110 protein-coding genes, 3 tRNA genes, 1 other RNA gene, 1 riboswitch and 1 other annotated feature (1 of these 116 running past the window's edge) are annotated in these 115343 nt (G+C 36.4%); of the genes, 24 read left to right on the plus strand and 90 right to left on the minus strand.

Annotation, left to right across the window (positions count from 1 at the left end; translation table 11 throughout):
- Positions 1 to 340: 340 nt before the first annotated feature.
- Entirely contained in the window at positions 341 to 2629 is a 2289-nt protein-coding gene (gene gshAB / locus HZY91_RS09270; RefSeq protein WP_197115987.1) for a bifunctional glutamate--cysteine ligase GshA/glutathione synthetase GshB, read from the plus strand.
- A 122-nt stretch (positions 2630 to 2751) separates the two neighbouring features.
- Here the strand turns inward: gshAB and HZY91_RS09275 are convergent, their stop codons facing one another.
- The 20 genes from HZY91_RS09275 to HZY91_RS09370 form a co-directional block, all read right to left on the minus strand.
- Positions 2752 to 3834: a M42 family metallopeptidase gene (locus HZY91_RS09275; protein WP_197115988.1), complete on the minus strand. Its 1083-nt coding sequence runs from the start codon at positions 3832 to 3834 to the stop codon at positions 2752 to 2754.
- Between the two features lie 145 nt (positions 3835 to 3979).
- Positions 3980 to 5257, minus strand: a complete 1278-nt coding sequence (locus HZY91_RS09280; protein WP_197115989.1) for an ABC transporter permease — start codon at positions 5255 to 5257, stop codon at positions 3980 to 3982.
- Complete coding sequence (locus HZY91_RS09285) at positions 5241 to 6008, minus strand: ABC transporter ATP-binding protein (protein ID WP_197115990.1); 768 nt, start codon at positions 6006 to 6008, stop codon at positions 5241 to 5243. Before HZY91_RS09285 ends, HZY91_RS09280 begins: the two co-directional genes overlap by 17 nt.
- Before the next feature lie 17 nt (positions 6009 to 6025).
- Positions 6026 to 7249, minus strand: coding sequence for a bifunctional phosphopantothenoylcysteine decarboxylase/phosphopantothenate--cysteine ligase CoaBC (coaBC, locus tag HZY91_RS09290; protein WP_197115991.1), 1224 nt, complete (start codon positions 7247 to 7249; stop codon positions 6026 to 6028).
- A 690-nt stretch (positions 7250 to 7939) separates the two neighbouring features.
- Entirely contained in the window at positions 7940 to 8479 is a 540-nt protein-coding gene (locus tag HZY91_RS09295) for a TIGR01440 family protein (RefSeq protein WP_197115992.1), read from the minus strand.
- A 117-nt stretch (positions 8480 to 8596) separates the two neighbouring features.
- Positions 8597 to 9709: a substrate-binding domain-containing protein gene (locus HZY91_RS09300; protein WP_197115993.1), complete on the minus strand. Its 1113-nt coding sequence runs from the start codon at positions 9707 to 9709 to the stop codon at positions 8597 to 8599.
- A 153-nt stretch (positions 9710 to 9862) separates the two neighbouring features.
- A complete protein-coding gene (gene phoU, locus HZY91_RS09305; RefSeq protein ID WP_197115994.1) occupies positions 9863 to 10522 on the minus strand; it encodes a phosphate signaling complex protein PhoU in 660 nt (219 codons plus the stop codon).
- Between the two features lie 30 nt (positions 10523 to 10552).
- A complete protein-coding gene (pstB, locus tag HZY91_RS09310; RefSeq protein WP_197115995.1) occupies positions 10553 to 11314 on the minus strand; it encodes a phosphate ABC transporter ATP-binding protein PstB in 762 nt (253 codons plus the stop codon).
- A 1-nt stretch (position 11315) separates the two neighbouring features.
- Entirely contained in the window at positions 11316 to 12131 is an 816-nt protein-coding gene (gene pstA, locus HZY91_RS09315) for a phosphate ABC transporter permease PstA (protein ID WP_197115996.1), read from the minus strand.
- Between the two features lie 4 nt (positions 12132 to 12135).
- A complete protein-coding gene (gene pstC, locus HZY91_RS09320; protein WP_197115997.1) occupies positions 12136 to 13059 on the minus strand; it encodes a phosphate ABC transporter permease subunit PstC in 924 nt (307 codons plus the stop codon).
- A gap of 157 nt (positions 13060 to 13216) precedes the next feature.
- Positions 13217 to 14998 carry a two-component system histidine kinase PnpS gene (gene pnpS, locus HZY91_RS09325; RefSeq protein ID WP_197115998.1) on the minus strand — a complete coding sequence of 594 codons (1782 nt, stop codon included), beginning with the start codon at positions 14996 to 14998 and terminating at the stop codon, positions 13217 to 13219.
- Positions 14995 to 15768: a response regulator transcription factor gene (locus HZY91_RS09330; RefSeq protein WP_197115999.1), complete on the minus strand. Its 774-nt coding sequence runs from the start codon at positions 15766 to 15768 to the stop codon at positions 14995 to 14997. The genes pnpS and HZY91_RS09330 overlap by 4 nt, the downstream gene beginning before the upstream one ends.
- A gap of 610 nt (positions 15769 to 16378) precedes the next feature.
- Positions 16379 to 17269 (minus strand): permease-like cell division protein FtsX, encoded by an 891-nt coding sequence (gene ftsX, locus HZY91_RS09335; RefSeq protein WP_197116000.1) that lies wholly within the window; start codon positions 17267 to 17269, stop codon positions 16379 to 16381.
- Positions 17270 to 17944, minus strand: coding sequence for a cell division ATP-binding protein FtsE (gene ftsE, locus HZY91_RS09340; RefSeq protein ID WP_197116001.1), 675 nt, complete (start codon positions 17942 to 17944; stop codon positions 17270 to 17272). It abuts the gene before it with no gap.
- 88 nt (positions 17945 to 18032) lie between these two features.
- Positions 18033 to 19152, minus strand: a protein-coding gene (prfB, locus tag HZY91_RS09345) for a peptide chain release factor 2 (RefSeq protein ID WP_197116002.1) whose coding sequence is annotated in 2 segments (ribosomal slippage) — positions 18033 to 19079 and positions 19081 to 19152 — 1119 coding nt in all. Because the reading frame shifts where the segments join, the coding sequence is not laid out codon by codon here.
- Between the two features lie 116 nt (positions 19153 to 19268).
- Positions 19269 to 21728, minus strand: a complete 2460-nt coding sequence (secA, locus tag HZY91_RS09350) for a preprotein translocase subunit SecA (protein WP_197116003.1) — start codon at positions 21726 to 21728, stop codon at positions 19269 to 19271.
- A gap of 224 nt (positions 21729 to 21952) precedes the next feature.
- The gene (gene hpf / locus HZY91_RS09355; protein ID WP_197116004.1) at positions 21953 to 22525 is read right to left on the minus strand and encodes a ribosome hibernation-promoting factor, HPF/YfiA family; all 573 of its coding nucleotides are present in this window, start codon (positions 22523 to 22525) and stop codon (positions 21953 to 21955) included.
- 112 nt (positions 22526 to 22637) lie between these two features.
- On the minus strand, positions 22638 to 23429 hold the full coding sequence (locus tag HZY91_RS09360) for a ComF family protein (RefSeq protein WP_197116005.1): 792 nt from the start codon (positions 23427 to 23429) through the stop codon (positions 22638 to 22640).
- Complete coding sequence (locus HZY91_RS09365) at positions 23422 to 24852, minus strand: ATP-dependent helicase ComFA (RefSeq protein ID WP_499797666.1); 1431 nt, start codon at positions 24850 to 24852, stop codon at positions 23422 to 23424. Before HZY91_RS09365 ends, HZY91_RS09360 begins: the two co-directional genes overlap by 8 nt.
- A 53-nt stretch (positions 24853 to 24905) precedes the next feature.
- On the minus strand, positions 24906 to 25778 hold the full coding sequence (locus tag HZY91_RS09370) for a DegV family protein (RefSeq protein WP_197116007.1): 873 nt from the start codon (positions 25776 to 25778) through the stop codon (positions 24906 to 24908).
- 129 nt (positions 25779 to 25907) lie between these two features.
- Between HZY91_RS09370 and HZY91_RS09375 the strand changes: the two genes are divergently transcribed.
- Positions 25908 to 26549, plus strand: a complete 642-nt coding sequence (locus HZY91_RS09375; RefSeq protein WP_197116008.1) for a YigZ family protein — start codon at positions 25908 to 25910, stop codon at positions 26547 to 26549.
- Positions 26550 to 26584: 35 nt separating this feature from the next.
- Here the strand turns inward: HZY91_RS09375 and HZY91_RS09380 are convergent, their stop codons facing one another.
- The 15 genes from HZY91_RS09380 to HZY91_RS09450 form a co-directional block, all read right to left on the minus strand.
- A complete protein-coding gene (locus tag HZY91_RS09380; protein ID WP_197116009.1) occupies positions 26585 to 27610 on the minus strand; it encodes an MraY family glycosyltransferase in 1026 nt (341 codons plus the stop codon).
- A 26-nt stretch (positions 27611 to 27636) separates the two neighbouring features.
- On the minus strand, positions 27637 to 28464 hold the full coding sequence (nadE, locus tag HZY91_RS09385; RefSeq protein ID WP_197116170.1) for an NAD(+) synthase: 828 nt from the start codon (positions 28462 to 28464) through the stop codon (positions 27637 to 27639).
- Positions 28465 to 28477: 13 nt separating this feature from the next.
- Complete coding sequence (locus HZY91_RS09390; RefSeq protein ID WP_197116010.1) at positions 28478 to 29971, minus strand: nicotinate phosphoribosyltransferase; 1494 nt, start codon at positions 29969 to 29971, stop codon at positions 28478 to 28480.
- 131 nt (positions 29972 to 30102) lie between these two features.
- Positions 30103 to 31077, minus strand: coding sequence for a DUF6612 family protein (locus tag HZY91_RS09395; RefSeq protein ID WP_197116011.1), 975 nt, complete (start codon positions 31075 to 31077; stop codon positions 30103 to 30105).
- Between the two features lie 52 nt (positions 31078 to 31129).
- Complete coding sequence (locus tag HZY91_RS09400; RefSeq protein ID WP_197116012.1) at positions 31130 to 32539, minus strand: sugar transferase; 1410 nt, start codon at positions 32537 to 32539, stop codon at positions 31130 to 31132.
- Between the two features lie 139 nt (positions 32540 to 32678).
- Positions 32679 to 33662, minus strand: a complete 984-nt coding sequence (locus tag HZY91_RS09405; RefSeq protein ID WP_197116013.1) for a ribose-phosphate diphosphokinase — start codon at positions 33660 to 33662, stop codon at positions 32679 to 32681.
- A 19-nt stretch (positions 33663 to 33681) separates the two neighbouring features.
- Positions 33682 to 35052 (minus strand): bifunctional UDP-N-acetylglucosamine diphosphorylase/glucosamine-1-phosphate N-acetyltransferase GlmU, encoded by a 1371-nt coding sequence (glmU, locus tag HZY91_RS09410; protein WP_197116014.1) that lies wholly within the window; start codon positions 35050 to 35052, stop codon positions 33682 to 33684.
- A gap of 67 nt (positions 35053 to 35119) precedes the next feature.
- Positions 35120 to 35965: a pur operon repressor gene (gene purR / locus HZY91_RS09415; RefSeq protein ID WP_197116015.1), complete on the minus strand. Its 846-nt coding sequence runs from the start codon at positions 35963 to 35965 to the stop codon at positions 35120 to 35122.
- A gap of 97 nt (positions 35966 to 36062) precedes the next feature.
- Entirely contained in the window at positions 36063 to 36878 is an 816-nt protein-coding gene (locus HZY91_RS09420; protein ID WP_197116016.1) for a metal ABC transporter permease, read from the minus strand.
- Positions 36836 to 37531 (minus strand): metal ABC transporter ATP-binding protein, encoded by a 696-nt coding sequence (locus HZY91_RS09425; protein WP_197116017.1) that lies wholly within the window; start codon positions 37529 to 37531, stop codon positions 36836 to 36838. Before HZY91_RS09425 ends, HZY91_RS09420 begins: the two co-directional genes overlap by 43 nt.
- Positions 37532 to 37564: 33 nt before the next feature.
- The gene (locus tag HZY91_RS09430; RefSeq protein WP_197116018.1) at positions 37565 to 38488 is read right to left on the minus strand and encodes a metal ABC transporter substrate-binding protein; all 924 of its coding nucleotides are present in this window, start codon (positions 38486 to 38488) and stop codon (positions 37565 to 37567) included.
- A 116-nt stretch (positions 38489 to 38604) separates the two neighbouring features.
- Complete coding sequence (locus HZY91_RS09435) at positions 38605 to 39813, minus strand: YcjF family protein (protein ID WP_197116019.1); 1209 nt, start codon at positions 39811 to 39813, stop codon at positions 38605 to 38607.
- Between the two features lie 15 nt (positions 39814 to 39828).
- Complete coding sequence (locus HZY91_RS09440) at positions 39829 to 40524, minus strand: zinc metallopeptidase (protein WP_197116020.1); 696 nt, start codon at positions 40522 to 40524, stop codon at positions 39829 to 39831.
- A gap of 153 nt (positions 40525 to 40677) precedes the next feature.
- Positions 40678 to 41958: a uracil-xanthine permease family protein gene (locus tag HZY91_RS09445; protein ID WP_438940314.1), complete on the minus strand. Its 1281-nt coding sequence runs from the start codon at positions 41956 to 41958 to the stop codon at positions 40678 to 40680.
- A 236-nt stretch (positions 41959 to 42194) separates the two neighbouring features.
- On the minus strand, positions 42195 to 42905 hold the full coding sequence (locus HZY91_RS09450; protein ID WP_197116022.1) for a SanA/YdcF family protein: 711 nt from the start codon (positions 42903 to 42905) through the stop codon (positions 42195 to 42197).
- A 187-nt stretch (positions 42906 to 43092) separates the two neighbouring features.
- On the opposite strand from HZY91_RS09450, the gene HZY91_RS09455 reads away from it, so the two are divergent.
- A complete protein-coding gene (locus HZY91_RS09455; protein WP_197116023.1) occupies positions 43093 to 43752 on the plus strand; it encodes a hypothetical protein in 660 nt (219 codons plus the stop codon).
- Between the two features lie 39 nt (positions 43753 to 43791).
- Here HZY91_RS09455 and HZY91_RS09460 read toward each other — a convergent pair whose 3' ends face one another.
- The 8 genes from HZY91_RS09460 to HZY91_RS09495 all read right to left on the minus strand — a co-directional run bounded on the left by HZY91_RS09460 (position 43792) and on the right by HZY91_RS09495 (position 53235).
- Positions 43792 to 45063, minus strand: coding sequence for an RNA polymerase factor sigma-54 (locus HZY91_RS09460; protein WP_197116024.1), 1272 nt, complete (start codon positions 45061 to 45063; stop codon positions 43792 to 43794).
- A 148-nt stretch (positions 45064 to 45211) separates the two neighbouring features.
- On the minus strand, positions 45212 to 46162 hold the full coding sequence (gene ypfJ / locus HZY91_RS09465) for a KPN_02809 family neutral zinc metallopeptidase (RefSeq protein WP_197116025.1): 951 nt from the start codon (positions 46160 to 46162) through the stop codon (positions 45212 to 45214).
- Positions 46163 to 46180: 18 nt separating this feature from the next.
- A complete protein-coding gene (gene cls / locus HZY91_RS09470) occupies positions 46181 to 47737 on the minus strand; it encodes a cardiolipin synthase (RefSeq protein WP_197116026.1) in 1557 nt (518 codons plus the stop codon).
- 30 nt (positions 47738 to 47767) lie between these two features.
- Positions 47768 to 49771, minus strand: coding sequence for a transketolase (tkt, locus tag HZY91_RS09475; protein WP_197116027.1), 2004 nt, complete (start codon positions 49769 to 49771; stop codon positions 47768 to 47770).
- Positions 49772 to 49850: 79 nt separating this feature from the next.
- A complete protein-coding gene (locus tag HZY91_RS09480; RefSeq protein WP_218957790.1) occupies positions 49851 to 50660 on the minus strand; it encodes a hydrolase in 810 nt (269 codons plus the stop codon).
- Positions 50661 to 50741: 81 nt separating this feature from the next.
- A complete protein-coding gene (locus tag HZY91_RS09485; protein WP_197116028.1) occupies positions 50742 to 51734 on the minus strand; it encodes an aromatic acid exporter family protein in 993 nt (330 codons plus the stop codon).
- A gap of 122 nt (positions 51735 to 51856) precedes the next feature.
- Positions 51857 to 52588 carry a peptidoglycan editing factor PgeF gene (gene pgeF / locus HZY91_RS09490; RefSeq protein ID WP_197116029.1) on the minus strand — a complete coding sequence of 244 codons (732 nt, stop codon included), beginning with the start codon at positions 52586 to 52588 and terminating at the stop codon, positions 51857 to 51859.
- 20 nt (positions 52589 to 52608) lie between these two features.
- Complete coding sequence (locus tag HZY91_RS09495) at positions 52609 to 53235, minus strand: NUDIX hydrolase (RefSeq protein ID WP_197116030.1); 627 nt, start codon at positions 53233 to 53235, stop codon at positions 52609 to 52611.
- Positions 53236 to 53418: 183 nt separating this feature from the next.
- On the opposite strand from HZY91_RS09495, the gene HZY91_RS09500 reads away from it, so the two are divergent.
- Positions 53419 to 53688: a type B 50S ribosomal protein L31 gene (locus HZY91_RS09500; protein WP_197116031.1), complete on the plus strand. Its 270-nt coding sequence runs from the start codon at positions 53419 to 53421 to the stop codon at positions 53686 to 53688.
- A 136-nt stretch (positions 53689 to 53824) separates the two neighbouring features.
- On the opposite strand, the gene HZY91_RS09505 is transcribed toward HZY91_RS09500, so the two are convergent.
- Entirely contained in the window at positions 53825 to 54841 is a 1017-nt protein-coding gene (locus HZY91_RS09505) for a hypothetical protein (RefSeq protein WP_197116032.1), read from the minus strand.
- A 240-nt stretch (positions 54842 to 55081) separates the two neighbouring features.
- On the opposite strand from HZY91_RS09505, the gene HZY91_RS09510 reads away from it, so the two are divergent.
- From HZY91_RS09510 to HZY91_RS09520, 3 genes are all read left to right on the plus strand, one after another.
- Positions 55082 to 55597, plus strand: coding sequence for a GNAT family N-acetyltransferase (locus HZY91_RS09510; protein ID WP_197116033.1), 516 nt, complete (start codon positions 55082 to 55084; stop codon positions 55595 to 55597).
- Between the two features lie 293 nt (positions 55598 to 55890).
- A complete protein-coding gene (locus tag HZY91_RS09515) occupies positions 55891 to 57513 on the plus strand; it encodes an ABC transporter substrate-binding protein/permease (RefSeq protein WP_197116034.1) in 1623 nt (540 codons plus the stop codon).
- Entirely contained in the window at positions 57514 to 58269 is a 756-nt protein-coding gene (locus tag HZY91_RS09520) for an amino acid ABC transporter ATP-binding protein (protein ID WP_197116035.1), read from the plus strand.
- 72 nt (positions 58270 to 58341) lie between these two features.
- Here HZY91_RS09520 and HZY91_RS09525 read toward each other — a convergent pair whose 3' ends face one another.
- The 8 genes from HZY91_RS09525 to HZY91_RS09560 all read right to left on the minus strand — a co-directional run bounded on the left by HZY91_RS09525 (position 58342) and on the right by HZY91_RS09560 (position 64882).
- A complete protein-coding gene (locus HZY91_RS09525; protein ID WP_197116036.1) occupies positions 58342 to 59463 on the minus strand; it encodes a zinc ribbon domain-containing protein in 1122 nt (373 codons plus the stop codon).
- A gap of 11 nt (positions 59464 to 59474) precedes the next feature.
- Positions 59475 to 59957 carry an aminoacyl-tRNA deacylase gene (locus HZY91_RS09530; RefSeq protein ID WP_197116037.1) on the minus strand — a complete coding sequence of 161 codons (483 nt, stop codon included), beginning with the start codon at positions 59955 to 59957 and terminating at the stop codon, positions 59475 to 59477.
- Positions 59958 to 60072: 115 nt separating this feature from the next.
- Positions 60073 to 61347 carry a transcription termination factor Rho gene (rho, locus tag HZY91_RS09535; protein WP_197116172.1) on the minus strand — a complete coding sequence of 425 codons (1275 nt, stop codon included), beginning with the start codon at positions 61345 to 61347 and terminating at the stop codon, positions 60073 to 60075.
- 22 nt (positions 61348 to 61369) lie between these two features.
- The gene (gene murA / locus HZY91_RS09540; protein WP_197116038.1) at positions 61370 to 62638 is read right to left on the minus strand and encodes a UDP-N-acetylglucosamine 1-carboxyvinyltransferase; all 1269 of its coding nucleotides are present in this window, start codon (positions 62636 to 62638) and stop codon (positions 61370 to 61372) included.
- A gap of 30 nt (positions 62639 to 62668) precedes the next feature.
- Entirely contained in the window at positions 62669 to 63511 is an 843-nt protein-coding gene (locus tag HZY91_RS09545; protein ID WP_197116039.1) for a hypothetical protein, read from the minus strand.
- Between the two features lie 158 nt (positions 63512 to 63669).
- Positions 63670 to 64323: a DNA-directed RNA polymerase subunit delta gene (gene rpoE / locus HZY91_RS09550; protein ID WP_197116040.1), complete on the minus strand. Its 654-nt coding sequence runs from the start codon at positions 64321 to 64323 to the stop codon at positions 63670 to 63672.
- A gap of 36 nt (positions 64324 to 64359) precedes the next feature.
- Entirely contained in the window at positions 64360 to 64779 is a 420-nt protein-coding gene (locus HZY91_RS09555; protein WP_197116041.1) for a DUF1934 family protein, read from the minus strand.
- Between the two features lie 30 nt (positions 64780 to 64809).
- Positions 64810 to 64882, minus strand: a tRNA-Arg gene (locus HZY91_RS09560).
- A gap of 112 nt (positions 64883 to 64994) precedes the next feature.
- On the opposite strand from HZY91_RS09560, the gene HZY91_RS09565 reads away from it, so the two are divergent.
- From HZY91_RS09565 to HZY91_RS09575, 3 genes are read left to right on the plus strand one after another with little or no spacing between them, the layout of a single operon-like run.
- A complete protein-coding gene (locus HZY91_RS09565) occupies positions 64995 to 65852 on the plus strand; it encodes a lipoate--protein ligase family protein (RefSeq protein WP_197116042.1) in 858 nt (285 codons plus the stop codon).
- Positions 65853 to 65869: 17 nt separating this feature from the next.
- Entirely contained in the window at positions 65870 to 67273 is a 1404-nt protein-coding gene (locus tag HZY91_RS09570; RefSeq protein WP_197116173.1) for an HD domain-containing protein, read from the plus strand.
- A 10-nt stretch (positions 67274 to 67283) separates the two neighbouring features.
- Entirely contained in the window at positions 67284 to 67694 is a 411-nt protein-coding gene (locus HZY91_RS09575) for a bis(5'-nucleosyl)-tetraphosphatase (protein ID WP_197116043.1), read from the plus strand.
- 40 nt (positions 67695 to 67734) lie between these two features.
- On the opposite strand, the gene HZY91_RS09580 is transcribed toward HZY91_RS09575, so the two are convergent.
- The 5 genes from HZY91_RS09580 to HZY91_RS09600 all read right to left on the minus strand — a co-directional run bounded on the left by HZY91_RS09580 (position 67735) and on the right by HZY91_RS09600 (position 71916).
- Positions 67735 to 68358, minus strand: coding sequence for a sugar O-acetyltransferase (locus tag HZY91_RS09580; RefSeq protein WP_197116044.1), 624 nt, complete (start codon positions 68356 to 68358; stop codon positions 67735 to 67737).
- A 59-nt stretch (positions 68359 to 68417) separates the two neighbouring features.
- Positions 68418 to 69062, minus strand: coding sequence for a DUF3021 family protein (locus tag HZY91_RS09585; RefSeq protein ID WP_197116045.1), 645 nt, complete (start codon positions 69060 to 69062; stop codon positions 68418 to 68420).
- A 129-nt stretch (positions 69063 to 69191) separates the two neighbouring features.
- The gene (locus HZY91_RS09590) at positions 69192 to 70058 is read right to left on the minus strand and encodes a MetQ/NlpA family ABC transporter substrate-binding protein (protein ID WP_197116046.1); all 867 of its coding nucleotides are present in this window, start codon (positions 70056 to 70058) and stop codon (positions 69192 to 69194) included.
- Positions 70059 to 70127: 69 nt separating this feature from the next.
- Positions 70128 to 70868 (minus strand): methionine ABC transporter permease, encoded by a 741-nt coding sequence (locus HZY91_RS09595; RefSeq protein WP_197116047.1) that lies wholly within the window; start codon positions 70866 to 70868, stop codon positions 70128 to 70130.
- Positions 70861 to 71916 carry a methionine ABC transporter ATP-binding protein gene (locus HZY91_RS09600; RefSeq protein ID WP_197116048.1) on the minus strand — a complete coding sequence of 352 codons (1056 nt, stop codon included), beginning with the start codon at positions 71914 to 71916 and terminating at the stop codon, positions 70861 to 70863. Before HZY91_RS09600 ends, HZY91_RS09595 begins: the two co-directional genes overlap by 8 nt.
- Before the next feature lie 42 nt (positions 71917 to 71958).
- Positions 71959 to 72226 (minus strand) — a binding site (T-box leader).
- Between the two features lie 125 nt (positions 72227 to 72351).
- On the opposite strand from HZY91_RS09600, the gene HZY91_RS09605 reads away from it, so the two are divergent.
- Positions 72352 to 73515 carry an aminotransferase class I/II-fold pyridoxal phosphate-dependent enzyme gene (locus HZY91_RS09605; RefSeq protein WP_197116049.1) on the plus strand — a complete coding sequence of 388 codons (1164 nt, stop codon included), beginning with the start codon at positions 72352 to 72354 and terminating at the stop codon, positions 73513 to 73515.
- 29 nt (positions 73516 to 73544) lie between these two features.
- On the opposite strand, the gene HZY91_RS09610 is transcribed toward HZY91_RS09605, so the two are convergent.
- Positions 73545 to 74318 (minus strand): NADPH-dependent oxidoreductase, encoded by a 774-nt coding sequence (locus HZY91_RS09610; protein ID WP_197116050.1) that lies wholly within the window; start codon positions 74316 to 74318, stop codon positions 73545 to 73547.
- A gap of 86 nt (positions 74319 to 74404) precedes the next feature.
- On the opposite strand from HZY91_RS09610, the gene HZY91_RS09615 reads away from it, so the two are divergent.
- Together HZY91_RS09615 and mscL are read left to right on the plus strand one after the other, a co-directional pair.
- Positions 74405 to 75538 carry an NAD(P)/FAD-dependent oxidoreductase gene (locus HZY91_RS09615; RefSeq protein ID WP_197116051.1) on the plus strand — a complete coding sequence of 378 codons (1134 nt, stop codon included), beginning with the start codon at positions 74405 to 74407 and terminating at the stop codon, positions 75536 to 75538.
- A gap of 87 nt (positions 75539 to 75625) precedes the next feature.
- Positions 75626 to 76009: a large conductance mechanosensitive channel protein MscL gene (mscL, locus tag HZY91_RS09620; protein ID WP_197116052.1), complete on the plus strand. Its 384-nt coding sequence runs from the start codon at positions 75626 to 75628 to the stop codon at positions 76007 to 76009.
- A 37-nt stretch (positions 76010 to 76046) separates the two neighbouring features.
- Here the strand turns inward: mscL and HZY91_RS09625 are convergent, their stop codons facing one another.
- The 12 genes from HZY91_RS09625 to dnaX are packed head-to-tail and all read right to left on the minus strand — an operon-like array spanning position 76047 to position 85118.
- Positions 76047 to 76601 carry a DNA-3-methyladenine glycosylase I gene (locus tag HZY91_RS09625; RefSeq protein WP_197116053.1) on the minus strand — a complete coding sequence of 185 codons (555 nt, stop codon included), beginning with the start codon at positions 76599 to 76601 and terminating at the stop codon, positions 76047 to 76049.
- A 9-nt stretch (positions 76602 to 76610) separates the two neighbouring features.
- Positions 76611 to 77618, minus strand: coding sequence for a YdcF family protein (locus HZY91_RS09630; protein ID WP_197116054.1), 1008 nt, complete (start codon positions 77616 to 77618; stop codon positions 76611 to 76613).
- Positions 77619 to 77632: 14 nt separating this feature from the next.
- Positions 77633 to 78526 carry a 16S rRNA (cytidine(1402)-2'-O)-methyltransferase gene (gene rsmI, locus HZY91_RS09635; RefSeq protein ID WP_197116055.1) on the minus strand — a complete coding sequence of 298 codons (894 nt, stop codon included), beginning with the start codon at positions 78524 to 78526 and terminating at the stop codon, positions 77633 to 77635.
- Between the two features lies 1 nt (position 78527).
- Positions 78528 to 78899 (minus strand): GIY-YIG nuclease family protein, encoded by a 372-nt coding sequence (locus HZY91_RS09640; protein ID WP_197116174.1) that lies wholly within the window; start codon positions 78897 to 78899, stop codon positions 78528 to 78530.
- A complete protein-coding gene (locus tag HZY91_RS09645) occupies positions 78880 to 79668 on the minus strand; it encodes a tRNA1(Val) (adenine(37)-N6)-methyltransferase (protein ID WP_197116056.1) in 789 nt (262 codons plus the stop codon). Before HZY91_RS09645 ends, HZY91_RS09640 begins: the two co-directional genes overlap by 20 nt.
- Entirely contained in the window at positions 79668 to 80048 is a 381-nt protein-coding gene (locus HZY91_RS09650) for an initiation control protein YabA (RefSeq protein WP_197116057.1), read from the minus strand. The genes HZY91_RS09645 and HZY91_RS09650 overlap by 1 nt, the downstream gene beginning before the upstream one ends.
- Positions 80049 to 80072: 24 nt before the next feature.
- On the minus strand, positions 80073 to 81041 hold the full coding sequence (locus tag HZY91_RS09655) for a DNA polymerase III subunit delta' (RefSeq protein WP_197116058.1): 969 nt from the start codon (positions 81039 to 81041) through the stop codon (positions 80073 to 80075).
- Between the two features lie 22 nt (positions 81042 to 81063).
- Complete coding sequence (darA, locus tag HZY91_RS09660; protein WP_197116059.1) at positions 81064 to 81393, minus strand: cyclic di-AMP receptor DarA; 330 nt, start codon at positions 81391 to 81393, stop codon at positions 81064 to 81066.
- A gap of 16 nt (positions 81394 to 81409) precedes the next feature.
- Positions 81410 to 82051 (minus strand): dTMP kinase, encoded by a 642-nt coding sequence (gene tmk, locus HZY91_RS09665; RefSeq protein WP_197116060.1) that lies wholly within the window; start codon positions 82049 to 82051, stop codon positions 81410 to 81412.
- A gap of 17 nt (positions 82052 to 82068) precedes the next feature.
- The gene (gene recR / locus HZY91_RS09670; RefSeq protein ID WP_197116061.1) at positions 82069 to 82665 is read right to left on the minus strand and encodes a recombination mediator RecR; all 597 of its coding nucleotides are present in this window, start codon (positions 82663 to 82665) and stop codon (positions 82069 to 82071) included.
- A 21-nt stretch (positions 82666 to 82686) separates the two neighbouring features.
- On the minus strand, positions 82687 to 83001 hold the full coding sequence (locus HZY91_RS09675) for a YbaB/EbfC family nucleoid-associated protein (RefSeq protein WP_438940311.1): 315 nt from the start codon (positions 82999 to 83001) through the stop codon (positions 82687 to 82689).
- An 11-nt stretch (positions 83002 to 83012) separates the two neighbouring features.
- Positions 83013 to 85118, minus strand: a complete 2106-nt coding sequence (dnaX, locus tag HZY91_RS09680; protein WP_197116063.1) for a DNA polymerase III subunit gamma/tau — start codon at positions 85116 to 85118, stop codon at positions 83013 to 83015.
- 213 nt (positions 85119 to 85331) lie between these two features.
- On the opposite strand from dnaX, the gene sufC reads away from it, so the two are divergent.
- The 6 genes from sufC (at position 85332) to HZY91_RS09710 (ending at position 91071) form a co-directional block, all read left to right on the plus strand.
- Positions 85332 to 86099 carry a Fe-S cluster assembly ATPase SufC gene (sufC, locus tag HZY91_RS09685; protein ID WP_197116064.1) on the plus strand — a complete coding sequence of 256 codons (768 nt, stop codon included), beginning with the start codon at positions 85332 to 85334 and terminating at the stop codon, positions 86097 to 86099.
- Positions 86100 to 86108: 9 nt separating this feature from the next.
- Complete coding sequence (locus HZY91_RS09690; protein ID WP_235991565.1) at positions 86109 to 87275, plus strand: SufB/SufD family protein; 1167 nt, start codon at positions 86109 to 86111, stop codon at positions 87273 to 87275.
- Positions 87268 to 88506 (plus strand): aminotransferase class V-fold PLP-dependent enzyme, encoded by a 1239-nt coding sequence (locus tag HZY91_RS09695; RefSeq protein WP_197116065.1) that lies wholly within the window; start codon positions 87268 to 87270, stop codon positions 88504 to 88506. Before HZY91_RS09690 ends, HZY91_RS09695 begins: the two co-directional genes overlap by 8 nt.
- Complete coding sequence (gene sufU, locus HZY91_RS09700; protein WP_197116066.1) at positions 88496 to 88999, plus strand: Fe-S cluster assembly sulfur transfer protein SufU; 504 nt, start codon at positions 88496 to 88498, stop codon at positions 88997 to 88999. Before HZY91_RS09695 ends, sufU begins: the two co-directional genes overlap by 11 nt.
- 3 nt (positions 89000 to 89002) lie before the next feature.
- Positions 89003 to 90397, plus strand: coding sequence for a Fe-S cluster assembly protein SufB (gene sufB, locus HZY91_RS09705; protein WP_197116067.1), 1395 nt, complete (start codon positions 89003 to 89005; stop codon positions 90395 to 90397).
- A gap of 83 nt (positions 90398 to 90480) precedes the next feature.
- Complete coding sequence (locus HZY91_RS09710) at positions 90481 to 91071, plus strand: hypothetical protein (protein WP_218957787.1); 591 nt, start codon at positions 90481 to 90483, stop codon at positions 91069 to 91071.
- A 37-nt stretch (positions 91072 to 91108) separates the two neighbouring features.
- Here the strand turns inward: HZY91_RS09710 and HZY91_RS09715 are convergent, their stop codons facing one another.
- The 6 genes from HZY91_RS09715 to HZY91_RS09740 form a co-directional block, all read right to left on the minus strand.
- Positions 91109 to 91846, minus strand: a complete 738-nt coding sequence (locus tag HZY91_RS09715; RefSeq protein ID WP_197116068.1) for a glycerophosphodiester phosphodiesterase — start codon at positions 91844 to 91846, stop codon at positions 91109 to 91111.
- A 49-nt stretch (positions 91847 to 91895) separates the two neighbouring features.
- Positions 91896 to 91993, minus strand: an RNA gene (gene ffs, locus HZY91_RS09720) — signal recognition particle sRNA small type.
- Between the two features lie 106 nt (positions 91994 to 92099).
- A complete protein-coding gene (gene tadA / locus HZY91_RS09725; protein WP_438940310.1) occupies positions 92100 to 92624 on the minus strand; it encodes a tRNA adenosine(34) deaminase TadA in 525 nt (174 codons plus the stop codon).
- 68 nt (positions 92625 to 92692) lie between these two features.
- Entirely contained in the window at positions 92693 to 93052 is a 360-nt protein-coding gene (locus HZY91_RS09730) for a hypothetical protein (RefSeq protein WP_192951350.1), read from the minus strand.
- Between the two features lie 134 nt (positions 93053 to 93186).
- Complete coding sequence (locus HZY91_RS09735; RefSeq protein WP_197116070.1) at positions 93187 to 95661, minus strand: ATP-dependent Clp protease ATP-binding subunit; 2475 nt, start codon at positions 95659 to 95661, stop codon at positions 93187 to 93189.
- A gap of 24 nt (positions 95662 to 95685) precedes the next feature.
- Entirely contained in the window at positions 95686 to 96162 is a 477-nt protein-coding gene (locus HZY91_RS09740; protein ID WP_328752627.1) for a CtsR family transcriptional regulator, read from the minus strand.
- Between the two features lie 313 nt (positions 96163 to 96475).
- On the opposite strand from HZY91_RS09740, the gene HZY91_RS09745 reads away from it, so the two are divergent.
- From HZY91_RS09745 to HZY91_RS09765, 5 genes are all read left to right on the plus strand, one after another.
- Entirely contained in the window at positions 96476 to 99088 is a 2613-nt protein-coding gene (locus HZY91_RS09745) for a vitamin B12-dependent ribonucleotide reductase (protein WP_328752630.1), read from the plus strand.
- A gap of 253 nt (positions 99089 to 99341) precedes the next feature.
- Entirely contained in the window at positions 99342 to 100079 is a 738-nt protein-coding gene (locus tag HZY91_RS09750) for an amino acid ABC transporter ATP-binding protein (RefSeq protein WP_197116071.1), read from the plus strand.
- A gap of 13 nt (positions 100080 to 100092) precedes the next feature.
- Complete coding sequence (locus HZY91_RS09755) at positions 100093 to 100908, plus strand: transporter substrate-binding domain-containing protein (protein ID WP_197116072.1); 816 nt, start codon at positions 100093 to 100095, stop codon at positions 100906 to 100908.
- A 5-nt stretch (positions 100909 to 100913) separates the two neighbouring features.
- Positions 100914 to 101561 (plus strand): amino acid ABC transporter permease, encoded by a 648-nt coding sequence (locus tag HZY91_RS09760; RefSeq protein ID WP_197116179.1) that lies wholly within the window; start codon positions 100914 to 100916, stop codon positions 101559 to 101561.
- 15 nt (positions 101562 to 101576) lie between these two features.
- A complete protein-coding gene (locus tag HZY91_RS09765) occupies positions 101577 to 102248 on the plus strand; it encodes an amino acid ABC transporter permease (protein WP_197116073.1) in 672 nt (223 codons plus the stop codon).
- Positions 102249 to 102296: 48 nt separating this feature from the next.
- Here HZY91_RS09765 and HZY91_RS09770 read toward each other — a convergent pair whose 3' ends face one another.
- The 14 genes from HZY91_RS09770 to HZY91_RS09835 form a co-directional block, all read right to left on the minus strand.
- On the minus strand, positions 102297 to 102842 hold the full coding sequence (locus tag HZY91_RS09770) for a cadmium resistance transporter (protein WP_197116074.1): 546 nt from the start codon (positions 102840 to 102842) through the stop codon (positions 102297 to 102299).
- Between the two features lie 174 nt (positions 102843 to 103016).
- Complete coding sequence (locus HZY91_RS09775) at positions 103017 to 103526, minus strand: hypothetical protein (RefSeq protein ID WP_197116075.1); 510 nt, start codon at positions 103524 to 103526, stop codon at positions 103017 to 103019.
- 141 nt (positions 103527 to 103667) lie between these two features.
- Positions 103668 to 104090, minus strand: coding sequence for a cupin domain-containing protein (locus HZY91_RS09780; RefSeq protein WP_197116076.1), 423 nt, complete (start codon positions 104088 to 104090; stop codon positions 103668 to 103670).
- A gap of 77 nt (positions 104091 to 104167) precedes the next feature.
- Positions 104168 to 105298, minus strand: coding sequence for a glycerate kinase (locus tag HZY91_RS09785; RefSeq protein WP_197116077.1), 1131 nt, complete (start codon positions 105296 to 105298; stop codon positions 104168 to 104170).
- A 12-nt stretch (positions 105299 to 105310) separates the two neighbouring features.
- A complete protein-coding gene (locus tag HZY91_RS09790) occupies positions 105311 to 106573 on the minus strand; it encodes a GntP family permease (RefSeq protein ID WP_197116078.1) in 1263 nt (420 codons plus the stop codon).
- Between the two features lie 258 nt (positions 106574 to 106831).
- Positions 106832 to 106905: transfer RNA gene (locus HZY91_RS09795), tRNA-Arg, on the minus strand.
- Positions 106906 to 106939: 34 nt separating this feature from the next.
- Positions 106940 to 107025: transfer RNA gene (locus tag HZY91_RS09800), tRNA-Leu, on the minus strand.
- 393 nt (positions 107026 to 107418) lie between these two features.
- Positions 107419 to 108591: a cation:proton antiporter gene (locus tag HZY91_RS09805; protein WP_197116079.1), complete on the minus strand. Its 1173-nt coding sequence runs from the start codon at positions 108589 to 108591 to the stop codon at positions 107419 to 107421.
- A gap of 42 nt (positions 108592 to 108633) precedes the next feature.
- Positions 108634 to 108716: riboswitch (Fluoride riboswitch) on the minus strand.
- A 212-nt stretch (positions 108717 to 108928) separates the two neighbouring features.
- Positions 108929 to 110092 (minus strand): aminotransferase class I/II-fold pyridoxal phosphate-dependent enzyme, encoded by a 1164-nt coding sequence (locus tag HZY91_RS09810; RefSeq protein WP_197116080.1) that lies wholly within the window; start codon positions 110090 to 110092, stop codon positions 108929 to 108931.
- A gap of 26 nt (positions 110093 to 110118) precedes the next feature.
- The gene (locus HZY91_RS09815; protein WP_197116081.1) at positions 110119 to 111504 is read right to left on the minus strand and encodes a YjiH family protein; all 1386 of its coding nucleotides are present in this window, start codon (positions 111502 to 111504) and stop codon (positions 110119 to 110121) included.
- Between the two features lie 190 nt (positions 111505 to 111694).
- Positions 111695 to 112708: an ABC transporter ATP-binding protein gene (locus tag HZY91_RS09820; protein ID WP_197116082.1), complete on the minus strand. Its 1014-nt coding sequence runs from the start codon at positions 112706 to 112708 to the stop codon at positions 111695 to 111697.
- Positions 112698 to 113684, minus strand: coding sequence for an ABC transporter ATP-binding protein (locus HZY91_RS09825; RefSeq protein ID WP_197116083.1), 987 nt, complete (start codon positions 113682 to 113684; stop codon positions 112698 to 112700). The genes HZY91_RS09820 and HZY91_RS09825 overlap by 11 nt, the downstream gene beginning before the upstream one ends.
- Before the next feature lie 10 nt (positions 113685 to 113694).
- Entirely contained in the window at positions 113695 to 114672 is a 978-nt protein-coding gene (locus tag HZY91_RS09830) for an ABC transporter permease (RefSeq protein ID WP_197116084.1), read from the minus strand.
- Positions 114673 to 114682: 10 nt separating this feature from the next.
- A protein-coding gene (locus HZY91_RS09835) for an ABC transporter permease (protein WP_197116085.1) crosses the window boundary here: on the minus strand, positions 114683 to 115343 show its 3' portion. It continues 269 nt past the right edge of the window; the window shows 661 of its 930 coding nt (coding positions 270–930); its start codon lies beyond the right edge, outside the window; it ends in the stop codon at positions 114683 to 114685.

A 115343-nucleotide genomic window follows, 5' to 3' on the forward strand; every position in this document is an offset into this window, starting at 1 on the left:
CTTACACATTTTGGTGTTTGTCTTTGTTCAGTTTTCAATGAGCTTCGTTGCCTGAAACGCTTTCCGCTGTCTCAGCGACAACTTCTATATACTACCATGTACCTGCTTAAGTTGTCAAGAACTTTTTTGAATGTTTTTTCATGTTCTTGTTTTTCGTCCATCATGGTACTTGGCGTTCGCTCGTGGCGACAAGAAATAATATATCATGGTTCAATTATAAAAGTCAACAGCTATTTGAGAAAATTATTTTTATTTACCAGATTTATTTTTGGGCACTTCCGATGTTCGTTTGCTATAATAAGTCTAACTTCATTTTGAGGTCATTAAAGGAGATATATATATGAAAGAAAATCCATATCAATTTCAAGTTTCAGATATTATTCCGCTATGGGACTCTACAATTGGTCTTGAACGCGAAGCCTTACGAATAGATAAACAGGCTAACATTTCTATAAAAGATCACCCAAGCGAATGGGGAAGCAGAAGTCACCATCCGTATATTCAAACTGACTTTGCAGAAGGTCAAATTGAATTAATCACCCCTCCTTCTAAACAAATCAATGATATTATTTCTTGGTTTGACGCTTTACATCAAATCGTTGAAACGACCATTAGTTCTGACTCCTACCAAGAACTACTTTGGCCATTTAGCATGCCTCCTAAGCTTGGTAATCTCGACCAAGTCAGAAGCGCTCAGCTAGATGATCCAAAAGAATATCAATATCGCAAATATTTAATCGAAGTATACGGTAAGCCGGTACAGCTAGTTTCAGGAATCCACTACAACTTTCAAATCAATCCGCAACTAATGGAAAAATACTTACCTAAAGATGAAAACTTAGCAATTAAAGCAAATAATGAAATTTATATGTCCTTCGCTCGAAAATATTTATATTACCGTTGGGCGTTAACTTATTTGCTAGGAGCCAGTCCTTGCTCACCCTCTGAATACTTTACTAAATTATATGGAAAACCAACTCCTCTTCCAATGCGTTCTATCCGTCAGAGTCGCTACGGCTATCAAAACGACCCCTCCATTGAAGTGTCGTATGCATCGCTAGAAAATTTTGTAAATGATGTCGAAAACCATGTACAAAGCGGTAAATTAAGTGTCGAAAAAGAGCTTTATCGTGATGTTCGTATGCGGGGAGGCAAGCCTAATCGGGAGATGATCAGCAAAGGCATCTCATACATTGAATTCCGAAATTTCGATTTGAATCCTTATTCTAAACACGGTATAACAAAAGAGGATATTACTTTTATTAAAATTTGGCTAATTGGTTTATTAATCCATGATCAAGATGATATTGATGAGGACACTATTAACTTAGCTGACATCCGCAACCGTAAAACAGCAGAAGCCAATCCTTCTGAGCCTCTGCCTCATCCTGACTTGTTAGAAAACTTTTGGGGTACGCTAGAACAAGTTGCAAATCATCTTACTGACAAAGTGGATCTCGATATCAACCTCAAAGAAATAATGCAAAATAAAAAATCACAATTGTTTAATCCAACTTTAACACCTAGCGCCCTCATTATGGCTCAATGTGACTGCCATAATGATTTCGTTGAATTAGGTTTAAATCTTGCTCACAAGCATCAAAAAAACATTTTGATCCGGCCTTATAATTTACACGGCTTTGAAAAACTTGAATTATCCACTCAAGATTTATTAAAGCACGCTATTACTAAGGGCGTTAAAGTTGATCTGATTGACTCAAGCGAAAATATTCTTCGTTTAACTCATAATACGCAAGAATATTATATCAAAAATGCTAATATGACAGCTCTGGACAACCAAATATCATATTTTTTGATGGAGAATAAAGTAGCCACCAAAAAAATATTATCGGAAAAAGGGCTCGCTGTTCCACAAGGTTTCGATTTTACATCTTTGAAACAAGCACAACAATCTTATCCTTTATTCAAAGGACGTCCCTTTGTGGTAAAACCTAAAAATACCAATTATGGCCTGGGAATCAATATCTTTCCTAATTCTTGCCCCGAAAAAGAATATCACGAAGCGATAGAAGAGGCTTTTAAACATGACTCTACAATTATAGTAGAAGATTTTATTCAAGGAACCGAGTTACGCTTTTACATTCAAGAAGGTAAGACCCTTGCTATATGCGAAAGACAACCCGCTCAAGTTATCGGCGATGGGAAACATTCGATTGCCGAACTAATTCAAATTGAAAATAAAAATCCTCTTAGAGGACAGAAACATTATGCCCCTTTAAGCTTTTTAAACTTAGGGAACATTGAAATCTCATTTCTAAAAAGCCAAGGCCTTACCTCCGAATCTATACCTCAGCAAGGAGAAAAAGTTTTACTCAGAAAGAATAGCAATGTCTCAAGTGGGGGGATTGCCATTGATCGGACTGACGTCGTGCACTCAGATTATCTGAAAATAGCTGAGCTTGCAGCCACTAGTCTAAATACTGTTTTTTGTGGTATCGACATGATTATCAAAGATTATAAAAAAACTATACTAAGTCAAAATGATTATGCCATCTTGGAAGCTAACTTCAATCCAATGATGTCTCTACATATATTTCCTGCCATTGGAAAAAGTCGTCCTTTAAGTCAAGAGTTACTTAAAAGGCTCTTTCCAACAATGGATGAATAATACAACTAACTAAAAAAGCCATCAATCCGTACATTAATTTAACGAACGGTCTGATGGCTTTTCTTGATTAAATGCTTTTAATACAGAAGTAAATTTAAAAACATTTATCAAAAATGCTACCTCTAAACATTTTCATGAATTTGTTTAATTGTATCTGAATTCAATTCTTTAACGACAGCTGTTACCAAACGGACCATATTAATATAGTCATCTTCATGAATAACTGAAGTATGGCTATGTAAATAACGAACTGGTACTGTAATTGCAATTGAAGGGATACCATTCAGACTTAAATGCTGAGAGCCTGCATCTGTTCCCCCACCTGGAATAAATTCAAATTGATATGGAATATTTTCTCTTTCCGCAATATCTGTGACAAATTCTCGTAAACCTCTATGGGCTATCATTGAAGCATCATACACAATAATTTGTGGGCCTTTACCTAATTTACTCATTGATTCACTAGAAGTCATCCCAGGAGTATCTCCAGCAGTTCCTGTATCTAACGCAATCGAAATTTCTGGGTCTATCATATGAGTGGCTGTTTTTGCTCCACGTAAGCCAACCTCTTCTTGAACATTCGCACCCGAAAACAGAACCGTTTCGTGGCCTTCTTCCACTAAACTCTTAAGTACCTCGATCGCAACAGCGACACCGATTCGATTATCCCAAGCTTTTCCTAGTAAGAAAGGTGTTTCATTTAAACGTCTAGTTTCAATATACGGTGTAATCATATCTCCTGGCTTTATCCCCCAGCCAAGAATTTCCTCTTTTGAAGAAGCTCCTAAATCAATAAAGATATCTTTAATTTCCATAGGCTTTTTACGCGCTTCAGGAGTAAGTACATGGGGTGGCTTTGAGCCTGTCACACCATGATAAGTTTTCCCCTCACGAGTTGTAACAGTCACTTGTTGCGCAAGAACAACCTGACTCCACCACCCGCCAATTGGGACAAATTTAATAAAACCTTCATCTGTGATCTCTTTAACCATAAAGCCTACTTCATCTAGATGCGCTGCAATCATGACCCGAGGACCATTTGGATTACCAGTATGTTGAGCAAATATACCACCCAAGCCATCCTGTAGATATTCTTCAGCCTGATCTTTGGTCTCTTCTTTGAATAATTGACGAACTTGGCGCTCATTACCACCAATTCCATTTACCTCTGTCAATTTAATTAATAACTCTTCATTTACTGACATTATTCCGCCTACTTTCTTTAATGATATATAATAATCTTATCAATTTAGCAAAAAGTAAGCAAAAAAGAATCATCTCACCATAAAGTAAGCTAGACTTAATCTAAACTCAAACTTTATCAGGATATTCTCCTTTTTTGGAAGCGTTTTAAAGGAGGCGACTCTTTTCACTTTTATGTTTTTTAAACCATATTGGAAGATACAAAAAGATCATTCCTGAAGCTACAAGTATCCACACTCCCACAAGTAAGAAAAATTGTAAACCAAAGCCTTGCTTAATGACCAAAACTAACATGTAAAAAAATGTTTGTAACAACAAAACTTGTCCCAGCGCTACTTGTAAGGCTGATACTTGAAGCTTTTCATTACGAACAGGATAAATTCTCTGAATCGGATGCATTTCATAATGTTTAGCAATTGGTAATAACTGTACTAAACTCAACCAGTAGCCTAGACCCCCTAAGCTTCCTACTAACCAAAGTGGTTTTTCCAATAATAAGATCCAAATACTGATAAAAATCGTCACTCGAATCCAAATACCACTATATGCATCATTTCTCATTATCGTGCGCAAATAGATGTATTGATAGTGATTATAGGGTTTTCTTGACATAAAATAGATCATAGAGTCCAAAAAAGCCCGACGAGAGATAGTTGGTTTAATTCGAGGAACATCTGCAAACATCGAAACAATTTTATAAAAGTTTGCTTGCTGTTTCTGAGCTTGATCTAGAGCATAAGAAAAGAAGATGCTTCCATTCCTCACTGTTAAATAACGATACAGAACTAGTCCTATTATGAACACACCTCCTAGAACCATGACTCTCAACGGAAAAGGAGTGGGTAAATAAAGACTCAAGCTTAAACAGGTGATATAAAAAATAGTAAAAAACCATTTAGACCACTTTTTTAAAAATGCTTTATCCACTTGTAAAACATTTAAATACTGCGCAAACAAGCTATTAATCTTATACAAAAGACTTATCCACATTAATAACCATAAATCCTCTAAAGTCCAAGCAGATATGCGGTGTATTAAAGGCATTAATAAAATAATAAATAAGGCCAAAATAGTGAGCGGCAAGATAGCCCCTACTATTAATCCCTTCTTCCAATAACCTAACCATTCCTTTCCTCTAGGTAAAAGATATGATTTATCTGGTTCAAAGTTTAACCATTTCACATCCCCTAAATGAAATGCAAAAGCTAAACCCAATAAAATAAACGTACTTAAAATTAATTTCTGATGACTCAACAAACCAGAATCAAGTTGGATCAATATTTCTCGATAAAATAAAGCCAAAAAACCTAATAAAACAAAAAGAATTATTGAAAAATGATCATTAAAAATGAGCCTGCCATATTTTCCGATTTCTTTAAGGTGTTGATCCAGCCTTTGTCGAAATAAATCATTTAATTCTTTCATTCACACCATCCCGACCCACTAGGTTTAATCCTTCAGTCATTTGTATATAGATATCATCCAAGTTTGCTGTTGGATCATTAAACTGTGTTCTTAAATCTTCTAAATTTCCTTGCCCTACAATCTGTCCTTTATCTAACAAAAGATATTGATCACAAAGCTTTTCTGCAATGGACAATACATGGGTAGTAAAAAGGATCGCTGAGCCCTTTTCAGCTCTTTCTCTTAACAAATCTGTAAATTGACGAATTGCCAACGGATCTAACCCCAAAAATGGCTCATCAATAATAAACAACTTTGCATCTGTTATCAAGGCACAGACAATCATCACTTTTTGCTTCATTCCTTTAGAGAAATGAGTAGGGAACCACGATAAATGATCATCCAAACGAAAGATTTTCAATAAAGGCTTCGCCCGTTCCATCGCTATTTCAATTGGAATTTGATAACCTAAAGCCGTCATTTCAATGTGCTCGGCTAGAGTCAACTCATCATACAATATAGGTGTTTCTGGTACATAAGCCAATTTACTAGCATAAGCTTGCATGTCTTCACTCAGTTTCTCACTACAAACAGTAATATCTCCATTATATGGTAAAAGTAATCCCAAAATGGTTTTTAACAGCGTAGATTTTCCTGCTCCATTTAACCCGATCAAGCCGACAATCTCACCTTCCTTAATCTGAAAGCTAATATCTTTAATCACAGGCAGTCGACGATAGCCACTACTAATATTTTCAACGATTAACGTCATGTAAGCATCCTCTTTCTTTACTCTGAATCAATCTCTTGATTGGTCACAACAGACCAAATCCTCCCCGCTAAAACTAACTTATCCATCACAGGTAATCTTTCAATCCTACCATCTCGCCCAATAATTGTCACTTTATTTTGATCCGAATTAAAGCCAATTCCAGCTTCAGAGACATCATTTGCTACCATCCAATCAGCATTTTTACGCTCTAGCTTATCATGCGCATATTTCATGACATCTTGGGTCTCTGCAGCAAAACCAATCAAAACTTGCTTGTCTTTTTTCTGTCCCAGACTTGCAAGAATATCGGGATTTTCTACTAACTCCCAAACAACTTTTTGGGAATTTTGATTTTTTTTCTTTAGCTTCTGATCAGCCGGATTTGCAACCCGGTAGTCACTAACTGCAGCCGACATCACTACATAATCAGCATCCTCATAGAATAACAAAACTTTCTCATACATTTCACTTGCTGATTCTATCAAATGAGCGTTTACCTTCGGAATAGTAGGGAAATTTGCTTTACTGGTAATCAACTCGACCTCAGCTCCCAACCATGCAGCAAATCTTGCCATTGCAAACCCCATTTTCCCAGAAGAGTCATTGGAAATATATCTTACAGGATCTACCCTTTCAATCGTGCCTCCCGCAGTTATAATTACCTTCTGATCCTGTAATACTTGTGGATACACAATGGAAGCTGCCATTGACTCTATTTGAATCACAATTGCTTCTATCTCTGGTAATCGGCCCTTCCCTTCATAACCTTCCGCTAGGAAGCCAGTGTCTGGTTCCATCATATGATTCCCATCTTGAATAAGTACTTCAATATTACGCTGAACCGCAGGATGATCATACATATGACTATTCATTGCTGGAACAATCAATTTAGGACATGTTACGGCTAATAAAGTTGTCGATACAATCTCATCTGCTATACCATTTGCTAACTTTCCAATTATATTAGCTGTTGCTGGAGCCAAAACGACCAAATCACACCAATCGGCATAATGAATATGTTGCACGTGCTCAGCCTCATTCTCATCAAAAGTATCAACAATAACATTTGAACGGCTTAAAACTTGCATCGTCAAAGGAGAGATAAACTGAGTGGCTGATTCTGTCATCATGACTCGAACCTGTGCCCCTTTTTTGATTAATTGTCTCACTAATTCTGTTATTTTATAGGCGGCAATGCCCCCAGTCATCATAACGCCGATTCTTAAACCTGTTAAAACCATTTTCCCCCTCCTAACTATCAATAATTCTATTGTATCCATCTCAACCTATGAGAGCAAATATAATTCGTGCCTCTTACATATTTAAAATCAATAGCTAAATACATTCAATTATAAAGTAGAGAATTGTTTTAAAGAAGTTCAATCTATATTACTCAAACTTCGATTGCAAAAATTTTCCACGAAAATTAATGTATCCCTTCCTACTCTAAAAGAACTTAAAAGTTATTTAGCGAATACAAATTTCCCTTATCAAAAAAGTCAGAATTACGCTTATCAACCATATCTATTTAAGAATAAGGCTTTTATAATTTAAATTAAAAACTAAAGACCCCTCAATCTTTCTGATTTGTTAGCCTAAACCGGAAGACGAGGTCGAGCTATATTTGAACGAGCTTTGCCATACTGAATCAAAAATTAGGAATCTTTATGTTATCGACTAAAATCCAAAATTTATCTGATTTCCAAAATCATCCATCGAACCTCTATCCGTCCTAAAATAATCCAAATAAAAAACTCCCCTGATTGTTCCATCACAAGGGAGATCTATTTGTCATTAATAATAGTTAAAATTAATAATTAAAATCGTTGTTCTCAAGGATTATTTATCCATGGTTATTTTCTCTTACCATAGACGATTCAATATACAAATTGTCTAAAACATTCGTCACCTAAAGACAATTGAATCCCTCTTTAAAGATATTGCGCTCGAGATCCTCCAACTAATTTAGGGCGTGAAGTTAATCCATTCACTCTAGCATGTCCCAACTTATTTTTTTCAAAACGTACTGGAATCTGAACCGCTTTAACATGCATTGCAATGTGTGTATCACCTATGTCTAAGCCTGAACTTGCGGATACTGACTCCACCATAACCGGATCACGAAATTGATTATAAGCTGCAACAGCCGATCCTCCTCCTGCGTGGATTGCTGGTATCACCGAAACAATTCCATATCCCTTTTCCTTAGCAACCTGTTTCTCTATCACAAGAGAACGATTAATATGTTCGCACCCTTGAACCGCTAAATGAACTTTTAACTCTGAGAGACGCTCCAAAACCACCTTAATTAATATCTCCCCATATTCAGGATGGGAATCTTTTCCAATTCGCCCTCCCGCTATTTCTGAAGTGGACGATCCAAGGACAAACACATCCCCTTCTTCAACTTTACCTTGGTAAAGTTGAACAACTTCGTCCATTAATGCATGAACCTCTTGTTCTAAGTTCATATCTAGCCCTCCTTTTGTAATCCCTTTCAAACTGTAGTTCTATTATAACACAAGACTTTTTAATAGAGACAAAAAAACACACCCCATTAAGAGGTGTGCAGTAAGATTCGATCATAATTAGTTAGCTAAAGCATCTTCCCATGTAGTAATTTCACCTAAGTAAATACCTTTGATTGCTTCTAGTGTTAATTCTTCTGCTGGATTTTCAGCATTAACAATTACCGCAATACCATCAGTTGCAATTGCATCGTGCTCTAAAGCAGATGTTTCTTCTTCTTTTAATTCACGAGAAGCCATACCTAAGTCAGCTGTTCCGTTCATAGCTGCTTCCATACCTGCTGATGAACCATTTGAAGTAATGTTAATTTCAACATTTGGTTGTACTTCCTTATATGCTTCCGCTAATTTTTCCATAAGTGGACTTACAGAAGTTGAACCAACAACTTCAACTGTACCTTCTAATTCAGATGAAGCTTCATATGCTGGTAAAGATTCTACGATTGAGCCTGATTCTTCGCCTTCAGCAGCTTCTTCAGATGTTTCTTCGCCTTCAGCAGCTTCTTCTGATGACTCTTCGCCTTCAGCAGCTTCTTCTGATGTTTCTTCGCCTTCAGCAGCTTCTTCTGATGTTTCTTCGCCTTCAGCAGCTTCTTCTGATGTTTCTTCGCCTTCAGCAGCTTCTTCTGATGTTTCTTCGCCCTCAACAGCTTCTTCTGATGACTCTTCACCTTCAGCAGAAGCAGCTTCTACAGCAATATATCCTTCTTCTTCGACTACTGTTTGACCTTCTTTAGAGTGGATGAAAGTTAAGAAATCAGCAGCAACTTCTGATAATTCTTCTTCTGCAGACCATGCCACGTTGAATGGACGTGCAATTGGGTATTCACCAGCATTGATTGCTTCTGGAGTTGCTTCTGCACCATCAACTTTAATAGCTTTAACAGTGTCATCTAATGATCCTAATGAAATGTATCCAATTGCTTGAGTATCACCAGCAACTGTTTGCATAACACCTGAAGTTTGATTTTGAATTGCAGCACTTGAAGTAGTTAAATCGTTCTCTTCTTCGTCAACAACACCAACGATTTCAACGAATGCTCCACGAGTACCTGATCCATCTTCACGAGAAATTACATTAATAGTTCCTTCTTGTGCAAAAGCTGGAGTTACTACTGATAAACCTAAACCTGCAACAGCTAATAATGGTAAAGCTTTTAATGATTTTTTCATTAATTACATCTCCTTTAATTTGTCAGTTTGCCGATACTTCTATTTTAAATACCCAATGTTGAACTCACTCAACACCAGTACGATTTCAATTATAGCCCATGATTGTAAATTTTAAGTAAAATTTATGTAAAGATTGTGTAAACGCTAAGATAATTATTGATTTAACTCCACAATTTCAGCTTCATTTAAATAGATAATCCGTTCACAAATATTTGTAACATAATCACCAATTCTTTCGATAGAATTACCCACACCAAGATAGTTAATTCCCGACCCAATAATTTCTGTATCTGTTTCCATCCGAGCAGAAGATTGATGGTATAATTCTTTCAAGCCTGCATCAATGATTTCATCTTTTTCAGAAATTTGAATAGCTTTCTCTTGATCCCGCATTGCGAAAGCATCCATCACTTCTCCTAGCATTTCTACCGCAACATCGGCCATATTATTGATAATTTTTGCTAATGCTTCTACTTTATCTGTATTTTCATCAGCACGTGAAATATTTTTAGCAATTAAAACTGCATGGTCGCCAATTCGTTCTAAATCAACACTAATATTCAGCACCGAGAAAATCAAACGTAAATCTTCAGCAACAGGTTGTTGTAAAGCAATAAGACGATATGCCTCTTTCTCAATATCATTTGCTAATTGATTAATTTGCTTATCTTCTTGTTCTAGCACTTGTGCAACATTCCCATCTACTTCGTTGAAAGCTTTAATAGATTTATGAACTTGTTCATTGACAGCCGCCGCTTGCTCAGCAAGCTTATTCGCAAAAGATTCTAAATCTTTTATATAGAGTTCTCTCATTTTTATCTCCCTTTCCTATTGCTCGTTACATTAGCCAAAGCGACCAGATATATAATCTTGTGTTTGTTCATTCGCTGGATTTGAAAAAATTGTTTCCGTTTCATCAAATTCTACTACATAACCTTGATAGAAAAAGGCTGTTTTATCTGAAATGCGTGCTGCTTGTTGCATATTATGCGTGACAATGATAACAGTATATTTTTCTTTTAATTCGTGTACTAAGTCCTCAATTTTATTGGTAGAAATAGGGTCTAAAGCTGACGTTGGTTCATCCATTAAAATAACTTCAGGTTGATTGGCAATAGCACGTGCAATACAAATTCTCTGTTGTTGCCCACCGGATACTGCGGTTGCATCTTGGTTCAGTTTATCTTTAACTTCATCCCAGATGGCAGCTCCACGTAATGATTCCTCAACAATTTGATCTAATGTTGATTTATCCTTGATCCCATGCGTTCGGGGGCCGTAAGCAATGTTATCATAAATCGATTTAGGAAACGGATTTGGTTGTTGAAAAACCATTCCTACACGTTTACGAAGATCATTTACATCCATTTTTCGATCATAAATATCAATCCCATCTAGCTCCACTCGTCCATCCACTCGAGTTCCTGGCGTTAAATCTTGCATGCGGTTCAAGATTTTTAGAAAAGTTGATTTCCCACATCCTGACGGTCCAATAAATGCTGTTACTAAATGTTCTTCAATATCCATATCGATATCCTTTAATGCTTGGAAATCCCCATAATAAAAATCTAAATCTTTAATTAAAAACTTTGTATTATTTGCCATTTTATTTCCCTCCTGAGCCTAACTTATTCCCTAACCATGTCGATAGAGCATTGATAATCAAAACTAATAATACTAACACAGCAGCTGTTGCATAAGCTTCCTGTACATGAAAACCTTCAGATGAGAGAACGTACATATGAGTAGCAAGCGTACGCCCTGAGCTCAGTAGATTTTGAACCATTCCTGAGGAAGTTCCCATAGTGTAGAGCAATGCTGCTGATTCACCGACAATTCGTCCTGTAGCAAGTATAATTCCTGATAAAATCCCTGGCATAGCCACAGGTAGTACTACAGTAAAGATCGTCCTTAACTTTCCTGCTCCTAATGCTAAAGATCCCATTCTAAGGGAATTATTAACAGATAGTAAAGCCTCTTCAGTCGAAGAAATAATAATCGGTAAGATCATAATCGTTAACGTCATAATCCCAGCAATATGAGAATATGTTCCAAATATTTGGTTTACAAAGAATAGCATTCCAAATAGCCCATATACGATAGACGGAACAGCAGCTAATGTATCCGTTGCTAGACGAATCCAATGAACAAATTTATTCCCTCGATCCGCATACTCGACTAAATAAAAAGCACTAAAAACACCTATAGGAGCAGCGATAAGCAAAGAAACAAAAATCATTATTAACGTAGAAATAATTGCTGGTAACATCGAAACGTTATCGGTTGTGTATTCCCAAGAGAATAGACCTAAATTCATTGCAGGAATTCCATTCCAGAGGATAAAACCAATAATAAAAAGTAACATTCCTATTGTAAATAGTGCGGCAATCCACACAATATATTTCATAATTTTAGCTGCCATCGAACTACTCTCCCTTCGCCTTAACCCACATAAAGATACTATTGATAATTAGGATAAATATGAATAGAACAGATGCAGTCATAATCAAAGCATGTTGATGATCACCGCTTGCATATCCCATTTCCAATACAATATTAGTGGTTAGAGTACGAGTCCCCTCAAAAATACCTCCTGCCATCCGTGGTTGGTTCCCAGCAACTAGAACAACTGCCATGGTCTCACCAATTGCTCGACCAATCCCGAGAATAATAGCAGATAAAATACCTGATTTTGCAGCAGGAACAATCACATTCATCACAGAACGCTCATGAGTAGCGCCAAGCCCCATTGAAGCATTATAATAATGCTTTGGAACTGCACGAATGGCTGCTTCCGATAAACCAATAATCGTAGGTAAAATCATAATCCCTAATAATACCGAAGCTGTCACTATATGCATCCCATTATTAGCAGGGATAATCTTAAAATTTCCAATTGACCATTTCATTTGTCTAAAGAATGGTACAAACATATGTAGCGCGAAAAAACCATAGACTATTGAAGGAATAGCTGCCATTAAATTAATAGCAGGTTTAAATATTTTATATAAAAATGGTGGACAAAAATACGCCATAAAGATAGCTGTTAAAACGCCAATCGGGACCCCCACAATGATCGCTCCAATTGTGACATAAATACTTCCCATAATAAAAGGTAAAATTCCATAAAGAGCTTCTTTCCATGAAGGTTGCCATTGTTGGCCGAAGAGCGTTTTAAAAAAACCATGTTCTACTAAGAACGGTAGCCCCCCATCAAACTTCCAACCACTACTTGTTTTTGTTCCGCCAATAAAAATAAAATAAAAAATGAGTATTATTGATAATATTGATAAGAATGCACAAAACATAAAAACATATTTCATGAATCTTTCAAGTCCCTTACCCTGCATGAACATTACTCCTCTTAAAAGTATTTAAGAGTGTTTTCAACGAAAGACACTCCACAGCCTACATTGTACTAGCCCAATGTAAATTATTTGTAAATTTAGAGTAAATGTTATTACATTTTCATTACAAAGAAAGACAGCTAGTACACTAGCTGTCTTTCTAATATTTATAGGGCAGCGTTACTGTAAATTTGGTGCCTCGCCCTAATTTACTTTTAACCTCAATTTTACCATCCATCGTTTTTACTAAATTTCTTACAATTGATAAACCTAAACCAGTTCCTCCTGAATTACGGCTTCTCGCTTTATCTACTCGGTAAAAGCGCTCAAAAATCCGATCAATTTCTTGCTCAGGAATCCCAATACCCGTATCTTCTATCGAAAATAAAACCATTTTTTTCTTAGCTTTAACTACAACGGTTATCTTACTTCCATGCTCGGAGTAATTGATAGCATTGTCGAGTAAATTAGTTAAAATTTGCTCAACCCGATGTTGATCTCCTTGAAAAGGCACTTTTTCATCCGATTTTAATTGGACTTGTATCGATTTTGCTTCCATCTTCTGTGATAAAAATTCAATCATATTGTAAGCAACCTCTACCAAATCAAACCTTACTAAATCAGAAGATACTTGGTTATTTCGTTCTACTCTTGATAACTCTAGAATGTCTTCAATAATAATTTCTAAACGATTACTTTCATTTGCGATGATATTCACAAACTTTTGTGCCATTTCCCTATCTTCGAGCGCCCCACTCAGTAAAGTCTCAGCAAAGCCTTTAATGGCAGTGACGGGAGTTCTTAATTCATGCGAAGCATTTGCTACAAATTCCGTTCGAACCGTCTCTAGACGACGAATTTCAGTAATATCATAGAGCAACACTAAAATAGATAGTTCCTGCTTCTCATGCTCTCGGTATGTTAGAATATTGACATCCACAAATTTTGACTTTGGAACATAGACTTCAACTTCCTCTTGTACCGGCTTCTTAGTATGAGCCACATTATTAATCAAATTAATTAATTGAAAAGACTTCAAAGTCGTCTGATAATGGCGTCCAATCACCGATGGATCCACTAAAAGAATATCTTGAAGAGCTGGATTAAACATATCAATTTTTCCTTCAGGGTTAATCACCATAACGCCCAAATTGATGTTTTCTAGTAATAGTGAAAATTGTTGCTGCCCCGTGAAAAAACTAGTCCGATCCTCTGCAAGTTCCTGAATGACTTGTGACACCGTCCATCCCAGATGATCTACCTCCGGAATTGAACGCTCCAAATATTCAAAGTGATAGTCTCCTTGACTTAACTTTTTTAATCCCTCTTCAATCGAATGGATTGGAGTTGTTATTTTACTAATAAATAATTGAAAAGAAAATAGCACAATCATTATTCCTAATATAATCCAACTTAAAAGAACTAGCCAAAAAGTTAACCAATAATCTTTAAAAAGTTCACCTGGATAACGTTCAATCAACCAAATGCGATCTTGTTCTAAAGGAAAAGATAAGGCTGTATAATAAATTTGCCATTGTTGCCAATTGATCCCTGCACCTGACTGATCTGTTTTATGAATGAGCGCTTCTTTAAGCTCTGTATAATTGATTTGACCTGATTGATACTTATAATTCGTCCAAAGCGGCTCTTTAACCTTACTATTATCTAACAACTCAGATTCTGAAATGAGGATCATCTGACTTTCATGATCAGTGTGCTGGGATATTTCTTGCAAATTTTCTATAATAGTATCAGTTGTTATATCACTTTGATCATCTATAATCATTCGTAAATGTAGATTTATTTTCTGATTAATAACATTATAGATTCCTTTAGTAACTTGATCATGACTAAATAACCCTAAGATAATGATTCCTAGGATAGCAAGCAAAATTCCAATCCCCCATCGCCAATTACGATCTGTGATTATGCGTGACCTCATTCACCCGGTACCTCAAACTTGTATCCAAAACCTCGGACTGTTTTGATATATTCAGGATTTTTTGTATTTTTTTCTATTTTTTCTCGTAAATGTGAAATGTGAACATCAACAATTCTGGTTTCACCTGCATAATCGAAATTCCAGATATTATTAAGTAATTGATCTCTACTCAGAATTCGCCCTTTACGGGTAGCCATATAAACCAATAACTCAAATTCTTTAGGAGTAACATCCACTTCTTTTCCATTTACTTTCACAACATATCGGTCAGAAAAAATTTCTAAATCTCCAAAATGCATAATCCCTTTATCTTTAGGCTCTGGATTTGCTGACATCGGGATCACTTCAATATCGCTCTGCTTATTCTCATTTTCAACAGCTATCGTCTTAGGTTCATTATCTTCATGTTTTAATCGTCTTCCAATTGCTTTAATTCTGGCAATTACTTCACGAGGACTAAATGGTTTAGTCATATAGTCATCCGCCCCTAATTCCAATCCAATGATCTTATCATACTCATCTACTTTTGCAGTAAGCATTAGGATAGGGGTATTAATTTTTTCTTGTCGAACTCGACGGCAAACATCCATACCATCCATTTTAGGAAGCATGATATCTAAGATGATGAAATCGAATGGTTCTTTTTTTATCAATTTGTATGCAGTTTTTCCGTCTTCAGCCGTTACTACTTGGTAACCAGCTTGACCCAAATTATATTCAAGCAGTGTTAAGATAGATTGTTCATCATCCACCACTAATATCTTTTTCATTCAAATGCCCCCTGCTGGATATATTAAACAACATATTTAACCCTATTCTATCAAACCTCCCAAGAGATTAAAAGCTATAGTAAAGTTTGATCTCTTCCCCTATAAGACTTGCTAATTTCATGATTATTGCGATTAGCATAATAATCTATATATAAACATAACGATTTGCTTATCTCATTTATTTTTCTTTTGACAAAGTAAATACAAATACATACACCGTTATATCAGGTATTTATTATCTAAAAAGTATTAACAAGTTAATGGATCTACTCTCACCAAAAACGACACTTATTGAGCTCCCTCTTAAAAACTCATATCCATCGACCAACTCCCTTTTCTCAATATACAATCTACACCTTGATTAAAGTTCTTATTATTATAAATCACATGCCTAGTGGCTTCATAGTGAATAAAAATTTAGATTTTGATATGAATAGTTTCAGCCATTATGATCAATCATTTTGATACTATGTCCATAATAAAAAAGCTAAGCAAACTTCTTCAGTAGCCTAGCCTTTCTCTATTTACTTAATTTATATCAATGTGCTCTTTAACTTTTCATCATGACCGAAATAACAATTGCTCATAATTTATTTTTTTATAAAATCTTTTATGCTTTTAAAAACTTATGAATTGACCGTCTTGCTCCAATAGTGCCTAGAATCATCCCTGCAAGCAATAAACCTAAACCAATCCATAAAATCAATGGCCAAATTGCCAGAGCGTATTCAGGATTAAAAGCAAACAATTCGCGGGCAATCCCTAATATCCCTTGATAAGAAGCATAAAGAAGCAGCGTCGCTATAAAAGCTCCGATCATCCCAATAAATGCACCTTCAAGCGCAAACGGTGCTCGAATATAACTATTTTTAGCTCCAACTAAGCGCATGATCTCTATCTCAGTTTGACGAGCATTAATGGTCAAGCGTATCGTATTTGAAATAAGTAGAACCGCTATAATAATGAAAATGGCTGCGAAGAAAGCGGCAATATAACGTAAAATATTAATTGTTCGTATTAACCCATCAATATTTAACGAACCAATATTAGCTGATAAAACATGCTCAAATTCTTGAATTTCTTTAGAAACTTTTTCAATTTGATCTGTTGAAGCCACATTCACTAAATACATATTATTAAGTGGATTCGTATCTCCTTCCAGCACATCAAAATCTTCAGTAATGACATCTTTGTAACTAGCTAATTCTTCTTCTGCCGATCGATAAACCACTCTGGTCACCTGATCAATTTGAGCAATCTGTTCTCCTAAAGCTTGTTCGTCCGCCACCTCTGCTAAAGGATCTATCATCACCCGAACTTGAATTTCTTGTTCAACTGATTTAGTCAGTTGGTCGACATTCCCAATAATTAAAACAAATAATCCTAACATAAATAGTGTGACTGTCATCATAATAATAGAGGCTGTTGTCATCCAACCATTTCTAAAAAGGTTCCGCAGTCCATCACGTAAGTGACGTCCTAGATTACGAAAGAACTTCATTTAACGCCCCCCTCTCGCAAGATCTCTTACTAACTCACCTTGGTACATTTGTAATATACGATGGGGATGAGAATTAACAATTGAATCGTTATGCGTTCCCATTAGAACCGTTGTTCCCTCACGATTCACGCGCTCAAGTGCATGCATGATTTCTACTGCATTTGTTGGATCTAAATTACCTGTCGGCTCATCCGCTAGAAGGATCAATGGTCTGTTGGCCAAAGCTCTAGCAATTGCCACTCGCTGCTGTTCTCCTCCTGATAATTCTTGCGGTAGCTGGTGCATTTTAGCTTTTAACCGAACAATGTCTAACACTTCCTCTACCCTTTGCTTAATTTCTTTACGACTCTTGCCGGTCACTTCTAAAGCATATGCAATATTTTCAGCGACTGTATATTTAGGAAGAAGACGAAAATCTTGAAAAACAACCCCCACATGGCGCCTCAGCAAAGGAATCTGCTTCGCTTTAATATTTGTCACATCAAAGTCATCTATATTTATTTGACCTTTACTTGCAAGTTCTTGACGATTCATTAATTTCATCAAAGTTGATTTTCCTGAACCAGATGGTCCTACTAAATAAACAAATTCTCCTGTTTTGATTTGGAAGGAGACTTTTTTCACAGCCCAAATTCCATTCTCATATTGCTTACTTACCTGCTTAAATTCAATCATATTATAACTCCTTCACGAGTATCTTAAATATTTCATATTCCATCCTATTATCATATCATCCGTTCTAATTATTTCTTTTGCAATTAGATTACGAGTTGTTTTCACTTGTTTGTAAGCACCATTTTAAGTAGGCATCAATAAAAGGATTAAGCTCTCCATCTAGTACAACTGAAGCATTCCCTGTTTCATAATTAGTTCGATGATCCTTAACCATTGAATAAGGATGAAAGACATAAGAACGAATTTGAGATCCCCAGGCATTTTCTTTTTGTTCACCTTTAATCTTGGCTAAGGCTTCTTCTTTCTCTTCTTCTTCTTTTTGATAAAGTTTCGCTTTAAGCAAATTCATGGCTTGTTCACGGTTTTGAATTTGCGAACGCTGTTCTTGGCTTTGAACGACAATTCCTGAAGGAATATGTGTAATCCGAACAGCAGAAGAAGTTTTATTAATATGTTGCCCCCCTGCACCACTCGCTCGATAAGTATCAATTCGTAACTCATCCGGATTGATTTCTATTTCAATCGATTCATCAATCATAGGCGTCACTTCCACTGAACAAAAGGAAGTATGTCGTTTAGCATTGGAATCAAAAGGAGAAATTCGTATCAAACGATGAATTCCTTTTTCTGACTTTAAATGACCATAGGGTTTGTCACCTGAAATTTCTAGAGTTACCCCTTTAATCCCGGCTTCCTCTCCATTTTGATAATCAATCACTTTAACAGAATATTCATTCTGACTAGCCCAACGTTCATACATTCTTAAAAGCATTTCGCCCCAATCCTGTGACTCTGTGCCTCCTGCACCTGGATGAATCTCTAAAATAGCGACTCGATGATCGTGATCACCTGACAATAGCAGAGAAAGCTCATAATCAGCAATCATTTGCTCTAATTTATTAGAATTCTTTTCAATATCTAACTTTAACTCCTCATCCAAACTTTCCTCATATAATTCGATTCCAACTTCAAGATCTTCTATACTGCTTTCAAGCACTTGAAAATCTTGGTACGTTTTCTTGGTATTGTTTAAAGTTGTAATAATTTCTTGAGCTTTTTGATTATCATCCCAAAAGCCTGGATTGGTCATTTTTTCTTCGTACTCTGCAATATCAGATTTTAATCGATCTATGTCAAAGAGACCTCCTGATTGATGCTACTTGCTCAATTGCTTGATTGAGCATCGATTTAACTTCATGTAATTCCATTTTTCCCACCTTTTTTAATTCTTACTAAGTGAAAAAGGGCATTCCCACAAACGTAGCGAACTAACATAGCTACGAAAGCGGAAATTTCGCCCTTTTCATTATTGAGTATTCTAGTTTTAACCTTTTAAGGTTTTGACACTTTTGTGAAGCGGAGGCAATGAACTTGATTTCACTCGAGGTTGAGTCTGATTCACTTGATCCCGTTCTATATTTTGTCTAATTTGTGCCTTCATAATAAAGCGTGTTACATCATATTCGATAGAAGAAATCATTTCTTGGAAACGTTCATATCCCTCTGTCTGATACTCTGTTAATGGGTTGGTTTGAGCATAAGCTCTTAACCCAACGCCTTGACGTAAATGATCCATCGCATCAATATGGTCAGTCCACTTAGAATCGACTACTCGTAATATAATCACTTTCTCAAATTCTAAAACTTGTTCAGGACCATTTAATAAGGCAATTTTCTCATCATAAGCCGCTACAGAATGATTATAGAGATACTCTACCAATTCTTTGGCTGTTTTTCCTTCTAAATCAGAAAATTGAAGTTTCTCTGGGCTTGTCAAAGCAGTATGACCAAATTCTAAGAGTGAGTCTAAGTTCCAATCTTTCTTGTCCCCTTCTGTCGCATAAGCCACTTCTCTTTCAATCGTTCGTTTAATCATGGCTTTGACATAAGGTGTAAGCGTCTCTTCTTCATTAATAACTTGAAGTCGTTGCCCGTAAATAACTTCCCGCTGTTCACGCATAACCTCATCGTATTCTAGTACACTCTTACGAGTATCATAGTTATTTCCCTCTACCCGCTTTTGGGCAGATTCTACTTGTCTTGACAGCATTTTACTTTGGATAGCCATATCTTCTCCATCATTTACATCATCTGTTAAATTAAGTTTCTCCCAAACAGCTTGAATGCGGTCTGAACCAAAGCGACGCATTAAATCATCTTCAAGAGATAGATAAAATTGCGAAGCACCAGGATCACCTTGACGTCCAGCACGGCCTCGGAGCTGGTTATCAATCCGACGTGATTCATGTCGTTCTGTACCAATAACAGCTAATCCACCCATTTCTTTAACACCTGAACCTAATTTAATATCCGTTCCACGCCCTGCCATATTCGTTGCAATAGTTACAGCCCCTTTTTGTCCCGCTGACAGAATAATTTCTGCTTCTTTAAAATGGTTCTTAGCGTTAAGAACTTCATGTGGAATTCCTTGTTGGTTTAACAAACGTGATAAATATTCAGAGGTTTCCACCGCTACAGTTCCCACCAGTACAGGCTGACCGTTAGCATGACGTTCACTAATCTCACGAACAACAGCTGCAAATTTCGATTTCAAATTAGGATAGAGCAAGTCAGGTCGATCATCACGAATAACAGGAGCATTAGTTGGTATGGAAGTAACATTCATATTATAAATCTCACGAAATTCTTCTTCTTCGGTTTTAGCAGTACCTGTCATTCCTGATAATTTTCTATACATCCGGAAATAATTTTGGAAAGTAATCGTTGCCATGGTTTTCGACTCATCTTGAATTTCAACATTTTCTTTAGCCTCAATCGCTTGATGAAGACCATCTGAATAACGACGTCCATCCATAATACGCCCAGTGAATGGGTCCACAATTTTGACTTCTCCTTCATCGACAACATAGTCAATATCATGTAACATAATATAATTCGCTCGTAAAGCTTGATCAATGTGGTGGACTAAAGCCGAATTTTCAACATCATAAAGATTAGCAAGTCTAAAAATCTTCTCAGCTTTATCAACACCCGTATCCGTCAGAGAAATAGCTTTTGAAGTTAAATCAATGGTATAATCTTCTTCTTCCTTAAGCCCCTTAGCAAAGTAATCCGCCCGATTATATAAAGCCGTAGACTTCTCAGCTTGACCTGAAATAATCAATGGGGTCCTTGCCTCATCAACTAAAATTGAGTCTACCTCATCGACAACAGCAAAATGTAAAGGCCGTTGGACTCTTTGGGATTTATACACCACCATGTTATCACGCAAATAGTCAAAACCTAATTCATTATTCGTAGAGTATGTAACATCACAATTATAAGCTTCTCTTTTTTGACTGGAATTCATGGAGTTTAGGTTTAAACCTACAGTCAAACCTAAGAAACGATAAACCTCTCCCATTTCTTTCGAGTCACGGGTTGCTAAATAATCGTTAACTGTCACAACGTGAACTCCTTTGCCTTCAAGCGCATTTAAATAAACAGGCATGGTGGCGGTTAAGGTCTTTCCTTCTCCGGTTTTCATTTCAGCGATATTTCCATTATGAAGGACAAAGCCTCCTTGGATTTGAACCTTATAAGGGAATAAACCTAAAACTCTTCTTGCTGCTTCACGTACCACTGCAAAAGCTTCAATTTGAATATCATCAACTTCTTTGCCAGTAGCAAGCTCTTCTTTGAAATAAGTTGTTTGAGCTCGTAATTCATCATCACTCATTACTTTATATTTATCTTCTAAAGCCATCACTTGATCCGCTAATTTCCCTGTGCGTCGAAGTTCAGCATTATCATTTTCAATTAAATTCTTAAGAAAATTCCCCATCTATATACTCCTTTAATTACCAGTAATATTATCCACTTGTCTCGTATCATTCAGACAAATATATTCACTTTCTCATTGTACCACTAATGAGGTTGCTTTTAAAACTAATTTTCCATGATTTAGAATACCGATAAATTCATCTAGTGACAAGCCTTAAATCATTCTGACTCGTATATTTAATAACATAAGAAAAAAGAGGTTAAAACCTCTTTTTTCTTCAACTCTTATTCAATTGTAGCTGTTTCAATTAAACCATATCGACCATCTTTACGACGATACACAATATTTATATCATTCGTTTCATGATCTTTATAAACAAAGAAGTCATGACCTAACATATTCATCTGTAACACAGCTTCTTCAGAATCCATTGGTTTTAATTCTATTCGTTTAGAGCGAACAATGTCTAGACTTAACTCTTGATCCACCTCTAGCGGTCCTTCTTGAGAGATCGTTTCAGTCGGAGAAGCATCAATACCTGCAAAACCTTTTTCTCGAGACTTACGATTTATTTTTGTTTTATATTTCCGAACTTGTCTTTCTAATTTATCCACTACAAAATCAATACTTGCATACAAATCAGGGGTTGTTTCTTCCGCACGTAAGACTAAGAATGATAAAGGAATTGTAACCTCTGCCTTAGCTGTCTTGTCTGGGTACACCTTCAGGTTGACATAGGCCGTCGCATTAGGAGTATCAGTGAAGAACCTTTCTAATTTAGCAACCTTCTTCTCGGCATACTCTCGAATTGCTTGGGTCACTTCAATATTTTCTCCGCGAACATTATAGTTAAACATATACATCCCTCATTTCCTATCTATTTCTTTCAATGTTAACATAATTGAAAGTATAAAGCTTTTAGTTAGCTTTCACATATTATAACATATCCACACCGCTTATGAAAGCGCTCTACATTTCATCGATGAGCAAATTATCACGAGCAAGGCTTAAGCTCATAACCTGAATGGATGCATTTCCATGTTCTCGAGTCACATCATAAAGTACTTCCTTTGCCCTCATTATCGTTGCCCCCGTTGTATAAAGATCATCAAATAGTAACCACTTTTTAATCGTTTGAAAATATTTCGTATACGCATAACACGGTTCAAAGCATTTCATCAATTGAAGTCGATCTTGTCGACCCTTGCTGGCCTGACGAACACCATCGCCAGTATAGTTAAATGGACAAAAACATGGAATTCCTGCCTCTTTTAACAAATATCCTGTGGCATGAAATCCTCTCATCACTTTATTTTGTTCCGATGATGGAAGATAAATCCATGTATAATTTTTTAATTCTTGGTAAGTGTGACGTAAAGGATGTCTCATGACCTTTGCTAATCGGGCATCCCCCTGGTACTTATATTGATACAACCACTCCTTAAAGAACAAATTATAAGTAAAAATAAAGCGATGATGTAAATAATAATCAGGATAAGTTTCTAACCAAAGATAACAGTCATGACAATATTTTTTAGATTGAATCTCATAAATTTTCTGATAAGCATCGTGACTATTTTTTTCTAGTTGTCGACCACAGCCTTCACAATTATTTTCATGGAAGTGATGCTCTTTAAACTTTGAATTACATTCTGCACAAATCGCTTCAAACAAAATTTGTTTAAAGCTAAATATATGCCGCCAAGTAAGTTCGCGCTGTAAAAGTTTCTTACATAACAAACAATAGTGGCTATTATCCATTGCTGAATCTCCTTAACAGTCCCATTCGATCAGCCATCTTATTTAAGTTTCGAATTTCTTTATTCGCTTGTCGCATTGAAATACTAATACCATAGTGTGCATAAATGAGCTTCCCGCATGGAAAATTCTTGCTTCGCCCCACTCGTCCACTCATTTGAATCAAAACTGACTTCTTGAAATAATTATCTTCTGCTCCAATAATTAAAACATGGCAATTTTCAAATGTTACCCCTCTTTCCAAAATAGTCGTCGAAATTATAATGTCTATACTCCCTTTCCGAACTTGACTAATTTTATAATGCCTCTCTGGATCCGTTGAATAGACAGAAGCAATCTTGTCATTCGGATATCGGTGATCCATCCAAAGAAACAATTTTTTGAGAAGGGAAATGTCCGGAAGAAAAATTAGTTTGATGCCGGGAAGACGTTTAAACATCTTGATAAGCTGCCAAAGCCTGCTTTTTATATTTCGCTCTATAATAGCCTTTCTCCAATTACCAATCCAATATAAAGTCGGTTCAGGAAGCGGATAGCCGTGAAATCTAGCTGGAAGAGTCGTTCTAATGATCTTCCCATTTTTTATTGCCTCTTCTAAAGTTTTATCAGGAGTAGCCGTAAGAAAAAGCAATTTACCCCGTTCTTTAACTGCTCGTGATACCGCAAAATGAAGACTCTTATCATCCTTATAAGGGAATGCATCCACTTCATCTATCACCATCAGATCAAAAGCAGATTGAAAACGCAAAAGTTGATGGGTAGTTGCAATGGTTATTTCTGTTCGAAAATATTTTTCTTTTGATTGCCCATGTAAGACACAGACAGGAATCGTTTTAAAAGCTTTTTGAATGCGTGGGGCTAACTCTAAACAGACATCCACTCTAGGTGAAGCGATACAGACACGCCCACCTCTTTGAAGACAAGCGTCTATAATCGGAAATATGATCTCCGTTTTCCCTGCTCCTGTAACTGCATGTATTAAATGTGGCCTTTGAATATCAGCCATTTGATCTAAAACTTCCTGACATGCTCTTTTCTGTTCGGAAGAAAGAACTCCACGCCAAGTCATCAGGGAAGGACTTCTCTGATTGCCCGCTCTTTTATCCTCATCCAAATAATAGAGAAATTGAAACGTTGTCACTCTTCCCAATTGAATACAATTTACACAATAAAAATTTTTTTCACCTTTATCATCAGGTAGTTGAACAAAATGTTCTGGATCCTGCGTCCCACATCTGACACATACTTTCTCTTTCTTCTTCATAAGGATCCCCTTAACTTTCTTTAAACTAGAGAAAAGTTCAGTCAAGCTAATTTCTTTGATCAAATGATTCTCATACCAACATAACTCCACTTCGTGATAGGTCAGTATTCTGCCCTTAAACAAATGTCTCCACACAACAAAAACTCCCTTCATAAAGTGCATCCATAAATACACTTTTTTGAAGGAAGAGCGCTAATTTTATTTAATAGTAAAGCCTATTCTTCTTTAACATGTGGCATTACCGCCATTCCAAGACTCCCTTCTCCAATATGAGTTCCAACCACAGGTCCTATCGTATTAATATAAAGAGGGAGATCAGGATAGACAGTAGTAATCTTCTCTACCAATTTTTCCAGATCTACTTCGTTATTTGCATGTGTCACTAAAATACTAACTCCTTGTGGATAAGTATCTAACGCTTTCGCAATTAATTGGAGCCATCTTTGATAAACCTTTTTGTTAGTTCTAATTTTCTCCAATAAAACAATTTCTCCTATTTGATTAAAAGTTAAGATCGGTTTAATTTTCAATAATTGACCGATAGCTGCAGCTCCTGCAGACAATCGTCCCCCTTTGACCAGATTATCCAGCTCTCCCACCATTAAATAGATCTCTGTATGCTCTGCTTGCCATCTTAAAAATTGAACCACTTTAGTTGGATCAACTTTGTTTTCTAATAATTTTATCCCATGACGCACTAGAACTTCCAGCACAATACAAGATGCTTTTGAATCAATTGCCCATCCTTGAATTTGATCTGCAAACTCTCGAATAAGGCTTTGCGCCAAATTAAATGTTCCTGAAATCGCCGAAGAGAGATGAATAGCTATAAAAGCCTGATAGCCTTTTGCAATCAAATCTTCAATCAGCTGATAATATAATCCGGGTTGAGGCTGAGAAGAGGTGGGGAGATGAGGGCTCCGCTTCAAAAGGTTAAAAAATTTTCTCTGTTCATCCCCATCAGCAGTATCTTCAAAATAAGTCCCATCCTCAAATAGAACACTTAGATTAATTTCGTATACATCTGGATGTCTTCTTATATCCTCAGTTAAATAAGCAGTTGAATCTACAATTATTGCTGTTTTCATAGCATACTTCCATTCTTTCGTTATTAGCTTTTTGTGCTCATTACAAAATATGTTACAATCTATTTAATTTCCTATATTATTTATAAATTCTTATACATCATATCCTAACATAATCGAAAGGATGTCTCCATGATAAACTTTAAAAGTATCTTAGAACCTACTTATTATGAAATTGAAATCAAAAAATCACGTTTTATTGGCTTTTTATTTCCTATTCAAGATGAATTTGATGCTAACGAAGAACTCCAGCGCATTCGCAAAAAACATTATAAAGCAACCCACCACTGTTATGCTTATATCTTAGGTGAAAACTCCTCTATCCAAAGATATAGTGATGATGGAGAACCATCTGGGACTGCTGGTATACCCATTTTAGAAGTTCTTAAACAGAATAATTTAACTAATATTTTAGCTATTGTTGTTCGCTATTATGGCGGCATTAAGCTAGGAAGTGGAGGCCTCATCAGAGCCTATTCTGAATCTATCAGTTCAACGCTACAACAAGCCACTTTATCCGAAAACACTCATCAATTAATCATCAATATAACACTTAATTATGCTCAAAATGATACTTTTCAATATGAAATCGCAAAGATGACAAACGGCCCTACCATTATTGATGTTCAATATACGGATCAAGTCGAATACACTTGCGCCTTCTTCGAAGAAACAGCTTCTGATTTTGAAGCCTACCTAACCAATCGTTTTAAAGGACAAATAAGTTGGAAAATAATCGGTTCCCAAGCTATTAATATTCCCATCACAAAATAAACCGTTACGCATCTTTTAATAAATGACGTAACGGTTTATTCTGTTTTTCCGATTCTAATCATAAAAATAATCAATAGAAAAATAAAAAGTCCTGCCATTAACAATACTTCTATTCGATATTGAGGGAAAGCCTGCAAAAAATAAGCTAACAGTGAGAAAATGGATGTGAGCAATACCATTAATCCATTAATTTGTCTCTCACTCCATCCTTTTCTCAACAAACGATGATGAACATGGTCTTGGTCCCCTTGAGTAACTGGACTCCCTTGAACTAACCTTCTTGCAAAAGCAAACAAAGTATCAAAAAGCGGAACGGCATATAACATAACAGGAAAAATAAAAGAATAGATAGTAGCATTTTTAAGATTACTAACCGTCAAGCTTGCATACATAAAGCCAATAAACAAAGCACCTGTATCCCCTAGCATTATCTTAGCTGGCGGCCAATTGAAAACCCAAAATCCCATAATAGCTGCTATCAAGAACAGGAGCATCATGACAAAATCAATTTGTAAATTCAAAGAAAAATTAACCGTTATCAACACCATCGCAATTAAACTTACAATTGATACACTAGAAGCCAACCCATCAATTCCATCTAGAAGATTGATCGCATTTGTAACAAAATAGATCCAAATTATTGTCAAAAGATAACTCCCAAAGGATACATTATCTGAAGTCAAAAAAGAGAAAATATTAGTCGCAAAACTAATATCTCCAATTTGATAAACAATATGTGCTGCTAGAATAATTCCTAGCGATTTTGCCCATGGCTTTATATCAAACCAATCATCAATAACCCCCGTAATAATAATAATACTCGAGGCCAAAAAGATTCCCATCTGCATGCTCGTTACACGAAGCTCCGGCAATGCCAATCCATAGTTAATCCAAAAAGCAAAATAAATAGCTAACCCTCCAAAAACTGGTTTAGGGATCCGATGCCAAGCTTTGACATTTTTCTGATAACGATTAAATCCTCTCATAATAATATAAGTGAATAAAGCTGCACAAATTGTTGTGATTGTCATTCTAATTAACAGCTCTAACAAGATCACCACAGCTATTCACCCCTTTTCACTTGAGACTAACGCCAAAAATCATCAAAGATCGTAATAGGCATATGTCTTTTGTGCTGTGTCTTTAAATACCATGCTTCAATCGTTTCTGCCTCTTTTTCCGTAATGCTTTTCCCCTGTAGATACTCATCAATCACTTCATAAGAAACTCCTAAAGCTTCCTCATCTGACAGCATCGGTCTCTCTTCTTCAAGATCTGCCGTTGGAATCTTTCGATAGAGTGCTTCGGGACATCCTAAATACTGTAACATTTGGCGCCCCTGACCTTTTGTCAATCGCCATAAAGGAACGATGTCGGCTGCTCCATCTCCATACTTAGTATAAAACCCTGTCACACTTTCTGCTGCATGATCTGTTCCAATCACAGCCCCCGAAAAATGTCCTGCCACTACATATTGCATGATCATACGCTGTCTCGCTTTAACATTTCCTTTATTATAATCTGAAATTTCAATATGAGCATTTTTTAAGTCTTTGACCATACTATCCGTAGCCATCTGAATATTTAAAGTAAAAACCTTATCTGGCTCGATAAATTTTAATGCAGCTAAGGCATCTTGCTCATCATTTTGACGTCCATAAGGCAGTCTCACTGCAATGAATTGATAAGAATCGTCTTGAGTCTCTTGTCGAATTTCTTCGACCGCTATTTGCGTTAATTTCCCCGCTAAAGTCGAATCCTGTCCTCCGCTAATACCAAGAACATAGCTTTTCAATCCTTTATGTTTCTTCAAATATTCTTTTAGAAATTCTATCGTCTGTTTCACTTCTTTTTCTGGATCAATGTGAGGTTTCACGCATAATGATTTGATTATTTCCGCTTGTAAAGGTCTCATCATTTATCCCTCTCTACTCTCCAGAATTTATTTTCATTTCTTCAATATTTTGGTTTACTTTATTCTGGATCTCTTTAATACTATTCATTTTCAAATCATAAAGTTCTTGTGATAAATCAACGGGATACTGTTGTGGATTTAAAATACGTTTATGCTCATCCCATAAATAATTAAAGTTATTTTGTGCATAAATCTTAATTTCATCTAAAGTCGGCAACTGATAAGTTTGATTGCCATTCTCAAAAATCTTTCTTAAAAGGGGGCGAGCTTCAAAACCACGAACCGTTTTATTAATATAAGTATGAATTGGATGAAACATAAATAATTCATCAAGTTGATCAGGTCGTTCATGGATCAAGGTAACATAGTCACCTTCAGACTTGCCATCTTTTCTACGGGTAATTCTCCAAACCTGCTTAATTCCCGGAGTCGTTATTTTCCAAGCGTTTGAAGAAATTTTAATAGTAGAAACCATTTCTCCCTTCTCATCCTCAATACTTACAAGTTTATAAACGGCTCCTAAAGCAGCTTGATCATAGGCCGTTATAATTTTAGTTCCTACTCCCCAATCATTAATCTTTGCTCCTTGCATCCTCAGATTTAAAATCGTCTTTTCATCAAGGTCATTAGAAGCAATAATGCGAGTGTTTGGAAAACCTGCCTCATCTAACTGCTCCCGAATTCGCTTAGACTGATAGGCCATATCTCCTGAATCAATCCTAACGCCTACAAAATTAATCTTATCTCCTAATTCTTTTGCTACCCTGATAGCATTAGGCATACCTGAACGTAGCGTATCATAAGTATCTACTAAAAAAACAACATCTCGATGTGTTTCTGCATAAGCTTTAAAGGCTTCGTACTCTTCACGATAGGCTTGTACTAAAGAATGCGCATGGGTTCCAGAAATGGGAATGCCAAATAATTTCCCCGCTCTAACATTCGAAGTCGAATCAAATCCTCCTATATAAGCTGAACGAGCGCCCCATACTGCTGCATCCATTTCCTGAGCTCTTCTTGCTCCAAACTCAGAGACTTTATCTCCCTCCCCTACCACAGATCTTATTCTAGCAGCCTTGGTCGCTATCAATGTCTGATAATTTACAATGTTTAAAATAGCTGTTTCAACCAATTGACATTGACCTAAAGGTCCGGATACTTGCATTAAAGGTTCGGATGCATAGCAAAGCTCTCCTTCAACCATGGATCTTACAGAGAGATTCATCTCCAAATTTTTTAGATAGTCTAAAAATTCAGCAGAATAGATTTTTAATGATTTTAAATAATCTAAATCCGACTCTGTAAATTGAAAATCACTCAAATAATGAACCACTCGCTCAAGACCAGCAAAGATGGCATAACCATTTTGAAAAGGATTATCTCTAAAATAAACTTCAAATACTGCTTTTTTTTGGTCAACACCCTTTTCCCAATAAGTTTTCAGCATATTAATTTGGTAAAGGTCAGTATGTACCATAAGACTATCATCTGGATATTGATATTTCATAGTCGACTCCTATCATTAATCAATCACGATTATATTATTTAGCTTATTGTACCATACTCCTGTGATCAAGTATGTAATGATACTCTCCAACCAAAAAACTCCACAAAAACCGTGGAGTTTTTTTGAGTTCATTATGCCGCCGGTTCCTCTGTTGTTTCTTCATCCGGAACAGGATTTTGACTATTAGTTGCTTCTGTTGGAACTTGAATATCATACTTCTCTCCATAACCTTTAGCTTCAAACTTAGAATTTAAATGGAACCATTCTGGAAGATAGGCAGCTTCCCTCGTAGATATTCTTTCTGAAATCAGATCAGAATTAATTTTTAAACCTAAATCTAAACTTTGAAATAGCCCCGTTACTTTATCATATACAATCGTAAATTGGGGTTCCATTTTGAAAAAATCAGCAAATGCATCTGGATTAATGACATTTCTAAGTGATTCCTCATAATTAGAATCTACTTTCTTACCAATCTGATCGGCTTGCTGATCTGCTTCTTCAACAGCATTATTAATAACTGTGTCTAAATCCACTGCTTTATCAAGATCTTCATAAAATTCTTTACCATCAATTTTCTCATTTAAAGTAAACGCATAACGATCCTCTTCATCCTTTACCGTAAAGTATTTTTCAATGAAATTCGAAGATTCTGCAGATAAATTCTCTTGACTCAATTCATTTTGGGATGACTTCATCGCCTCCTCTAACTCTTTACGTATTTCCGCAGCTGTTGAAGTCCATTGCTCCACTTCCCATTTTCCTTCTTGACTATTATATAAATAAGTAACACCATCAGTCGCATACATTTCAAAACTAATAGGTTCTCCTATCATGGGCGAAATAACATTAAGCAAAAGCTGCGCTCCAATTGGATCATCATTTAATATAAATTCACCCTCTACAAATCCAACCTCAGACTGGCGACCTTGAGATTCGATGGCTAAGGCAATATCCCCTATTATCTCCATTGAAGTCAACTCATTAGATGATTTCCCTGCTATTTCAGACCATGCATCCGAAACTTCTCCTTGTGCATTGATCTTTAGATTTGTGCTTACAAAAATCACCATCATAGCCATTAATATGCTTAGCGTTTTTTTCATGAAAGCCTCCTCTTTCTTAATTAATACATAAATTTTAACATAAGCTAATTTTTTATACTATGCTTTTATTCTGGCCAACAATAGTCAAACGATCTTTATAATCATCCCAGCCAAGTAAGCCTGTTTCCGTTTCTTCAACTCCACGAGCCGATACCTTATCAAATAATATTTTCAAAGTCTGAAACAATAATTTAAAATCAAAAGCTAAAGAATAATTCTTAATATATAATAAATCAAAATTCAACTTACTATTAAAATCGGTCGCATATTTTCCGTAAACCTGTGCATAACCTGTTATGCCCGCTCTAACATGGTGTCGCAATGAATAATATGCATTTTCTGAAATGAATTGATTCACAAAAAATGGTCGCTCTGGTCTTGGTCCCACTAAGGACATATCTCCTTTGAGCACATTAATTAATTGAGGTAGTTCATCGATTCGTGTTGATCGAATGAATCTTCCCACACGAGTCACCCGACTATCATTTGAGGTAGATAAGACAGGCCCTGACTCTTCCTCTGCTGTTTGAGTCATCGATCTGAATTTAAGAATATTAAAAGGTCGTTGATCTTTACTAATACGTTCTTGTCGATAAAAAATGGGTCCTGAACTATCTAAGCGTACCAATATTGCTGTAACTAACATAATTGGCGACAGTGTGATCAACATCACTAACGAAACTAATATATCTATCGACCGCTTTAAAATAGCTTGTTCAAAAGGGATCCCAAAACTTGAAACTTCAATAATACTCTCATCTTCAAAGCTCATAATGTTAGGGTTAACCATCATCAGGTTAGCAAAGTTAGTACTCAAAAATAATTTCTTATTGGTTTTCATAAGGAAATCATAGATCTTCAATCTTTCAGTTTCTTCGATATAACCAGTCAAATAGATAATATCTACTTCTTCAGCTAACTCTACTACATTCTGAAAATAATTTGACAAAACAACATGAGTTACCTCATGGCGGCGATTAGACATATGATCAAAGTTGATTACCGCTTGTAAAACTTTTTCTTCTTCCCCAACAACCAGAATTCGTTTTCTTCCTGATATTTTATGATACAACCAATAAGCTACTCCATTGTAAAAGTATAGTAAGATACCCCCTACAAAAAGATTCACTAACAATACCGACCTTGGAAAGGTTAGCCACGACCCAGCATAAGTCAATGCCATCATGAAAAAACTCTGAAAAAGCTGACTAAGCATAGTAAAATAAAAGAGATCTAGATAAGTTTTATTATAAAAAATATACGTACCAAATAGAATATTAATTACTATAAACCCCAGCATAATCCAAATAAAACTCGCTTCAAAAGCCGCAAAATTTCTAGCTGGAACATCCCCTAAAAATTTAATATAAAAGGATAATAAAATGCTTAAGAGAGAAACGATTGATCCCAATATTACTACAACTATTCGTAATAGATTATTCCATTCTTTTCGATGATTCATTCTTCATCCTACTTTCATTTACTTCATCCACCATTATTATACCTTCTTTGAAATAAATTGGCTATGTTATATCTAATTAGCATAGACAAAAAAACTGAGCACACAATAATAGTGCTCAGTCAAAAAAATTTTTTGTCATTTAATCAATAACTGTAAAAGTCTCATTAAACAATGGTGAAACTGAACGGTTTTCATGAATCCGCTTAATAGCTTCTCCAATCAATTGAGCAACTGATACAATTTCAATCTTATCAATATGCTTTTCTTCTGGCAAAGCAATAGAGTCAGTTATGACCACTTTCTTAATGACTGACTTCTGTAATCGTTCCATCGCAATCCCAGACAAAACAGGATGGGTACAAGTAGCATAGACATCTTTAGCCCCTCTATCCACTAAGGCTTGAGCAGCAATTGTAATAGTCCCAGCTGTATCAATCATATCATCAATAATCACAGCTGTTTTGCCATCTACCTCTCCTACAATATTCATAACTTCTGCCACGTTTGGACGAGGACGTCTTTTATCCACAATCGCAATCGGAGCCTTCAAAAATTCTGCTAACTTCCGAGCTCGCGTTACACCCCCATGGTCTGGTGACACAACGACCACTTCTTCACCGACTAAATTATTATCAATAAAATAGTTAGCCAGAAGAGGAGCTCCCAATAAGTGATCAACAGGTATATCAAAAAAGCCTTGAATTTGTGCTGCATGCAAATCTAACGCAACTACACGATCAGCTCCAGCATTCTCTAGCATATTTGCTACTAACTTTGCTGTTATCGGTTCACGTGATTGAGCCTTACGATCCTGGCGAGCATACCCATAATATGGCATCACAATATTGATAGTCTTAGCAGAAGCACGCCGTAAGGCATCAATCGTTATTAACAACTCCATTAAATGATCATTCACTGGAAATGACGTTGATTGAACGATATAAACATGAGCTCCTCTGGTTGACTCTTCAATATTTACTCGAATCTCCCCATCTGCAAACTGCGATAGCGTAATTTCCCCTAAATCAACACCCACTGCTTCAGCAATTTTCGCTGCCAAAGGCTCATTAGAACTCAATGCAAATACCTTTAATTTCGGATCTTTATAGTGCTTACTAGCCAAACTTATCCCTCTTTCAAAATTATTTATTGTTAAACTTGCTCCAATACCCCATCTTATTCACTTGTTCACTTCTTGAAATCGCTAAAGCCTCTTCTTCCACATCCTTAAGAATAGTAGACCCTGCTGCAATAAAAGCTCGATCGCCTATTTCAACTGGCGAAATAATATTTGCATTACTTCCTAAGAATACTTGGTCTCCAATTACAGAGCGATACTTACGTTTACCATCGTAATTACAGAAGATAACCCCACAACTTATATTCACGTCTTGTCCAACATCCGCATCTCCAATATAGGCTAAATGACCCGCCTTTGAATTCTTACCTATATAAGAATTCTTTACCTCGACAAAATTACCAATATGAACCCCCTCTGCCAACTTAGATTTAGGTCTTAAATGAGCAAAAGGTCCTATGGTTACCTTTTGATCCACCTCAGAAAACTCAATGACAGATTGTTGAACGGAAACTTGATCTCCTATCTCACTGTTAATGATCGTCGTATGAGATCCAATCTGACAGCCTGTTCCAATTTGAGTCTTTCCTTTTAGATGAACTCCACCTTCCACTAATGAATCCTGCCCAATAGTGACATCACTTTCAATATAAACAGTTGACGGATTAGTAAAAGTTACGCCGTTTCGCATATGCTGATTTATGATTCTTTCGTTCATCAAACGTTGAGCATTGGCAAGAGCTACTCGATCATTTACGCCCATCCCCTCATGAATATCTTCCATAATATATGCAGAAACCGTAGCTTTTTGTTGTTTAAATATTTCAATCACGTCTGGCAAATAATACTCTCCCTGAGCATTCTCATTCCCTACTTGTTTCAACGCTTCAAAAAGGGCCTGGTTATCAAAAACATAAGTACCTGTATTAATCTCTTTTACAGCCAATTCTTCTGGACTTGCATCTTTCTGCTCAACAATTTTTTGAACAGCTAATTGCTCATCACGAATCACTCTCCCATAGCCCGTTGGATCTTCTGCTTCCGCAGTCAAAATAGTTGCTACTGCATCCGTTTCTTCATGATGTTTAAAGAGATTGTGTAAGGTCTCACCTGTTAGCAAGGGAGTATCTCCACAAATCACTAAAGTATTACCTGAAAATTTACTTAATAAATTTTCGGCCTGTTGAACAGCATGACCGGTTCCTAATTGCTCTGTTTGTAAAGCGAATTGAGTCTGGTCACCTAATTTTTCTTGAACTTGTTCAGCACCATTACCAATAATTGTCACTAATTCCTCAACTTCACTTTGTTTCACCGCACGAATCACATGCTCAACCATGGAAAGGCCACTGATTGAATGGAGCACTTTAGGTAAAGAAGATTTCATTCGTGTTCCTTTACCTGCCGCTAAAATTACTGCCATTCTTTTCCCCATCAAAACACTCCTTTTAATTCATGTCTAACAAATCCATTCCTATTATACCGATTAAGTTGTTTTTAATCTATGCTTGTTCAAAATTTTCTAAAAAATTCCCAGCTTGGGTCTGAAGTGTATAGTGCTTTTTCTTCTTATCAAACACTAGCTTTGTTTCAAACAAGGACTGATAGTCCGGTATTTCCATTCGCTCTTTTGCTTTATTTTCAGCAAAAACACAAATTCCAGCAACTTCAGAATCAAATTCAGCAATTAAATTTGCTAGACCGATAATTGTTCCACCATTTCGCAAAAAATCATCTACAATTAAGACTCGACTCCCTGGTGGTAAACTATTTTTAGATAATTCCATTTTTTTCACTGTTTGATGGGAGCCAGAAATGTAATTAATTGAAATCGTAGAACCTTCTGCTGTACTGGACTTACGACGAACTACCACATAAGGAACATTTAAGAAATTAGCCACAGCCACCGAAAGACCAATTCCTTTAGCTTCAATAGTCAATACAACGTCAATCGATTTTTTAGCATAATAAGAGGCAATTAGCTGGGCAATATTATTCAAAATATCTGGATCTTGCAATAAATCATTCACATATATATAGTTACCCGGAAGTATTCGTTGCCCTGTCTGCATTCGATCACGAATTTGATACTTTAGTTCTTCAATTTGCTGTGTAGATAATTGTGGACGAAAAATAACGCCTCCGGTTTTTCCAGTTAAAGTTTCAATCATACCCATTTGATTTTCTTCATACACTTGTCGAATCATCTCGATATCTTCACTAATAGATGACTTCGCACAGGAAAATTGATCTGCAAAACTTTGTAAATTCATTAATTGATTAGGATGACGCAATAATTGGTGGGTCATCGCAATTAATCGTTGATTTCTTTTATATTTTATTCCCATACTCTCTCCTTAAAACCGTATATTTTTTATACTTTAACACCATTCGTTCGTCTTTTCAAGTAGAATAAAAAAAGCTGCGCCTCTCCGCAGCTTTCACTTATTTTCGAACTAGAGCTTTTATTTTAAACAGAACTGTCATAAACATAAAAATTAATACAAATACTAAGGTAATGGATGCTCCAGGCGGAGTATCATATTTAAAGGAAGTATATAAGCCGATAAAAATTCCCAACATATTCATTCCGACCCCCATCAGAACTGCTTGGGTAAAAGAACGGGATAACTTAATGGCAGTAGCAGACGGGATAACTACAAGCGCCGATACTAAAAGCGCTCCAACAATTGGCATCATAATAGAAATCGCAATCCCAGTGATGACTGAGAAGCTAGTCGAAATTAAATTAACAGGCAAGCCTGAAGTTTGAGCAGTAGCCTCATCGAAAGAAATGACATAGAGAGGCTTTTTAAAAATTATATAAAGAAGAACGACCCCTATAGCTAAAATAATTAATAATTTTACTTCTTGTTCTTGAATTAGAATAATCGATCCAAAAAGATATTGATCCACTTTAAATACACCACTATTAGTATTAAAGCTTAATAACACTAAGGCAATGGCCATACCAGTAGCCATCATTAATGCCACAGATATTTCAGAAAAATTTCGATAAACCGTTCGTAAATATTCAATCACCATTGAAGCTATCACAACGATTAAAAGTGTGGTATACGTTGGATTTACTTGTAATAGCATCCCTAAAGCTACTCCCGCTAGTGAAATATGAGAGAGCGTATCCGCCAATAAAGATTGTCTCCTTAAAATCAAAAATAGACCCAAAATCGGAGTGATAAACGACATCGCTATCCCTGCTATAAATGCCCTTTGGATGAAGTCATACTGAAACATCTCCATGGAGACCCCTCCTCTCTAATTAATCGAATTTCTCTATCATAATAGCCTTCAATTTCTTCATCCGCATGAGTCACCATCATAATTGATTTTCCATGCTCATGGGCTAAATGATGTAGTAATTTATAAAACTCTCGGCGAGAAAAACGATCCATCCCGTTCGTGGGTTCATCTAAAACAAAAAAATCGGGATCTAACGCAAAGATTCGAGCAAGTATAACCCTTTGTTTCTGACCACCAGACAATTGTCCAATCAACTTCTGTCGCATCTCTGTCATTCCTACAGCAGCTAATGCTCTTTCTACATGTTCATAATCCCGACTATTTAACGGTTTAAACCAACGATCCTTACTATAACGGCCCGACTCCACAAAACGTTGAACAGTACTAGGAAAACCGGAATTAAAAGCATTAATATTTTGTGCAACATATCCTACCGATAGTTTTTCTCCCAAACTATTTTTTTTGGTTAGATTCACTTCTCCTGTAGCAGGTTTTAATAAGCCTATAATATTTTTTACGAGAGTCGATTTTGCTGCTCCATTTTCGCCTGTTAAAATTACAAATTCCCCATCATGAATTGTAAAACTAATATTATTTAAAACTTTCTCCTCTTCATAATAGAAAGATAAATCTTTAACAGATAATATCTCCACTCTAACCAACCCTCCTTCAATATTGCTTTATTTTTAATTCTTTGTTAATTGGTCAAGATTCGATCGCATAATAGAGAAGTAATCTTCCCCAGCTTTCCGTTCTTCCTCTGTTACTATCTCTATAGTACGTAAAGGTAATAAATCAACCTGAGCAGCGGAAGCTACCGTCTCCGCAATTTTAGAATCGAGGGCAGGATCCACATAAATCACTGAAATGTTCTTTTCTAAAAGTAATTTTTGCATTTCTCCTAACTGTTGTGCAGAAGGTTCTTGTTCAGAAGACAAACCTGCTATTGCCATCTGCTCAAGTCCATAAGCATTGGCTAAATAAGCAAATGCTCCATGTTGGACCACAATGGTTCTATTCGATAACTCTTTGAGCTTTTCTTGATAATCCTTATCAAGCATTTTTAAATTCTCTAGGAGTTCATTGTAATTTTCTTCATATTTTTTAGCATTATCTGGATCGATTTCTACCAACGCCTTCATGATATTCTCAGATTGTTGAGCGTAAAGCATGGGATCTAACCAGGTATGAGGATCGATTTCGTGTTGATGGTCGCCACCATGAGCTTCTTGATGAGCTCCCCCCTCACCTTCTAATAGATCCAATCCCTTCGTTGATTCTACTAGTCGAGTCTTTGCAGGATCCACAATACTAGCTAATTCTTGAACAAAAATTTCCATTTCATCATCTTGATAGACAAATAAATCGCTCTCTTGGACCATTACTGCATCTCGAGCGCTTAAGTCATAAGAATGAACATCTTGATTACTCGGAAGAAGCATAGTGACATCTGCTTCTTCTCCCGCAATACTTTGGACCATAAAATAAACCGGATAAAAAGTAGTTAAAACTTGTGGCCTATCTGCGGCTGAAACTTTATTTATCAGGATCGAACATCCAGCAAAAATTATTAACGCCAATAAAAAAGCTGATTTTACTATCTGTTTCATAGTGTTCCCCCTTCTCATTAAATGTAACAATTACTTTTAACAAGAGCTATCATATAGATTTAAAAGAAAAAAGTCAAGAAAATAAGAAACATCCCCATAAAACTATGGGGACTGTTTTATCGCTTACGCTTCTTTAAAAAATATTCAAACCAATCTGATATGATACTATTTTTATCTCCTAATTGGTCTTGATATAAAGTCAGATAATCTGTAAAAGAAGCATTCATAAATTTTTGAAGTTCTTTTATAGGAAGCTCTTTCCCTTGAATTTCTGCTTCCATAATCTTACATAAGACCTCGATATAAGCATAAGCTAGTGTCATCGTCAAAGTTGAAGCTGTGGTACCACTAATAATACCACTGCCTACACTTCCTATACCGGGGATCCACTTTAAGGCTGAACTCGCCATATATTTCCCTAACATTGTAGCAGTTCCAGTTCCACCAATCCCTGCAATAATACTAACGATTTGAGCGTAATCTAAAGATAATCCAAAAATACTCGTTATATGCGCTAACATCGTAATTTGCATGGGAACAAGGATCGCTGCATCTGCAATCGGAAGAGGAGAAACCCCAACACCGAAAGCAGAGGTAATGTATTTATGAGCCCAACCTCTAGCCTTTTCTATCTTCAGATTTAAATCGACTTGTTGGGCGTTTATAAAAGCCTTTTGAACCTCTTTTGGAAGAACAGATAAGCTAGTTTCAATAACTTCCTGTAATCCATAGGCTTTAATAACATCTCCCTGACTCAAAGGGAAATCTTTCGCAAGTATTGGGAGAACCTGTTTAACTTGGGGTAATTTTTCCTCAATATATCTTACAAAATCTTCCACTTCATGACCAATCGATTGAGTTAAAATAACTATGACTGGCACCTCTTTTGCAAGGGTATTAATCAAAGCTATTTCTTGCGCTTCGATTCTTGCCATATTGGCATTAATACAATAATAGATTAAATGGACCTCTTCCTCTACACCTTTCTGCTTTTGTTGATGAATCAGATTTAATAAGCTATTCATGACTTCTTTTTGAGCAGTAGCATTTAATTCAAGTCCTTTTGTATCGTACAGGGTAAGCGGAACTCCTTCCTTAGTAATTTTTTGTATATTTTGAGTGATCGGCATCCCTATCCCTGTGTTCGCTACCTGCTCTCTGAAAAGCGCATTCACTAAAGTACTTTTGCCTGACCCTGTCTTCCCTACTAACAAAATATTAATAGGAAGCATTTTATCAACTTCTTCTTTCGATTTAGCCAGTAAATCACTAGCTAAACTGGGATCAACCTTATATTTATCAAGTTTCTTCCAAAATTTAACCATGCAAACCTCCTAGTGTTAGTCACGATTCGAGTAACGATTTGAAATTAAAATTAAGCGAAATATTTGTAGAGCAGTCGAAATAGTACCTGCTAGATATGTAAAAGCAGCAGCATTTAGAACTCTTTTAGCAGCCAGGAGCTCTTCAGAATTAAAAACTTGATACTGTTGTAAACTATTAATCGCTCGTTTGCTTGCATCAAATTCTACAGGTAACGTTACAATTTGAAAAAGTAATGCAGCTGAAAGCGCAATGATTCCAAGTTGGATTAAGCCAGCAATTTGGAAAATAAACCCTGCAAAAATGAGCGGCATCCCAATACTTGAACCAAACTGTGAAATAGGGACTAAAGCAGATCTTAATTTTAAAAAGCCATAATTTGTTGCGTGTTGGACTGCGTGGCCACATTCGTGAGCCGCAACTGCTACAGCAGCAACCGAAGTTTGATTATAGGTCGCTTCTGATAGGCGCAATACTTTCGATCTTGGATCATAATGATCTGTTAAAGCACCTTGAATCCCTTCCACTTTCACATCATGAATATTATTCGCTTGGAGAATATACTCCGCCGCTTCACGACCAGAAATATTACGTTGAGTTGGAAATTCACTGTACTTTGCAAACGTAGATTTGACCTTCCACTGGGCATACATCACCAACATCATTCCAATTAAAATCAAAAAATATGTTGAATCAAAATAATATGGATACATTCTATTTCCCTCCTGATTGTTTCAATATTGTAAATATATTTTAGCAAAAAGACTATTTTATTGCTATTCGAGTGACTTTTACTCCACCAAGACGCCAAAGGCTTCCCCATTTTCGGAGGAAGCCTTTTTTAAATTTATTGCAGTATTTGTTGCTTATGATTCTGTTAACATGATATTTAATAAAATTCCGACAATCGCACTTAATGCCGTACCTGACAATACAAAAGATCCACCAAAATCTAAAACTGCCCCACCTAAGCCTATTACTAACATAGCAGAAGCAATAATTAAATTACGCGATTTTGAAAAATCTGTTTGATTTTTTATTAGTACTTTCAAGCCATTGCTGGCAATAACCCCGTATAGCAAAATCGACATACCACCTAATACGGCTGTTGGGATGGTAGAAATCAAAGCATTAAATTTTCCAAAAAAACTCAAACCAATTGCAATAATGGCTGCATTTCTTATCACACTAACCGAAGCAATTCTAGTTAAAGCAATCACCCCTGTATTCTCTCCGTAAGTCGTATTAGCAGGTCCCCCTATAAATGCGGATACCAAGCTCGCAAAACCATCTCCCATTAAAGTTCGATGCAAGCCCGGTTTTGACAGAAAATTTTGATGACAAATTTCTCCTAAAACAACATGATCACCCGTATGCTCTGCGATAGTGACCAAAGCAATAGGCAAAATTGCAAAGGCTTCTGGCCCGAAATATAATTGATACGTTTTAGCTCCCAGTAATCCTGATTCAAAAGGTAACGCTATATCGGGCATTTGAACCCATTCTGCTGCTAACACAGGTGAAAAATCAATCAAGCCCACTAATAAAGCAATTAAATAGCCTCCAATGATAGCCATTAAGAAAGGAATAACACGATAAAACCCTTTACCATAGACTTGAAAATAAACAGATATCAAAAAAGTTCCTAGTGAGACCATAATATTACGCCAATCACCATCGGCTACAAAACCAGCATTCGTTACTGCAGAAGAAGCTAAACCTAACCCAATTACAATGATCATGGGACCAATTACAATAGGCGGTAGCAAACGATTTAGCCAATCTGTTCCAGTAAATTTAATAATCGTACCTATTACAACATATAAGACACCAACCAACATAATCCCCGTCTGAGCTGCCGAAATATCCCCTTTCATCTGCTCCATAGCCAGACTCATCGCTGTAATGTAAGCAAACGAAGAACCTAAATAAACCGGAACTTGGGCCTTCGTAAGAAAAATATAAATTAACGTACCAATTCCACTTGCAAGTAAAGCCGTCGATACAGAAAGACCCAAAATTAAAGGAACCAAAATAGTTGCCCCAAACATAGCAAAAACATGTTGAAAGCTTAATAATAAGCCTTTCCCTAATGAAGGCTTTTCATTAGGCTGTAAGATTAAAGACGATATATTCTCCATTATTATCCTTCTCCTCTTTTAGGCTTATCCACAAAAAAATAAGCCTCATTTTTTGAAAATAAGGCTTATTATTGTCGGTAGACTTTAGTATCCTCTCTGTGACACTTTAAAAGACCTTAAATTTTCTTACTGATTTTACCATTAAAGCTACCTTTTGTCATTAGTTTTTTATATAACATGACGATCATTAAATCTTTAAATAAAATATTAAAATTTCCACTTATCTTTCGAAACATGAATCCCTATTTCATCGTTTCCTTCTTATCTGTCCTATTGCCCGATTGATTTAAATCAATCGGATAATCAAGAGTGGGTCGATTTTGAATTTCTAGATGCAAATAAGATACTCCAAAATCTTTTATTCTTGCAAGGAACTCTCGGCTTTCACGTTGCCATCGTGTTGTAGATGTTTCCTTAGCAGCAACTCCTACCGCTTCAATCCCCAATCTTCTTGCAATCATCAAAGCCCTAGGCAAATGATAGGCTTGTGTCACAATGATGACTTTATCTACTTCGTTATTCTTCTTTAATCGGAAGAGTGAGTCATAGGTTGAATAACCCGCATGATCCAAATATATTTGATCCCCTTCTATCTTGCGTTCTAATAAATATTCTTTCATTACGGCCACTTCATTATAGTTAGATTCGCGATGATCGCCACTCATAATTAACGGATTTTCCTTCAGCACTTGATTCAATTCGACAGCACACGCTAACCGTTGAGCCAATATTTGACTTGGGTACTTATTTTCAATTACTCCTGCACCTAACACCATAATGGGTGTTTCAGAATTATCATAAGCGCTCTCCCGTAATTCAGATATATCTTTAAATTGCGGAATCGCCGATACAATGACAAAAACATTCAAAATGGCCATTATTCCTAGTATTAAAAAGGCTAATAAGAAAGTCCTCTTCAATGTTTGGAATAACATTACAACAAATAATTTCATGATAGCCTCCTTATCTACTAACCGTTATATCTTAGCAAGCTCATATTAATTATGCAAACTGATTTTGCTAAAACGAAATAATTGTTATCTTCTTCTATAAATTGTTATCCCATTGTTACATATTTAAAGCCTAAGTCTGTTAAACTAAACAGTGCATCTTTGAGTAAAAGAATAAAGGAGTTTTACAATGAAAAAAATATTAAGTCTATCAACATTACTACTCTTACTATCGGGCTGCCAGGTAGTAAACTATTTTAAGGAGGACCATCCTGAACCCTCTAACTATTCGGCTGTCCATGCCAACGAAGAGACAGAGGATATTTCCGATGCTCGACCACAAGAGGCTCCTCAAACCAACCAAGAAAATTCAAAACCCAGCAACGACTTATTTTTAGATGAGCAAATAATAGGAGAAAGTAGTTATCCCAACCTTGCCCTTCCAGAAGATGCTCCAGAAGACCTTAACCAAGCCATCAACGACTACTACACCGACAAGCTCTCTCCAAAAGAACAACAGGCTAGTCAGACTGAAATCAGTCAAGATTCACTCAACAAAGTTTTAGAGTATATAAATTCCGATGATGACCTTGCGGAATTAGAAGTAGAAGTAGACCTCACTCAATTGACAATTGACGACCAAAAACTTATAGTTCCACGTTTGATTATTCCAATGGACTATTCATCAGCTGAAAAACTGGCAAAAAATAATGATAGTCGCATTATTAATCACGCTTTAACCGAATTAGGAAATAGACTTCTTCTAGTCGCTTACCAAACTCCTGATGATCATTTAGTCCCAATACATCTTGTAAATGCTAAGCATTCACTATACTACGATGAACCATAAAAAAACAGCCCTTCAAGTTTACTTGAGGGCTGTTCTACTTTATCCTTCTTTTTGCAAAATATTTTTACGATAACGCGCCACGAGTTGAGTACTGATACTAATTTTTTGCTTTTCTAATAACTCAACAATCTCTCGATCACTAATATTCGGTCCTTGCTTTGTCATAATATCTCGAATAAATCCTTGAATATTTAGAGCAGATAACCCATTTCGGCCAATTCGAGCCGAAACATTTATAAAATCAGTAAAAGCAAAAACCACTTCATTAAAAGCAAGATTTTTATTAACAACAATCGCCCTGACTATCGATTCCGATAAGCGCATCTGTTCAGCAATATCTTTCAACAGCAATGGAGCTGGACTCGTCCGTTGACCCACAAAGAATTCAGCTTGTGCCTTGACAATAACCTTCGTCACTCTTGTAATCAGTTCTTCTCTTAGCCGTAAGCAATTAATAAGTGTTTCATATTGCTCTTTATGAGGGCGAATGTACTGTCTCAATTGAAGATCCTTCTTCGCTTCCATCTCTTCGTAATAGGTTTGATTAAAGCGCAGACGAGGATAATACTGACGATTAAATCTTACTTCCACTTCTATACCATCCAGCTTAACTGAAACATCTGGAATTAAATTAATTCGATCTGGTCGGTCAAATAACGAAGCCGGAGAAGAACGAAGTGTATGATAATAATTAACACAAAGTTTGATTTCTTCACGTGTTAATTGACTCTTGCTTTCAATTTCAACATAATCCTCATCCGATAATTCATCAAAAAAACTTTCTAATATGTAATAAGCAACATTTGGCGCATGTGGATCTTGTTCTGTTTGAAGCATTAAACATTCTCTTAAATCATAGGCGCCTATACCTGAGGGTTCCAACTGTTTGATTAGTGTTAATGCATCTAAGGCTACCATAGGTTCTACTTGTAATTTACTTGCGATTTCCTGATAAGAATATGGAATATAACCCCTTTTATCAAGAAAATTAATTAATTGAATCATCACATCCCTGATAGGAGTTTGACGATATAGTAAGATCTGCTCATATAGAAAAGTTTCAAGAGTCTGGGGCGATCTCGGACTCTGAGGATCAATTTGATGTTGGTCCTCTTGACCTGCTTCCTTTGGAAGAGCTGCCACCCGCTGTTCAATCGGATATTCAAATTCAATAAAAGGATTCTCAATTAGTTCTTCTTCAAAATAATAAGTCAATTGCTCTCCATTCAAATCGAGAATATCCAACAAAAGAGTATTAGCTGCGATTTCCTCTTGATTCAAACCCGTAAATACTTTTACTTGATCACTCATAGAATCACCTACTTTCTTTTACATTTATGTTTATTATATCGAATCCATAAAGACTCGTCTAATTCCATTGTTAATTTTTTCATTTTTTATTCTTAAATAAAAAGCCCCATACTGAAATTAACTCAGTAAGAGGCTTAAGAAAAATTTGTTATTCAATCGATTGACTAAATGTATCTGCCTGTTCAAAATCACCTGCATATTTATATCCTCTTGAGAACCATTCCTGTCTTTGGGCAGAAGTTCCGTGGGTAAAGGAGTCAGGCACCACATAGCCATAGCTTTCTTTTTGCAAAGTATCATCCCCTACAGCAAATGCGGCTTGAAGCGCTTCTTCAATATCTCCCTCTTCTAAGATGCCTTGTTCTTCTACATATTTAGACCATCCACCAGCATAGTAATCCGCTTGTAACTCTACTCGAACAGACAACTCATTCTTAATGCTAGGGTTTTGTTGAATCGTTTTTTGGTAATCATCCATCGTTCCTAAAAGTTGTTGAACATGGTGTCCTACCTCATGTGCTAATACATAGGCCATTGCAAAATCCCCAGGTGCTCCATATTTTTGAGATAAATCCCGATAAAAACTCACATCAATATAAACCGTTTGATCCGCAGGACAATAAAATGGTCCAGCAGAACTCGAGCCGATTCCACAGCCCCCTGTATTCGTACCTTCAGTATAAAGAACTAATTTAGGTGGGGTATATTGAAGATTATTTTCCGCAAAATGTTGAGTCCAATAATCCTCAGTATTCGCTAAAACAACTGATAAAAATTCACCTTCTGCGTCCGTTACTTGATCGCCTTGTTCAGCTTTTTGAGTAGTATCTTCAAAAACAACACCTGAATTACCATACTCTGTTGAGGTTGTGCCTCCTCCACCAAAAAGGGCACTTCCACCACCGGCCACCATAAACAGCACTAACAATCCAATAATTAGCCACTTTCCTTTTCCACGTGACATCAGCAACATTAATAAAATATTAATAATCCCGCCGCCACCTGAACCACTTGGCAAAGAGCCTCCACCTCTGCCTGGACTTCCCATTCCACGGCGATCCTCAACATTCGAACTTCGTCTTAAATCTTCCCACTTCATATCTAGTCTCCTTTTCTGTTAGACAAACGGTGCTAACAATCTTAATAATGCATCGATCACTCTGCCAACAAAAGTACGTCTTAAATGCTTGTGCCTAATCATTCTGCTTTTGGTCTGAGCCTGTAGAAAATCAGCCTGAATCCTCTTAACAACAGGATGATAATAAATCAAAGTCGCGGTTTCAAAATGTAAGTATAAGGATCGATAATCTAAATTAATGGTGCCAACCATAGCAATCCGGTCATCGGATACAATCGATTTTGCGTGCAAAAATCCTGGTGTATATTCATAAATTTTCACACCCCCCTCCATAAGAGGTCGATAATACGAACGTGTCATGCGATAAACCATTTTTTTATCAGGTATTCCTGGTGTCATTAATCTTACATCAATTCCCCTCTTTGCTGCAAGCGTCATGGCTGTCTGCAGCTCATAAGATATTACTAAATATGGAGTAAAAATATAGACATATTTCTCAGCTGAATTTAAAATTTCTCGATAGATGTTCTCACCAATAGGCTCTCCATCCAGAGGTGAATCATTAAATGGTTGAAGATAGCCCTTTTTATTATCAAGGTCATTCAACGCCTTTTTACCCTGCTCAAGCATTTCTTCATCGGTAAAAAGACTAAAATCTAGCTCACTTTCCTCAAAAGCATTCCATACAATCAGAAACATTTGAGTAAGATTCCAAGTAGCAGTTCCCTCTATTCGAATCATCGAATCTTTCCAGTAACCAAAACGTTCCTTAACATTTATATATTCATCCGCAATGTTTACTCCACCTGTATAAGCGACCTTTCCATCAATAATAATATACTTTCGATGGTCTCGAGTATTATAGACTAAAGAAACAATTGGTCTTACTGGATTAAATTTAAGAGCTTTTATTCCATATTCAGCCATTTGTTCTACATAATTTTCAGGCAACCTAAGCAAGCAACCGAAATCATCATAGATAAAACGAACTTCTACTCCTTCACTGGCTTTCCGTTTTAAGACGTCAAAAATTTGAGTATACATTTCACCATATTCAACAATAAAGAATTCTAGAAAAATATGAGATTCGGCGGCCTCTAAGTCACGGATTAAATCATCCATTATCGCTTCGCCATTTGGATAATACTTCACTTCAGAACCTGCTAATACCGGAAACTTTGCATAGTTATTAACATATTTAGCAATGCTTCCTATTCGTTGGTCTTTCTGAATTAATTGATCTAAGGCATTAGGCATCGTTTCTAAATCTCTTTTATGATGACGATGCTGACGATCTATGCGCTCGGTCATATCCGCTAGAGGCCTTTTATTCCCTGCATACAAATAAAATAATGTTCCAAAAACAGGAAAGAGGGCGACCAAAATAATCCAAGACAAACGATAAGCAGGACTATCGTTACGATCCAAGAGATAAAGAATAATCAGCATGGATAAGATGGTAATCAAAACATTCAACAACATGTTATAGCGTATCAAACCATTTACTAACATGATCATCCAAATAACTTGCAAAATCGTTAGTAAAGCAATGACAATTAACCTAAATATTAGAGGTCTTGTTTCATTTGATTTCATCCATTACTCCTTACTGATAAAAGATCTCTATTATCCGTTGAATTTATCTAAATAGGCTTGAGCAATCTTATCAGCAGTAAAGCCTAAATACTCCACTACTTCTTCCCCTGGTCCAGAAGCTCCAAAGCGATCAATACTGAAACTTAATCCATCAAGACCTACATACTTAGCCCATCCATAGCTCGATCCCATTTCGATTGATACTCGATTTCGAACATTATTCGGCAGGATCATTTCACGATATTCAACATTTTGTTCATCAAAAATATTTTGTGAAGGCATAGATACAACAGATACATTTACTTTATTATCTGCTAAAATTTTTTGTGCTTCAATCGCAAGGGCAACTTCTGATCCAGTCGCAATTAACAGTCCATCAGGTTGATCCGTTTGAGCTGGAGAAATCACATAAGCGCCTTTACGAACTCCTTCTTCAGCTAACTTTTGTGAGTTTGATAAGACAGGCAAATTCTGACGGCTGAGTACTAATAAAGTAGGACGATCCTTGGATTCTACCGCAATCTTCCAAGCAACATAAGTCTCATTAATATCTGCCGGACGTATAACATTGACATTAGGCATCGAACGAAATGCAGCCAAATGTTCAATTGGTTCATGAGTAGGTCCATCTTCCCCTACTGCTACAGAATCATGGGTCAATACATATGTAACGGGTAATTTAGATAATGCCGAAAGTCGAACGGCCGCTTTCAAATAATCTGAAAATACAAAGAAGGTTCCACCAAAAATTTTGTTCCCTCCATGTAACGTTGCACCATTCATCATGGCTGCCATTGCAAATTCTCTTACACCAAACCAGACATTATTCCCTTGTCGATTCGCCGGCATGTAATCTGAGGACTGTTTAATCATTGTTTTATTAGAACCTGACAAATCAGCAGATCCTCCCCAAAAATAAGGAATTTTTGCTGCTAAAGCTTGGATCGCTTTACCACTAGAAGCGCGACTAGCTTCTGATTTTTCCGAAGCATCCACTAAAGCAAGACCTTCATCATATTTTTCTGGAAGCTCTCCCGCAAATGCAGCTTGCATAGCCTTTGCCAATTCGGGTTCACTTTCTTGATAATTCTCAAACAGCCGTTGCCATTCCTGATACTTAGCTTGCCCTCTCTCAATCACTTTTTCTTGAAACACTTGACATGTTTGTTCAGGAACTGTGAATGGTTCATGATCATATTGATACACAAGCTTCGTTGAGGTCCAATTATCAAGCCCTAAAGGTGCTCCATGAACTTTTGCCGTTCCTTGATCAGGCGAACCAAAACCAATGACAGTTTTAACTTCTATTATAGAAGGTTGGTCTTTTACTAATTTAGCAGCTTCAATTGCCTTTGTAATAGAGTCCAAGTCATTGCCATCTTCTACTTTTTGATAATGCCAATTTTGACTTTCAAAACGAGTCTGAATATTTTCTGCAAAGGCTTGATCCAAATCACCATCTAGAGAAATATCATTAGAATCATAGAGGAAAATCAACTTTCCTAGTTGCTGGTGCCCTGCATAAGAACAAGCCTCATATGAAATTCCTTCCATTAAATCGCCGTCACTCACAATAGCATATGTATAGTGATCAATAATCTGAAATTGATCCGTATTAAACAATGCCGCTGTATGTTGTTCTGCCATTGCCATTCCTACTGCTTGAGCTACTCCTTGCCCTAATGGTCCTGTGGTAGCTTCTACTCCATCCGTATAACCATACTCAGGATGGCCTGGTGTGCGGCTTCCCAACTGTCTAAACTGTTTTAAATCATCCATACTAACATCAAAGCCAGCCAAATGCAAAATACTATATAACATGGCAGAGCCATGCCCTGCCGAAAGAACAAATCGATCGCGATTTATCCATTTTGAGTCTTTAGGATTAACATTCAAATGGTCAACCCATAAAGTATACGCCATTGGCGCCGCTCCCATCGGTAAACCAGGATGGCCTGAATTAGCACTCTCAATTTGATCTACACTTAAAGCGCGGATCGTATTTACTGCAACTTGGTCTTTTTCATCAAACATGAATTTGCTCCTTTTTATTCTTATAATATAGTGTCTTCTTTATAATTATAGCATCTTTCCCTGAATAAGTTTAAACATACTAAATATTTTCACGATATTTCACCATTAATTCAGCAAAAATATCTGCAGATGTTGGTGGCGTATAAGTAATAGCATTGGCTCCTGCGTGAATCGTCTCCAAAATCGTCGATCCTGTTGGACCTCCTGTGGCAATAATCGGAACCACATCACCAACTTTCTGTCTAATCATTTTGACAATTTCAGCAGTATGGGCTCCTCCCGATACATTCAACATATTTGCCCCCGCATTTAACTTCCCAATAAAATCATCTTTATCACTTGAAATGGTCGCAATAATGGGAACATCTACAACCATGGCAATTTGACTAATAACCTCATTCGCCATAGGAGAATTGACCACCACTCCAAAAGCACCCGCTTGCTCTGATTGAAAAGCTAGATTAACACTACGATCTCCTGTCGTGGTGCCCCCTCCCACACCTGTAAAAACTGGAACGGAAGAGGAATTAATGATCGATTGAGTAATCGTCAATTGTGGCGTAAAAGGATAAACAGCAATCACCGACTGAGCATTCGAATTTCTAATGACTGCTACATCCGTCGAAAAAAGTAAAGATTTAATTCGATGACCAAAAACACGAATTCCCGATGCTTCATATATTTCTTCGGGAACCTCAACAATTCGCTTACGAAGTTCAGAAGCATATTCTGGCACATGCTTCCTAATCTGCGGCTTCACATTTTTAATCACAACTTTTGAATGATTAGTCTCATCAAGCTCAGTTTGTACCGATTCATATGTATAATTTTTATCAGTAAAGTTAGTCATAAAATCTTTTCGATCAAAGGGTTGTTCTTTATTTGGCATAAGTACCTCCTTATTAATTAGCAACTTTCAATGACTCATAGATAAGTATATAATTTTTAATCATTTTTGGGTAGAAAGCCCTTAATAATTATGGACATCTTCTTGATGTGTCTGATAAAAAGTATGTTTTATTTCCAAAAAAGATTCAAAAGATCTGAGCATTTGATATAAAATTGCCCGACTTTCAAATTCTTCTCTACTTTTCGGAAGTGGGCTACGTTTAAAATCTTGATCAAGATATCCTAGAATTTTCAATAATTCTTTGCCTGTATTCTTCTCATCAAACTGTGTAGCGGTTGTGGATAGTAACATCGCCAACTTTTGATTTGCATGAGTGGAAAGTTGCAGATGAGATAAATTATGCACCATATTAACTAATTGGTGCATTTGTCGCTTCCTCATTTCATAATATTGAATAAAGTAATCATTTTTTATATAAATTTGATTATCATATTCTTTTATTGCTAATTTTCGCAATATTTCCAAACGGTCATTCATCATTTGAAAAGAAAGAAAGAAACGTTCCTTTTCATCTTGATTGATTCCTTCAGGATGATCTTCGATAACTTGGGCAAGATGCCAAAGAAAATTCTTCATTTGATTTTCAAAATTTTTAATTTCATTTTTAATTTGATCTACATAGGAAGGAACCCAACTCGCTACTAAAATAGCCATTCCTCCTCCGATAACCATCAATAACAAACCATTCATTTGCCATTGCCAACTCACACTTTTCGCAAGGTAGAAATGAGTCACTAAAACCGTACATGGGGCTATCCCCATTTCAAGATGGGTCATGAAAGCTAACAATATATAACAAATTAAATAAAGACTAAAAGCGAGTAAGTTAAATCCAAGTAAAATAAAGAAAATATACGCTAACAAAAAAGCTAAAGCAGTAGATAATAGTCGGGCTTGAACGGTTTGAAACGTAGCAATCCGGGTATCAATCACATTTAGAATCGCAATTACTCCAGCTGTCATTGGATTTTGTAGCTGAAAAGACTGCGCTAACAAAATTGCTAATATCGTAGCCAACGTAATCTTGACAGCTCGAAAAACTATCTCCTTCATGAACTATTTACCTCCTTTTAATCCAAGTTCGACCCCTTCCTTACATCATTGTATAGTAACTTCTCTTGCTATGAAACATAAAAAAGGATCCTAGACACTCTGTCTAGGACTCTCAAAAATTCTTATCTGATCATTGTAAACAGTCCATTACATTGATAATTATTTCCTTCTCGTCTCGCTGAATGAAGTCTCGCATCTGTAAAAGTAGATTGTTGAGAAACTTCTATTTGCTGATTCAATAATCCTGCTCGCTTCAATAGTGAAACATTCGCTTGCTGCATGCTCAGTAAGTACTTACCAGAATGCTGTCCAGCTTTAAAGAAACGATCTCTATCTTCAAAAGACTCAAAAGCTTCATAAACTTCGCGACCCACCTCATAATTAGACTGATCAATCGAAGGGCCGACATACGCAAAGATATCTTGTAGCTGACAATCAAATTGCTTTTGCATCTTTCTTAATGCTTGGATCGAGATACCCTTTACGGTGCTTCTCCACCCAGAATGCACAATCGCTTGTACCTTCTTTTGTGGGTCAAATAAGACCACTGGGGTACAATCAGCGATCTTTACCATCAAAACAATTCCTTTGTGATCCGTCATAAGCCCATCAGTTTCAGGGAATGTCTTGCCCACAATATAATCTTGTCCACTTATTCCATCAGCATATTCTACACGACACCCATGAACTTGATTACAGGTATATACCTCATTATAATTAAATTCCCCTTCTGATAAAGCACGATCAATTTCTCGACCAACCTCTTCTTCGCTTGTATTGGTAGCCCGAAACCCAAAATCAATTCCTGCTAAAAACATCTGTAACCCTTTTTCTTCTAATAAAGTAGATACCATCATTAACCTCCGAAAATCATTTACTTACTATAACCCCTTAAGATTTCAATAAAACGATGCGTCATATTGGCAGTATATCCCCACAAAAATTCTCCATTAGGTAAATCGTAAAAAGGAATCTCACGATTTGTTGACCTAAAATTATAATTTTTGCCATGGGCCATCAAATGGTATGGGAAGCCTTCAATAGTCTTCGTTATAGTAGTCGCATTATAATAAGTTGGTTCATTCGCCAAAAGATAGTTTAAAGGAAGGGTAAAGACATAGTCAACCTCTAAGTCATTGGGACCTATTTTATTCACTTCAATATCATGAATAATACCTACAAAACAATAAACAATTACCCTTTCATTGACAATATAGTCTATTTGTCCGATAACCTCAATCTTTTCTTTCGAAATCATTAATTCCTCACAGCACTCTCGAACAGCTGCTTCTTCAGAACTTTCATTACTTTCAATTCTTCCCCCTGGAAAAGAAGTATCTCCGGGCTGAGAAATATTCGAACTTCTAACTTCATACAAAACATGCCATTCGTCTTGATGAAAAACTAAAGGCAGTAGTACTGAATATTGACACGGTTTTCTAATCGGTTCAGGTAAATAATCTCGTATTATCTTACGAAAAACACTTTCTTTAAATTTCAAAAAGATCCCCCTTTCATTACAACTTCCTTTTATTATAGCACAAAAGCTTCGAAACTGAGATATATTTATTGTTTTTTTGCCTTGCGCTCTAATAAAAAATCTGATATTATGCTTGTGTTGCACTTAATGCAAGAATAACTGTAAGTTAGCAAATAATTTACGGCAGAAAGGAAGTATACACATATGAAACAAGGAATCCATCCAGATTACCATCCAGTTGTGTTTATGGATACTTCAACAGGTTACAAATTTTTATCAGGATCTACTAAATCATCATCAGAAACAGTAGAATGGGAAGACGGAAATACTTACCCATTAATCCGTGTAGAAATTTCATCTGATTCACATCCATTCTATACTGGACGTCAAAAGTTCACTCAAGCCGATGGTCGTGTCGACAAATTCAACAAAAAATTCGGTTTCGCAGACAAGAACGCAAAGCCAGAAGAATAGTCTTATTATATCAACATTTAAAGCACCTTCTATGCAGAGTAGAAAGTGCTTTTTCTTTTTTAACTAAGGTCAGCTACATAACTATTCAAAAAACATCTTTCACATCCAACGCAGAATTAGGTTTTCAATCGTTTGTTTATTGCATTGTCACATTAAGCTCTCTGTCAACCATATACTTTGCCACCGTACCACTTCCACCATTTTTCTTTAAGCTGACAGAAGATAAAACAATCAAATAACTATCTTCGGTTTCGATATACTCATTCATTTCCATTTTTATATCTTCTGGATTATATCCTTCTTTATCCATAATAGCTTTAAAGGCTTTTTCAGGGGTAAAATCATCTTCTTCATCTGCTAAGTCAGATTCTTCATCAGCGGATGGTGTATTTTGATTTTGAGGGCTATTTCGTAATACTGGAATTTCAAAACTAGAAGGGATCGCTTGATAAGGATAATTATTTTCTACCTCTATTCCATACAGAATTGAAAAATTATAAGGAGTCAATGCTATATCTGGCCTATTTGTTTGAGTAACTTCTTGCGTTTCCAAATTATATTGATATTCAGCAAAAGGAACGGCCTTTTCTAAATATTGGTTCACTGTCATAGTAATAATAGGCCCCTCTTGAATAAAATTATTATAAACGTATGCCTCAAGAGCCATTCCATTATTAAGCGCCACTTGGCTAATTAATTCATAAAAATCAGGATCACTCGATGCTAAATGATCAGAAGATTCTATCATTTCAACCCAATTTGATTGCGTTTTTCCTTCTATTCCCTCGTTATTCGTTTGAATGAAAAAACATAGTTCCCGCACACTATTAAGCGCTTCTATTTCTTCAGATGTCAAATCAGGCGTCATCCTTTCAAAAACAAAAGTATGAGAATATATATTTTGTACTGTTTCTGCATTACTGTTTTCTTTTAGTTTATCAATAAAAGCTTGTAATTGTGGATTAAAAGTTGGTTCGCCACTATAATCAGGTGCTTCTCTTAACAATTCCTCAGTGGTTTTGTCTGAAGGCTCTAATTCTTTCAAAATAGAGCTCCAATTACTTTCTACCACTTGTTCTTCCGCTAATATACTAATAGGTTGACTTCCAATCAATACACATAACGCTACTAAAAATACCGATATCTTTTTCATTTGATCCTCTCCTTGTATTTTGATGTCCTAACTATACCAACTAATAGTGAACAAACTTAGACTTTAGTCCTTAAAAATTACTGAAACGGTATTCGTTTCACCCTCTAACTTCTAATGTTTTATGATATATTAAGACTACCCCATTGATGGAAAAACTTTATAAATGAAACATCTATAATATTTATTCTAATAGAATTTTAAATAGCTTTAGTTGATTCTTAAAGAAAATGAGGAAAAACGATGAATGAAATCATTATGAGAAAAGCACTTCATAGCGACATCAATCAAATAATTGAGATTTGTTCCAACAGTTACCTTGATACTTATCATCTAATTTATACTAGAGAGGAAATTAATTCTGTTATTTCAGAATTTTATAATGAAAATAGAATAAAAAAAGAAATTATAAATAATAATAGAGAGTGGCAAGGTTATTATGTAGCAGAAACAAATAAAAGAGTTGTAGGATGTATTGGGGGTGGAATGATTTCTAATAAAGATGCAGAGATATTTGTTTTGTATTTAGATTTAAAATACAAAAATCGTGGAATTGGGACGATGTTAATTAGGTTTCTGACCACTATCCAAAAAGAAACATACAATGCAAAAAAACAATATGTATCAGTCACCCAAAGTAACCTTTCAGCAATAAGATTTTACGAGAAAAACGGTTTCAACATCATTGGAATTAGTGAAAATATCTTCCTAGAAAAAACGCAGGAAAAAAATTTTCGAATGGTCCGGCAAATTGTTTAGTTGGACTGATCATGTAAATTTAGCTTTTACATGATGCAGTTACACAAGCAAGAGCGTAAAAACAAAAGAATATTCTTAAACAAGCTGAACTTACAGCCCTTTCTATTTTAATATAGAAAGGGCTTTTCATTTAGCATGATTCTCTCTAATACTTTATTGATTAACTATTTCATTAGCCCTTCTACTTTTATCTTATCAATTCCAGAGAAAGTCAATTAAAATGCTCAGAGCCCCTACTAAATCCCCTTAACATTTGGTAAAATAGCGTTACCATTAACGATAAGAGGTATCCTATGAAAATTTATACTAAATTAATTCTAAGTTTAATTGCTTTCATTCTATCCAATCTATTTGTTCCGCACATTTCAGCCGAAGAAAGAACCTATACAGTAGGAACGTCTGGCTTAACCAAACCCCTTAACTATTTTAATGAGCAGAAAGAACTAACGGGCTTCGAAATTGATTTGTTAAAAGAAATTGATCAAAGACTCAAAGATGTCAAATTTGAATATGAAATTTCCGAATATTCTTCTTTATTTGCAGGCCTAGATTCTGGTCAATTTGATCTCCTTTCCAATAATCTAGGGGAAAACCCAGAACGGCGGGAGAAATTTTTATTTAGCCTTTATCCTTATGTTATTACACATAACGTACTCATCACTTCCAAAGAAGCTCCCGATGGTCTGACAATGGAAGACATGGCTGGTAAATCTTTCGGAGCGGTCCCCTCCTCTCCTTTAGCATTATTCTTAGAAGAATGGAATAAACAAAATCCAGACTCTAGCGTTAAAATCGTTTACGCAGACTCTGACCCCTCTTCTTTGATTAGAGACGTCTATAACGGACGCTTAGATGCAACCATATATGCCACAACCTACCTGAATGATGTCGAAAAATCATTTGGAATTGAACTAAAGGCACACACCATTCAAGATGAGGAAAAAATCCGTATTCCTGGCTCTTACTTCGTCTATACCAAAAACAATATAGACTTGCGTAATAAAATGGATCAAGCAATTGCTGAAATGCGCGAAGATGGTACACTCAGCAAGATTTCGTTTAAATACCTTAACCAAGATGATACTCAATTAACACCAAACATTATAGAACGAAATCAAGCTTTTGAGAAAGAAGCTAATCTAGATAAGACTCACTCTGACACAGCCGCTAATAATAAAAAAGATGGCAAGCTATTCTCGGTACAAGCGATTCTTGAGGCCCTTCCAACGATCTTCAGAAAGTTACCCATCACTTTACTGATTACAGGAATCGCTGCATTGATCGGAATAAGTCTGGGATTTATACTTGCTCTCATTAAGATTGAAAGAACCCCTATACTATATCCTATTGCAAATATATTTGTTTCATACATGAGAGGGACGCCTCTCTTAGTTCAATTATTTCTTTCTTACTATGGTTTCCCTTTAATTATCCAATGGTTAAATCGCCTATTCAATCACAATTGGAATATCAATCAAATTCCAGCGATCATCTATGCCTTTATCGCCATGGGTCTCTATGAGGCTGCCTACAATTCGGAAACCATTCGTTCTGCCCTTCTCTCTGTTAATAAAGATGAAATCCAGGCAGCTGAATCAATCGGCTTAACCAAAAAACAAACCATGTGGCGAATTATCATCCCTTCAGCTCTGATTGTTGCCATCCCTAATTTAGGGAATAGCCTCATCAGTCTCCTTAAGGGAACCTCATTGGCTTTTACTATCACTGTTATTGACATGATGGGGCAAGCCAAAATAGTCGCAGGCTCTAATCTTAGATTCTTTGAAAGCTATATTGCCATCTCGCTAATTTATTGGAGCTTGTGCATCATGCTGGAATGGATTTTCAAAAAATTAGAAGCTTCTTTTAATGTTGAAGAGAAGTCTCATAAGCAAATTCGAGAGCGAGGTATCTAGATGTTATTATTAGAAAATTGGTCAAAATCATATCATAAAAGACTCGTATTGGACCATTTAAATATCCAAGTAGATACAGGAAACGTCTTGACCATTATTGGATCTTCGGGCTCTGGTAAATCCACCTTACTTCGAACCATTAATTTTCTAGAACCGGCAGACGAAGGACAAATCACCCTTCAACAACAAACACTTGATGTTCAAACAGCCAGTCATAAAGAAATTCTAGAATTACGCCGACGTACTGCGATGGTATTTCAAAATTATGCCCTCTTTTCAAAGAAAACAGCCCTAGAAAATGTAATGGAAAACCTAGTAACGGTTCAAAAACTTAACAAGCAAGTAGCTCGTGACAAAGCAATGAACTATTTAGAAGAAGTTGGGATGCAAGACTATTATAATCGTTACCCTCACCGTTTATCAGGTGGTGAGCAGCAAAGAGTAGGCATCGCACGAGCCTTAGCCATTGAACCCGAAATCATCTTACTTGATGAACCGACTTCTGCCCTAGATCCCGAAATGGTTAGCGGTATCTTAGATCTGATTCAATCCATTGCACACAAGGACACCACCATGATTTTAGTAACTCATGAAATGCAATTCGCAAAAGAAGTATCTGATCAAATCATTTTTTTAAGCCAAGGTCGCATTCTAGAGCAAGGTTCACCGCAAAAAATCTTCCTTCATCCCAAGGAAGAGCGCACCAAAGCTTTTCTTCAAAGCTTTAATCGAAATAGTCACTCACCTCATAAATAACAAATCAGACATATCATCATTAAAAAGGCTTCAACCTCTTGTCCTAGGTTAAAGCCTTTTAGTCTACTCTTTTTAATTTAACTCTGCTTGCCTAATTTGTTCTTGCAACGCCGCATCATGACTAAAATCTAATTCTAGTTTGTCCCCTTCCCTTAATCTAACTGCAATAGGAGACGACTCCATTAAGACGTCATTATACTTCGCCTTGATACTAATTTCAAAACTTTGCCCAAGATAACCTGATAATGCTATTTTATCTTGTTGATACTCTTGACCATCAATTTGATAAGAAACCAGCTCAAAAGGAAGACTCGATCTAAAACCAGATTTCATCTTATTGACGGAAAGTTCATTGTCTACTGGAGTCAAAGATAACCGATGTCTAAAAGTTTCAACCTGACTATAATCTAAATCCATCAAAACCTCCTCTGAACTCCCTTTATTCTTAAATTGCAAAATCACCTCTTTGATTCTGGGTTCAATAAAGATGCCCCCATCTTCTGCTACTGATTGATCTTTCTGTCCTTCCGCTATTAACTTTAGATCACGATAATTATTGGATAAGGAAAAATTAATAGATAGAGGAATAAACTGAACTTTATATTTAGGAAACAGAAAAAAATATCGACCTTGTACTTGATTCTTAAGTATCAAATGATCTTGATAGGCTATTCCCTGCTCCAAACTTCCCTCTTCTAATAACGTTAACATGTCAAGTCCAGCTTGCTTATAATGTTCAATACTCGCTATAATATCCTCTCCAGTCCAAGCTGATGTCGAAATTGGACTCGTCACCACAGTAGCTGCTTGGTCATAATCTTGCTTTTCCATGGCTTTAAGAAATCTTTGACTAACCGCAGACTGAGAGTGATTGAAATAATAATTTCCTATTAACATAACAAATGATAGCCCCATCAATAAAATCCCTATCAATTGTTGTCGATTAACTTTTACATTATTTATTGAAGGAGTTTCCACATCTTCCTCCTTGTGATAGCGATCCATCCGAGAAACCACTAATTCCTCTTCCTTTCGCTGGGACTCCTGTCCCTCTTGTTCCACTTGTTGATTATTTTGATCAACTTTTACTGGCTCTTCTATTTTAAGAGCATCGTCTTCTATTAATCGCCCACATTCACTACAATATTTAGCTTCATCATAATTTTCATATAAGCACTGAGAACATTGCTTCATGATGCCACCTCCTAGTCCATACTCATTAAATCTTTTATTTCTATTTTTTTAACAGCTTGTATATCATCCAACCTCACTCCAACTGAATGACCAACTTGTCCTGCTGAGAAAATAATCATTTCATATAAACAAGCTGTCTCATCAATAACCGTTTGAAATTCTTTTTTCATGCCGATTGGTGAACAACCACCGTGAACATATCCGGTCAAAGATAGCAATTCTTTTTGTTGGATCATTTGAATACTTTTCTCTTTTACAGAATTTGCTGCTTTTTTCAAATCTAATTCTGCTTCGATTGGGACCATAAAGACATAATGTTCTTTTGATTTTCCTACGGTCACTAATGTTTTAAAAATCTGTTCCTTTTCCATTCCCTCTTGTAAAATTTGTTGTTGAACAGTCTGTCCCGAACTATCATCACCCTGCCAAGCTCGATAAGGAATGTTATGTAATTCTAATAACCTCATGACATTTGTTTTACTAACTTTTCCCAACTTCCTCACTCCCACTATTATTATACGATACTACTTATAATGATTAACGACTATTCTGTGAAATTTTTAGACAAAAAAGCGTCGTTTCATCAACATGAAACGACGTACAATAAAATTATTTATTTGATACTTTAGATAATTGTTCAAAAAAGGTTTCGTTGTTATCAGTCTGTCGCATCATCTGAATCAATTGCTCAGTATATTCTAGGCCATCAGTTTGCATCATTTTTCTTAGTTGCCAGATTTGGTTCAATTGGTGCTCTGGAATTAATAACTCTTCCTTACGTGTTGAAGACTTTTTAATATCAATTGCGGGGAAAATGCGGCGCTGTGAAAGCTCTCTTGATAAATGCAACTCCATATTCCCTGTTCCTTTAAACTCTTCATAAATAATATCATCCATCCTAGAGCCTGTCTCCACCAAGGCTGTAGCCAATATGGTTAGAGAACCTCCCCGCTCAATATTACGAGCAGAACCAAAGAACTTTTTAGGAAAATAAAAGGCAGCTGGATCAAAACCTCCACTTAAGGTTCTACCACTTGGTTTCACCACTAAATTATATGCTCTAGCCAAGCGTGTGATAGAATCCAAAAGGATGATCACATCTTTTCCGTCTTCTACCAGCCGACGAGCATGTGATAAAACTAAATCAGCAATCCGCACATGATTATGTGGCTTTTCATCAAAAGTAGATGAAGCGATTTCTGCTACAACAGAACGTTCTATATCCGTCACTTCTTCCGGTCGTTCATCTATCAGCAAGATAATCAATTCTGAATCAGGATAATTCGCTTTAATCCCGTTAGCGATCTCCTTAATAATCGTTGTTTTTCCTGCTTTTGGTGGGGCTACTATCAACCCTCTCTGCCCAAAGCCAATTGGAGAAACAACATCAATTAAACGATTCGATAAAACATTTTGCTTATATTCTAATCTTATTTGCTGATCAGGATAAAGCGGTGTAAGACTTGCAAAGTGATCCCGACTAATTGCTTCTTCGGGCTCTTTCCCATTAACGGTAGTAATCTGCATCAACCCATAATAACGCTCACTAGCTTTTGGAGGACGAGCAGGCCCGCCTACACGATCACCATTTCGTAATGAAAACCGACGGATTTGAGATTCAGATATATAAATATCTTCACGGCTAGGCGAGAAATTAATGGGACGAATAAAAGCCGATGTATTTCCTTCACTACTCGCTGAAATATCCAAAATTCCTTCTACTTCAAAAAAACCCTGTTTCTCTTCTTGAGTTCGCATCACAGCAAGAGCGAGCTCTTTTTTAGATAATTGACTAAAGTCAGGAATATTGAGCTCTCTTGCATACGCATAAAGTTCTTTTACTTCTTTATTCAACAAACTCTCTAGTGAAAAAGCATTCGTCACTTTTTTTCCTTCTTTCATAGCCTTATTCAACTGTATCGTCTTCAATCATTTCAATATCTGCTCCCACGGATTGTAACTTTTCGACAATATTTGAATAACCACGAAGAATATTATCGACACCTGTAATTTCAGTTTCTCCATTAGCAATCAAACCAGCGATCACCAGACAAGCACCCGCACGTAAATCACTCGCTCTAACAGGGGCTCCAGTTAATTCGGCCGGTCCCTCAATCCGAATGATATCACCATCGACTTTAATGTCAGCTCCCATTCGATTTAATTCTGGAATATGTTTAACTCTCTGTGGATAGATTGTATCTGTAATGGTTCCTTTCCCTTTTGCCTTCGTTAAAAGAGGCGTCAAAGGTTGCTGTAAATCAGTAGCAAAACCTGGATAAGGTTGTGTTTTAATTGAAACCATGTTTAAATCATCTGATCGGCCAACCAAGATACTATCTTCACCGATCTCCATTTTGGCTCCCATTTCATCTAATTTAGCAATAAAACTCTCGATGTGTTCAAAAATCACATTATTAATTTTCACTTCATGTCCCATCGCTACTGCCGCAGTGATATAAGTGCCCGCTTCAATCCGATCTGGAATAATAGTATGTGTCGTTCCATGCAATTGTTCAACACCTTCAATTCTTATAACTGAAGTTCCAGCACCTCTAATTTTAGCTCCCATTTTATTGAGCAAAGTTACAACATCAATAATTTCAGGCTCACGAGCGGCATTTTCAATCACCGTCTTACCTTTTGCCCTCACAGAAGCTAAGATTGTATTAATCGTTGCCCCGACGGACACAACATCCAAATAAATTCGAGTGGCTATTAACCCGTTCGGAGTCGTTAGCGTTATGACACCGTATTCGTCTTCAACTTCAGCACCTAATGATTTAAATGCTTTAACATGCTGATCTATCGGACGGGGCCCTAAAAAGCATCCACCTGGCAAACCAATAACACCTTCTCCAAATTTAGAAAGGGTTGCCCCCATAAAGTAATAAGAGGCTCTTAAACTTTGAATTTTACCAGTCGGCATCGGGATTGACTGCATTTCTGAAGGATCAATTTTTAGAACATTATTTTTAAAAGATGTTTTGACATTAAATTCATGTAAAATCTCTATTAAAGAATGCACATCTTGAATATCAGGAACACCCTCCAGGACTACTTCAGAGTCTGCCAAAATAGCAGCAGGTATTAAGGCAACCGTAGAATTTTTTGCTCCATTGATATTAATTTCCCCATTTAGAGGTTTCCCTCCACGAATGATCAACTTTTTCATAAACATAGACTCCTTTATGAACACTTTTTATTATTTTGTCATTTTAATATAAGAATTTTTTAGTTCTTTTTCAATTTCATTATCTATTATAACCATACTTTGCCATTGCTTAGCAGAAGTAAGGCCGGCTAAATTAATTAAATTTACTAATAACTGATGAATTTGTTTAGCCTCCATACCTACTCGCTCTTTTAACCAATCATCATTCACATATACAGATTCATGTGCCACAATATTTCGGGCATATTTTTCAATTTTGCGCATTTGATCAGCAATTTCTAATATTTGTGGATTTTTTACATGGTCTGTAATTAATTTGACAAGGTGACTTGAAGAAACATAATGATCATAATTAAAAAAATCTCCATAATAATGTTTCCAAGTACTTTTTATCAAGTTAGATTTAGCCTCAATCAAAGGCTCATTCCACTGTAGTCCACGATAGAGAGGGTTACCATCAGAAGTTTCCTTAATCACTTCACAAAGATAGCGATCAAGATCTGGAAGAACGGTTGCTTCAAGCACCAAGCGTAGCACATCAACTAATAAAGGGGTTAAAGCTCTTAAATAATCATCATATTCTCTCAATTCAATCTTAATAGCTAGACTTTGAGCAGAAGAATAAACTCTCTGTTCTAGCTTTCCTGGTTGAGTTAGAAAGTCCAATTGAAGACGAGGTGCGATCAAATTAATTGTTTTTAAATCCGTATGCTTATAGGCATGACCCAACTCCAATAAGCCCTCTATCCGATCATTGCTCCACTCTTTATATATGTGGATATAATCTAGCATGCTATAATATTGTTGGTGTTTTAGCATATGCTTCAACAAAGTAAAATTAACACTTTCACTTTGATCATTTTCAAGCGCCACTATTCTTTCACCTCGTTTATAGATTATAGGCGTATTCTATCATATTGCCCTATGACTTTCGAACAAATCCATTTCTTTGTTATAAAATAGTAATCTAATAATTAGAAAATCTAAAATCCCATCCTACTCTATCAGTAGGATGGGATTTATTTAATTAATTAATCCTCGTCATCCACATCTTCTTCGAATGAATCGTCTTCTTCCTCAAGCTCATCATCAAGATCTTCATCGACTTCATCAAATTCACTTTCTTCATCAATTTCCAGATCATCATCACCTAATTCAGAGAGATCACTTGCATATTCATTGAGCTCTTCATCTTCATCCACTTCTTCTACATCGGCAACCAAGATTTCGATTGGCTCCTCTTCCTCTTCTTCATCCTCTTCGTCTCCATCATATTCATCATAAGCATGATCACCGTCTTCAGGATCATCATCATTGTAATCAATCATGTCATCTGAATCATCAGCAAACGCATTAACTTTACCTGATTTTTTCTTACGACGCTTAGTGGTCTCCTCTTCAGATGAGGTAATAATTTCCTCATCAATTTCATCAATCGCATACCAAGCTCGTAATCCCCAGCGATTATCTCCCAGAGAAATAAAGCGTCCATCAATATTTAAATCTGTATAAAAACGAGTCATTTTTGATTCAATATATGTTTCGGATAAACCTAAATAGTTTTGGATTTCTAATAACAATTCAGTAAAATCCACTACTTCGCCACGATCTTCTAATATAGCATGAGCTACTTCGATTAAAGAAAGCTCCTCTTTTAATTGTCCTTCAAAACATTTCAATTCCATGCTTATCCCCCTTAATACTCATTATTATAGTACCATTTAATCCCAATATTTCAATTGAAAATCATATTCTCCAATTTGTTTGTCTTGCAAATAAATTTGATACTGAATGTGAATAATTTGATATGAATCTTCCTCGCAAACGTCAAGCCCTTTAGTATAAACTTTTAATTCCCAGACTCCTTGAGGTGTTTGATAGGAAGTATAGGTTATGTCACCTTCTTTAAAAGAAAGAGAATACTGTGGTTGGTGAATTTCAACTTTATATTGATTCTTTATGGTATCCCTAAACCACTTAATCGTTATTTCTAGCCCATCCTTATCGAAATATTGAATTCGACTGTATGTTGATAAAACAACTAAATCAGCATGACTTCGGTGCTGCCAAGTATTATGCTCCTCTTCATTCATGTATCTAATGCTTTGATCAACATTTAAATTCACTTTCTTCCGATACATACCATCCCTCATTTTAATCGTATATTAAAATACACCAGGACGGACTCGAACCATCATCTTTCGCTTAGGAGGCAAGTGCTCTATCCTGTTGAGCTACTGGTGCATATTGGCATTCTATCTTTATTTATAGACTTTCATACTATTATAAAACAAAATTTGATATAATCATAGTGTTAGAAACCTTTATAATATATCAATTTGAGGAGTGCTCGTCAATGGCAGAAATTAATCACAAAAAAATTATCTCAGATCATCAATGGCTAATCTTTTCGGAATCAGACAATCCCGATCGTCATAAACGTGATTCTGCTCTGGCATATCAAGACTCTTTTTTACGTTACGTCTTATCCCTGAATGACCAAAAGCAAACACAAGCGCCTTTTGGAATCTTACATTTTTATCCAATCTTTCAGCCCACCATCTATCTAGGTGCAAAAGATAAATTATTGCCTCACTTTCCGGCAGCTATCCAATACCTTAAAAAAAATGGCTATACGGTCTCGCTTAGACCTCATGGTGGCCTAGGCGTCGTCGAAGATAGTGGCATCTTAAATTTTGGATTGGTTACAGATAATCGCATTATTAATTTATCCATTGAAGAAGCCTACCAAGTTATCATTGAACTTGTGCAAGACTCTTTGAAAGACTTCTCTTTAAAAGTTGATGCCTATGAAATCGAAGATTCCTACTGTCCTGGAAAATATGATATTGTACTTGAAGGGAAAAAAGTTGGAGGTATTGCTCAAAGGAGATTCAAGCACGCAGTTACCACAGCTGCTTATATTGGGATCTCTGGTGACCAGAATCAAAGGGGAAACTTAATGAAAGAATTTTACCTACAAGGTGGTGCTGATCAGCGTTTCCCTACTATTAACCCTGATTCAATGACAACTCTGGAAAATATATTAGGATCCAACATCCAATTGGAAGAATATATGCAACTACTAATAGATACCCTTCACCAATATTCCTCAACAGAAAAAGGAAATTATCATGACCCTACATTAAAACAAATATTTCAGCCTTTGTACCAAAAAGCATATCAAAGAAGCGAAAAGATCCAAAGTCAATAAGCAAGGAGTTCTCTATGATGACATCATTTCAATCTAAACTCGCTCAACAAAAACTCAGTCGTGAAAAAGTTTTTCGAGATCCTGTCCATGATTATATCCATATTCGAGATAAAATCATCATAGATCTCATTGACACCCGCGAATTTCAACGTCTAAGAAGAATTAAACAGCTTGGGACCTCTTCGTATACTTTTCACGGAGCTGAACATTCACGTTTTAATCATTCACTAGGTGTTTATGAAATTACTCGAAGAATTATTAGCCAATTTGAACGCAATTACCGTTCTTCCTCTCCTTATGATGGCCTCTGGCAGCCTGAAGAATGGATGGTCGCCATTTGTGCAGCTCTACTTCACGATATTGGGCACGGGCCATTTTCACACACTTTTGAAACCATTTTTAGTACTGATCACGAAACTTTAACTCAACTCATCATTACCTCTCCAGAAACGGAAGTCAATCAAGTACTTAGACGATTAGGTAATGATTTCCCGCAAAAAGTCGCGAGTGTCATTAACAAAACTTATCCTAATCAGCAAGTTGTTCAACTGATTTCCAGTCAAATTGATGCAGATCGAATGGATTATCTGCTCAGAGATGCCTTTTATGCAGGGGTTTCATATGGAGAATTTGATCTAACCAGAATTTCTAGAGTAATTCGCCCCTTTAATAACCGGATTGCTTTTGATTTTTCTGGAATGCATGCAGTAGAAGATTATATTATGAGCCGCTATCAAATGTATATGCAGGTATATTTCCATCCTGTTTCTCGTGGGATGGAACAAGTTTTAAAAGGTCTCTTTGCCCGAGCACGAGATTGTTATAATCAAAAAAATCAATGTTCCAAAATGAAAACACCGATCAAATTGTTAGAACCCTTTCTTAATAATCAGTGGACCTTAAATGATTATTTAAAACTTGATGATCATATTATGAATGCTTACTTCAATCAGTGGGCAGAAGAAGATGATGTAATCCTCGCAGACTTGGCCTATCGTTTCTCGAATCGCAAACCCTTTAAATCTATTATTACCAACGAAGAAGAGCGAGACGCTTTAAAAGAAGCGATCTATAATGAATTATTTGAGGCAGGCTTCAATGGCAATTACTATCTCAATGAAGATTCTAGTTTTGATCTTCCTTATGATTACTACCGTCCTTATCACAATAGCCAAAAAGTCCAAATTGATTTAGTTACCAAAACTAATCAAGTAGTTGAACTTTCTCAAGTTTCCAGCCTCGTTAAGTCTCTGACAGGACAGGTAAGAGGCGACCATCGCATCTTCTTCCCTAAAGAATTAATTAATCATTTAAATAAGATACCTGCTGATCAATTATCCGAACGGCAAAAAATGATTCTAGTTGCCTACATCAATGAGCGCCACGATGTCACTCATAATATACAAGAAAGACTATTCTAGAGGTGAGAACATGCAAAAGGAAAAATCGTGTGGAGCTGTTATTTATTTTTCAAAAGAAAAAACACCCTACTTCTTGCTTATTCAGCACAAAAATGGTGGGCATTGGTCCTTCCCAAAAGGCCATGTAGAGCCAAATGAGAGTGAAGTTGAGACAGCTTTAAGAGAAATAAAGGAAGAAACAGGGTTAGAGGTAAAATTAGACACCTCCTTCCGAGAATCCACTACTTTCTCGCCTAAAGAAGGTGTCATGAAAGATGTTATTTATTTTCTAGCATGTGCAAATAATCCAGAGGTCATTCAACAAATAGAAGAAGTGACAGATTCAAATTGGCTCAATTTTGAAAAAGCGTTAAGCACTTTAACTTACTCTTCTGACAAACAAATTTTAATTAAAGCTAAACAGCATTTAGAAAATATTTAAAATAAATTTTCTAACATTCTGAATCTTTCTTAACCCACATTTATTCTTCATTGCTATCGCTAGACTTAAAATAGTCAGCTTCTAGTTGTTGCCAATAACTTTGATCGCTCTCTGTCAGAGGTCGGATGACTCTACAAGGATTTCCTACGGCTATCACATTATCTGGAATATCTTGGTTTACAATTGAGCCAGCTCCTATTATAGTGTTTGAACCGATTGTAACGCCTGGAAGAATGGTGGAGCTCCCTCCAATCCATGTACCTGAACCAATCTTTATGGGCAAGCCATATTCCAAGCCACGATTTCTGACCCCTGCATCTAACGGATGAGTAGCTGTATACAAATTAACACGAGGTCCAAACATTACATTGTCACCAATCTCAATGGTCGACACATCTAAAAAAATGCAATCGTAATTGCAATAAAAATTATCACCTAGGCTTGTATTCACGCCATAATCGATAAAAACAGGAGCTTGGATGGTTACATTTCTACCTACTGAACCAAATAACTGTGTCATAAGCCCCTGTTTCTCATCAACTTGCTCATCAGTTAGCTGATTATATCTATTCATTAAATTTCTTTGTTTTAAAGACAGCTGCTTTAATTCTGGCTTTGATGCGTCGTACAATTGACCCCTAATCATTCGTTCAAATTCCGTCATTTTTACACCTCGTTCAATAAAAACCACTTATGAAGTGATTCATAAGTGGTTTTTATCATCTAATATTCTTCATTATTTGCATCTGTTCTTTTAGAATCCATCTGATGATCCACTTCTGTATCATCTATTATCTCATCAATCGGCTCATCTTCATAATGATATTCTTTGATTACAATCTGATCATCATGACTTGATTCAATTTTTTCGTTATCTACTTCTTCTGATTCAATAAAAGGTTCTTGTCTTTCTATTGAATCTCTCTCCACGTCTACTTGATCATCAGGATGTGCAACTGCCCCTGTTACCGCATCATATTCTTCTGGTTGATCAACCACTTCTTTTTGCTGAGAAGATTTCTTTTTATTATTCATTAAATATTGATAACCAATATAAGCTAATAATGCTAATCCACTCAGAATCAATATCCAAGTAAAGACCTGTCCCCAGTTAATCTGTATCCAATTATTAAACAGCGCTACAATTAGAATGGCTAAAGCAGAAAAAGCTAAATGAGTTCCTAATTTTTGGCTAAAGGCCATCGAACGAATGTTATAAATTAAGAATAACAATCCAAGGATTACTCCTAAAATAAGAATCGATAAAAAAGTATATATTTGTGGAACTCCCCAGTTCGAATAGAGCCCATACACTAATAAGGTAGCTAATAATCCATACTGTATTAATGATCCAACTCGTTTAAACATGATCTTCCTCCTTATTGACTACTTTTCTTGGCTTAATTATAACATAGCACCTTCAAATTTAGCGGCCTAACGAACTAAAAAATACAACTATTTGAAAAATATTGTGTACAAAAAGTAAGAAACAGTCCATTATTCCTTACTTTCAAGTTCCAACGGCAACTGATCCGAATCAGACCAAGCTGGTACATCGGAACCATTCGATACTTCAGTTAGTTTATTAGCAGTCGCCTCTGATTGATACAATTCCACTATTTTATGATAGAGGGGATTGTCTCTATCCTCTGAACGAACAGCAATAATATTTTTATATATTTCAGATAAGTCTTCAATTTTTTCAGCATCATTAAAAATAGCTTGTTCATCTGGCAACTGTGCATCTCTTGCAAAATTGTTATTAATCGCGGCTGCTACAACATCTGGTAAAGCTGTTACAAGTTGACCCGCATCTAATTCTTCAAACTCTAATTGGAAGTCATTCTTGCTTATATCACGTACAGTGGGGAGTACACCTGATGCATCATCAACCTCAATAATCCCAGCTTTCTCCAGCGCTAATAAGGCTCGTCCACCGTTAGTAGGATCATTCGGAATTGCAATAAGATCTCCTTCTTGCAATTCATCTAAAGATTTAATATTTTCCGCATAAATTTTCATTGGCGCCACATAGGTATATCCAAGAGCTTGAAGTCCCCCACCATTTGAAGCGTTCCAATCATTGAGGAATTCAACATGCTGAAAGGCGTTTAAATCTAAAGAGCCATCTGCCAAGGCCACATTAGGCTGTACATAATCATTAAATAAAACGATATCGATCGTGATTCCTTCTTCTAAAGCTCGTTCCGCCACGTCTTTCCAAACTTCTTCTTCGTACTCTGAAGCTACTCCTACAGTAACGGTCTCTCCATCCCAGTCTTTATCTACTTGAGCTGAAATACCAGGAACCAGTATCAAACCAACAGTCAATAGCCCCCATAAAGATTGAATTATTTTTTTCATATTAAGTCTCTCCTTTAAAATATAATTATTTCCCTATTATTCCTACCATTTCTTAATAACGATATCCCATCATTTTTTATGATCTGTCATTTTAATTAGCAAATTAAAGGTTGCTTGACTCACAAAAACAATTAATAAGATAAGAACTGTTGCCACCACAATCACATCCATACGACTTCGCTGATAACCTCGAGCAATCGCAACTGTTCCCAATCCTCCACCACCCACAGCTCCTGCCATAGCTGTTAAACCAATAACGTTTATGACTGTTGAGGCGGAAACTCTTAATAATGCAGGCAAACCTTCTCTTAAATATACTCTGAAGATAATATCTAGGGGGGATGACCCCATTGCTTCTGCCGCTTCTATCACTCCCGGATCAACCTCTAATAAGGCAATCTCTACTTGTCGCGCAAAGAAAGGGATGGTACCTACAATAATTGGAACACTTGCAGCAGTTGCTCCAATAGAAGTTCCCGCAACAATTCGAGTGAAATTGACTAAAAGCGCCAATAATATAACAAAAGGAATCGAGCGAAAAATATTGATTAATGTATCGAGTGCTTTATAAAAACCACGATGAGGCAAAAGTCCCTTTGGTCCGGTTAAAGTCATCATAATTCCCACTATTAAGCCAATAACTCCCGCAATTACGACTGTTAATAATAACATATAAAGCGTTTCAACAAAGGCAACTGCAAATTCATCTAATAAAGGCCAGGCATTAGGCAATAATTCTTCCATTTTTGCTGAAAATCCTGGAAAAGAATCTGTCACCGCATCATACCATTCCAACTTTAAATTATTCATAAGCTCCCTCCCTTCTGTCATTGATAATCTCTATACTTACTTTACGTTTGTGGAGATATTCTATGGCTTCTTCTAATGCTTTTTCTTCTGCTTCAATTGCAACTAACAAGTTTCCTACAGGAACGCCTTGAAGTACTTCCACATTACCATAGAGAATATTCACTACCACATTAAAGTCTTTTACTAATTGAGCAATTAATGGTTGCGTTGTATCTCGACCAACGTAGGAAATGCGAGCAATCTTTTGATTTTCCAAGAAGTTACTTTGGCCTCTCTGATCTAAGACCAACTTAATTTCTCGATCAAAATGAGTGGCTGTATCAATAAATTCTTTGGTTAAATTATTTTGAGGATTGGTAAAAACATTCACGATTGAGCCCTTTTCTATAATTTGTCCATTCTCCATAACAGCTACTTTCTGACAAAGTTTTTTTACAACTGCCATTTCATGAGTAATAATCACAATGGTTAAACCTAAGTTCTGATTTAAATCTCGTAATAAATCCAAGATAGACTGCGTTGTTTTGGGATCTAAAGCGGATGTGGCTTCATCACAAAGCAGTATATCTGGATCATTGGCCAATGCCCTAGCAATCGCCACTCTTTGCTTTTGACCGCCCGATATTTGGCTCGGATAGGCATCTTTTTTATCAAATATTCCCACCAATTCTAATAAGCTTTGAACTTTTTCGTCTTTTTCTTTTTTACTTAGGCCTGAATCTTTTAAAGGAAAGGCAACGTTCTCGGCAATCGTTCGAGATTCCATTAAATTAAAATGCTGAAAAATCATGCCAATTTTCTTTCTAGCTTTTCTTAATTCCTTGGCGGACAAGTCTAACATGTGTTGTTTATTTACCTGAACATTTCCTTTACTAGGTCTCTGTAATAAATTAATCGTTCTCACTAATGTTGACTTTCCTGCACCTGAATAACCTACTATTCCATAAATTTCCCCTGCTTCAACATGCAAATCGACATTTTTTACAGCCTTCACTAATCTTCCATCGTCACCTTCAAACACAACCTCAATATTCTTTAAATCGATCAAATGATCCCTCCTTTTACCCAAACAAAAAAACTCTCCTCCTGTTTAAAGGACGAGAGTGCGAATTCGCGTGGTACCACCTTATTTCGTAACTATATCGCTATAATTACCTTATCCAGTACTTACTTTACATTTAAATAAACGTATAATACTGCTGCTTCTGTAACGGAAGCTACCGTTTGTTCTTATTGCTTACGCATTCAGAACAACCACTCAATGGCCATTTTCAATTGTCGCTCACTATCCATTCTCACCTACCATGGACTCTCTTTATAGCGATTAACAAATCTACTTTCCACTTCAATGTGTTTAATTTAATTTTAAACTCATTTTAATAGGTAGTTTTCTAATTGTCAACTTATTTTTCTCATAAGAAGATGGTAACCTTCAAAAACTATGCTACAATAATTATTACAAATCTGTAAAGGTGGAGAGAATATGACAGAAATCACATTGAATAAACGTCTCAAAAAACTTCAAGCTAGCCCTATTCGTGCCTTTAATGATCAAATCTCCGATATTGAAGGGATCATTCGCTTAACACTTGGCGAGCCTGATTTTGATACTCCTCAATTCATTAAAGATGCCAGTAAACGTGCTATGGATCAACAGGGAAATGGCTATACCCATTCCAAAGGCCTCAAAGAACTTCGTGAGGCAATCAGTGCTTATTTACAACGAAAATATCAACTCTCTTATGACCCTGATTCAGAAATCATTGTCACTCATGGTGCAACAGAAGCAATATTTGCTAGTCTGATGGGGATTTTAAACCCTGGAGACAAAGTTCTGGTTCCTTCTCCTAATTATGCTGTATATGGGACACAAGTGGGAATCTGCGGAGGAGAGCTTATTCAATTGGACGTTTCCCACAACCAATTTATCCTTTCACCAGAACAGCTCGAAGAAGCACTGAAAGAATCACCTCAGATTAAAGTTTTGTTATTCAACCATCCATCCAACCCTACAGGAAAATCATATTCAGCTGATCAACTAAAAGCTTTAGCCACCGTTATCAAAAGACATCAATTATTAGTTATTTCCGATGAAATTTATTCTGAGCTCACCTACGATCGTGAACACATTTCGATGGCTAATTATCTACCGGATCAAACAATACTAATCAATGGAGCGTCAAAATCCCATGCCATGACCGGTTGGCGAATGGGCTTCATCTGTGCACCAGACTGGATCTTATCTGAAATCTTTAAAGCCCATCAATCTTGCATTAATACGCCTACCACTCAAGCTCAATATGCCGCCATCTCTGCCTACAATGAAGGCGATGAAATCATCGAAGAGATGCGTCGAGCTTATCTTGAAAGACGAAACTATTTGGTGAATAATTTTAAAGAATTAGGTTATCAAGTCAGCAATCCTCAAGGGGCATTCTACCTTTTTGTGCAAGTTCCAGATTGGTTTGAAGGGGATGATTATGACTTTTGTTTTCAATTAGCTCAAAAAGCAAAAGTCGGTTTAGTACCTGGTCAAGCGTTTGGACCAGCCGGTTACCGCTATTTTAGACTTTCTTATGCAGCTAGCATGGTAAATTTAAAAGAAGCCATGCACAGAATTAAAAATTTTACTCACATCAGTCAATAAAAGTAAGGCGGACTTTTCCGCCTTACTTTTTATTCTTCAAACATTTCTTCTTTCTCCAACATCACATCAAACCCTTGTGTTTTTACAACTTGCATCATTTTTGATCTCAACATTTTACCGGACTCTATTTTATCTTTCACTTGATCTGTGAAGGAATCTGACCGTTGATTTTTCTCTCTAGTATCATAATACTGCGTCATCTCAGTATCATATTCCTTTAACAATTCTAAATAATCAGAATAAGCAGAATAGGTATTTTCCCCAACTTTATACTCAACGGGAATTCTTGGTTTTAATTCTGGATTATCATTCGGATAACCGTAACCCAAGCCTACAATCGGAAAAGTTAGCGAAGGCAATTGTAATAATTCAATCATTTTTGCACTATCATTTAAAATAGAGCCAAAATAAACAGCACCAAAACCTAACGATTCAGCAGCGATTGTGAAAGTTTGAGCTTGGATGTAGGCATCTGCTACTCCTTGAAAAAAATTATCCATCGAGCGATATTTTTCTCCTGTATAGCCTTTTGCTTTCGCAATCTGACTATTTCGATACAAATCTACCACAAAGATCATTAATTCTGGCACATGATTAATATAAGGTTGATTCGCTATCTTCGCAATTTCTTGCTTAATGCTTCCATCAGTTATTCGAATAACTGATGCGGTTTGCATACCAGTTGAAGTAGCTGCCCGATTCATTGTTTCTAATAATAAGGATCGTTTCTCTTCTTCTACTTTTTGATCCTTAAAAAAGCGGATCGATCGATGGTTCTGTATTGTTTCAATGGTTGAATTCACTCTATCATTCCTTTTATTCTTTGATTTCTTCCTTTAAAATAACATTAACAGAAAGTTTTCACCAGTAAAACAAAAGGAGGTAAGAAATGACTCAAAAAAAGATTGCTATTATTGGCGGAGGAATAGTGGGAAGCACAGCTGCCTACTATTTAGCTAAGAATCACCATCAAGTAACGCTTTTTAATATTGATCGAGGTCAAGCAAGTAAAGCTGCTGCTGGTATTATTTGTCCATGGTTCTCAAAGCGAAGAAATAAAAATTGGAACTTTCTCGTTTCAAAGGGAGCTGAATTCTATCGTTTGTTCATGGAGGATCTTCAAGCCGATGGTTTCGATAGTCAACAAATCTTTCAAGTAAACGGAGCCCTTCTTCTCAGAAAAAATTCAGAAGAAATCATCAGGGATCAAAAAATATTTACTCAAAAAATTACAGATTCTCCCTCTATACAACAAATTAAAACTGTAAACCATGAACAAATTAAAGACTATTTTCCATTGCTTAAAACAGACCTCAATGCCACTTGGGTAAAAGGAGGAGCCTGCGTTGACGGAAAAGCTCTCATAAATCTATTAAAAGAGGCCTTTGTTCACCATGGGGGAGAGTATATTTCTGCGCACGCCAAGTTAAGAAAATATAGACAGAATCAGATTCTTATTCAATGGGAAAATCAAGAAGAATGCTTTGACTTTGTTCTTCTAGCTGCTGGCGCATGGCTAGCTGAACTATTAACTCCTCTTGGACTTGAGTGTGATATTGAAGCTCAGAAAGGACAACTATTTTCCGTCTTCCAACCTGAATGGCAAGGAAATAACTGGCCGGTCGTCATGCCACCGGGAGGCTTTGATATTATTCCTTTCCCAACAGGTGAAATTATCATAGGAGCCTCACATGAAAAAAATTCAGGCTTTGACCTATCGCTTGATCCTAATATTATCAACAATTTAAAGCAATTAGCCTTGCCTTACTTTCCTAGTCTAAAAGAATTACCTATCCATCGAACAGCTGTTGGAATCCGAGCCTATACTCCTACATCAGATGTTCTAATTGGACAAGTGCCTCATTTCAATAACCTATGGGCTATTTCAGGATTAGGTGCCTCAGGTTTAACAAATGGCCCCTACCTTGGCTATCAATGGTATTCATTACTTGCACATGGTGCTTGGGATATCGATCCTGAACACTTCCCAATAAATAAATTTATTAGAAAAAATAGAAAATAAACCTGTTTTAAGCGAAAAAATTTGCTTTCTCATAAAATCATGTTATTCTAATACTGTTATTACTCAACTTCATAGGAGGTCATGAATATGTGGAAAGAATTCAAAGGCTTTATCTCAAATGATAATATTATTACTATGGCAACTGGTATTATCATGGGTTCTGCATTTACAGCTATTGTCAATTCATTAGTAGATGATATTTTTATGCCTATTATTGTTGCTTTTACTGGTCAAGCGGATGTATCTGGTCTAGCTGCAAAAATTGGTGGGACAACATTAAATTATGGGCTATTTCTTCAAGCCATTATTAATTTTATTTTGGTCGCTTTCTTCTTATATATTACTCTTAAAGCTTTAGAGAAAGTTCAGAAGAAAAGAATTGTAGCACCCGATCCAGAACCTGTTGGTCCAACTGAAGTTGAATTACTTCAAGAAATTCTAAGTGAAATTAAAACTAATAACAGCTTATAATGTACTATAAAAAGCTCCTCAATATTGAGGAGCTTTTTTATCTAAAATGACAATCTAATTCATGATCATTGATAATGCCAATTGCTTGTAAATAAGAGTAAATGGTAACTGACCCAATAAATTTAAATCCATCTTTTTTCATCGATTTGGTTACTTCATCACTGAGCTCAGACCTAGATATCGTTTCCATATTTTGACGATAGATAGTCTCTCCATTTGTAAAAGACCATATATATTGATCAAAACAGCCATATTCCATTTGAATCTTCTGAAATGCTTTTGCATTCTCAATCGTCGCTTCTATTTTACCTCGATGACGTACAATTCCCTTATTAAGCATTAATGCTTCAATCTTACTTTGCCCATATTTAGCGATTTTATGATAATCAAATCCATCAAAAGCTTGTTCAAAATTTTTCTGCTTCGATAAAACCAATTGCCAAGATAGCCCTACATGAAAACTTTCTAAAACCAACCACTTAAAAAGCTCTTGATCATCATGCTCTGCTTTTCCCCAAACATGATCATGATAATCTAAATAGTAATTGGGTTTTCCCTCAACCCAGCCACAGCGCTTAACTTGGTCTTCCATTTTAACCTCCTATCGATAGATGTCCAAAACTTGAATGATACCTCGAATTAAAAATCCGATAATAAACAAATAATTCAATTCTTTTGTCAAAACAAAGAATGCAATAAACTCTCGTAAAGTAGCAAAAACAACATGCGACACGCTACCGGCCACTCCTACAATATTTAACTGAAAATCCATCATCCAAGCATAAAAATATGTCCTCAAGAGATGAAAATGACTGGTGATGATCAAACTGTTAGTAACCTCTTCATTATTCTTAAACATCATGCGGACAAACTTTAAGTTCTCTCGTGTAGAATGGGCCTGATTCTCTTGAATAATATCTTTTTTTGAAACTCCTTTTTGATAAAGATAGTCAGCCATCACCTGTGCTTCAGAAGGAAAATCCGCTTGGCTCTGTCCTCCCGTCACAATTACAATAGGTTTCTTGGTCGCCTTCAAATACACTCTTGTTCCTAACTCTAAACGTTTGCGCAAGACTTTACTAATCTTACCATCTGCGGACAAACGTGCCCCTAAAATAATAATTGCTTGATAGTCTTTATATAAGGGACGATAAAAGCACAGAACCAGATTAATTATGACAAACAAAAGAAAATTAATAATCAAATAAATACTCGTAAGTGTATACACGCTTAAAAAACGTGCCAAATATGTATTTTTTTCTATGACTACCCAGGCAGTATATATAACAATTCCAATAAAAGTTAGAGAAATAAAAATATTGAATATAATTCTTAAAAAGGAAATTTGACGATCATGGTCAATTCGACTTAGCATCAAGTATGCCAAAAATAATAGAAAAAAAGGCATTAAGATTGCGAATGTTGACCCAAACAAATAAACATAATATCTAACTATCACAATGAATGACCATTTACTATCTTCCAATATCCCCAAAACTATGCTTAAAATAATAAAATATACCAAGGCAATAGGAGAAAACCAGCGCCATCTGACGAGTAACACAACGATTGTAAGTAGCCCCATTAAAACAGCGATAACATAGAGCATAAAGATCCTCTCTTCTATTTCGATTCTTGATCTAATTCATGAAAAGCAGCATAAATGATTTGTTTTCTAACTTGATGATACTGTGCAATTTGTTTAATTGCTTCTTTAGCGCTCAATCCCTCTTCATCCATTAGTCCTAATACCTGATCTTTGTAGCTTAAACTATCATCAACCACTCTCTTATGTTGTTTTATCTCCGAACCTCCATTCACAAGAAGGACACATTCTCCTTTTAATGGTTGTTTTTCTAAGTATTCTTCCAATTCACTCGCACTTCCACGAATGTATTCTTCGAATTTCTTACTAATTTCTCGTGCGATCACTAATAATACATCATCACCCAAAATTTCTCGTATCTTACTAATTGTCTTATGTACACGATAAGGAGATTCGTAGAAGATAGCTGTTTCCTTTCTTTGAGAGATTTGATCCAGTATTTCTAATTGATCCTTATTAGATCGAGGGAAAAATCCATAATAACTAAATTGATTAGCTGGAAGACCAGAAGAAATCAAAGCAGTTAAAGCGGCATTAGCCCCAGGTAAACTAATAACTGAAAGAGATGACTCCAGAGCTGACTGAACAAGGGGATGACCGGGATCATTAATCAGCGGCATTCCTGCATCACTGATTAAAGCAATACTGTGTCCAGACTTCAAATAATCCACCCATTGTTTCACTTGATGAACAGAAGTAAATTCATGAAAAGAATGCATCGGAGTTTCAATCTCATAATACTTCATCAATTTCTGTGATTGTCGAGTATCTTCTGCTAAAATTTTATCCACCTCTTTCAAGGTAGAAATGGCCCTAAAAGTCATATCCTCCAAATTTCCAATAGGAGTTGGAACTAGATACAATTTACCTTCACCATTAGAAGTCTCATTAAAACTCTTTTGTATTTGCAATCTAATTCTCCTTCCTAATATTCCCAGTCAACATTTGCTCTAAGCGCTCCACTCGATCCATATAATCATATATCACAACCTCTTTTTGCTGTAAATCTCGTATTCCATGATCTCGTAAGTATTGCTCTTTCTCCCGCCGCTTCAATCGCTTAAAACGGGCTTCTGCCGACATCGCTAGTGACTTACTAATCCATTTCTCTGCATAGATCAATTGCACGGGCCTTCTCTTAGATAATTTTGTGTATTTAGCTCCCTTGCCTTGGTTATGTGTTTCGATTCTTGAAGTCAAATCATTAGTATATCCTGCATATAAGGTATGATCTTTACAATATACAACATAAAAGAAATGCACATTATTGTTTATTTCCAAAATAAATTCCTTTCATCACATCCGTATAGCTTCCATCTGCCTGATGTACCACCAAGCCTGGTTCTACTTTAACACCTTGTCTGCCTCCACGATAAATTGCTTCAATCAAAACCATATTAGCATTCAGGTCTGATTTAGGATAAACAAAGCGAAGACGATTCACCGCAAATTGATGAGCTACTAATGTTTCAATCAAATCATCTAACCGATTAGGACGATAAACTATGAAAAGTTTTCCTTTTTCTCGTAAAACTAAAGCTGCCTTACTAACCCATTGCTTAAGAGTCAGTTTTATCTCATGTCTTGCAATCGCATGACTATCTAATTCACGTAATTGAAAAGATTCATTCACAGTAAAAAAAGGGGGGTTGCATGTTACCACATCATATAATCGTTCTGGCTTCTTCAGATCATTAATATCACCCTGAATAATTTCCAGCTGTTCTTGCAAGCCATTTAATGCTACTGATCTTTGTGCCATATCCACAATATCAGCCTGAAATTCTATTCCCACTATTTTCTGATCAGTCCGATTTGATAATAGTAAAGGGATAATTCCACCTCCACAACAAAAATCAATAATTTTCAATTTTCTTCTTCTTGGGAAAACAACAAAATCTGCTAACAGGATCGCATCAATAGAAAAAGGGAAGAAATAGGAACTTTGAATGATATATTTACCCTCTCTAAAAAGATAATCCACTCTTTCCTCTGCTTTGATTAAGGAGATTTGTTCATCAGTTAAATTAGGAATTTGATAAGATTCTTTCACTAGCCCTTATCCCCTAACGAATCAATAATATCTTGACAAAATATACACTCTTCATGTGAGTTTCGCTGACTTCCAAAATAATGATGACAGATATGAATTCCTTCATTATAGAAACTTTGAAGTCGCGCCTGCCCACTTGACATTCTTTGCTCTTCCTGTTGATGATCCTCTTCTTTGTTTGATGCTGTATTTTCGATTTTTTGATGCTTCTCTGTCGGTAAAGACATTTGTTCTACTGCCTTATATTGTTGTATTCTTAAGCGATTATTCTCAGCAGTCAACCGTTCCACTTCATCTACTAATAGTGCTACAGTTTGACGCAATTGATTCATTTCTTCTTGAACTTTATTTAGCAAATCTTCCAAGCCAGAGTTCGCCATAGTAGCACCTCTCTTTCTATTTTTTTACCAACGACAACTACATATAGCTATTTTTTCATATATTAATTGTGGAGAAACATTCGCATTTAAATAAATTTTGCTATCAAATAATAAGTTATTAATTTCGTGATGGAGAGTAGAAGTTGAATTTAATTTCACTTTGTCAAATACTTTAAGCATTTTAGGACTAAAATTTGTTTCATCTTCCGATAATGAATAACGGTCTAGTAATAAATAGCTATTTAACCAAATTAAATAGTCTATACCCGCTCTTGCTTGCCAATAAGACAAATAACCTTTTAATTGTTGTTGAACCCAGACAAAGGAATATGGGTCTCTACTTATAATCAACTCATAAAAATGATTTAAAGAAATAATCCATTGCTCAAATTCCTCAGCTTGATATGCTTCCACTAAGGTATCATCACTCCCCATTTGTTTCATCAGATAAGCATGTTGCCGATGAATCCCATTTTGAACTAAAGCATCCAATTGGTCTTCGATTTTGCTCTCTACTATTAGCAACTCCTGTGTCCTTGAAACAATGGTTGGAAGCAGTTGGTCAGCTTGCTGACTGTATAGAAATATATAAACATTTTCAGCAGGTTCTTCTAAAAATAATAACAGAGCATTTGCTGCAGCATTCCCCATCAAGTCTGCTTGCTCAATTACCGCTATTTTAAAGCTGGCCTCTAATGGACTTGTCGACAACCACTCTTTCAAATCCCTAATTTGATCAACTTTAATGGTTTTACCTTCAGGTTGAATCGTCATCCAATCTGCAAATTGCCCCTGAGCCACCCGTTGACAGTCCATACAATTTAAACAAGCCCCACCACTTGCATGAGGCTTTTCACATATAAGAGATTGAACAATCCACTGAGTCAACTCACGCTTTTCAGCTATTGACTTGCCAGTCAATAGATACGCATGTGATAACTGCTTTTGCTGAATTAATTGCCAAAAATAAACCTTCGCATCTTTAATTTCCATTCATAACCTCGACTTTTACTGATTAGAAATGATGAAAGCTTTCAATAGGTAGAACAAAAACAATGGCTCCTCCCACCTCAATCTTTAATGGGTAGGTATTAGAAACTTCTAGATTCATATCTAAATGGATAGGTGACGAAATATACTGTTCTCGAGACTGTGAGCTACGTTTAATAATATCTAGTACTTCCTCAACTCGTTCATCCTCAACCCCTAATAAAAAAGTTGTATTTCCGGAACGCAAAAATCCACCTGTAGATGAAAGCTTAGTAGCTCGAACATCGTTTTCTAGTAATGCCTTCCCTAAGACCTGCTGATCTTGATCTTGGACAATCGCTACAAGTAACTTCATATGACTTCCCCCTTCATTATGTTAATTTTATCATACCACTTTTCGCGATAATTTCGTAACACTCTTGACTAACTTCTTCAATCGAACGTTGACCATCTACTACCACAACCTGTTCCATTTGTTGGGCTAATGTTAAGTAGGTATCTCGGACCTTTTTATGAAAGCTAAGACTTTCACGATCAAGACGATCATACTGTCTAGTTCCTTTGGCCGCCTCAATTCGTTGAATGCCCACTTCCGCTGGTACATCAATAATGATTGTTAAATCTGGCATATGGTCTTCAATCGCAAACTGATTGATTCTCCAAACTTCATCTAAACCAATTTTTCTCCCGACTCCCTGATAAGCTAAGGATGAGAGAACAAAACGATCACTAATGACTAACCTACCGCATTGAACATTCGGTAGGATTGTTTCCATGAGATGCTGTCGTCTGCTTGCAGCATATAATAAAGCCTCCGCTCTTACATCCATTGCCGTATTATTCACTTCTAGTATCACTTTACGAATCTGCTCAGCAATTGGACTTCCTCCAGGCTCTCGAGTACAAACCACATCAATTTCATGTTTCTTTAATATTCCACTTAGCGCTTGAAGCACAGATGATTTACCTGAACCATCTGGTCCTTCAATGGCAACAAACTTTCCCCTTGTCATTTGGCTCTCCTTTACCTCTATAATTCTCTTCGGCCTTCAATCGCCCTAAATAAAGTCATTTCATCTGCATACTCGATGTCACTTCCAACAGATAACCCATGTGCTAATCGAGTAACTTTTATGCCAGCAGGTTTAATCAACCGAGATAAATAAACAGCCGTTGCCTCTCCTTCTGCGGTAGCATTAGTTGCAATAATAACTTCCTTTACTTCTTCATCTTGTAATCGTTTAATTAGTTGTGCAATGTTGAGCTCTTCAGGGCCTCTTCCTTCCATTGGGGATAAAACACCTTGTAGAACATGGTAAAGGCCACGATACTCTTGCATTCTTTCCATAGACATCACGTCTCGTGTATCTTCAACAACTAATATGATGGATGTGTCTCGAGATTGGTCTGAACAAATGATACAAGGATCAGTATCCGTGATATTCCCACAAATACTACAATAAGTAAGATCTCTTTTTACTTGAATCAAGGCTTGAGCAAATTGTGAAACTTCCATCTCCGGCATTTCTAACACATGAAAAGCTAGCCTTGCAGCTGTTTTGCTGCCAATCCCTGGTAACTTAGTAAAACTATTGATTAACTTTGCAATTGGAGCAGGATAATCCACGTAACGTTCCTACTTTCTTAATTAAAATGGTAAATTTAAACCTTGTGTAAAACGACCCATCGTTTCTTGGCTTGCTAACTCTACTTTTTGAATCGCTTCATTAACTGTTGCCAACAACAGATCCTGAAGCATTTCAATATCTTCCGGATCAATCAGTTCTTCTTGAATTTCTATCTCTTGTATCTGTTTTTTTCCATTAATAACGACTTTAACCAATTGATTAGAGTCTTCAACCGTATAGACCGTTTTATCTAATTCCGTTTGAGCCTTTTCCATATCTTTCTGAACTTTTTGCATCTGTTTCATCATATTTTGCATATTTCCCATTCCGCGCATCCTCATTCTCCTTACTTTTCGTATATATTAATGTTCTCACTACCAAATAATTCAATGGCTTTTTGAACAACAGGACTCACACTCTGTACCTCACTTCCATCTTCCTCCACTTCAACATCAAAAAAATTCGTTTGACCTTCAACCGGAGTGAATTCGGATGGTTCCTGTTCCTCACTAGAAAACTGCTCTTGACTCCGCTTAAAAAGTAATGAAGCCGTTGATTCAGTCTCTCCATCAATTTCTACAGTCGATTGACTTAATTGTTCTTTATTTTCAACCGCTACTTCCTGTTGAAAATCATTGTCAGCATTCGAAAATTGATCTTCTTCACTCTTTATGTGATCAAATTTATGATTCTCATCCTCTTGATTAGCTATTGGATTTTTATTTTCTAAATCGGATTCGCCAGATTGAGAAAGCTTAGCAGGCAAATCAACTGGTTTACCTCCATTTTGATCAAATAGTATTTTATAATTTCGTCTGATTCCTGGCCAATCCTCAGTCGCCACAAAACAAAGTTGACTGTTCTCATTTAAATATTTACTCGCTATGTTATTAAGTTGCTTAACCAAAAGACTATCATGTTGAACTAATGCACAAAATTCTTGCCCCTCAAATGAAATCAAAGCACAATTTTCACCTGCAGCGATTGGTGAGGTCTCCTTTAATTTAACTCGCTGTTGAGGTGTTAAATCAGCTAAAATAGACGGCCATGCTTCCCGGAGTTTCCTCAAATGTTCCCGCGTCGCACGATTCAAAACATGATAAATATCATGCAAATCTATTAAGTACTCTTTTTGAGCAAAAATAGGCTTTTCCCTTGGATTTAGTACCTTTGGCTCTGGATTTTGTTTTCCTGTAATGGTCAATTGTTCCTTTGTACTTTTCGCTTCATCAAAACGTTGCATTAAATCATCAATTAACTTTTTCTGCCCTTCAACTCTTTGATTTAAAGCCGCTATTTGCTCTTCTAACTCCCGAATTTTATCCGGAACCTCACTGAGCTCTGATCCCATGTCGGTTTGTTTTGCTTGACCATTAAAGATTTTCCCTTGGGCCAATTGAACAGTCATAACTTCTAGATAAACCTCTGGCTGAACAGACAGTCTCATCTGTCCTTGCGCTTGATTCAAACCTTCAATTAACTGATAATAAAATTCCGGAGGAACGGTCTCTCTTAGCGGTTGAATTTCTTGATCTGTCAATAAAGTGAGATTCTCACTTGAAAATAAGCTTAATAAAACATCTCGTGCAAACAAAATCAATTCTTCTATAAAGCGATGAGCCTGTTTCCCTTGCATCAATTGTTGCTCAAGCAAATCAAGTGCTTCTGCCACATTTTCTTGGTAAAGGGCTAAAATATACTCAACATAGACCTGTTGAGCAAAAGAACCTGATACTTGCAAAGCAACCTCAACCGAAACTTCTTGGTTATTAAGCGAAAGGCTTTGATCTAACAAGCTTAAACTATCGCGCATACCTCCATTCGCCGCTCTAGCTAAAATAGCCAACGCTTCACTACTATATGCGATCTGGTCATGTTCCAAAATATACTTCATTCTATTAATTAAATTTTGATCTGAAATCCGTTGAAAATCAAACCTCTGAGTCCTAGACAGAATAGTAGCTGGAATTTTATGAGGTTCAGTAGTAGCTAAGATAAAAACGACATGTTCTGGTGGCTCTTCTAATGTTTTCAAAAGCGCATTAAACGCTCCGGTCGTCAGCATATGTACCTCGTCGATAATATAGACTTTGTTAGAAGCGAGTGTCGGTGCATACCTTACTTTATCTCTCAAATCTCGAATTTCATCGACACCATTATTGGAGGCAGCGTCAATTTCGATCACATCACTAATTTCCCCTGCTGTAATTCCACGACATATCTCACATTCATTGCAAGGATTACCATCATCAGCATATGGGCAATTAACCGCTTTGGCTAAAATTTTTGCTGCAGAAGTCTTCCCTGTTCCTCGTGGTCCTGCAAATAGATATGCATGACTCAATTGTTTATATTGAATAGCATTACGCAATGTATGAGCAATCATGTCTTGGCCAACTAACTCATCAAAAGATTGCGGTCGCCACACGCGGTATAGGGCTTGATAACTCATTCTTCCTTCGCCTCCTCTAATCTGTATGTTTATTATAGCGAAATAAACCAGTATTTGCGAATGCTCTCATCCGCTTTCTCTAATTTTTAGACCGGGAATTTGTTACAAAGCATAAAGTAAATTATTCATAATAATTCTAAATAATCTATCTATTATTGTGAAGCTTTATGTTAGAATGGATTTTAGTGAAAACGCTAATAAAGGAGTTGTCTTATGTCTAAGTTAGAAATAATTGATTTACATGTTTCAATTGAAGATAAAGAGATACTGAAAGGTGTAAACCTCACTCTCAACACAAACGAAGTACATGCTATCATGGGACCAAACGGAACTGGAAAGTCTACCCTTTCACAAGCTATTATGGGTAACCCAGCATATGAGGTCACTCAAGGTCAAGTCCTTCTAGATGGGATGAATATTCTTGAACTAGAAGTTGATGAAAGAGCAAGAAAAGGACTTTTCATGGCTGTGCAATATCCAAGTGAAATTTCTGGAGTTTCGAATACAACCCTAATGAGAACTGCAATGAACGCCCAAAGAGACACAGAGAATCAAATATCAATCTTTGATTTCTTAGAAAAACTTGATGAAAAAATGGCATTACTCGACATGCCACCTTCCATGGCAGAACGCTACGTAAATGAAGGTTTCTCAGGCGGAGAAAAGAAACGGAATGAAATTCTTCAAATGCTTATGATTGAACCAAAATTTGCTCTGCTAGATGAAATAGATTCTGGTTTAGATATTGATGCTCTCCAAGTTGTCTCTAAAGGAATTAATTCCTTAAGAGGACCAAAATTTGGTGCCTTAATTATCACTCATTATCAACGTTTATTAAATTATGTTGTTCCTGATTTTGTTCATATCATGATGGATGGAAGAGTTGTAAAATCAGGAGACTCACAGCTGGCTCTTGAACTAGAGGCTAAGGGCTACAAGGAAATTGCTCAAGAGAATGGCATCGAATTAATAGAAGAGTAGGTGAATAACTTGCAGACAGTCCATTTTGAAAGTGCTGAAAATTTAAATCATAATTTAACACAAGCATCAGAATTGTTTCCAAAACTCGCACTCCCTAAAATTGAGAGAGCTAACTTAAGAGACTGGGATTTATTTAGTCATTCTCTAATCGATATACCCTACCAAACAGATCCCCCTACCTTAACGGGGCCAGATGAAATAGTTGTTTGTAATTGGTCAGAAGCCACAACTGAATATTTCGACCTATTTAATCGTTATCTTTTTAAGGCGATTCCAGCTAATAAAGATAAAATTAGCGCTCACAATCTAGCTCATCTTAACCGAGGAACATTTATCTATGTTCCTGACAACTGTCAGGTCAGTGATTTAGTTGAAATTAACTATGATTTTAGCACAGCTCCTCATCAATACCTTTTATTAGTTTTAGGTAAAAATACCCATTTAAACTATTTAGAAAAACTAAACGCTAGCCAAGATAAAAGCAATAAAACTTTTACAGTTGAAATTATTCTAGAAGAGAACGCCCATTTACACTATATTGCACTTGACCAATTACAAGGGCAAGCGGCATCTTATATTCGTCGTCATAGCCAAGTCGGAACCAATAGTTCTATATTATGGTCCATCGGTTCTTTTAATAACACATGGACCATAACCGATATTGATAATCAATTAGAAGGGCAAGCGTCTCATGCCAATTTATCCGTTCTTGCCATTGTTGATGGACAAACTAAACAAATTTTAGACTCCAAAATTCACAATAAAGGCCCACACTCAATGGGGCATATTAATCAACACGGAGCTACATTAGACCATGGTACCCTCACTATGAACGGGATCGGCAGAATCGCTAAGCATGCCAAACAAGCAGATGCGCAACAAGAAAATCGTTTAATTATGCTTTCTGACCATGCGAGAGGCGATGCCAACCCTATTCTTCTAATAGACGAATTCGAAGTAACTGCAGGGCACGCTGCCTCGGTTGCGAAAGTAGATGAAAATCAACTCTGGTATTTAATGAGTCGCGGTATTCACCGTTCAGAAGCAGAATATTTAGTAATTCGAGGTTTCTTAATGCAAGCAGTGAACCAACTCAAAAACGCAAAAGCACGTGACATATTACTAGAGGCTGTTGATGAAAAATTAATGACATTAAGGATGACAAAAAATGACTAATGATTGTGTAGAAAATATTCGTAAAGACTTTCCCATTCTCAATCAAACCGTCAACAATGAACCCCTTATCTACTTTGATAATGCTGCTACTTCTCAAACTCCAATGAGGGTTCTCGACCGAATCCTCTATCATTACCAAAATGATAATGCTAATGTCCATCGTGGTGTTCATAGCTTAGGTCAAAGGTCCACTAATGTCTTTGAACAGGCGAGAGAGACAATTGCCAACTTTATTGGCGTCGAAGATGATAGAGCTATCTCTTTTAGTTCAGGAACCACCGCAAGCCTTAACCATATTGCTAAGTCACTGATTGAACCTCGTTTAGAGGCTAATGATTCGATTCTAATCACACGCTTAGAACACCATTCAAATCTAGTTCCTTGGCAAGAAGTATGTCAGCGCACTAAAAGTCAACTTGTCTTTTTAGACTTGAACAGTGACTTCCAAATTGATTTAAATTTATTAGAATCTCACTATCAGAAAGCTCCCATTAAAGCGCTGGTTACTCACCATATTTCTAATGTACTCGGAGTTGAACAGCCCATTCAAGATCTTATCCAATGGGCTCATGACAGAAATATTTTAGTTATTCTTGACGGCGCTCAAGCAGCTCCCCATCTAAAATTAGAATTATCAAAATGGGAAGTGGATGCCTATGCTTTTTCTAGTCATAAACTATACGGACCAATGGGATTAGGTGTTACTTATCTTCATCCCAAACATCTTCGCGAAGCTCAGCCTACCCAGTTTGGTGGAGAAATGATCCACCAAGTCGAAGATGATCAGTCGAGTTATAAATCTGCTCCTTGGAAATTTGAAGCAGGAACTCAAGCAATCGCACAAATTGTCGGACTTGAAGCAGCAATCGAGTGGATGCAAACGATTGGCTTCACTAATATTCAAAAACATGAAGCGCAATTAGGACGACAATTATATGCGGGCTTAAAATCAATCAAAGGAATTAATATTTACACCCCTGAATCAATGGCTAAACACGGCATTATCTCCTTCAATATCGGAGATATCCATCCTCATGATGCGGCAACCGCGTACGATCAACTAGGAATTGCTCTGAGAGCAGGACATCATTGCGCTCAACCATTAATGCGACTTTTAAAAGTTCCTGCTACCCTAAGAGCAAGTTTAATGGTCTACAACACAAGTGATGAGGTCAATCGCTTCATTCAAGCCACACAAGAAATAAAGGAGTTTTTCACTTATGGCCCTTAATCATCTAGATCAACTATACAGAGCAGTCGTCCTTGATCATTCCGCTAATCCTCACCACCGTGGCCGTCTAGAAAATGCTACCCATCAGATGGAACTATTAAATCCCACATGTGGAGACGCTATTACGGTCGAAATGCTAGTAAAAGAAAATACCATTCAAGATATCGCCTTTGAAGGAATTGGCTGCACGATTTCTATCGCTTCAGCCAGCATGATGACCGATTTGATGATGGGTAAATCAATTGAGGAAGCCATTCAATTAGTTCAAGCTTTTAATCAATTAGTTGGAGGAACTCAACCTCAGGATCATACAATTAATGAAGATACTCTAAGACGTATGCTTAAAGACGCTTCTATTTTAGCTGGTGTTAAAAAATTTCCAGCCCGCTATAAATGCGCTATTCTATCATGGCGAGCCGTAGAGTACGGTCTCACACAAAAGGAAGATACCCAAGCTCTAGAAGAAGATGGGATCACTAGAAAGGAAGGGTAAAAGATGTCAGAAGTACCTATTGTTGGAGAATATGAATATGGCTTTCGTGATGATGCCAAAATTTTATTTTCAACCGGAAAAGGATTAAATGAAGATGTCGTGAGAACTATTTCCAAAGAAAAAAACGAACCCCAATGGATGTTAGATTTCCGCTTAAAAGCGTATGAAATCTTCAAACAAAAACCAATCGCAAAATGGGGAGTGGACCTATCCGAAGTCAACTTTGATGATTATATCTATTATTTACGGGCCAGTGATCAACCGGTAAGAACTTGGGAAGAAGTTCCTGATAAAATTAAAGAAACTTTTGATCGTTTAGGAGTCCCCGAAGCTGAACGTGCCTTCTTAGCAGGAACAAGCGTTCAATATGAATCGGAAACTGTCTATTCTCGCATGAAAGATCAAGTGGACCAATTAGGGATCATTTTCACCGATACTGATACTGCTGTTCAAGAATATCCTGAACTCTTAAGAGAGCATTTCGCTTCTGTTATTAAGCCGGGAGAGAATTTTCAAACCGCATTAAATTCAGCCTGTTGGTCTGGTGGAAGTTTTATCTACATCCCTAAAGGAGTAAAGGTCGATATGCCTTTACAAGCTTATTTCCGTCTCAATAATGCAAATGTTGCTCAATTCGAAAGAACGCTGATCATTGTAGATGAAGGCGCCAGTGTCCATTATGTCGAAGGTTGCACTGCCCCAACCTACTCTACTACCAGTATGCATACCGGTGTAGTCGAAATTGTAGTGAAGAAAAATGCAACCTGCCGTTATACAACCATCCAAAATTGGTCTCATAATGTTTATAACCTTGTCACTCAAAGGGGTACAGTTGAAGAAGGCGGGACTTTAGAGTGGGTAGATGGTAACCTCGGTTCCTATAAAACGATGAAATATCCTTCATGTATTCTGAACGGAAGAGGAGCACGTGGAACCGTTCTATCTATTGCCTTTGCAGGAGAAGGACAACATCAACATTCAGGAGCAAAAATTTTTCACAATGCCCCAGATACCTCATCGACTATCGTATCAAAATCCATCGCCAAAGATGGCGGAAATGTCGATTATATGGGACAACTCTATTTTGGCCCACAAGCTGATGGAGCAAAATCCCACGTAGAGTGTGATACCATTATCATGGATGAGCGATCTAAATCAGATACCATTCCTTTTAATGAAGTCCACAATGCCAATATTTCCCTTGAGCACGAAGCCAAGGTTTCAAGAATTTCTGAAGAACAGCTCTTTTATCTCATGAGCCGAGGCATTAGTGAAGAGAAGGCCACAGAACTTATTATTATGGGATTTGTTGAGCCTTTTGCCAAAGAACTCCCTCTTGAATATGCGGTCGAGCTCAATCGACTAATCGCATACGAAATGGAAGGATCTGTGGGGTAAAAAGTATCTCTTAAAAGAGATACTTTTTTCTATTTCCTATATTTTTTTCGTGATATAATAGACCCACAACTAAGGAGGTTACAATGAAATCACAACATCCCAACCAATTAAAGGCCTCAAACGACGTAATTCAAGCAGTTCAACACCTTTATCGTGATCATGAAGAATTTCCTTATATTTCTCCTGACAGAAATATAGAAAAATGGTTAGAAGGGGTTCAATTATCAACTGAGAAAATTGTTCCTAAACGTAATATGATTAGAACAAAAGAAGGTCTACTTCCAGGCCACATCATTCTTTTATGGCGTGTTAGTCATGGAAACTATACGGTTGGACATTCGATTACTAAATATTTTGAATATGATTATGGAATTGATGGTCACGATATCGATTGGCTAGTTGAAGAAGGTTATGTTCGGATCTTAACCCCTAAAGAATCTCTCATTTATGTAACCAGCCCCATCCTTAAACAGTTTTTAAAAGAAACAAATATAAAAGGCTTCTCAAAAATGAAGAAGGAAGAACTCATTGAAGCTGTTAGAGAAATATATACAGAAGAAGAGTTGGAGCTAAAGTTTGACCAAAGAGGCTACATCCTTACCTCAAAAGGAGAAGAAGCTCTCAAAAATAATCAAGCTATTATTGATAAGCATCCAAAAAAAGCTGGCTATTAAAAAAAGCCCTTGTAGTGATCACTACAAGGGCTTTTTTTTATTTCATTTGTTCCAGAGCTCTTTCGATATAATTAGTAATGATAGAATCAATACCTGCTTCAATTAGGAATTTAATATGTGCTTCGTCATTTACTGTATAAGTATTGATTTGAACTCCTGTTTGCTTGCAATCTAGAATATCTTCTGGATCCAAAGTTACAAATGCTGGATGATAGTTTGTAACTCCATATTTTTTACAGTACTTGCCCGGCTCTAATTGTCCTGATGCTGTTAAAAAACCGTATTCAATGGGTAAATTCTCAGCCATCTCCATAAAGTCTCTCACACTGTGATGATTAAAAGAAGAAATCAAAATTCTATCCGCTATAGAAAATTCTTTAATAAGTTTTAAAACTTCCTGATTAATTCCTTCATACCGGAAAATATTTGTTTTAAGTTCAATATTTACCATTATTGTTTGGTCTACAAACCATTCGAAGAATTCTCTTAAAGTTGGTAATTGAATATCAATTTGATGTTCCTTTTGAGTCTCAGGAAAATTTACATAATAATCAAACTGACGCAACTCTTCCAAAGTCATATCCTTAACATACCCCTTACCATTAGAAGTACGATCAATCGACTCATCATGGATAATCACTATTTGATTATCTTTTGTTAAATGAACATCCAACTCAATGCCTTTAATAGGGTATTTAGCTGCCTCTTTAAAAGCCAACATGGTATTTTCAGGGAACAAACCAGAATACCCACGATGCGCAATCAATTGTGTCATTTCTAGCACTCCCATTCAAAAAAAATAGCCTTAACATTTCCGATAAGACTTTTCTTAAAAAAATACGGCACATGACTTCGTCACTTATAGCTGCTACCTTCCGGTCCTGACTCGGTTCGTGACTCCATCATTGCCTTATAGTTATCATACCACTAATGGAATATTTTGTAAAGAAAGAGCTAACTTATCCACTTATTTTTTAAAAAATCACACGATCTGTGGATAAATAGTCAATTTACAAGAAATCTGTTCATCATTCCTGCTTAATCGAATAACCTGCTTTCTTTCTTTGTCGCAATTTTTTGAAAAAATTAATCATTAATTGACTACATTCTTCTTCTAAAATCCCAGTTATAACTTCTGGTTGGTGATTAAACCGATCATCCGATAACAGATTCATAAGTGATCCAACGCAGCCCCCCTTAGGATCTTTTGCCCCAAAAACTACTTTATCGATTCGTGACATAATAATAGCGCCTGCACACATTGGACAAGGCTCAAGAGTGACATAAAGTGTCGCTCCTGTTAGTCTCCATGCCTGTTCATGCTGATTTGCTTGAAGAATCGCCTGAATTTCAGCATGACCAGTCGCCTGTTTCTGGCTTTCTCTCACATTAAAGCCTCTTGCGATGACTTTCTCGTCTTTAACAATTACCGCTCCAATAGGCACTTCCCCTAAGCTCTCAGCTTTTCTAGCTTCTCGAATCGCTTCTTGCATCCATTTTACATGCAATGAACAGCTACTTTTACTAATTTGATTCATATCTGTCCCCTTCATACGTCCACCTTAACTCCATAATAAAAAGCAGGAAACAAGTTCCTGCCCTATATTATAAGTCAATTTTTCTAATTATCCATTAAATCCTGAACTTTATCACTCGCATTGTTAGCAACTTCTTTAGCTCTTTTAATTATTTCATTAAAACCATCGCTCATACGATTACCAGCTTCATTAGTTTTATTAGCTAATCCTACTAATGTGTTGACTTCATTATCAGATAATTCATCAACCATTGAAACTAATTTATCGGATCCATTTAATTGATGACGTACATAAGCTTTTACTTTCTCTCTATTAACAACACCTTGAACATGGTGACGAGTATCTTCATCTAAGTATGCATATAGAGCAACCCCAACCACTGTCGCTAAAGCTGCACTTCCAATAATAATAGCTCCTATACTAATCCCTCTATTTTTTCTCATGGAAAAACGCCTCCTCTTTAACGTATCTTGATACCATTTTCCATAATTTAATTATAACATGTCAATAAAATAAAAGGTATCGATACGGTTTTCTAAGAAAAAGACTCCTCTTTTATTAGAGGAGTCTTTTATTTCTATTTGGAACGGTTATTAATATTGATCGCTCCTGCACGTCCACCAATCGTAATCTGATCTCCCAATTCAATGTCCCCATTTAGTAACATTTCACTGAGTTCATCTTCAATCTGTTTTTGAATAGCCCGACGAATCGGTCTCGCACCATACTCTGGATCAAAACCTGCATCTGCAATAATATCAACCGCAGTATCTGTCACTCGTGCTTCTACTTCCATGTCCCCTAAACGCTTCACAATATCTGCAGTATGTAATTTAACGATTTCACGGATTTGTTCTTTAGATAGAGGATGGAATACAATGGTTTCATCAATACGATTCAAGAATTCTGGACGAAAAGCTTGCTTCAGTTCTGCAAGAATTCGTTTCCTCATCGCATCGAAATCATCGGAATAATCCACTGCTCCAAATCCAACTGATTTCTCATCTCTAAGAGCTGTTGCTCCAATATTAGAAGTCATAATGATGATCGTATTTCTAAAGTCAACTGTCCGTCCCTTTCCGTCAGTCAAATGACCATCATCAAATACCTGTAACAAGATGTTAAAGACATCTGGATGTGCCTTTTCAATTTCATCTAACAAAATAACAGAATAGGGTTTCTGACGGACTCTTTCTGTCAATTGACCCGATTCATCATACCCTACATAACCTGGAGGAGATCCCACTAAACGCGATACGGAATGTTTCTCCATATACTCAGACATATCGACTCGCACCATATTATCCTCCGAACCAAACATTGAATTAGCCAAAGTTTTAGCTAGCTCAGTTTTTCCTACACCTGTCGGCCCAAGGAATAAAAAGGAACCAATGGGTCTTTGGGGGGATTTAAGTCCTGATCTAGCTCGACGAATGGCCCGAGCTACTGAGCTAACAGCCTCATCTTGCCCAATCACCCGTTCATGTAATTCTGCCTCTAAATGAACTAATCGATTAGCTTCCGCTACATTCATTTGATAAATTGGAATTCCTGTTGCTAAAGCTGTGACTTCTGCAACATGGTCAGCCGTTACTGAAGGAAAATCAGCATTTGTTTCATCAGGATTATTTTTTTCAGTATTGACAGCTTTCTGTATCATTCCTTCAAGTTCTTGTTCTTCTTTTCTTAAATCAGCAGCCATTTCAAAATTGCGATCTAAAATCGCTTGCTCTTTACGTTGAATTAGCTCTTTTAATTTTATTTCAAACTCGGCAATGGTATTCGATTTTTTACTCACTTCAATTCGAACTTTCGCAGCCGCCTCATCAATTAAATCTACAGCCTTGTCAGGTAATTTCCTTTCTGTTAAATACCGTGAACTTAATTTTACCGATGCTTCAATCGCATCATCAGAAATCTTCACCTGATGGTGCGATTCATATTTCGGTCTCAATCCATGGATAATTTTTATTGATTCGGCCAATGAAGGTTCTTCTACAATAATTTTAGAGAATCGACGTTCAAGTGCAGTATCCTTTTCAATATGCTTCTGATATTCATCAAAAGTGGTGGCACCAATCGTTTGGATTTCTCCTCGTGCCAATGCGGGCTTTAGAATATTAGCAGCATCAATAGCACCTTCTGCTCCACCCGCTCCAATTAAGGTATGCAGTTCATCAATAAATAAAATAACTTTCCCATCTTGAGCGATTTCCTCGATAATTTTCTTCATTCGCTCTTCAAATTCACCACGATACTTAGTTCCTGCTACTAATGCAGCAGTATCCAACATCATTAATCTTTTAACTGCAATATCAGATGGGACTTCCCCAGAAACCATCGCTTGGGCTAAACCTTCAGCGATAGCGGTTTTCCCCACACCCGGTTCTCCAACTAAAACAGGGTTGTTTTTGGTGCGTCGAGAAATAATTTGAATCATTCGACGAATTTCGTCTTCGCGTCCAATAACAGGATCGAGTTTATCTTCTTTTGCTAAAAGGGTTAGATCGCGTGATACTGAATCTAATGTTGGAGTAGCAGACTGACTATTCTTTTGATTTCGCTGACGATTGCCACGTCGACTCTGATTATCAGAACGTCTTTGCTGACTCACACCAATTTCTTCGAAAATTGCTTTTCGTAGCTCACCCAAATTAATCCCTAAATTTTTCAAAAGAACGGTTGCAAGAATTTCTTCTTTTAATAAGCCCAATAATAAATGCTCTGTTCCTACTTTAGAAGCACCCAATCGCTTCGCATCACTTGAAGCATTCATAATAACTTTCTTAGCCCTTGGAGAATACGGAATGACGACTTCTCCTTCTGTACGGGCTTGCACAGCTTTTCCATGAATCATTTCTAATTCATTTAAAAGAGGCTGATACTCCGCTCCATGGTCACGGAGTACTTTACCTGCGATTCCTTGTTCCTCTCTTGCTAATCCTAATAACACATGCTCTGTTCCCACCGCTTGATGACGTAAAAAATAAGCATGTTCAGCTGCATACACCATTGCTTGTCTTGCGCTATCTGTAAATAATTCTTCAAACATATATTTCACCTCTATTAAATATCTCTATATACTACTTCTAAGTTCATACTTTAATTGATGAAGGAAAGTCTTTAAGAGCATAGCTCGTGCAACTTGATCCTGATTTGAAATAGTATGTAAAACTGATTTTTCAATCACAGAAAGAATCAAACGACCTTCTCTTTTAGTAATGATTTGTTGTTCAATTAAAGTTTCAATGATATTTACACCATTACGATAAGAAAGTTGATCCCCTATCAATTCTAGCATTTGATCAATTTGATCCGCCTCGGAAGTCAATTGAATTTTTAATATTCTAATATAACCTCCTCCACCCCGTTTACTCTCTACCTGATATCCATGTTCTTGAGTAAATCGCGTATTAATCACATAATTAATCTGGGATGGTACACAATCAAAATGATCAGCAATATCACTGCGTTTAATCTCTATGTGTTTAGAATCCTTTAAAAATTCCTTTAAATAAGCTTCAATTATATCGGACATATTGCGGTGTGCCAAGTCAACCCCTCCTTTTCCAACCAGCAATCAATTAACATTGACTTTCTTTGACCATTATACACAAATTTCTCACCTTTGAAAAGTATTTTAACTTTGTATCGCTATTAAAACTTGTCCTAATTAATTATTTATCTTAATCAATAATTTCATCAATAATTTCATTTGTTTTTTTCTTCTAGACAAAGTATACTTACTAGGGTAAACTATTATAGGCACAATATGTTGTGTTTCCGATAAACCCGGAATCTATATGTAGTAACCTTCTAGTTATTACAACTTATATAAGAAAATTATCGAGAGGGCTGAATAAACAGTGGAAATCAAAACAAAACCATCAGAAATTATTGAATGGAACCAATCACAACTCAATGAAGCAATTAAACTTTTCCCTCAAGTAACACCCATTACAGATGATATGCATATTACGCACGAAGGTGTTTCACGAATGGTAATGTTGGACCGCTATTCTTTCAAAGATAATGCTAAAAAAACACTCAAAGAAGGAGATCTAGTCGTCTTAACAGTAAAAGCTGATCCTTCCTATCCCGCTAGAGGCATTGGAATCGTTCAAAAATTAGACTGGGAAAATAAACAAGCCTTGATTCATTTAGAAGAAGCCTACCGTGGCCCTCTTGAAGATAAAGAAGAACAGGAAACAGGCTTAGTGATACGTTCCATTGATAGCCTAGATAAGCCGCTTGAAATTTATTATGAACAAATAGCACATCGAAATGCGACTGGATTATCAGAGATTGAAGCAGAGCCAAAAAAAGCTAAAGAAGCATTCGATGCTTTTTATCAGCAATTATCACAAATGAATTTTGTCCCAGCGGGTCGCGTTTTATACGGAGCAGGTTCACAAACCGATGTGACTTATTTTAACTGTTACGTCATGCCCTTCGTTCCCGACTCACGTGAAGGAATTGCCGAACATCGAAAAGAAGTAATGGAAATTATGTCTCGTGGAGGAGGAGTTGGAACAAACGGTTCTACCTTGCGACCTCGTAACACACTGGCTCGTGGGGTCAACGGGAAATCATCGGGCTCAGTTTCATGGCTAAATGATATTGCACAGTTAACTCATTTAGTGGAACAAGGCGGCTCACGTCGAGGCGCTCAAATGATTATGTTGGCTGATTGGCATCCAGATATTATTGAATTTATCATCTCTAAAATGCAAAATCCACGCATTCTTCGCTACTTAATCGAACAAACAAAAGATGAACAAATTCAACAATTAGCAGAAGAAAAGTTAAAATTTATTCCGCTCACTACTAATGAGCAATTAATGCATGAGCAAATTTATTCGCATCACAATGAACCTGAATTAGGCGGTTTCAACCCAGATATTATTGCCAATAGCAAATCGATTCTTCGTGATGGCGGAACCTATGAAGTTCATAATGAAAACTTCCTGACAGGGGCTAATATTTCTGTTACGATCACCTCAGACTTTATGGAAGCCGTAGAAAACCAATCAGATTGGGCATTACAATTCCCTGATGTTGAAAATTACACTCCAGAAGAAATGGATGCTTATAATACTCAGTGGCCTGAAGTGGGAGATGTCCGAGAATGGGAAAAGATGGGCTATGGCGTTCGAACCTATCGAACCATTCCTGCTAGAGAGCTTTGGAAGCTCATTAATATTTGTGCCACTTATTCTGCTGAACCAGGTATCTTCTTCATTGACAATGCGAATGATGACACAAACGCTAAGGCATATGGACAAAAAGTTGTCGCCACTAATCCATGTGGGGAACAGCCTCTTGCTCCTTACTCAGTATGTAACCTAGCAGCCATTAACTTAGCAAATATGGCCAATAAAGACAAACAAACTGTCAATTATGAACAACTAAAAGAAACGGTTCGAGTGGGAGTCAGAATGCAAGACAACGTTATCGATGCTACTCCATATTTCTTAGAGGCTAACCGAGTTCAAGCTCTTGGTGAAAGACGAATCGGATTAGGGGTAATGGGACTAGCAGACTTACTCATATATACTAACCATCGCTACGGATCGCCTGCTGGCAATAAAGTGATTGATAAAATCTTTGAAACCATTGCCATCACTGCCTATGAGACATCTATTGAATTGGCCAAAGAGAAAGGAAGCTTCCCATTCTTAATGGGGCGTTCTGAAGAAGAGACTCAACAGCTTCGTGAAAACTTTATTAACACCGGCTATATGCAAAAAATGCCCGAACACATTCGCCAAGGAGTGTTAGATCATGGTATTCGTAATTCCCATTTATTGACCGTTGCTCCAACTGGATCAACAGGGACAATGGTTGGGGTTGCTACAGGATTAGAGCCTTATTTTGCATTCAAATATTACCGTTCAGGACGTCTTGGTAAATTTATTGAAGTAAATGCTTCCATTGTTCAAGAATATTTAGAACAACACCCTGGAACAGATACTGATAATTTGCCTAATATTTTTGTTTCAGCAATGGAGTTAGAACCAGAAGAACATGTCGATGTGCAGACGACCATTCAAAGATGGGTAGATAGTTCTATTTCTAAAACCGTAAACGCACCGAAAGGTTATACTGTCCAACAAGTTGAGAAAATATATGAACGTTTATATAGTGGGGGGGCCAAAGGGGGTACGGTCTATGTCGATGGTTCCCGTGATTCACAAGTTCTTACCCTCAAAGCCGAAGAAAACGATCTTGAACAGAATATTGCACTTTTTGATATGGAAGACCAAGAAATTAGAGTTGTCGAAGAACCAGATGAACTTAAGCAATTAGTCGATCTTGCGGAGAAAGATCATATCGCACAAAGCGGTCATACTGATGATGTGAGTTACGGTTCTGAGATTGGAGATACCTGTCCCATCTGCCGTAAAGGAATTGTTGAAGATATCGGAGGATGTAACACTTGTACTAATTGTAACGCTCAACTTAGATGTGGTTTATAAAATTATTTATAGAGTAGGCTTGTCAAGAATTATGACAAGCCTATTTTTTTATAATTTTTTTAAGCCCTTAAAAATAAAGCGGGTGGACACTATTTGGTTGAAAATTGTTGATAAGAGAATCCCACAAAACTATTTATGTAATATTTCATAACATAATGTGTAACATGATATTTGATTTTATTATATTTCTTCCCATATAATATCACTATCTCTAATCGATAACTAATAATAATCACAGAAACGAGGGAACTATATGATCCGCTTTCAAAATGTTCACAAATATTATGGAAAATATCATGCTTTAAAAAATATTAATTTAGAAATTAACAAAGGAGAAGTAGTGACTCTGATCGGTCCATCTGGATCAGGGAAATCTACCCTAATCCGATGTATCAATGCTTTAGAAGAGATATCAAGTGGCAAACTTTACATTAACAATCAAGACATCACAGATCCCAGTACCGATATTCGTGCCATTCGTGAACATCTCGGTATGGTATTTCAGCACTTTGAACTTTATCCTCATAAGACGATCTTACAAAACATCACTCTAGCCCCCATCAAAGTATTGGGTATTCCAAAAGGAGAAGCCATGGAAACTGCTGAACACTTATTAGATCGAGTAAACATGCTTGAACATAAAACTAAATATCCTGGTCAAATTTCAGGTGGACAAAAACAAAGAGTCGCTATCGCACGTGGACTAGCTATGAAACCTAATGCGATGCTCTTTGATGAGCCAACTTCAGCACTTGATCCTGAAACCATTGGAGATGTCCTTGATGTTATGAAGAAAATAGCCGTAGAGGACAAAATGACCATGGTCGTTGTCACGCATGAAATGGGATTCGCTCGTGAGGTTTCTGACCGTACAATTTTCATGGCTAAAGGAGAAATATTAGAAGATCGACCAAGTGAAGATTTCTTCAATCATCCTGAATCAGAAGAAGCAAAAAGTTTCTTATCTAAAGTCATCGGACATTCATCATAAAGGAGACAAGAAAATGAAAAAGCAAACTTATCTTAAAATGCTTATCTTACTCCTCAGCCTTTTCATCATTATCGGATGTGGATCTTCAATTGCTAGACAAGATGTAATGGAACGTCTTTCTACTAATAAAAAACCTATCATTCGCTGGGGTGTAAAAGCAGATACCAATTTATTTGGTTTTTATAATCTTTCTGAAGGTGAAATACAAGGATTTGATATCGATATAGCTAAGGCTCTCACTGAAATAATGACAGATGGCAAGGCTGAGGCGCAATTTGTAGAAGTAAACTCTAAGACACGAATTCCTCTACTAAAGAATGGTAACATTGATGGCATTATTGCCACGATGACTATTACTGAGGAACGTCTAGAACAAGTTGACTTTTCAGATATCTACTTTGATGCCGGACAATCCTTATTGACACCTAAAACAACTGATATTACTGGTGTAGATAGTTTGACCAATGCTCACACCATCTTAGCAATCAAAGGCTCAACTTCTGCTCAAAACATACGAGACCTTGCCCCACAAGTAAATGTCCTTGAATTCGAGAATTACTCAGAGGGGTTTGTTGCTTTACAATCAGGACAAGGAGATGCATTAACAACTGATAATGCAATTCTATTAGGTTTGGCAGCACAAGCAGATGGTTATAAATTAGCTGGAGAAAATTTTACAGACGAACCTTATGGAATTGCCGTTAATAAGGGTCAAGAAGAATTTTTAAAATCATTGAATGAAGCTTTAACTGAAATTAAAAGTAACGGTACCTATGATCAAATTTATGATAAATGGTTTGCTGAAGTATTAGAAGGGAGTGAATCATAATGCAGATGGCTGATTTAATACAAAATTATCTTCCCCAATTACTAACTGGATTTGTCAATACTCTTATTGCAAGTTCAATTGCTTTAATCTTTAGCCTCCTAATTGGAACTTTAATGGGAATTTTACAAATTAATCCTTCTAAAATTTTGAGTACGCTAGCTACTTGGTATGTTGAGTTTTTTCGAAATATTCCTTTATTAGTCATTGTCATGTTTTTCTATGTAGTGGTCCCCATGTATTGGTTCAATATCTCTGGATTTTGGGCTGGAGTATTAGGACTAACCATCTATACATCTTCTTTTATTGCTGATAACGTGCGCGCAGGTATTCTTTCTGTCGAGAAAGGACAAATGGAAGCTGCCCTTTCACAAGGAATGACCCGAAATCAAGCAATGAATTTAATCGTGATGCCACAGGCGATTCGTAAAATCATCCCTCCCTTAGGCAATCAAGTCATTAACTTAGTTAAAAACTCTTCCATTTTAGCAATGGTTGCAGGCTTAGATTTAATGTATTATGGTGATTTAGTTGCTTCAGAAACCTTTATCACTCTTTCAACTTACACTTTAGTTGGTATCTTTTATCTATTTATTACAGTCCCTCTAACACTGTTTAGTCAAAAAATAGAACGCCTTTTAAACAGACGCTATTAGAAAGGAGCTAGACATATGAATTTTATACAAGCATTTTCCTTAAATAATATTCGTTTCCTACTTCAGGGACTTTGGGTAACTCTCCAAATTGCAGGAGTATCAATTTTCCTTAGTATTATATTGGGAATTCTTTTCGCCATTCTGCGCTATAAAAATATTCCAATTTTTTCAAAAATTTTAGCCCTCATTATCGACACCATTCGAAATTTGCCCCTATTACTGATCATTTTCTTTACTTATTTCGCCCTTCCACAACTTGGTATTCAATTTAACCTCTTCTGGTCTGCAACTGCAGCTTTAACTATTTTTGAATCAGCAATGATCTCAGAAATTATTCGAGGAGGTTTGATTGCTTTACCTAAAGGACAAACAGAAGCAGGAATTGCTTCTGGCTTGACCCATAATCAAGTCATGTTCCATATTTTGCTTCCACAAGCATGGAGACAAACTTTACCCTCTGTGGTAAGTCAATTAATTTCTTTAATTAAAGACACTTCATTAGCTACCATTATTTCATTGCCCGAGTTAACTCATAATGCAAAAATAATCTATGGACAAAATACACAACATGTCCTGCCTATGTTCATAGCTCTGGCCTGTTTATACTTTATCGTCTGCTTTGCTCTCTCACGCTTATCTAAACACCTATCTAAACACCTATCTAAACGCCGAATGAAACTTGCCTAATTCTTTAATCATACTTCTAAAAAAGGATGCTCTAAGAGCATCCTTTTTTTATAAAACATTCTGTAAAATTCCTGATTGCCAAAGGATCCTCAATCCCACCATAATTAATATGGTTCCTTCTAATTGATTTTCGTACTGATCCAGATATCCTGTTAATTGCTTAAATCTTACAAGTTCTAAAGCCAAATAACATATTAATAAAGCAACTAGGAGAAAAGCCAATAATAGTGGCCACCAATTTGACACTGAATTATTTGATAACACAGGAACATACATCATAATATCATCCATACCCAAAGCAAAAAAAGTACTCAGCATAGTAAAGATACTTTTTCCTTTAACTATAACCGGTTGAGCTTCTTCAATACTAAAGCAATCTTGCAATCCTAGTAAAATTGGTAATATTCCTAGCCATCCCATCCAATTCTGAGGAATAAATAACTGAATCCCAAGTGTTGTAATAATTGCCATTAAAGTCAAAATCGAGGACGCTAATAAATACAAAAAAGTGACCAAATGTCTTGAGGCCTGTTTATTTTGTTTATGGTAAAACATAAAGAGCACCGCTATTTCATCAACACTTGTTGTCAACATTACCAAGCATCCGAGAATAAACGTTTGTAAGGTAGTTCTCAATTTACATTCCTTCTTATCCCTAAATTATAAATAACAGGATTATTCTACCACCCCTTTTTAAAATAGCAAGAAAAATAAGAAGCAACCCCTATCAGTAGTTGCTTCTATATGCTCTTCTATTCTTCTATTTTTCTATTTTTGTAGGATCTGATTTTCTTCTTTCATTTGCTTATTCTTACTATTACCTTCCAATAAACTAAAAGTATTCGGAAATCCAAGCAAAGATCCGGGACCTTGAGAAAAAATACGATTAAATCGTTCATTAAATTGTTGATGCATTTCATTAAACTGTTCTACAAGTTGATTATATTGTGCTTCGTTCTCTTCCGTTACATCCAACCAACCCGTATCCTGCCCATTAATATTCACACGCATTTTACGCGTTAATCCTCGCGATGGATTCGATATTGATGAGGTCATTCTTGAATCTTCAGTCTGTACTTGATAGTCACTAACCTCTTCATCGCTAAGTTGATCTACATCAATTTGAAAGCTTGCTCCTTTATTCTTAAGAAAATTTAATTTCTTTTGATCTGAAAGGTTTGCATACGTCACAAAATCCTCATGTGTTAATTCAGCCACCAATTGACCCTGTCCATATTTCTCACTCTTTACATTAGCTGTCACTTTATAAGTATTCATAACCATCCATCCTTTCAATTATTATTTAAGGCTGTTTACCTTACAGTGCTAATATATCAAATTAGTCAAAGTTAGTCAAGGTTAATATAATTTTTTATTAAAAAAACCAGAAAATAATTTATTTTCTGGTTCGATATTAATTTATTGTTCATTTGGATCGTTTTCAGCATCTTCATGCGTCGGATGTACAGTACCTGGCACATGATCTGGCCCTGCATAAAGTGTGTATAATTTAAGTGGTTCTTCGCCTGTATTTGTTACATTATGCCACATATTCGCTGGTACAAATATTGCAAAATCATCTGCTACTTCTGCTTCAAAATCAAGCTTATCTTCACTAGGTCCCATTTGACATAGCCCTTTTCCAGATTCAATTCGCAAGAATTGATCAATTCCTTCGTGCACTTCTAAGCCAATATCATCTCCAGGTTGAATCGTCATCAATGTCATTTGCATTTTTTCTCCGGTCCAAACTGTAGTACGGAAATTTTCATTTGCTTTTGTCCACTCTTCAATGTTCTCTACTACTGGATTTTTACCACGATCTGAAAAATCAAAACTCATTTTAAGCACTCCTTTATTAATAATCATTATAAATAAAGTTTAACGCTACTAGAGCTGATTATCAAGTAAAGTGTCTTCTAATTCAGCAAGTGACATAAAGCAGCGGTCGTATCTACTAAATTAGCCTCAGTATCTCTTAGCAAATCGGATAGTTCACTTGCGCCAGGTGTAATACTTAATACACAGTCAAATCCCAAAGTATATAGATCTTCAATACCTTTACCAACTGAACCTGCCAAAGCAATGACCTTCATCTGTGGTGCTGTTTCTTTCGCTGTTTTCATTACACCAAATGGAGTCTTACCATATTGAGTTTGAAAATCTATCTGGCCTTCTCCCGTAAAGCAATAGTCAGCATTCTGCATTTTTTCACGTAACTTTACTGTTTCAATTACAATCTCTACTCCAGGCTGTAAATGAGCATTCGTAAAAGCTAATAATCCTGCTCCAAGACCTCCAGCTGCTCCTGATCCAGGGATTTGATCAACTTTTTTATCAAATGTTTCTTCAATGATCTTTGCAAAATGTCTTAAATTTTGATCAAGTCTTACCACCATCTCTGGATCTGCTCCTTTTTGAGGGCCAAAAACAGCAGAAGCTCCTTCTTCACCACATAACGGATTCGTTACATCACAAGCTACTTGAATTTGACACTCTGCTAGCCGAGGGTGAACTTTTGAACTATCAATCTCTGATAAGCGATCTAGGCTTCCTCCTCCAAGTCCAATTTCTTCTCCTACTGGATCTAAGAGGCGATAACCTAGTGCTTGAGCCATCCCTGCTCCCCCATCATTGGTAGCAGAACCCCCTATACCTAAAATAATCTTTGTAATCCCTTTATCCAAACAATCCGCTATTAATTGTCCCGTCCCAAAAGTAGAGGTTATTAAGGGATTTCTATCTTGTCGATCAATTAATTGAATACCCGAAGCCGCAGCCATTTCAATCACAGCTGTCTTTCCATCTCCTAATAAGCCGTACTGAGCTTCTATTTCTTTACCCAAAGGTCCCTTAACTTTAGTAGAACAATATTGACCGCCACTCGCATCGACCAATGCTTCAGTGGTCCCTTCACCGCCATCTGCCATAGGGACTAGCTCCACTTCCGCTTCGGAGAAAACTTGTCGTACTCCCTTTTCAATCGCTTGACATGCCTCTTTTGCTGAACAAGCCTCCTTAAACGAATCGCTAGCAATTACAATTTTCATAATGATTTCCCCCTATAATCCTAATACTCCATAAATAATAGTGGATACAATAGTTAATGAAAGTCCCACTAAGGATTCAAAAGAGATCAACTTCAATCTTTCTTTAAAGTCCATGGTTACTGAGCCGGCAGTTGCATGGAAAAATGACCCATGTGGCAAGTGATCAAGTACTGTGGCTCCGGCATGAAGCATTGCTGCACCACTAATCGGCGATACACCAGAAGCTAAGATTGTTTTCCCAAAAACAGCCGATCCCACTGCAGATCCTGAAGTAGTGGAGGCTGTCGCAGCACTCATAAAGATTCCTGCAAGAGGTGCTAATATATAAGCTGGCAACCCTAAACTATTAATACTACTAACCAACAAATCGCCTAAATTTGAATTCGTAATCACACCCGCGATTAGACCCGTTCCTAATAAAATAATAGCGACTCCGATCATTTTACTTAATCCATATTCAATATACTTTGTCATATGTTTAAATTGACCTAATATTATCAGACCTACTATTCCTCCCAAAGGCAAAGCAATCATTGGATCCACTACTATATTAAAAATTGGACGTAATGCTAACAGCAAAATAGCAATGACCGGACCTGATAAAGATTTCCAAAGTAGTGGTAGCTCTGTATGGCTTTCCTCATTTTCAATATTTAATGAAATTTTTGAGCCTCTATTCACTACCATCTTTGCCAAGAATGCAGTCACAAGGAGTCCTATTATTGCAGGAAGTACACCTGCCAGCATCACTTGCGTTAAAGGAGCTCCAAAACCATCTGACACAGCAATTGCATTTGGATTAGGAGACATAATATTGCCTGATTTTCCTCCACCAATCATAGCTAGAAGAATCGACATTCTCGAATAGCCAAGTTCTCGACCAATTTCTAGAGCGATTGGGGCAACCGTAATCACTGCAATGTCAATAAAAACACCTACAAATGTTAAAATCATTGTCGCAATAGATAAAGCTAATAAAGCTCTATTTTTTCCTAATGATTTAATAATAGCTTGGGCAATTGAAGCAGCTGCTCCAGTTTGAATAAGTACTCCTGCAAGAACACCAGCAGCTAAAATCCTTAAAATAGAAGTAACCATGCCTTGTGCTCCTTCAGTCATTAATGTGACTGTCTCAACCAAACTAGCTCCACCGATGATTCCTCCCGCTAAAGCACCGATAAAAAGAGAATAAAAAGCTGGAACTTTTCTAAAAATTAAAATAATTGAAATAATGAGCCCGATAATAGCTCCTAAAGCAGATACTGTGACTTCCATTTTTTCACTCCTATCAAATTTTTACTACATTCTATTATTATAGCTATAATCAAAAACATAACAAGCGTTTTCACATCAGTTTTCATAAAAACGGTGCAGGATCTTCATGTAACCTGCACCGTTTTTAGTCTTTCAAATTAATTATGATTCCCTTGATTATTATTTTCAATAGTAGCAAAATCTTAATTAAATTTAGTCGATATTCTATTTATATAAAAAAAGCAACCTTAAATAATCAAGGATGCCCCATCTTCTTTATACACCCGGCAGGATTCGAACCTGCAACCGCCTGATTCGTAGTCAGGTACTCTATCCAGTTGAGCCACGGGTGCAATATCTAATTAAATTAAATCACATAAATGTGAATGCCGAGGGCCGGAATCGAACCGGCACGGTGATCACTCACCGCAGGATTTTAAGTCCTGTGCGTCTGCCAGTTCCGCCACCCCGGCAATAAAAACTGTTCAGATTCAATATTAAATATAATACAATATTCGAGGTATAAAATCAAGGCTATTTTAAAATAAAATCCGACTATAAAAGGAAATTTTTTTGTTTATTGTAATGTACAACTTTAATAAAACAACATGTCCAAGGAAGGTAATACAATGAAACATTTTTTAGTTGACTACCATTTTAATTAGCTTTTTGAAGTCTCTTATTGGTTTATTTTTTGGGATTTCTTCGAAAATATGGTAATCAGAATGATGATGGGGTTATTTATCGATGTTGTAATTGATTCAAAAATTAACTGACTTTTTCCACAAGACTCTACAAAAAATTTTAATATATCTGGCCAAACATTTAATGAAAATTTATGGCGTTTAGATCAACTTTTAAATTTCTCACTCTAATAACTGATCTGCATATAAGTCAATAAATAAGGCGCCTAAAGGAGCGGTTATTAAAATTGCTAAAGTCGCTGCAACCAAAATCAATTCCCCACTCGCAAAGCCTACCATTAAAGGTATTCCTCCTAACGAAGCTTGAACTGTTGCTTTAGGAATATAGGACCCCATAATAAATATTATCTCATGCCTATTGAAACCTGCTCTGAAAATAGATAAAAAAACACCCAACATTCTAAATATTAAGCCTAATCCAATAACCATCAAGACTCTCCATCCAGCTTTTAAAATATAAAATGGATTAACCGTCACACCTAAGCATGCAAATAAAAAAATCTCTGCATAAGACCAAATTCGATTAAAAACATTAGCCAATTGAGTAGCTGAATCCGGACACTTTTCTCTTAGAAACAAATGACAGGTTAATACTGCTAACACACCAGAATACGGTATCCAATTATTTATCGGTTTCTCTAACCCCATCATGACAAGAGACATAGCTATTGATAATATTAATAACATCTCATTCGATAGTTTATAACGTCGACTAATCCAACTCAATATTCCTCCAGTAACTCCCCCTATTAACATCCCAAAAACTATTGTAATCGGAACAGATAATAACAAACTGGCAGAGAAAGTTCCTTCTTGATTCACTTGCATAAATGCGGCAAATAACACAAATATCAAGATATCATCAGCCGTTCCCCCTGCTAGTATCATTTGAGGAATTCCTTTCTCAGTTCCTTTTTCTCGATCTATTAAGCCTACCATTCTTGGAACCAGTACAGCCGGAGATACAGCTGCTAACACACTTCCTAGCAAAAGAGATTCTGCATAAGTGATCCCTAATATATAGTGCCCTACTATTCCAATGCCCAAAATTTCTAATAAAGCTGGTATGAAACACATTAAAACCGCTGGTTTTCCTACTTTTAATAAATCTCGGTAATCTAATGTCAAACCAGCTTTAATAAGAATAATCATTAGCGCTATCTGTCGAACTTCTCCTGCTATCTTTAATAAATTTTCATCTAGAATATCCAACATAGAAGGACCTAAAACAATTCCAATTAACAAGTAAGCAACTAATCTTGGAATTCCTATCCTTTGTATGAACGAACCACTTAACCAGCCCAAAAACATTATCAAACCTAAACCTAATAACATAATCAACCTCCTCAAAATAAAAAGACTTCTGCATAGCAAAAAAAGCCTGCAGAAGTCATCAATCTAAATCAGATGGTTTATCTATCTTTTCAATAGAAAGGAAGAACTTCATTTCCCTTTTATTATCATAAACATAGATGTTATAGATCACAATAACAAATTGCAACTCATATCCTTCACTGTTAATTTTTGTTCAAGCAAGATCTTAAAAAATAGCATCGTAAAAGTTTTTTCTTTTTATTTACAGTTAAACAATGAGATACTTTTTTCATCTGCTTTTACTGATCAATACATTTACATTAAATCAATATTTTTCAAATATACTCTATATAAACAACTAGCCATTAAATAATTCTGTCTGACGGATTCGAGCAAAAGCTTGGCGAATCACTGAATCATCCACTGTAATTGCAAAACGGATATAACCCTCTCCACTTTCCTCTCCAAAAGCAGTTCCTGGTAGAACAACAATATGAGCATTTTCCAACAGATACTCAGCTACCTCTTCCGCTGTCATTCCTGTTTGTTTGATATTTACAAATGCATATATCGTTCCCATTGGTTCCAACATACTCATCTTAGGTGTTTGACACACTTCTTCATAGAGGATATTCAAACGTGAGCGATATTCTGCCAGCATGGGTGCTTGAATTCGTTCTTTATCCTTTAAAGCGTGCAAAGCTGCTCTTTGAGAAATGGAAGGTGCAGTAAATACATTATTTTCATTAATATTACGAACAATATCAATCAAGGATTTTGGTGCAGCGATGAACCCAATTCTCCACCCCGTCATAGCATAATCTTTAGAAAAACTACCGATTACTATCGTTCGTTCTTTCATACCTGGAATTGAAACAATCGGAACAAAAGACGATTTATAACTATAAAGGGTGTAGATATCATCACTAATAACAACAATATCTCGGTCCTGACAAATCTTAGAGATAGCCTCAAGGTTCTCTCTAGAAAAACAGGCTCCTGTTGGATTATTAGGAGTATTAATGATAATCGCTTTTGTCTTATCCGTAATCTTTGCTTCAAGTCTTTTGGGATCAATTTGAAATAAGTCTTCCTCATAAGTTGGAACTGTCGTAGGGATTCCTCGAGTCAGGAGAACTTGTTGGGGATAAGGTGTAAAGTATGGTTCATGGAGAATAATTTCCTCCCCATCATTGGTAATCGATTCCAGAGCCAACCACATAGCATGACATCCAGATGTTGTTACCATAATTTCATCAGTTGAATATTTCACACCATAATTATCTGCCAAATTTTCAACTAAGGCTTGCCTTAATTCAATATCTCCTTGAAAACTAGTGTAATGAGTATGTCCATCTAAGGCATCCTGCATGGTCTTACGAATCACTTCACCATCAGTTGTTATATCCGGATCTCCCAAACTAAAGTCAATCACATCGTCATAGCGATCTAAAAGGAAATCACTATTACCCATTGGTGTGGAAAAATCTTCTTGATATCTTTCTGCTATATATTTCTTCATTATTTATCATCTCAATTTCTATTAATCTATAAAAATAAATGAGCAAGTAATACTGCTAATGGTAAAGTAATAATCGTACGTTCAACAAAGATTATGAACAAATCTTTTAAATCTAAAGGTATTTCAGAATTTAATATAACCGCTCCAGTTTCAGACATATAAATCAATTGTGAAAAAGACATAACGCCCACTACAAACCGTGTCAATTCTGACGAAACACTGCTTACGATAACACTCGGCAAAAACATATCTGCAAAACCTAGAAGAGTTGCCTGTGAAGCCAAACTGGCTTCCGGCACTTGCAGCAACTTAAAAATAGGTATTAAAGGAACAGCTAGCCATTCAAAAATAGGTGTATACTCTGTCAATATTAAAGCGAAAGTTCCCCAACACATTACTAATGGCATCAGAGTAACATAAACATCAATCACTGTCATAATCCCATCTTTAATAATCTCACCAAGACTATTAGCTGTTTCTGCTTTAGCGTATCCATTAGCCAAAGCCCACTCGAATTGACTATAGTTTTCAGGTACCTCTTCGTTAATTTGTTTACCTGCTTTAGGATGATAGACATCTTCTTTTATAGTTAATGGCCAAATTCTCGGTAGAATTACAGCAGCTACCAGACTTACTAAACAGATTGTCAGATAAAATTGAGGGAAATACTGAGCCAAATCAAGAAAATTAGCAACCACTACCGCAAAGGGTAAACTAACAAGAGAGAAACAAACGGCAATAATAGAAGCTTCCTTTGCAGTATAATAACCTTGCTTATACTGCTTATCCGTTAAAACAACCCCCACTGGACCACTACCAATCCAAGAGGTAATCCCATCAATAGCTGCTCTGCCTGGAACTCTAAAAAGAGGCCTCATTATTCTTCTTATCATGGTTCCAAAGAAATCCATCAAACCAAAATTCATTAGAAACGGTAAGAAAAAGCCACTAAAGAAAAACCATGTTGCTAGAGTTGGCATTAAATCAAAAATCATGGTTCCACCAGTCGCTCTGGAATAAATAACTTCACTTCCTATTGAATAATAGGTCACTATTGCAAAAATTGCTCCTATGACTCTAAAAAATAACCACAATGGGGTAACAACAAATAATTTATTCCAAATAGAATCTTTTTTGATAAATTGCGGCTTGAAAATTGTACAAAACATAGTAACAACCGCACTAACAACAATCACCCAGGTCATAAAGAAAGGCAAAGACTCACCAATTGCAACTTTCCCCATCTCAGCCATAGCTCCAACACCAATCGTAAAATTGCTACCTAATGCTTCAATATTTAGAATTGTTCCCCATTGTAACGGAATCACAAATAAAAACAAACCTAAAAGGGATGGAAGAAAAAATTTTATTTTTTGCGATAGCGTGTACTGTTTTTTCTCACTATAATTCATCATAAACTCCCTTTCTCAAAATTAATATAAGAGTAGTGTAGCAAAGTATGAAAGGTCTTTTCAACAAAAAATTAGAATCACTCGTCATTTTTTAATTTAATTCTTACTTTATCTTTGGTTTATATATAAAATAGTACCTCTAAAAGCCCTATTATAGCTAAAAGGCTATAATAGGGCTAATATATTTTATCTAAACTTTTTGGGGCTCAGGAAACTCGACATGTGATTGCATTTCTATATGATTATATAAATGACAGGCTACAAAGTGTTCAGGCTCTACCTCTCTTAATTCCACTGGAGTCTCTTTACAGATATCCATACAATACTTACACCTACCCGCAAAACGGCAACCTTTTGGCGGATTAACCGGACTTGGTACATCCCCTTCCAGAAATATCCTTTCTCTTTTTACACCCACTTTTGGTATAGGAATCGCTGATAATAGTGCTCTTGTATAGGGATGAAGCGGATTTTCAAAAATTCGTTCATAAGTCCCCAATTCCACAATTTGGCCTAAATACATCACTGCAATCCGATCTGAAATATGTCGGACTACCGACAAATCATGCGAAATAAATAGATAGGTTAATCCTAATTCTTCTTGCAGACGATCCATTAAGTTTAATATCTGCGCTTGAATAGAAACATCCAATGCTGATACAGGCTCGTCTAAGACTAAAAATTTTGGTTCAAGAATTAAGGCTCTCGCAATCCCTATCCTTTGACGCCTCCCACCATCTAACTCATGTGGAAAAGATCCAGCTAATCTGCGAGCTAACCCCACTGTTTCCATCATACGATAAACTTTTTCTTCTAATTGTTTTTGACTACCTGCTAAACCGTTAACTCTTAAAGGCTCAGCTATTAAATCAAAAGTACTCATTCGTGGATTTAGTGAAGAATATGGATCTTGGAATACAATCTGCATTTCTTGACGCATTTTTCGCATTTCCTTTAAACCTTTATATTCAAGTATATTTTTACCTTCTAAAAATATTTCACCTGAAGTCGGTTCATGCAAACGAATGATAGCTCTACCTGCAGTAGACTTACCACAACCTGATTCTCCAACAAGTCCCAACGTTTCTCCACGTTTTATATCGAAACTAATATTATCTACAGCATGTAAATCTCCGGCTTTCGTAGGAAAATATTTTTTTAAATTACGAACACTAATTAAAATCTCTTTATTATTATCTTTCATGCTTCTCATTCCCTTCATCATTATATAAGTGACAAGCTACATAATGACCTGGCCTAGCCTCTCTAAACTCAGGGAACTTATGCTTACATATTTCCATACAATGTTTACATCTCGGATGAAAACGACACCCACTAGGCAAATCAGAAGGATCGGGTGTAGTCCCAGGAATAACTCTTAGTTGATCGAGATCCTCATCAATACTTGGGATCGAATCGAATAAGCCACGAGTATAAGGATGAAGTGGTTCTGCATAGAGATTCTCTACTGATGCATGTTCAACAACTGATCCCGCATAGATAACTGACACAAAGTCACAAATTTCTGCCACTACACCCAAATCATGAGTAATTAAGATCATCGATGTCCCATATTTATCTTTTAAATCTTTCATCAACTCAAGCACTTGTGCCTGAATCGTCACATCTAAAGCAGTAGTTGGTTCATCTGCAATAATTAATTCTGGATTACAAGATAATGCCATAGCAATTACAACTCTCTGCTTCATCCCCCCAGAGAATTGATGAGGATAGTCATTAATGCGTTCTTTTCTAATTCCTACAAGCTCTAGCATTTCTTCTGTTTTAGCTATGAGCTCATCCTTATCTAAATCTTGATGAAGTTCAATTACTTCCTTAATTTGATCGCCAACCGTCATGATAGGATTTAACGATGTCATAGGATCTTGGAAAATCATCGAAATTTTATTGCCACGAATATTAAACATATCTTTTTCTTTAACTTGCATTAAGTCTGTCTCTTCTAAAATGATTTCACCAGAGGTAATCTTTCCCGGAGGGTCTTGAATCAACTGCATAACAGCCAAAGCTGTGGTTGTTTTTCCTGCTCCAGTCTCGCCTACTAGACCCAATGTTTCTTTTTTACCTATTTTTAAGTTTAAATTATTCACAGCATACACGGTGCCTGAATCTGTTTCATACTGAACACTCACATTTCTTAAATCTAATAATTCAACCATCTCTATCCCCCTATCGTTTCAACTTAGGATCGAGCGCATCCCGAAGTCCATCACCCAAAACATTTAAAGCAAAAATGGTAGTAACAATTGCTAGACCAGGGAATAAAGTCATATGAACTGCATCTCTAATATACGAGCGACCACCGGAGAGCATGGCCCCCCATTCCGGTGTAGGCGGCTCTAATCCTAGCCCAATAAAGCTTAAACCAGCAGCATTAATAATGGCATATGCCACCCCTAAAGTCGCTTGAACTATAATAGGTGCCATACAATTTGGAATGATATGCTTAAGAATTATTCTAAAATCACTCGACCCGTTGGCTTTTGCAGCCTCTACAAATTCCATATCACGAATTGAAAGGACAGATGAGCGCACCAAGCGAGCATACCCTGGTATAGCTGCTATTCCCACCGCGATCATTAAATTTGCTAATCCAGGACCTAAAGCTGCCATAATTGCAATTGCCAAAAGAATGTCTGGAATAGATTGTAAAACATCTATAAATCGCATTAAAATATTATCTACTTTTCCACCGTAGTAACCGGTTATCGCTCCAATTGCTACACCCAAAATCAATGATATGGATACAGATATAAACCCAACTTTAAGTGAAATTCTGGATCCATAAACAACACGACTAAAAATATCTCGACCTAAATCGTCTGTGCCAAAAAGATGTTCAGCACTGGGTCGAGCAAATTGATTTTGTAAATTTTGTTCCGCAAAACCATAAGGTGCAATCTGATCCGCAAACAACGCCACAATTATTAATAGGACTATAATAGCTAAGCCAACCATTGCAAGTTTATTGCGTTTCATCCTTATCCAGATGTCTTGTAAACCACGAAAACGACCTCGTTCCTTTGCTAACGGGGGAGAGATAACCTCTTTGACCTCAGGTAATTCTTCTTCAATAGGAGCTTCAAAATGGTCTCGTTCAATATCTACTAACTCTTCTTCAGTTTGTTCTAATTTAGGATTTTCCATCTTAATCCCCCTATACGTATTTAGTCTTAATTCTAGGGTCAACAAAAGTATATAATATATCAACTATCAAATTGACAATACTAAACGTGACCGCCACAAATAATACACACCCTAATACCATTGGCATATCACGCATTTTTATTGAGTCAACCATTAAACGCCCAATTCCTGGAATGGAAAAAATAACCTCAGTCATTAATGCTCCTCCCATGAGCTGTCCAAATTGTGTCCCAACAATTGTGATGATTGGAATAAGAGCATTACCTAATGCGTGCTTCCAAATAACTACATTCTCACGTTGCCCTTTTGCTTTAGCCGTTTGAATATAGTCTTGTCGAATTACCTCAAGCATCGATGACCGAGTCATCCGAGTAATGACCGAAACAGACTGAGAACCTAAAGCAACTGCAGGTAAAACCATTTGCTCTGGACTAGAGAAACCAGAAGATGGAAACCAACCTAATGAAACGGAAAAGAACATAATCAAAAGTAATCCTAACCAAAAAACAGGCATAGAAATACCAATCAAAGCAAATATCATGGCAATATTATCAAAAATAGAATACTGTCTGATCGCACAAATAATCCCAATCGGAACGCCTAATAAAACTGCAAATGCTATCGAAAGAAAAGCTAATTGAACAGTTGCCCCTGCCCGATTTAAAATTTCC

Origin of the sequence: Facklamia lactis, from assembly GCF_015863205.1 — a bacterium.
Lineage (GTDB): Bacteria > Bacillota > Bacilli > Lactobacillales > Aerococcaceae > Facklamia > Facklamia lactis.

Coding starts and splice junctions, on each gene's coding strand:
- gshAB (WP_197115987.1), top strand. CDS start 341: ATGAAAGAAAATCCATATCAATTTCAAGTTTCAGATATTATTCCGCTA.
- HZY91_RS09275 (WP_197115988.1), bottom strand. CDS start 3,834: ATGTCAGTAAATGAAGAGTTATTAATTAAATTGACAGAGGTAAATGGA.
- HZY91_RS09280 (WP_197115989.1), bottom strand. CDS start 5,257: ATGAAAGAATTAAATGATTTATTTCGACAAAGGCTGGATCAACACCTT.
- HZY91_RS09285 (WP_197115990.1), bottom strand. CDS start 6,008: ATGACGTTAATCGTTGAAAATATTAGTAGTGGCTATCGTCGACTGCCT.
- coaBC (WP_197115991.1), bottom strand. CDS start 7,249: ATGGTTTTAACAGGTTTAAGAATCGGCGTTATGATGACTGGGGGCATT.
- HZY91_RS09295 (WP_197115992.1), bottom strand. CDS start 8,479: ATGAACTTAGAACAAGAGGTTCATGCATTAATGGACGAAGTTGTTCAA.
- HZY91_RS09300 (WP_197115993.1), bottom strand. CDS start 9,709: ATGAAAAAATCATTAAAAGCTTTACCATTATTAGCTGTTGCAGGTTTA.
- phoU (WP_197115994.1), bottom strand. CDS start 10,522: ATGAGAGAACTCTATATAAAAGATTTAGAATCTTTTGCGAATAAGCTT.
- pstB (WP_197115995.1), bottom strand. CDS start 11,314: ATGGCAAATAATACAAAGTTTTTAATTAAAGATTTAGATTTTTATTAT.
- pstA (WP_197115996.1), bottom strand. CDS start 12,131: ATGGCAGCTAAAATTATGAAATATATTGTGTGGATTGCCGCACTATTT.
- pstC (WP_197115997.1), bottom strand. CDS start 13,059: ATGCAGGGTAAGGGACTTGAAAGATTCATGAAATATGTTTTTATGTTT.
- pnpS (WP_197115998.1), bottom strand. CDS start 14,998: ATGAGGTCACGCATAATCACAGATCGTAATTGGCGATGGGGGATTGGA.
- HZY91_RS09330 (WP_197115999.1), bottom strand. CDS start 15,768: ATGAAAAAGATATTAGTGGTGGATGATGAACAATCTATCTTAACACTG.
- ftsX (WP_197116000.1), bottom strand. CDS start 17,269: ATGAAGTTCTTTCGTAATCTAGGACGTCACTTACGTGATGGACTGCGG.
- ftsE (WP_197116001.1), bottom strand. CDS start 17,944: ATGATTGAATTTAAGCAGGTAAGTAAGCAATATGAGAATGGAATTTGG.
- secA (WP_197116003.1), bottom strand. CDS start 21,728: ATGGGGAATTTTCTTAAGAATTTAATTGAAAATGATAATGCTGAACTT.
- hpf (WP_197116004.1), bottom strand. CDS start 22,525: ATGTTTAACTATAATGTTCGCGGAGAAAATATTGAAGTGACCCAAGCA.
- HZY91_RS09360 (WP_197116005.1), bottom strand. CDS start 23,429: ATGGATAATAGCCACTATTGTTTGTTATGTAAGAAACTTTTACAGCGC.
- HZY91_RS09365 (WP_499797666.1), bottom strand. CDS start 24,852: ATGCACTTTATGAAGGGAGTTTTTGTTGTGTGGAGACATTTGTTTAAG.
- HZY91_RS09370 (WP_197116007.1), bottom strand. CDS start 25,778: ATGAAAACAGCAATAATTGTAGATTCAACTGCTTATTTAACTGAGGAT.
- HZY91_RS09375 (WP_197116008.1), top strand. CDS start 25,908: ATGATAAACTTTAAAAGTATCTTAGAACCTACTTATTATGAAATTGAA.
- nadE (WP_197116170.1), bottom strand. CDS start 28,464: ATGAGACCTTTACAAGCGGAAATAATCAAATCATTATGCGTGAAACCT.
- HZY91_RS09390 (WP_197116010.1), bottom strand. CDS start 29,971: ATGAAATATCAATATCCAGATGATAGTCTTATGGTACATACTGACCTT.
- HZY91_RS09395 (WP_197116011.1), bottom strand. CDS start 31,077: ATGAAAAAAACGCTAAGCATATTAATGGCTATGATGGTGATTTTTGTA.
- HZY91_RS09400 (WP_197116012.1), bottom strand. CDS start 32,539: ATGAATCATCGAAAAGAATGGAATAATCTATTACGAATAGTTGTAGTA.
- glmU (WP_197116014.1), bottom strand. CDS start 35,052: ATGGGGAAAAGAATGGCAGTAATTTTAGCGGCAGGTAAAGGAACACGA.
- purR (WP_197116015.1), bottom strand. CDS start 35,965: ATGGGAATAAAATATAAAAGAAATCAACGATTAATTGCGATGACCCAC.
- HZY91_RS09420 (WP_197116016.1), bottom strand. CDS start 36,878: ATGGAGATGTTTCAGTATGACTTCATCCAAAGGGCATTTATAGCAGGG.
- HZY91_RS09430 (WP_197116018.1), bottom strand. CDS start 38,488: ATGAAACAGATAGTAAAATCAGCTTTTTTATTGGCGTTAATAATTTTT.
- HZY91_RS09435 (WP_197116019.1), bottom strand. CDS start 39,813: ATGGTTAAATTTTGGAAGAAACTTGATAAATATAAGGTTGATCCCAGT.
- HZY91_RS09440 (WP_197116020.1), bottom strand. CDS start 40,524: ATGTATCCATATTATTTTGATTCAACATATTTTTTGATTTTAATTGGA.
- HZY91_RS09450 (WP_197116022.1), bottom strand. CDS start 42,905: ATGAAATTATTTGTTGTAATGTTATTCCAAACATTGAAGAGGACTTTC.
- HZY91_RS09455 (WP_197116023.1), top strand. CDS start 43,093: ATGAAAAAAATATTAAGTCTATCAACATTACTACTCTTACTATCGGGC.
- HZY91_RS09460 (WP_197116024.1), bottom strand. CDS start 45,063: ATGAGTGATCAAGTAAAAGTATTTACGGGTTTGAATCAAGAGGAAATC.
- ypfJ (WP_197116025.1), bottom strand. CDS start 46,162: ATGAAGTGGGAAGATTTAAGACGAAGTTCGAATGTTGAGGATCGCCGT.
- cls (WP_197116026.1), bottom strand. CDS start 47,737: ATGAAATCAAATGAAACAAGACCTCTAATATTTAGGTTAATTGTCATT.
- tkt (WP_197116027.1), bottom strand. CDS start 49,771: ATGTTTGATGAAAAAGACCAAGTTGCAGTAAATACGATCCGCGCTTTA.
- HZY91_RS09480 (WP_218957790.1), bottom strand. CDS start 50,660: ATGCCAAATAAAGAACAACCCTTTGATCGAAAAGATTTTATGACTAAC.
- HZY91_RS09485 (WP_197116028.1), bottom strand. CDS start 51,734: ATGAAGGAGATAGTTTTTCGAGCTGTCAAGATTACGTTGGCTACGATA.
- pgeF (WP_197116029.1), bottom strand. CDS start 52,588: ATGGTATCTACTTTATTAGAAGAAAAAGGGTTACAGATGTTTTTAGCA.
- HZY91_RS09500 (WP_197116031.1), top strand. CDS start 53,419: ATGAAACAAGGAATCCATCCAGATTACCATCCAGTTGTGTTTATGGAT.
- HZY91_RS09505 (WP_197116032.1), bottom strand. CDS start 54,841: ATGAAAAAGATATCGGTATTTTTAGTAGCGTTATGTGTATTGATTGGA.
- HZY91_RS09510 (WP_197116033.1), top strand. CDS start 55,082: ATGAATGAAATCATTATGAGAAAAGCACTTCATAGCGACATCAATCAA.
- HZY91_RS09515 (WP_197116034.1), top strand. CDS start 55,891: ATGAAAATTTATACTAAATTAATTCTAAGTTTAATTGCTTTCATTCTA.
- HZY91_RS09520 (WP_197116035.1), top strand. CDS start 57,514: ATGTTATTATTAGAAAATTGGTCAAAATCATATCATAAAAGACTCGTA.
- HZY91_RS09525 (WP_197116036.1), bottom strand. CDS start 59,463: ATGAAGCAATGTTCTCAGTGCTTATATGAAAATTATGATGAAGCTAAA.
- murA (WP_197116038.1), bottom strand. CDS start 62,638: ATGAAAAAGTTGATCATTCGTGGAGGGAAACCTCTAAATGGGGAAATT.
- rpoE (WP_197116040.1), bottom strand. CDS start 64,323: ATGGAATTGAAATGTTTTGAAGGACAATTAAAAGAGGAGCTTTCTTTA.
- HZY91_RS09555 (WP_197116041.1), bottom strand. CDS start 64,779: ATGTATCGGAAGAAAGTGAATTTAAATGTTGATCAAAGCATTAGATAC.
- HZY91_RS09565 (WP_197116042.1), top strand. CDS start 64,995: ATGGCAGAAATTAATCACAAAAAAATTATCTCAGATCATCAATGGCTA.
- HZY91_RS09570 (WP_197116173.1), top strand. CDS start 65,870: ATGACATCATTTCAATCTAAACTCGCTCAACAAAAACTCAGTCGTGAA.
- HZY91_RS09575 (WP_197116043.1), top strand. CDS start 67,284: ATGCAAAAGGAAAAATCGTGTGGAGCTGTTATTTATTTTTCAAAAGAA.
- HZY91_RS09580 (WP_197116044.1), bottom strand. CDS start 68,358: ATGACGGAATTTGAACGAATGATTAGGGGTCAATTGTACGACGCATCA.
- HZY91_RS09585 (WP_197116045.1), bottom strand. CDS start 69,062: ATGTTTAAACGAGTTGGATCATTAATACAGTATGGATTATTAGCTACC.
- HZY91_RS09590 (WP_197116046.1), bottom strand. CDS start 70,058: ATGAAAAAAATAATTCAATCTTTATGGGGGCTATTGACTGTTGGTTTG.
- HZY91_RS09595 (WP_197116047.1), bottom strand. CDS start 70,868: ATGAATAATTTAAAGTTGGAATGGTATGATGCGGTGACAGATTCTTTT.
- HZY91_RS09605 (WP_197116049.1), top strand. CDS start 72,352: ATGACAGAAATCACATTGAATAAACGTCTCAAAAAACTTCAAGCTAGC.
- HZY91_RS09615 (WP_197116051.1), top strand. CDS start 74,405: ATGACTCAAAAAAAGATTGCTATTATTGGCGGAGGAATAGTGGGAAGC.
- mscL (WP_197116052.1), top strand. CDS start 75,626: ATGTGGAAAGAATTCAAAGGCTTTATCTCAAATGATAATATTATTACT.
- HZY91_RS09625 (WP_197116053.1), bottom strand. CDS start 76,601: ATGGAAGACCAAGTTAAGCGCTGTGGCTGGGTTGAGGGAAAACCCAAT.
- HZY91_RS09630 (WP_197116054.1), bottom strand. CDS start 77,618: ATGCTCTATGTTATCGCTGTTTTAATGGGGCTACTTACAATCGTTGTG.
- HZY91_RS09650 (WP_197116057.1), bottom strand. CDS start 80,048: ATGGCGAACTCTGGCTTGGAAGATTTGCTAAATAAAGTTCAAGAAGAA.
- HZY91_RS09655 (WP_197116058.1), bottom strand. CDS start 81,041: ATGGAAATTAAAGATGCGAAGGTTTATTTTTGGCAATTAATTCAGCAA.
- darA (WP_197116059.1), bottom strand. CDS start 81,393: ATGAAGTTACTTGTAGCGATTGTCCAAGATCAAGATCAGCAGGTCTTA.
- tmk (WP_197116060.1), bottom strand. CDS start 82,051: ATGACAAGGGGAAAGTTTGTTGCCATTGAAGGACCAGATGGTTCAGGT.
- HZY91_RS09675 (WP_438940311.1), bottom strand. CDS start 83,001: ATGCGCGGAATGGGAAATATGCAAAATATGATGAAACAGATGCAAAAA.
- dnaX (WP_197116063.1), bottom strand. CDS start 85,118: ATGAGTTATCAAGCCCTATACCGCGTGTGGCGACCGCAATCTTTTGAT.
- sufC (WP_197116064.1), top strand. CDS start 85,332: ATGTCTAAGTTAGAAATAATTGATTTACATGTTTCAATTGAAGATAAA.
- HZY91_RS09695 (WP_197116065.1), top strand. CDS start 87,268: ATGACTAATGATTGTGTAGAAAATATTCGTAAAGACTTTCCCATTCTC.
- sufU (WP_197116066.1), top strand. CDS start 88,496: ATGGCCCTTAATCATCTAGATCAACTATACAGAGCAGTCGTCCTTGAT.
- sufB (WP_197116067.1), top strand. CDS start 89,003: ATGTCAGAAGTACCTATTGTTGGAGAATATGAATATGGCTTTCGTGAT.
- HZY91_RS09710 (WP_218957787.1), top strand. CDS start 90,481: ATGAAATCACAACATCCCAACCAATTAAAGGCCTCAAACGACGTAATT.
- HZY91_RS09715 (WP_197116068.1), bottom strand. CDS start 91,846: ATGACACAATTGATTGCGCATCGTGGGTATTCTGGTTTGTTCCCTGAA.
- tadA (WP_438940310.1), bottom strand. CDS start 92,624: ATGAAGGGGACAGATATGAATCAAATTAGTAAAAGTAGCTGTTCATTG.
- HZY91_RS09730 (WP_192951350.1), bottom strand. CDS start 93,052: ATGAGAAAAAATAGAGGGATTAGTATAGGAGCTATTATTATTGGAAGT.
- HZY91_RS09735 (WP_197116070.1), bottom strand. CDS start 95,661: ATGTTTGAAGAATTATTTACAGATAGCGCAAGACAAGCAATGGTGTAT.
- HZY91_RS09750 (WP_197116071.1), top strand. CDS start 99,342: ATGATCCGCTTTCAAAATGTTCACAAATATTATGGAAAATATCATGCT.
- HZY91_RS09755 (WP_197116072.1), top strand. CDS start 100,093: ATGAAAAAGCAAACTTATCTTAAAATGCTTATCTTACTCCTCAGCCTT.
- HZY91_RS09760 (WP_197116179.1), top strand. CDS start 100,914: ATGGCTGATTTAATACAAAATTATCTTCCCCAATTACTAACTGGATTT.
- HZY91_RS09765 (WP_197116073.1), top strand. CDS start 101,577: ATGAATTTTATACAAGCATTTTCCTTAAATAATATTCGTTTCCTACTT.
- HZY91_RS09770 (WP_197116074.1), bottom strand. CDS start 102,842: ATGTTGACAACAAGTGTTGATGAAATAGCGGTGCTCTTTATGTTTTAC.
- HZY91_RS09775 (WP_197116075.1), bottom strand. CDS start 103,526: ATGAATACTTATAAAGTGACAGCTAATGTAAAGAGTGAGAAATATGGA.
- HZY91_RS09780 (WP_197116076.1), bottom strand. CDS start 104,090: ATGAGTTTTGATTTTTCAGATCGTGGTAAAAATCCAGTAGTAGAGAAC.
- HZY91_RS09785 (WP_197116077.1), bottom strand. CDS start 105,298: ATGAAAATTGTAATTGCTAGCGATTCGTTTAAGGAGGCTTGTTCAGCA.
- HZY91_RS09790 (WP_197116078.1), bottom strand. CDS start 106,573: ATGGAAGTCACAGTATCTGCTTTAGGAGCTATTATCGGGCTCATTATT.
- HZY91_RS09805 (WP_197116079.1), bottom strand. CDS start 108,591: ATGTTATTAGGTTTAGGTTTGATAATGTTTTTGGGCTGGTTAAGTGGT.
- HZY91_RS09810 (WP_197116080.1), bottom strand. CDS start 110,092: ATGAAGAAATATATAGCAGAAAGATATCAAGAAGATTTTTCCACACCA.
- HZY91_RS09815 (WP_197116081.1), bottom strand. CDS start 111,504: ATGAATTATAGTGAGAAAAAACAGTACACGCTATCGCAAAAAATAAAA.
- HZY91_RS09820 (WP_197116082.1), bottom strand. CDS start 112,708: ATGAAAGATAATAATAAAGAGATTTTAATTAGTGTTCGTAATTTAAAA.
- HZY91_RS09825 (WP_197116083.1), bottom strand. CDS start 113,684: ATGGTTGAATTATTAGATTTAAGAAATGTGAGTGTTCAGTATGAAACA.
- HZY91_RS09830 (WP_197116084.1), bottom strand. CDS start 114,672: ATGGAAAATCCTAAATTAGAACAAACTGAAGAAGAGTTAGTAGATATT.